The 89,376-nt window shown below is 71.9% G+C and carries 68 protein-coding genes, 2 pseudogenes and 1 riboswitch; of the genes and pseudogenes, 42 read left to right on the forward strand and 28 right to left on the reverse strand.

Features of this window, described 5'->3' with window-relative positions:
• A pseudogene (locus tag BU198_RS20485) lies at positions 1-778 on the forward strand (hypothetical protein); the annotation flags it as partial.
• A 75-nt stretch (positions 779-853) separates the two neighbouring features.
• Here BU198_RS20485 and pyk read toward each other — a convergent pair.
• The 7 genes from pyk to BU198_RS20520 all read right to left on the reverse strand — a co-directional run bounded on the left by pyk (position 854) and on the right by BU198_RS20520 (position 13,986).
• Entirely contained in the window at positions 854-2,281 is a 1,428-nt protein-coding gene (pyk, locus tag BU198_RS20490; protein ID WP_188298301.1) for a pyruvate kinase, read from the reverse strand.
• A 94-nt stretch (positions 2,282-2,375) separates the two neighbouring features.
• A complete protein-coding gene (locus BU198_RS20495; protein WP_188298302.1) occupies positions 2,376-3,599 on the reverse strand; it encodes an acetate kinase in 1,224 nt (407 codons plus the stop codon).
• Positions 3,596-5,755, reverse strand: a complete 2,160-nt coding sequence (pta, locus tag BU198_RS20500; RefSeq protein ID WP_188298303.1) for a phosphate acetyltransferase — start codon at positions 5,753-5,755, stop codon at positions 3,596-3,598. The genes BU198_RS20495 and pta overlap by 4 nt, the downstream gene beginning before the upstream one ends.
• Before the next feature lie 155 nt (positions 5,756-5,910).
• Positions 5,911-8,451: a 1,4-alpha-glucan branching enzyme gene (glgB, locus tag BU198_RS20505; protein ID WP_411293215.1), complete on the reverse strand. Its 2,541-nt coding sequence runs from the start codon at positions 8,449-8,451 to the stop codon at positions 5,911-5,913.
• 97 nt (positions 8,452-8,548) lie between these two features.
• Positions 8,549-10,039: a maltokinase N-terminal cap-like domain-containing protein gene (locus tag BU198_RS20510; protein ID WP_188298304.1), complete on the reverse strand. Its 1,491-nt coding sequence runs from the start codon at positions 10,037-10,039 to the stop codon at positions 8,549-8,551.
• A gap of 255 nt (positions 10,040-10,294) precedes the next feature.
• Positions 10,295-12,019 carry a maltose alpha-D-glucosyltransferase gene (gene treS, locus BU198_RS20515; protein ID WP_188298305.1) on the reverse strand — a complete coding sequence of 575 codons (1,725 nt, stop codon included), beginning with the start codon at positions 12,017-12,019 and terminating at the stop codon, positions 10,295-10,297.
• Positions 12,016-13,986, reverse strand: a complete 1,971-nt coding sequence (locus BU198_RS20520) for an alpha-1,4-glucan--maltose-1-phosphate maltosyltransferase (protein WP_188298362.1) — start codon at positions 13,984-13,986, stop codon at positions 12,016-12,018. Before BU198_RS20520 ends, treS begins: the two co-directional genes overlap by 4 nt.
• 1,129 nt (positions 13,987-15,115) lie before the next feature.
• Here BU198_RS20520 and glgP point away from each other — a divergent pair.
• The gene (gene glgP / locus BU198_RS20525) at positions 15,116-17,782 is read left to right on the forward strand and encodes an alpha-glucan family phosphorylase (RefSeq protein ID WP_188298306.1); all 2,667 of its coding nucleotides are present in this window, start codon (positions 15,116-15,118) and stop codon (positions 17,780-17,782) included.
• Between the two features lie 156 nt (positions 17,783-17,938).
• Here glgP and BU198_RS20530 read toward each other — a convergent pair whose 3' ends face one another.
• Positions 17,939-19,786 carry an ABC transporter ATP-binding protein gene (locus tag BU198_RS20530; protein ID WP_188298307.1) on the reverse strand — a complete coding sequence of 616 codons (1,848 nt, stop codon included), beginning with the start codon at positions 19,784-19,786 and terminating at the stop codon, positions 17,939-17,941.
• On the reverse strand, positions 19,783-21,687 hold the full coding sequence (locus tag BU198_RS20535) for an ABC transporter ATP-binding protein (RefSeq protein ID WP_188298308.1): 1,905 nt from the start codon (positions 21,685-21,687) through the stop codon (positions 19,783-19,785). Before BU198_RS20535 ends, BU198_RS20530 begins: the two co-directional genes overlap by 4 nt.
• 234 nt (positions 21,688-21,921) lie before the next feature.
• Between BU198_RS20535 and BU198_RS20540 the strand changes: the two genes are divergently transcribed.
• A complete protein-coding gene (locus tag BU198_RS20540) occupies positions 21,922-23,349 on the forward strand; it encodes a family 2B encapsulin nanocompartment shell protein (RefSeq protein ID WP_188298309.1) in 1,428 nt (475 codons plus the stop codon).
• 37 nt (positions 23,350-23,386) lie between these two features.
• Here BU198_RS20540 and glgX read toward each other — a convergent pair whose 3' ends face one another.
• The gene (gene glgX / locus BU198_RS20545; protein ID WP_188298310.1) at positions 23,387-25,639 is read right to left on the reverse strand and encodes a glycogen debranching protein GlgX; all 2,253 of its coding nucleotides are present in this window, start codon (positions 25,637-25,639) and stop codon (positions 23,387-23,389) included.
• Positions 25,640-25,989: 350 nt separating this feature from the next.
• Between glgX and BU198_RS20550 the strand changes: the two genes are divergently transcribed.
• From BU198_RS20550 to BU198_RS20565, 4 genes are all read left to right on the forward strand, one after another.
• On the forward strand, positions 25,990-27,066 hold the full coding sequence (locus BU198_RS20550; RefSeq protein WP_317620221.1) for an Ig-like domain-containing protein: 1,077 nt from the start codon (positions 25,990-25,992) through the stop codon (positions 27,064-27,066).
• Positions 27,067-27,260: 194 nt separating this feature from the next.
• Positions 27,261-28,520: an Ig-like domain-containing protein gene (locus tag BU198_RS20555; protein ID WP_317620222.1), complete on the forward strand. Its 1,260-nt coding sequence runs from the start codon at positions 27,261-27,263 to the stop codon at positions 28,518-28,520.
• Positions 28,521-28,734: 214 nt separating this feature from the next.
• A complete protein-coding gene (locus tag BU198_RS20560; RefSeq protein ID WP_188298312.1) occupies positions 28,735-29,949 on the forward strand; it encodes an Ig-like domain-containing protein in 1,215 nt (404 codons plus the stop codon).
• 209 nt (positions 29,950-30,158) lie between these two features.
• Positions 30,159-30,644 (forward strand): ATP-binding protein, encoded by a 486-nt coding sequence (locus tag BU198_RS20565; protein ID WP_317620223.1) that lies wholly within the window; start codon positions 30,159-30,161, stop codon positions 30,642-30,644.
• A gap of 350 nt (positions 30,645-30,994) precedes the next feature.
• Here BU198_RS20565 and BU198_RS20570 read toward each other — a convergent pair whose 3' ends face one another.
• The 5 genes from BU198_RS20570 to BU198_RS20590 form a co-directional block, all read right to left on the reverse strand.
• On the reverse strand, positions 30,995-31,270 hold the full coding sequence (locus BU198_RS20570; RefSeq protein WP_188298313.1) for a hypothetical protein: 276 nt from the start codon (positions 31,268-31,270) through the stop codon (positions 30,995-30,997).
• Positions 31,271-31,461: 191 nt separating this feature from the next.
• Positions 31,462-31,923 (reverse strand): helix-turn-helix domain-containing protein, encoded by a 462-nt coding sequence (locus tag BU198_RS20575; protein ID WP_188298314.1) that lies wholly within the window; start codon positions 31,921-31,923, stop codon positions 31,462-31,464.
• 96 nt (positions 31,924-32,019) lie between these two features.
• Positions 32,020-32,892 carry a hypothetical protein gene (locus BU198_RS20580; protein ID WP_188298315.1) on the reverse strand — a complete coding sequence of 291 codons (873 nt, stop codon included), beginning with the start codon at positions 32,890-32,892 and terminating at the stop codon, positions 32,020-32,022.
• A 212-nt stretch (positions 32,893-33,104) separates the two neighbouring features.
• A complete protein-coding gene (locus BU198_RS20585) occupies positions 33,105-33,305 on the reverse strand; it encodes a DUF397 domain-containing protein (protein WP_188298316.1) in 201 nt (66 codons plus the stop codon).
• Positions 33,302-34,111 carry a helix-turn-helix transcriptional regulator gene (locus BU198_RS20590; protein WP_317620224.1) on the reverse strand — a complete coding sequence of 270 codons (810 nt, stop codon included), beginning with the start codon at positions 34,109-34,111 and terminating at the stop codon, positions 33,302-33,304. The genes BU198_RS20585 and BU198_RS20590 overlap by 4 nt, the downstream gene beginning before the upstream one ends.
• A 162-nt stretch (positions 34,112-34,273) precedes the next feature.
• On the opposite strand from BU198_RS20590, the gene BU198_RS20595 reads away from it, so the two are divergent.
• The 3 genes from BU198_RS20595 (at position 34,274) to BU198_RS20605 (ending at position 35,484) form a co-directional block, all read left to right on the forward strand.
• Complete coding sequence (locus BU198_RS20595) at positions 34,274-34,708, forward strand: ATP-binding protein (RefSeq protein ID WP_188298317.1); 435 nt, start codon at positions 34,274-34,276, stop codon at positions 34,706-34,708.
• A 141-nt stretch (positions 34,709-34,849) separates the two neighbouring features.
• Positions 34,850-35,092 (forward strand): type II toxin-antitoxin system Phd/YefM family antitoxin, encoded by a 243-nt coding sequence (locus BU198_RS20600; protein WP_223244692.1) that lies wholly within the window; start codon positions 34,850-34,852, stop codon positions 35,090-35,092.
• Positions 35,077-35,484, forward strand: coding sequence for a PIN domain-containing protein (locus BU198_RS20605; protein ID WP_188298319.1), 408 nt, complete (start codon positions 35,077-35,079; stop codon positions 35,482-35,484). The genes BU198_RS20600 and BU198_RS20605 overlap by 16 nt, the downstream gene beginning before the upstream one ends.
• A gap of 88 nt (positions 35,485-35,572) precedes the next feature.
• On the opposite strand, the gene BU198_RS20610 is transcribed toward BU198_RS20605, so the two are convergent.
• Positions 35,573-36,097 carry a MepB family protein gene (locus BU198_RS20610; RefSeq protein ID WP_188298320.1) on the reverse strand — a complete coding sequence of 175 codons (525 nt, stop codon included), beginning with the start codon at positions 36,095-36,097 and terminating at the stop codon, positions 35,573-35,575.
• A 290-nt stretch (positions 36,098-36,387) separates the two neighbouring features.
• On the opposite strand from BU198_RS20610, the gene BU198_RS20615 reads away from it, so the two are divergent.
• Complete coding sequence (locus tag BU198_RS20615) at positions 36,388-37,554, forward strand: protein-L-isoaspartate O-methyltransferase (protein ID WP_223244693.1); 1,167 nt, start codon at positions 36,388-36,390, stop codon at positions 37,552-37,554.
• Positions 37,555-37,806: 252 nt separating this feature from the next.
• On the opposite strand, the gene BU198_RS20620 is transcribed toward BU198_RS20615, so the two are convergent.
• A complete protein-coding gene (locus BU198_RS20620; protein WP_188298321.1) occupies positions 37,807-39,057 on the reverse strand; it encodes a hypothetical protein in 1,251 nt (416 codons plus the stop codon).
• 424 nt (positions 39,058-39,481) lie between these two features.
• Between BU198_RS20620 and BU198_RS20625 the strand changes: the two genes are divergently transcribed.
• Both BU198_RS20625 and BU198_RS20630 read left to right on the forward strand, forming a co-directional pair.
• Entirely contained in the window at positions 39,482-40,417 is a 936-nt protein-coding gene (locus BU198_RS20625) for a DMT family transporter (protein ID WP_188298322.1), read from the forward strand.
• Between the two features lie 147 nt (positions 40,418-40,564).
• The gene (locus BU198_RS20630) at positions 40,565-41,017 is read left to right on the forward strand and encodes a nuclear transport factor 2 family protein (RefSeq protein WP_188298323.1); all 453 of its coding nucleotides are present in this window, start codon (positions 40,565-40,567) and stop codon (positions 41,015-41,017) included.
• A gap of 37 nt (positions 41,018-41,054) precedes the next feature.
• On the opposite strand, the gene BU198_RS20635 is transcribed toward BU198_RS20630, so the two are convergent.
• Positions 41,055-41,795, reverse strand: a complete 741-nt coding sequence (locus BU198_RS20635) for a TetR/AcrR family transcriptional regulator (RefSeq protein WP_188298324.1) — start codon at positions 41,793-41,795, stop codon at positions 41,055-41,057.
• A 147-nt stretch (positions 41,796-41,942) separates the two neighbouring features.
• Here BU198_RS20635 and BU198_RS20640 point away from each other — a divergent pair, with 147 nt between their 5' ends.
• On the forward strand, positions 41,943-42,563 hold the full coding sequence (locus BU198_RS20640; RefSeq protein WP_188298325.1) for an NADPH-dependent FMN reductase: 621 nt from the start codon (positions 41,943-41,945) through the stop codon (positions 42,561-42,563).
• A 32-nt stretch (positions 42,564-42,595) separates the two neighbouring features.
• Positions 42,596-44,140, forward strand: a complete 1,545-nt coding sequence (locus BU198_RS20645) for an MFS transporter (protein WP_188298326.1) — start codon at positions 42,596-42,598, stop codon at positions 44,138-44,140.
• 66 nt (positions 44,141-44,206) lie between these two features.
• Here BU198_RS20645 and BU198_RS20650 read toward each other — a convergent pair whose 3' ends face one another.
• From BU198_RS20650 to gcvT, 4 genes are all read right to left on the reverse strand, one after another.
• Positions 44,207-45,574 carry an L-serine ammonia-lyase gene (locus tag BU198_RS20650; protein WP_188298327.1) on the reverse strand — a complete coding sequence of 456 codons (1,368 nt, stop codon included), beginning with the start codon at positions 45,572-45,574 and terminating at the stop codon, positions 44,207-44,209.
• A 161-nt stretch (positions 45,575-45,735) separates the two neighbouring features.
• A complete protein-coding gene (gene glyA, locus BU198_RS20655) occupies positions 45,736-47,004 on the reverse strand; it encodes a serine hydroxymethyltransferase (RefSeq protein ID WP_188298328.1) in 1,269 nt (422 codons plus the stop codon).
• A 76-nt stretch (positions 47,005-47,080) separates the two neighbouring features.
• Positions 47,081-47,464 (reverse strand): glycine cleavage system protein GcvH, encoded by a 384-nt coding sequence (gene gcvH / locus BU198_RS20660; protein ID WP_188298329.1) that lies wholly within the window; start codon positions 47,462-47,464, stop codon positions 47,081-47,083.
• 98 nt (positions 47,465-47,562) lie between these two features.
• Complete coding sequence (gcvT, locus tag BU198_RS20665) at positions 47,563-48,684, reverse strand: glycine cleavage system aminomethyltransferase GcvT (RefSeq protein WP_411293216.1); 1,122 nt, start codon at positions 48,682-48,684, stop codon at positions 47,563-47,565.
• 247 nt (positions 48,685-48,931) lie between these two features.
• A riboswitch (glycine riboswitch) is annotated at positions 48,932-49,033 on the reverse strand.
• A gap of 226 nt (positions 49,034-49,259) precedes the next feature.
• Between gcvT and BU198_RS20670 the strand changes: the two genes are divergently transcribed.
• From BU198_RS20670 to BU198_RS20700, 7 genes are all read left to right on the forward strand, one after another.
• The gene (locus tag BU198_RS20670; protein ID WP_188298330.1) at positions 49,260-50,063 is read left to right on the forward strand and encodes an enhanced serine sensitivity protein SseB C-terminal domain-containing protein; all 804 of its coding nucleotides are present in this window, start codon (positions 49,260-49,262) and stop codon (positions 50,061-50,063) included.
• Between the two features lie 115 nt (positions 50,064-50,178).
• A complete protein-coding gene (locus BU198_RS20675) occupies positions 50,179-51,114 on the forward strand; it encodes an enhanced serine sensitivity protein SseB C-terminal domain-containing protein (RefSeq protein ID WP_188298331.1) in 936 nt (311 codons plus the stop codon).
• Between the two features lie 446 nt (positions 51,115-51,560).
• Positions 51,561-52,550: an ABC transporter permease gene (locus BU198_RS20680; protein ID WP_188298332.1), complete on the forward strand. Its 990-nt coding sequence runs from the start codon at positions 51,561-51,563 to the stop codon at positions 52,548-52,550.
• 103 nt (positions 52,551-52,653) lie between these two features.
• On the forward strand, positions 52,654-54,426 hold the full coding sequence (locus BU198_RS20685) for an ABC transporter substrate-binding protein (protein ID WP_188298333.1): 1,773 nt from the start codon (positions 52,654-52,656) through the stop codon (positions 54,424-54,426).
• 98 nt (positions 54,427-54,524) lie between these two features.
• Positions 54,525-55,535: an ABC transporter permease gene (locus BU198_RS20690; RefSeq protein WP_188298334.1), complete on the forward strand. Its 1,011-nt coding sequence runs from the start codon at positions 54,525-54,527 to the stop codon at positions 55,533-55,535.
• On the forward strand, positions 55,532-56,602 hold the full coding sequence (locus BU198_RS20695) for an ABC transporter ATP-binding protein (protein ID WP_188298335.1): 1,071 nt from the start codon (positions 55,532-55,534) through the stop codon (positions 56,600-56,602). The genes BU198_RS20690 and BU198_RS20695 overlap by 4 nt, the downstream gene beginning before the upstream one ends.
• A 34-nt stretch (positions 56,603-56,636) precedes the next feature.
• A complete protein-coding gene (locus BU198_RS20700) occupies positions 56,637-57,683 on the forward strand; it encodes an ABC transporter ATP-binding protein (RefSeq protein ID WP_188298336.1) in 1,047 nt (348 codons plus the stop codon).
• Between the two features lie 165 nt (positions 57,684-57,848).
• On the opposite strand, the gene BU198_RS20705 is transcribed toward BU198_RS20700, so the two are convergent.
• From BU198_RS20705 to BU198_RS20725, 5 genes are all read right to left on the reverse strand, one after another.
• Positions 57,849-59,249: an acyltransferase family protein gene (locus tag BU198_RS20705; RefSeq protein ID WP_188298337.1), complete on the reverse strand. Its 1,401-nt coding sequence runs from the start codon at positions 59,247-59,249 to the stop codon at positions 57,849-57,851.
• A 230-nt stretch (positions 59,250-59,479) separates the two neighbouring features.
• Positions 59,480-61,081 (reverse strand): SpoIID/LytB domain-containing protein, encoded by a 1,602-nt coding sequence (locus BU198_RS20710; protein WP_188298338.1) that lies wholly within the window; start codon positions 61,079-61,081, stop codon positions 59,480-59,482.
• 221 nt (positions 61,082-61,302) lie between these two features.
• Positions 61,303-62,589, reverse strand: a complete 1,287-nt coding sequence (locus BU198_RS20715; protein ID WP_188298339.1) for a hypothetical protein — start codon at positions 62,587-62,589, stop codon at positions 61,303-61,305.
• Between the two features lie 39 nt (positions 62,590-62,628).
• Entirely contained in the window at positions 62,629-63,600 is a 972-nt protein-coding gene (locus tag BU198_RS20720; RefSeq protein ID WP_188298340.1) for a hypothetical protein, read from the reverse strand.
• Positions 63,601-64,104: 504 nt separating this feature from the next.
• Entirely contained in the window at positions 64,105-64,260 is a 156-nt protein-coding gene (locus tag BU198_RS20725) for a hypothetical protein (RefSeq protein ID WP_188298341.1), read from the reverse strand.
• A 308-nt stretch (positions 64,261-64,568) separates the two neighbouring features.
• On the opposite strand from BU198_RS20725, the gene BU198_RS20730 reads away from it, so the two are divergent.
• Both BU198_RS20730 and BU198_RS20735 read left to right on the forward strand, forming a co-directional pair.
• A complete protein-coding gene (locus BU198_RS20730) occupies positions 64,569-65,543 on the forward strand; it encodes a helix-turn-helix transcriptional regulator (protein WP_188298342.1) in 975 nt (324 codons plus the stop codon).
• 179 nt (positions 65,544-65,722) lie between these two features.
• On the forward strand, positions 65,723-66,382 hold the full coding sequence (locus BU198_RS20735; RefSeq protein WP_188298343.1) for a trimeric intracellular cation channel family protein: 660 nt from the start codon (positions 65,723-65,725) through the stop codon (positions 66,380-66,382).
• On the opposite strand, the gene BU198_RS20740 is transcribed toward BU198_RS20735, so the two are convergent.
• Positions 66,288-67,088 carry an IclR family transcriptional regulator gene (locus BU198_RS20740; protein WP_188298344.1) on the reverse strand — a complete coding sequence of 267 codons (801 nt, stop codon included), beginning with the start codon at positions 67,086-67,088 and terminating at the stop codon, positions 66,288-66,290. The genes BU198_RS20735 and BU198_RS20740 overlap by 95 nt on opposite strands.
• Positions 67,089-67,317: 229 nt before the next feature.
• Between BU198_RS20740 and BU198_RS20745 the strand changes: the two genes are divergently transcribed.
• The 18 genes and pseudogenes from BU198_RS20745 to BU198_RS20830 form a co-directional block, all read left to right on the forward strand.
• Positions 67,318-68,499 carry a cysteine desulfurase family protein gene (locus BU198_RS20745; protein ID WP_188298345.1) on the forward strand — a complete coding sequence of 394 codons (1,182 nt, stop codon included), beginning with the start codon at positions 67,318-67,320 and terminating at the stop codon, positions 68,497-68,499.
• Positions 68,500-68,555: 56 nt separating this feature from the next.
• Entirely contained in the window at positions 68,556-69,692 is a 1,137-nt protein-coding gene (gene mnmA, locus BU198_RS20750; protein ID WP_188298346.1) for a tRNA 2-thiouridine(34) synthase MnmA, read from the forward strand.
• A 243-nt stretch (positions 69,693-69,935) separates the two neighbouring features.
• Positions 69,936-70,583 carry a DUF433 domain-containing protein gene (locus BU198_RS20755; protein ID WP_188298347.1) on the forward strand — a complete coding sequence of 216 codons (648 nt, stop codon included), beginning with the start codon at positions 69,936-69,938 and terminating at the stop codon, positions 70,581-70,583.
• Positions 70,580-71,071, forward strand: a complete 492-nt coding sequence (locus BU198_RS20760; protein ID WP_188298348.1) for a DUF5615 family PIN-like protein — start codon at positions 70,580-70,582, stop codon at positions 71,069-71,071. The genes BU198_RS20755 and BU198_RS20760 overlap by 4 nt, the downstream gene beginning before the upstream one ends.
• Positions 71,072-71,107: 36 nt before the next feature.
• A complete protein-coding gene (locus tag BU198_RS20765) occupies positions 71,108-71,632 on the forward strand; it encodes a TIGR00730 family Rossman fold protein (RefSeq protein ID WP_188298349.1) in 525 nt (174 codons plus the stop codon).
• A gap of 13 nt (positions 71,633-71,645) precedes the next feature.
• Positions 71,646-72,335 carry an SDR family oxidoreductase gene (locus BU198_RS20770; protein ID WP_188298350.1) on the forward strand — a complete coding sequence of 230 codons (690 nt, stop codon included), beginning with the start codon at positions 71,646-71,648 and terminating at the stop codon, positions 72,333-72,335.
• A 306-nt stretch (positions 72,336-72,641) separates the two neighbouring features.
• Positions 72,642-74,903 (forward strand): right-handed parallel beta-helix repeat-containing protein, encoded by a 2,262-nt coding sequence (locus BU198_RS20775; protein WP_188298351.1) that lies wholly within the window; start codon positions 72,642-72,644, stop codon positions 74,901-74,903.
• A gap of 98 nt (positions 74,904-75,001) precedes the next feature.
• Positions 75,002-76,012: a methionine synthase gene (locus tag BU198_RS20780; protein WP_317620225.1), complete on the forward strand. Its 1,011-nt coding sequence runs from the start codon at positions 75,002-75,004 to the stop codon at positions 76,010-76,012.
• A gap of 19 nt (positions 76,013-76,031) precedes the next feature.
• Positions 76,032-78,320: an NAD-dependent DNA ligase LigA gene (ligA, locus tag BU198_RS20785; RefSeq protein ID WP_188298352.1), complete on the forward strand. Its 2,289-nt coding sequence runs from the start codon at positions 76,032-76,034 to the stop codon at positions 78,318-78,320.
• 374 nt (positions 78,321-78,694) lie between these two features.
• A pseudogene (locus BU198_RS20790) lies at positions 78,695-80,534 on the forward strand (putative bifunctional diguanylate cyclase/phosphodiesterase); the annotation flags it as partial.
• Positions 80,535-80,721: 187 nt separating this feature from the next.
• Positions 80,722-81,018, forward strand: a complete 297-nt coding sequence (gene gatC / locus BU198_RS20795) for an Asp-tRNA(Asn)/Glu-tRNA(Gln) amidotransferase subunit GatC (protein WP_030057414.1) — start codon at positions 80,722-80,724, stop codon at positions 81,016-81,018.
• Between the two features lie 5 nt (positions 81,019-81,023).
• Positions 81,024-82,532, forward strand: a complete 1,509-nt coding sequence (gatA, locus tag BU198_RS20800; RefSeq protein ID WP_188298354.1) for an Asp-tRNA(Asn)/Glu-tRNA(Gln) amidotransferase subunit GatA — start codon at positions 81,024-81,026, stop codon at positions 82,530-82,532.
• Positions 82,529-82,789 carry a hypothetical protein gene (locus BU198_RS20805; protein WP_188298355.1) on the forward strand — a complete coding sequence of 87 codons (261 nt, stop codon included), beginning with the start codon at positions 82,529-82,531 and terminating at the stop codon, positions 82,787-82,789. Before gatA ends, BU198_RS20805 begins: the two co-directional genes overlap by 4 nt.
• Before the next feature lie 69 nt (positions 82,790-82,858).
• A complete protein-coding gene (locus BU198_RS20810) occupies positions 82,859-84,178 on the forward strand; it encodes an AAA family ATPase (protein WP_188298356.1) in 1,320 nt (439 codons plus the stop codon).
• Positions 84,175-84,825, forward strand: a complete 651-nt coding sequence (locus BU198_RS20815) for a DUF4276 family protein (RefSeq protein WP_188298357.1) — start codon at positions 84,175-84,177, stop codon at positions 84,823-84,825. Before BU198_RS20810 ends, BU198_RS20815 begins: the two co-directional genes overlap by 4 nt.
• Before the next feature lie 5 nt (positions 84,826-84,830).
• On the forward strand, positions 84,831-86,333 hold the full coding sequence (gene gatB, locus BU198_RS20820) for an Asp-tRNA(Asn)/Glu-tRNA(Gln) amidotransferase subunit GatB (RefSeq protein ID WP_223244706.1): 1,503 nt from the start codon (positions 84,831-84,833) through the stop codon (positions 86,331-86,333).
• A 311-nt stretch (positions 86,334-86,644) separates the two neighbouring features.
• Complete coding sequence (locus BU198_RS20825; protein WP_188298359.1) at positions 86,645-86,803, forward strand: hypothetical protein; 159 nt, start codon at positions 86,645-86,647, stop codon at positions 86,801-86,803.
• A 152-nt stretch (positions 86,804-86,955) separates the two neighbouring features.
• Positions 86,956-89,376: ATP-binding protein (locus tag BU198_RS20830; RefSeq protein WP_188298360.1), on the forward strand; the 2,421-nt coding region annotated here is incomplete at its 3' end.

The raw sequence follows: 89,376 nt of genomic DNA on the forward strand, positions 1-89,376 counted from the left end.
CCCGCGCACGGGCACCCCGGCGCAGTCCGCCCCGTCGCAGGACCAGGCCGACGCCACCCGGCAGGCCTCGCCGCCGGCGACCGGGCCCGCCACCGACGAGCCCTCGCCCACCGCCACTGCGAGCGGCCGGGCGAGCGCCGGGCCGACGCCCTCCGCGACGCCGTCCTCCGGTGCCACGGCGGCGCCCACCGCGAGTGCCTCCGGCTCCCCGTCGGCCACGCCCACCGAGAACCCCGACTGCGACGTGGACACCCGGGGCCTGACCGCCGGCGCGGCCGCCCCCGGGCACGTCGTCCCCGAGCAGAACTGGACCCTGAAGACCAGCCGGCTCGGCCTGCACGGCGCGGCCTTCCACGGCGTCTACGACGTGCGGACGCCGACCGGCAGCAAGCGCGTCCTGAAGTTCGTGGTCGACAGCGTGGACATCGAGAACCTCGACATGTCGACCCTGGAGGGCAACGGCGTCACCTTCCACGTCCAGGGCGCCCCCGGCTCGACCTCGACCATGCGCAAGGGCCCGGTCACCATGTACGTGGAGCGGCTGTCCGGCCACCTCTCCAAGGTGCTCGGTCTGCCGATCCCGATCGACCTGGGCGAGATCACCCTCACTCCGGACACCCTGCCGCGCTGGCTGTACGACCTGATCGGCGCCATCCCGATCCCGCTGGACCTGGAGCTGACCGGCGTCACCGTCAAGCAGGCCGGTCAGTTCGGCGGCACCCTGCACATCCCGGGGATGCACCTGTTCAACGACGACGCCCCCTACAGCGACGCGTAGCGGACGCCGTCACGCCCGTGGGGCGGCCCTCCCTCCGGGAGGACCGCCCCACGGGCGTTCAGGACCGACGGGTGCTCACTCGCCCTGGGTGCCCAGGTGGTGCACCTGCACCATGTTGGTGGTGCCGGGGATGCCGACCGGGACACCGGCGGTGACGATGACGGTCTCGCCCTCGCCGAGCCGGCCCAGTCGCAGCAGCTCCCGGTCGACCTGCGCGACCATCGCGTCGGTGGTGGCCACCTGCTCGGTCACGTAGGCCTCGACGCCCCAGCTCAGCGAGAGCTGGTTGCGGGTGGCGGTGTCCGGGGTGAAGGCGATCACCGGGATCGGCGAGCGGTAGCGGGACAGCCGGCGGGCGGTGTCACCGGACTTGGTGAAGGCGACCAGCGCCTTGCCGTCCAGGAAGTCGCCCAGCTCGCACGCCGCACGGGCGACGGAGCCGCCCTGGGTGCGCGGCTTGCGGCCCGGGTTGAGCGGCTGGAGGCCCTGGGAGAGCATCTCCTCCTCGGCCTTCTCGCAGATCCGGCTCATGGTGCGGACGGTCTCGATCGGATACTTGCCGACGCTCGACTCGGCGGAGAGCATCACCGCGTCGGCGCCGTCCAGGATGGCGTTGGCGACGTCGGAGACCTCGGCGCGGGTCGGGCGCGAGGCGTGGATCATCGACTCCATCATCTGGGTGGCGACGATGACCGGCTTGGCGTTGCGGCGGGCCAGGGTGACCAGCTGCTTCTGGACGAGCGGCACCCGCTCCAGCGGGTACTCGACGGCCAGGTCGCCGCGGGCGACCATGATGGCGTCGAAGGCGAGGACGATCTCCTCCATGGCTTCGACGGCCTGCGGCTTCTCGATCTTGGCGATGACCGGCACCCGGATGCCGACCTCGTCCATGACCTCGTGGACGTCCTTGACGTCGTCCGCGTTGCGGACGAAGGACAGGGCGACCATGTCGACGCCCAGGCGCAGCGCGAAGCGCAGGTCGTCCTTGTCCTTCTCGGACAGGGCGGGCACGTTCACGGCCGCGCCGGGCAGGTTGATGCCCTTGTTGTTCGAGAGCACGCCGCCCTCGATCACCACGGTCTTCACCCGCGGGCCGTCGACGCTGACGACCTCCAGGGCGATGACGCCGTCGTTGATCAGGACCGGGTCGCCGGGCTTCACGTCGCCCGGCAGGCCCTTGTAGGTGGTGCCGCAGATGTGCTGGTCACCGGGGACGTCCTCGGTGGTGATGGTGAACTCGTCGCCGTTGTCGACGGTCACCGGGCCGTTGGCGAAGGTCGCCAGACGGATCTTCGGACCCTGGAGGTCGGCCAGGACGCCGATGGCCTTGCCGGTGTCCTCCGAGACCTGGCGGACCTTGTGGTACCGCTCCTCGTGGTCCGCGTGGTTGCCGTGGCTCATGTTCAGTCGGGCGACGTTCATGCCCGCCTCGACGATGGCCTTCAGCTGTTCGTAGGAGTCCGTCGCCGGACCCAGGGTGCAGACAATTTTCGCTCGGCGCATATGGATCAGTCTATCCGTTCGTGTTATAGGTGCATTCGGCACGCACCGGGAGGAATCGCCGACGAAGGGTTCCGGGGAGTGAGACGTTTCCGTGTCAGTCCTCGGACTCCCGGCGTTCCTCGTGCACCAGTGCGAAGGACTGTCGGGCGATCTCCAGCTCCTCGTCGGTGGGCACCACGGCGACCGCCACCCGGCCGTACCCGGGCGAGATGATCCGGGCCCCGCCGGACCGCACCGAGTTCAGCTCCGGGTCGACGGCGATGCCCAGTTCCTCCAGTCCCGCGGTGGCCGCCGCGCGCACCGGCGCCGCGTTCTCCCCGACGCCCGCGGTGAACGCGATCGCGTCCACCCGGCCCAGCACCGCGTAGTAGCCGCCGATGTACTTGCGCAGCCGGTGGACGTACGAGTCGAAGGCCAGCTTCGCGTCCTCGTCCCCCTCGTCGGCCCGGCGCATGATCTCGCGCATGTCGTTCTCGCCGCACAGCCCGCGCAGGCCGCTGCGGCGGTTGAGCAGGTCGTCGATCTCGTCCACGGACAGCCCGCCGACCCGGTGCAGGTGGAACACCACGCCGGCGTCGATGTCGCCCGAGCGGGTGCCCATGACCAGGCCCTCCAGCGGGGTCAGGCCCATCGAGGTGTCCACGCAGCGCCCGCCGCTGACCGCCGAGGCGGAGGCGCCGTTGCCCAGGTGCAGCACGATCACGTTGACCTCGGCCGGGTCCTTGCCGAGCAGCCTGGCGGTGGCCCGCGAGACGTACTGGTGCGAGGTGCCGTGGAAGCCGTAGCGGCGCACCCGGTGCCGGTCGGCGACGGCCTTGTCGATCGCGTACCGGGCCGAGTACTCGGGCATCGAGGCGTGGAAGGCGGTGTCGAAGACGGCCACCTGGGGGAGGTCGGGGCGCAGCGCGCGGGCCACCTCGATGCCGGTGATGTTGGCCGGGTTGTGCAGCGGCGCGACCGGGATCAGCCGGCGGATCTCCTTGAGCACGTCGTCGGTGATCACGGTCGGCTCGGTGAACCGCAGGCCGCCGTGCACCACCCGGTGGCCGATCGCGGCCAGCTCGGGGGAGTCCAGCCCGAGGCCGTCGGCGGACAGCTCCGCGGCGACGGCCTTGAGCGCGGCGGCGTGGTCGGGGAAGACCTGGACGGTCTCGCGCGGCTCGCCGGTGCGCGGGGTGTGCACCAGGCGCCCGCCGGTCTCGCCGATCCGCTCGACCAGCCCGGCGGCGAGCCTGGCCCCGTCCAGCATGTCGATCAGCTGGTACTTCACCGACGAGGAGCCGGCGTTCAGCACGAGAACGCGGGTGCCATTGCTCATGCCGTGGGCTCCTTGCGGTCCTGGGACTGGATGGCGGTGATCGCGACGGTGTTGACGATGTCCTGCACCAGCGCGCCGCGCGAGAGGTCGTTGACGGGCTTGCGCAGCCCCTGGAGCACCGGGCCGACGGCGACGGCGCCGGCCGAGCGCTGGACCGCCTTGTAGGTGTTGTTGCCGGTGTTGAGGTCGGGGAAGATCAGCACGGTGGCCCGCCCGGCCACCGGGGAGCCCGGCAGCTTGGTGGCCGCGACGTGGGCGTCCACCGCCGCGTCGTACTGGATCGGGCCCTCGACCAGGATGTCGGGCCGCAGCTCGCGGACCAGTTCGGTGGCCTTGCGCACCTTGTCGACGTCCGCGCCGGAACCGGAGGTGCCGGTCGAGTACGAGAGCATCGCGACCCGCGGCTCCACCCCGAACTGGGCGGCGGTGGCGGCGGACTGGATGGCGATGTCGGCCAGCTGCTGGGCGTCCGGGTCGGGGTTGACCGCGCAGTCGCCGTACACCAGCACCTTGTCTGCCAGGCACATGAAGAAGACCGAGGAGACGATCGAGGCGTCCGGCGAGGTCTTGACCACCTCGAAGGCGGGCCGGATGGTGGCGGCGGTGGAGTGCACCGCGCCGGAGACCATGCCGTCCGCGATGCCCTCCTGGACCATCAGGGTGCCGAAGTACGAGACGTCGGTGACCACGTCCAGGGCCCGTTCGACGGTCATCCCCTTGTGGGCGCGCAGCTTCGCGTACAGCTCGGCGAACTGGCGGCGCAGCGGGCTGGTGGCCGGGTCGACGATCCGGACCCGGGCGCGGTCGCCGTCCGGCTCCTCCCCGGCCCCGAGGCCGGGCGGCGCCCCCACCTGCGGCAGCTCGATGCCGTGGGCGGCGGCTGTGCGGCGCACCGCGTCCGGCTCGCCGAGCAGGGTGAGGTCGCAGATGTTGCGGCGCAGCAGGATCTCGGCGGCGCGCAGCACCCGCTCCTCGGTGCCCTCGGGCAGGACGACGTGCCGGCGCCCGGCCCTGGCGCGTTCCAGCAGCTCGTGCTCGAACATCATCGGGGTGACCCGCTCGGACCGGCCGACCTCGATCAGGTTGGTCAACTCGGCGGTGTCGACGTGCAGTTCGAACAGCCCGAGGGCGATCTCGGCCTTCCGGGGGCTGGCCGAGGTGAGCTTGCCCTCCAGGTGGGTCAGATGGGCGGCGGTCGGCCAGCTGCCCCCGGGGACGACCGCGACCGGGGTGCCGGGGGCGAGCCGGGCGGCCAGGGCCATCACGTTGGGGCCGGGGTGCTGGCCGAGCGTCAGCAGCACGCCGGCGATCGGCGGGGCGCCGGCGGCGTGCGCGGCCAGCGAGCCGATCACCAGGTCGGCGCGGTCCCCGGGGGTGACGACCAGGGCGCCCTCGGTCAGCGCGTCGAGGAAGGTGGGCAGCATGGCGCCGCCGAAGACGTAGCCGCGCACGTCCCTGGCGAGGCCGGCGGCGTCCCCGAGCAGCACCTCGGCGCCGGTCGCCTCGACGAGTTGCGCGACGGTGGGCGCGGCCAGCGCCGGCTCGTCGGGGATGACGTAGGCGGGGATCGGCAGCTTCTCGGTGAGGGTGCGCTGGATCCGCTGCTTGCCGCCGGGGGCGACCCGGTTGGCGATCATCGCCAGGGTCTCGCAGCCGAGGTCGGTGTACGCCCGGTGCGCGTTGCGGACCTCGGCGATCACCGTCTCGGCGTCCGCGCCGTGCCCGCCGACCACCGGCAGCACGGCGGCGCCGAACTCGTTCGCCAGGCGGGCGTTGAAGGCGAGTTCGTCCGGGATGCCGGTGTCGGCGAAGTCGGTGCCCAGCACCAGCACCGCCTGGCAGCGCCGCTCCAGCGCGTGGAAGCGGTCGACCAGGACGGAGACCAGTTCGTCCTGCCCCCGGGCGGCCTGGAGCGCGGCGGCCTCCTCGTAGGTGAGGCCGTACAGCCCGGCGCTCGGCAGGTCGAGCCGGTAGCGGCCGCGCAGCAGCTCGACGACGTGGTCGGAGCCCGGTTGCCCGGGTGCGGCGGCGTGCACCAGCGGGCGGAACACCCCGACCCGGTCCACCTGGCGGGTGAGCAGTTCCATGACCCCGAGTTCGACCGCCTGGCGGCCGTCCCCCCGGTCGATACCGGTCACGTACACGCTGCGCGCCACGTGGGTGTCTCCGTCCCGTCGTCTCGGAAAGTGGTCATATCGACCATACCTTCGCACCCCGAACGACCGTCCGCGAGCAGAACGGCGAGGTTCGGGCAAGGGGCCGGAGGTCCTGCCGGGTGCCCGCCCGGCGGGGCGGGCGGGCACCCGGTTCCTCAGCGCGCCGGGCGGAGCCAGACGGTGGCGAGCGGGGGGAGCACCAGCTCGGCGGAGCGGGGCTGGTCGTCCCACGCGACCGGCTCGGCCTTGACCGGGTGGGAGTTGCCGACGCCGCTGCCGCCGTACTCCTCGGCGTCGGTGTTCAGCGCCTCCTCCCACAGCTGTTCGCGGCCCGCCAGCCGGGGCAGGCCGACCCGGTGGCCGTGCCGGACGACCGGCGAGAAGTTGCAGACCGCGACCAGCGGCGAGCCGTCGGCCGCGTACCGGACGAAGGAGAGCAGGTTGTCCTCGGCGGCGCCGCCGTCGAGCCAGCGGAAGCCCTCGGGGACGGTGTCCAGCTCCCACAGCGCCGGGGTGTCGAGGTAGCGGCGGTTGAGGTCGCGGACCAGCCGGCGCACCCCGAGGTGCTCCCGGTGGGCGGGCCACTGCTCGTCGAGCACCCACCACTGCGGGCCCTGCTCGTGGTCCCACTCCGCGCCCTGGGCGAACTCCTGCCCCATGAAGAGCAGTTGCTTGCCCGGGTGGGACCACATGAAGCCGAGGTAGGCGCGCTGGTTGGCGCGCTGCTGCCACCAGTCGCCGGGCATCTTGGAGACCAGGGACCGCTTGCCGTGCACCACCTCGTCGTGCGAGATCGGCAGGACGTAGTTCTCCGAGTAGGCGTACACCATCGAGAAGGTGATCTCGTTGTGGTGGTACCTGCGGTGCACCGGCTCCTTGGACATGTAGACCAGCGAGTCGTGCATCCAGCCCATGTTCCACTTCAGGCCGAAGCCGAGGCCGCCGGCGTCGGTGGGGCGGGTGACCCCGTCCCAGGCGGTGGACTCCTCGGCGACGGTCACCACGCCGGGGCAGCGCCGGTAGACGGTGGCGTTCATCTCCTGGAGGAAGGCGGCCGCGTCCAGGTTCTCCCGGCCGCCGAACCGGTTGGGCGTCCAGTCGCCGCCCTCGCGGGAGTAGTCGAGGTAGAGCATCGAGGCGACGGCGTCCACCCGAAGGCCGTCGACGTGGAACTCCTCGCACCAGTAGACCGCGTTGGCGACCAGGAAGTTGCGCACCTCCTTGCGGCCGTAGTCGAACTCCAGCGTCCCCCAGTCAGGGTGCTCGGCGCGCAGCGGGTCGGCCGGCTCGTACAGCGGCTCGCCGTCGAAGCGGGCGAGCGCGAAGTCGTCCTTGGGGAAGTGGGCGGGCACCCAGTCGACGATCACGCCGATGCCGTGCCGGTGCAGGGTGTCCACCAGGTACCGGAAGTCGTCCGGGCCGCCGAGCCGGGCGGTGGGGGCGTAGTAGCCGGACACCTGGTAGCCCCAGGAGCCGCCGAAGGGGTGCTCCATCACCGGCATGAGCTCCACGTGGGTGAAGTTCAACTCCTGGAGGTAGCGCGGCAGTTCCTCGGCGATGGCGCGGTAGGTGGTGAGGTCGGGGCGCCAGGAGGGCAGGTGCAGCTCGTACACCGACATCGGTGCCCTGTGGTGGGTGGCGCGGGCCCGGCGGGCCATCCACTCGCCGTCCTGCCACGCGTAGGAGGAGGAGGTGACCACCGAGGCGGTGCCGGGCGGGCACTGGGCGGCCCTGGCCAGCGGGTCGGCCTTGTCCAGCACCCAGCCCTCCCGGGTGTGCACCTCGTACTTGTAGGTGGCGCCCTCGGCCAGCTCGGGGACGAACAGCTCCCAGATCCCGGACGAGCCGAGCGAGCGCATCGGGTGCCCGGTGCCGTCCCAGTGGTTGAAGTCCCCGATCAGCCTGACCCCGGCGGCGTTCGGCGCCCAGACCGCGAAGGCGGTGCCGGGCACCCCGTCGACGGTGCGCACGTGCGCGCCGAGTGCCCGCCACAGCTGCTCGTGGCGGCCCTCGGAGATCAGGTGCAGGTCCAGTTCGCCCAGGGTGGGCGGGGTGCGGTAGCCGTCGTGCTGGCGCAGCGGCTCGCCGCCCGGGTACGTCACCAGCAGGGTGTACTCCGGCGGTTCGCCGCCGGCCACCAGGCCGGTGAACAACCCGCCCTGCTGGTGGGTGAGTTCGGCCGGGCCCTGGGAGGTCTCGACGACCACCCGCTCGGCGAGGGGGCGCAGCACCCGGATCGCGGTGCCGCCGTGTACCGGGTGCGCGCCGAGCAGTGCGTGCGGGTCGTGGTGCTGTCCGCCCACCAGCCGGTCGACCTCGGCCGGCGGCAGCGGTGCCTCGGGCAGCCGCAGTGCCCCGGCGGGGGCCGGGCGTCCGGCTCCCCCGGGGTCCGTGGCCGCGGGCGGGAGCGGCGCGGGCGGGAGGTGTGCGGGCTGGAGCGGCTCGGGCTGGAGGTGTGCGGGTGGGAGCGGCTCGGGCTGGAGGTGTGCGGGTGGGAGCGGCTCGGGCTGGAGGTGTGCGGGTGGGAGCGGCTCGGGGGGTTCCGCCCCGGGGTCGGCGTTCCCTCCCTCCTCGGTCGTCCGGCGCACCTCGCGCTCCTGGCCGGCGCGCCCCCCTTCGGCGGGGAGCGGCCCGGCCAGGAAGGTGGCCGGTACGGGGCTGGGGGTGGGGCGGCCGGTCGGGTCGATCGGCGTCACGGCGGGGTCCTCCTGCGGCGGGGGTGGGCGAACTCCTGCGGGCGGGACAGGAAGCGGGGCGGGCGTTGTCGGACGGGCAGGGGTCGGACGGGCAGGGTCAGACGGGCAGGGCCAGCCGGCTGATCGCGGCCAGCGGGATCGGCAGCCAGCTCGGCCGGTGCCGGGCCTCGTACACCACCTCGTACACCGCCTTGTCGATCTCCAGCGCCCGCATCAGCTCCGGCGAGGCCGCCGGGTCGGCGCCGCCTCCCGCGGTGTAGCCGGCGCAGAAGGCGGTGCGGTTGCGCTGGGCCCAGGCGGCAGCCAGGTGGGCCAGCTCCGGATCGACCGGGCCGCCGGCCAGCAGGTGGGCGGCCGCGTAGTCGAAGGAGCGCAGCATCGCGGCGATGTCGCGCAGGGCCGGCTGCGGTTCGCGGCGCTCGTTGACCGATTTGGCCGGCTCGCCCTCGAAGTCCAGCAGCACCCAGCCGTGCGGGGTCCGCATCGCCTGTCCGAGGTGCAGGTCGCCGTGGATGCGCTGGACCGGCAGGCCGTCCGGGTGGGCGTCGGCGAGCTGCTGGAAGGCGGCGCGCAGTGCGGCCCGGAAGCGCAGCAGCCCGGGGACGGCGGCGACGGCGCTGTCCAGCCGGTCGGCCATCGCGCCGGCCAGCCGTCCGGTCTGGGTGCGGTCGAGTCTGGCCACCGGCATCGAGCGGGCCAGTACCCGGTGCACCTCGGCGGTGGCGCGGCCGAGCCGGTGCGCCTCGATGGCGAAGTTGCCGGGGGAGCGGTCGCCCTTGAGTCGGCCGACCTGGTCGAGGGCGAGTTCCCAGCCGTCCTCGGCGTCCGGCAGGTAGCGCTGCAGCAGCCCGAGGGTGGCGGGCTCGGCGCGTTCCATCCGGCTCTCGAACCAGGCGGCGACCCGGGGGATGCGGGTGGAGCCGGCCCGGGAGAGCGCGAGCGAGAGTTCGAGGTCGGGGTTGGTGCCGGGGTGGATGCGGCGGAACAGCTTGAGGATGTACGAGGTGCCGTAGATGACCGAGCTGTTGGACTGCTCGGCGGTGGAGGCGCGGCCGGGGAGGTTGGCGGGCAGTCCGGAGCCCGGGGTGCGGCGGAAGGACAGGGCGCCGAAGCGGTCACCGGTGGCAAGGTGTTCCAGCAGCCGCCCGGTGAGCTCGGGGTCGTGCACCGCGTCGTAGAGGGTCGCGCCGTCGTACGGGCCCTGGCTGAGCCGGCCGAGCACGGCGCCGGGCCCGATGTCCCCGAGTCCGGCCGAGCGGATGCCGAGCAGCAGCTGGTAGATGTCGCCGTGCGGGGCGCCGGCCGTGGTGGCGTGCTCGACCCGCAGCAGCAGGTGCAGCAGGGCCGGGTCGCCGACCTGGAGGGGGGTGCCGACCACCGGGGTGAGGCCGGTGATGGGCCTCCCCTTCCCCGCGTACCAGCGCTGGCTGGGCAGCCACGCGGCGATCAGTGGCAGGGCCGCCTGGACGAGTTCGCTGACCCCCAGGGCGGTTCTCCTGGACCCGGTGGCCCGGGTGCCCGCCGGTGCGGCGGAACCGGTGGGGGCGTCGTCCTGGAGGTGGGCTTGAGAACGGGAGGTTTCGGACATGACTCCCTTTCCCCGGAAGCGCGCGCGGACTGCCCGACGGGTCGTGGCCGGGTCCGTCAGTCTTCCGGATTGCGGCGGCGCGGCGGTCGCGGCACGCGAGCACACGGCTCGGGTGTCACGCCTTCGTGTGGGTGGCCGTTGGGCTGTTCTCCGTACACGGTGGTGCAGAGAACTCCGGGGGCGCGGGGGTTCAACTCGCGCCCCCGGAGGGTCTGGTGGTGCTGTTCACGCTGGTGTGCCGGGTGCGGCGGATCGTTACTTCGACCGCCTGGTCCCGCTCAGGCGCGGTGGCTGCCGGAGCTGGAACCAGTAGAAGCCGTGCCCGGCCAGGGTGAGCAGGTAGGGCCACTCGCCGATCGACGGGAAGCGCACCCCGCCGATCAGCTCGACCGGGTACCGTCCGCCGTACTGCCGGAGGTCCAGCTCGGTCGGCTGCGCGAACCGCGAGAAGTTGTTCACGCACATGACCAGGTCCCCCTCGTGCTCGCGCACGAAGGCCAGCACGGCGGGATTGCTGGAGGGCAGTTCGGCGTAGCTGCCGAGGCCGAACGCCGGATTGAGCTTGCGGATCTCGATCATGCGACGGGTCCAGTGCAGCAGCGAACTCGAACTGCTCTGCTGCGCCTCGACGTTGGTCACCTGGTAGCCGTACACCGGGTCCATGATGGGCGGCAGACTGAGCCTGCCCGGGTCGGCGGACGAGAAACCCGCGTTGCGGTCCGGGGTCCACTGCATCGGGGTGCGCACGCCGTCCCGGTCGCCGAGCCAGATGTTGTCGCCCATGCCGATCTCGTCCCCGTAGTAGAGGACCGGCGAGCCCGGCAGGGAGAGCAGCAGGGCGGTGAACAGCTCGATCTGGTTGCGGTCGTTCTCCAGCAGCGGGGCGAGCCGGCGGCGGATGCCCACGTTGGCGCGCATCCGGGGGTCCTTGGCGTACTCCGCGTACATGTAGTCGCGCTCCTCGTCGGTGACCATCTCCAGGGTCAGCTCGTCGTGGTTGCGCAGGAAGATCCCCCACTGGCAGCCGCCCGGGATCTGCGGGGTCTTGGCGAGGATCTCCGACACCGGGTAGCGGGACTCCCGGCGCACCGCCATGAAGATCCGGGGCATCACCGGGAAGTGGAACGCCATGTGGCACTCGTCGCCGCCGGAGGCGAAGTCGCCGAAGTAGTCGACGACGTCCTCCGGCCACTGGTTGGCCTCGGCGAGCAGCACCGTGTCCGGGTAGTTGGCGTCGATCTCCTTGCGGACCCGCTGGAGGAACTCGTGGGTCTCCGGCAGGTTCTCGCAGTTGGTCCCCTCGCGGGCGAACAGGTACGGCACCGCGTCCAGCCGGAAGCCGTCGATGCCGAGGTCGAGCCAGAACCGCAGCCCGGCGATCATCTCGGCCTGGACCCGGGGGTTGTCGTAGTTGAGGTCCGGCTGGTGCGAGAAGAAGCGGTGCCAGTAGTACTGCTTGCGGACCGGGTCGTAGGTCCAGTTGGACGTCTCGGTGTCGACGAAGATGATCCGGGCGTCCGGGTACTGCTTGTCGTCGTCGGCCCACATGTAGAAGTCGCCGTACGGCCCGTCCGGGTCCGACCGGGAGGCCTGGAACCACGGGTGCTGGTCGCTGGTGTGGTTCATGACGAAGTCGATGACGATGCGCATGCCGCGGGCGTGCGCGGCGTCGACGAACTCCATGAAGTCGGCGAGGTCGCCGAACTCCGGCAGCACCGAGGTGTAGTCGGACACGTCGTACCCGCCGTCGCGCAGCGGCGAGGCGAAGAACGGCGGGAGCCAGAGGCAGTCGATCCCGAGCCACTGGAGGTAGTCGAGCTTGGCCGTGAGCCCCTTGAGGTCCCCGACCCCGTCGCCGTTGCTGTCCTGGAAGGACCGCACCAGCACCTCGTAGAAGACCGCACGCTTGAACCACTCGGGGTCGAGCTTCTTCTTCGAGGTCTCGGGGAAGGTGTCGGGGACGGGCTCGTTCACTGTCACGCTGGGTTCCTCCGAACCGTGAGGAGGTGAGCCGGCTCGGCTGAGGGATCGAGCCGGACGTAGTTGTGCCGGCCCCAGGTGTAGACGGCGCCGGTGAGCTCGTCGTGCACCGCGTACGGGCCGTCCGTGTCGTGCCCGGGGAGGGCGAGCGTGACGGTGGCCTCCTGGACGTGGTGCGGGTCGAGGTTCACCACGGTGATGACCTGGTCGGTGAGGCCCTCGGGGGTGGTCGCGGTCTTGGAGTAGGCGAGCACCTGGTCGTTGTCGGTGGGGTGGAAGCGCAGGTCGCGCAGCTGCCGGAGGGCGGGGTGGCGGCGGCGCAGCCGGTTCAGCACGGTCAGCAGCGGGGCCAGGGTGTCGGTGCGGCTCCAGTCGCGCGGGCGCAGTTCGTACTTCTCCGAGTGCAGGTACTCCTCGGAGCCCGGGTGGGCCGGCTCGTTCTCGTACAGCTCGTAGCCGGCGTAGACGCCGTAGCTGGGGGAGAGGGTGGCGGCGAGCACCGCGCGGACCGCGAAGGCGGCGCGGCCGCCGTGCTGGAGGTACGCGTGCAGGATGTCCGGGGTGTTGGCGAAGAAGTTGGGCCGCATGTAGGAGGCGGCGTCACCGCTGAGTTCGGTGAGGTACTCGGTGAGTTCCTGCTTGGTGGTGCGCCAGGTGAAGTACGTGTACGACTGGTGGAAACCGATCTTCGCAAGGGCCTGCATCATCGCCGGGCGGGTGAAGGCCTCGGCCAGGAACACGACGTCCGGGTCGGTGCGGGCGACGTCGGCGAGCACCTTCTCCCAGAACACCACCGGTTTGGTGTGGGGGTTGTCGACCCGGAAGATCCGGACTCCGTGCGACATCCAGAAGCGGAGGATCCGGATGCTTTCCTTGACGATTCCGTCCATGTCCTGGTCGAAGTTGACCGGATAGATGTCCTGGTACTTCTTCGGCGGATTCTCGGCGTACGCGATGGTGCCGTCCGCGCGGTGGTTGAACCATTCCGGATGCTTGTTCACCCACGGGTGGTCGGGGGAGCACTGGAGTGCGAAGTCCAGCGCCACCTCCAGGTGCAGCGCCTGCGCCTCGGCGACGAAGTGGTCGAAGTCCTCGATGGTGCCGAGGTCCGGGTGGAGCGCGTCGTGGCCGCCCTCGGGGGAGCCGATCGCCCAGGGCGAGCCGACGTCGTGCGGACCGGCCGTCAGGGTGTTGTCCGGGCCCTTGCGGAAGGCTCGGCCGATCGGGTGGACCGGCGGCAGGTAGACCACGTCGAAGCCCATCGCGGCGACGGCCGGCAGCCGCTCGGCGGCGGTGCGCAGGGTGCCGTGGCGCGGCGGTTCGACGCCGGCCGGGTCCACCACCGCGCCCTCCGAACGGGGGAAGAACTCGTACCAGGAGCCGAACAGCGCGCGCTCGCGGTCGACCTGGAGCGGCAGCGGGCGGGAGGCGCTGAGCAGCTCGCGCAGCGGGTGGCGGGCCAGCACGTCGAGCACCTCGGGGGCGACCGCGGCGGCCAGCCGGGACAGCGGCGGCAGCGACGGGTCGCGCAGCGCGTCGGCGGCGGCCAGGACGTCGGCGCGGCCCTCCTTCTTGGGCACCCCGGCCGCGGCCTGCTCCAGCAGCCGGGCGCCCTCCTCCAGGACCAGCGCGGTGTCGATCCCGGCGGGCAGCTTCACCGCAGCGGCCTTGCGCCAGGTGGCGACCGGGTCGCTCCACGCCTCCACCAGGTACGACCAGCGGCCGGGAGCGGTCGGGGTCACGTGCGCGCCCCAGCGGTCGGTGCCCTCGGCCAGCTCGCGCATCGGCGTCCACGGGCCGCTGCGGCCGCGCGGGTCGCGCAGCACCACGTTGGCGTTGACGGCGTCGTGGCCCTCGCGGAAGACGGTCGCGGTGACCGGGAAGGTCTCGCCGACGACGGCCTTGGCCGGGCGGCGGCCGGCGTCGACGAGGGGACTGACGTCCAGGACGGGGATGCGGCCGATCACGGTGTCGCTCTCTGTCGTCTTGCGGGCGGAGGGCTTGGCGGTGGCCTTGGCCGGGGGTTTGGCGGGGGTCTTGCCGGCGGCCTTGGTGGAGGCCCGGCCCGCGGTCTTCCCCGCGGCTGCCTTCCCCGTGGGGGTTTCCCCCGCGGAGGCCTTGGCGGCGGACGTCCGGCGCGGCGCCGGATCGGCCCCGGCGCCGCCCTTCGGGGTGGTGGCCGACGCGGTGGCCGTGGTGCGGCGCGTGGTGGTGCGCCTGCGGGGTGCCGCGGTGCTGTCCTCCTCGGCCCCTGGGTGTCGGTCCGCCGGGGAGGGCCCGGCCGCGGAGGGCCGGGCTTCGGAGGATCCGCCACGGACCGCCCCGGACGCCCTCGGCGCCGGCATCGCCGGATCTGTCCGAGTGTCAGAATCCATCCGTCCGGCGGATTCCGCGACCGCTGCGTCGAGGGTGTCGGCCACCGGTGTGGACTGGTCCCGCGTGTCGCCGTGCATGCCAAGCTCCTGCCCGAGATCGGCGGCAGCTCCCCGCGGGCCGAGGCCGGGGGAGTACCGGGAAGACTGCTGGGTGGGGAGGACGTGCGACCGGAGCCTGCCCGCGCCGCTGTTCCCGGCAACCTGCCCGGCGCCCGCCGAGCCGGCGGTGGGGCGCCCCGGAGCCCGTGTGCGTCCCGGCGCACGCCTCCGCGGGGCACGCGTCTTGGGCGACCCGGTCCACCCGTGAACGAGCGGACCGGGTGCGAGGACACGCGTCCGTGCGCGGTGAGCGCCGAATGGGCTAAGAAGGACGGGAACGGTCAACGCGAAAAGGATTCGGACGTGCTGCTTCGAGGGGGACGCCACCCGTCGTCGCACTGCCCACAGCATCGAACGACCTTCGGCCATCCTCGCACCGGAGGCGGGGTTTTTGCAGCGGTACGACAGTAGTTTCGGGTCTTCTCCCGAGTGGATGAGCCATCGGAAATGGACCCGTACCGAAGAGTTCACGTATTGGTAGCGCAGGCCCCGGAAATGTGCGCCGCGCGCGCCCCCCGTGCAGACCAATGCGCCGAATGCGATCTCATCAATAGGCCGAACGGATGCCCAATAGTCCACTTGACGCTCTGTCGGGCCGATCGCCGAGGCTACGCTTCACGCCGTGAAGGCAATCCGCAGATTCACCGTCCGCACCGTCCTGCCCGAACAACTCCAGCCGTTGCACGAGCTGGCCCTCAACCTGCGCTGGTCCTGGCACCCCGAGACCAGGGACCTGTTCCGGTCCGTGGACCCCGAGGTCTGGGCCGCGACCGGCGAGGACCCGGTGCGGCTGCTCGGGGAGGTCCCGGCCACCCGGCTCGCCGCGCTCGCCACCGACCGGCGCTTCCTGCGCAGACTCGGCGACCTCGCCGAGGACCTGCGCGAGTACCTGACCGGCCCGCGCTGGTACCAGACCCGTCAGGCGGCCGATGCCGCCCCGCTGCCCGCCGCGATCGCCTACTTCTCACCCGAGTACGGCATCGCCGCCGCGCTGCCCCAGTACTCCGGCGGACTCGGCATCCTGGCCGGCGACCACCTCAAGGCCGCCAGCGACCTCGGGGTGCCGGTCATCGGCGTCGGCCTGTTCTACCGGCACGGCTACTTCCGGCAGTCCCTGAGCCGGGACGGCTGGCAACAGGAGCGCTATCCGCTGCTCGATCCGGACGAACTCGCGGTCAGCCTGCTCCGGGAGGCCGACGGCACCCCCAGCCGGATCGACCTCGCCCTGCCCGGCGGCCGCACCCTGGCCGCCCACATCTGGAAGGCCCAGGTCGGGCGGGTCCCGCTGCTGCTGCTCGACTCCGACATCGAGGCCAACTCGCCGGCCGAGCGGGACGTCACCGACCGGCTGTACGGCGGCGGCAGCGAGCACCGGCTGCTCCAGGAGATGCTGCTCGGCATCGGCGGCGTCCGGGCGGTGCGCGCCCACTGCCGGCTCACCGGGCACCCGGCCCCCGACGTCTTCCACACCAACGAGGGCCACGCCGGCTTCCTCGGCGTGGAACGCATCCGGGAGCTGGTCGCCGAGGCCCCGGCGGGCCTCGACTTCGCCGCCGCCCTGGAGGCCGTCCGGGCCGGCACCCTCTTCACCACCCACACCCCCGTCCCGGCCGGCATCGACCGCTTCGACCGCGAGCTGGTCGCCCGCCACTTCGGCGGCGACGCCGCGCTGCCCGGCGTGCCGGTCGACCAGGTGCTCGCGCTCGGCGCCGAGAGCTGGCCCGACGGGGACCCGAAGCTGTTCAACATGGCCGCCATGGGCCTGCGGCTGGCCCAGCGCGCCAACGGGGTCTCCACCCTGCACGGCGAGGTCAGCCGCTCGATGTTCAACGGCCTGTGGCCCGGCTTCGACCCCGCCGAGGTACCGATCACCTCGGTCACCAACGGGGTGCACGCCGCCACCTGGATCGACCCGGCGGTGGTCAGGCTCGGCGCCGCCGAGATCGGCGCCGAGCGCGCCGAGGAGGCGATGACCACCGGCGAGACCCGGCGCTGGACCGGCCTGGAGCTGATCGGCAACACCGAGGTCTGGGAGCTGCGGCGCAGCCTGCGGGCGCAGCTGGTGGAGGAGGCCAGGCGCCGGCTGCACGCCTCCTGGCGCCGGCGCGGGGCCGGCGAGGCCGAACTCGGCTGGGTCTCCTCGGTGCTCGACCCCGACGTGCTGACCATCGGCTTCGCCCGCCGGGTGCCCTCGTACAAGCGGCTCACCCTGATGCTGCGGGACGCCGAGCGGCTGCGCGCCCTGCTGCTGCACCCCACCAGGCCGGTGCAGATCGTGGTCGCCGGCAAGGCCCACCCGGCCGACGACGGCGGCAAGCGGCTGATCCAGCAGATGGTCGCCTTCGCCGACGACCCGGCGGTGCGGCACCGGATCGTCTTCCTGCCCGACTACGACATGGCGATGGCCCAGCGCCTCTACCCGGGCTGCGACGTCTGGCTGAACAACCCGCTGCGCCCGCTGGAGGCCTGCGGCACCTCGGGGATGAAGGCCGCGCTCAACGGCTGCCTCAACCTGTCCGTCCTGGACGGCTGGTGGGACGAGTGGTACGACGGCCGCAACGGCTGGGCGATCCCCACCGCCGACGAGAGCGGCGGGGTGCTCGACCCGGACAGCGGCGAGGCCGAGCGGCGCGACGACATCGAGGCGGCCGCGCTCTACGACCTGATCGAGAACCAGGTCGCCGCCCGGTTCTACGACCGGGACGGGGACGGGCTGCCGCAGCAGTGGATCGCCATGGTCCGGCACACCCTGGTGACCCTCGGGCCCAAGGTGCTGGCCGGGCGGATGGTCCGGGAGTACGTCGAACGGCTGTACGCCCCGGCGGCGCAGGCCCAGCGGGAGCTGGCGGACCGGCAGGGCCGCAGCGCGCGCGAGCTGGCGGTGTGGAAGGCGAAGGTCAGGGAGGCGTGGCCGGCCGTCCGGGTGGAGCACGTCGAGGCGGACTGCCCGGCCGACGCGCAGGAGCTGGGCAGCTCGCTGGCGCTGCGGGTGCAGGTCGGGCTCGGGACGCTGGAGCCGGCCGACGTCGAGGTGCAGGCGGTCTCCGGCCGGGTCGACGAGCGCGACCGCATCTCGGACGCCTGCCTGCTCGCCCTCAAGCCGGTCGGCGGGCCCGACCTGGACGGCCGCACCCGCTACGAGGGCTCGCTGGAGCTGTGCCGGACGGGACCGTTCGGCTACACCGTCCGGGTGCTGCCCGCGCACCCCCGGCTGGCCTCGCCGGCCGAGCTGGGGCTGGTCGCCCTGCCCGCCGAGTCGGCCGGGATGGACGCCGGGCTGCTGCGCTGACCCTCGGACGGCCGCCGGCGTGGGCGGCCGTCCGGGGCGGCCGTGAACCGTGCGCGCGGCCGTTCCCGTTCCGTCCCTCGGGAAGTGGGGTGGCCCGGCCGGGTGCGTGACGGCGCACCCGGCCGGGCACATTCGTGGGGCCGGGACGGCCTGGTCCTAGACCAGGCTGTCCCGCCAGGCCCGGTGGAGGGCGGCGAAGCGGCCGGAGCCGCTGATCAGCTCCTGTGGGGAGCCATCCTCCACGATCCGGCCCTGGTCCATCACCAGGACCCGGTCGGCGATCTCCACGGTGGAGAGCCGGTGGGCGATGATCACGGCCGTCCGCCCGGCCAGGACGGTGCGCATCGCCCGCTGGACGGCCTGCTCCCCGGGGACGTCCAGCGAGCTGGTCGCCTCGTCCAGGATCAGCACCGCGGGGTCGGCGAGCAGGGCGCGGGCGAAGGCCACCAGCTGGCGCTGGCCGGCCGAGATCCGGCCGCCGCGCTTGCGCACGTCGGTGTCGAAGCCGTTCGGCAAGGCGGCGACGAACTCGTACGCGCCGATGTCCCGGGCGGCCTGCTCGACCTCCTCGCGGGTGGCGTCCGGGCGGCCGAGGGCGATGTTCTCGGCGACGGTGCCGGAGAACAGGAAGGACTCCTGGGTCACCATCACCACGCCGCGCCGCAGGTCGGGCGTGGTGAGCTCGCGCAGGTCCACGCCGTCCAGCCGGATCCGGCCGTCGCTCGGGTCGTAGAAGCGGGCCAGCAGCTTGGCGACCGTCGACTTGCCGGCGCCCGTCGCGCCGACCACCGCCACCGTCTGACCGGCCGGGATCAGCAGGTCGAAGGGCGGCAGCACCTCCTTGCCGGTGCGGTAGGTGAAGCGGGTGCCCTCGAAGGAGACTTCGCGGCCCTTCCCGGTGGCCCCGGGCAGCTCGGCGGGCTCGGCCGGCTCGGCGACCGTCGGCTCGTGGGCGAGCAGGCCGGAGATCTTCTCCAGGGCGGCGGCGGCCGACTGGTAGCTGTTCAGGAACATCGCCAGCTGGTCGATGGGGTCGAAGAGCCGGCGCAGGTAGAGCGCGAAGGCGGTGAGCACGCCCAGTTCGAGCGCGTCGTCCACGACCAGGTAGGCGCCGAGCACCACCACGCCGGTGGTCCACAGGTTGGCGGTGGCGCGGGAGAGGCCGACGTAGCGGGCGATCTCCAGCAGGCCGTCGGCGGTCGCGGTGGCGGACTGTCCGTTGACCACGGCGAAGGCGGCGTCGTTGGCCTTCTCGCGGCGGAAGGCCTGCACCGGGCGGATGCCGTTCATGGTCTCGGTGAAGCGGACGATCAGCGAGGCGGCCGAGGTGCGCGAGCGCCGGTAGACCCGGCGCGAGCGGGTCCGGAAGGAGTGGGCGATCAGGGCCAGCGGCAGGAAGGCCGCCAGCGAGACCAGGCCGAGCCGCCAGTCCAGCACCACCAGCAGCAGCGAGATGTAGCAGACCGACAGGAGGACCGTCAGCAGCTCCTGGAGGCCCTCGGAGAGCAGCTCGCGCAGCGCGTCGATGTCGCTGGTGGCGCGGGAGATGATCCGGCCCGAGGTGTAGCGCTCGTGGAAGTCCAGGCTGAGCCGCTGGGCGTGCCGGAAGATCCGGCCGCGCAGCTCCAGCACGATGTCCTGGTTGACCCGGGCGCTGATCTTGATGAACACCCACTGGAGCACCGGGCTGAGCAGCGCGAAGAACAGGTAGGCCGCGACCACGGCGATCAGCGGCCCCGCGTCGTCGTCGCGCAGCGCCGGGATGCCGCGGTCCATCGCCACCGCGACCAGCAGCGGGCCGGACTGCAGGGCGGCCTGCTGGACCAGGATCACCACCATCGCGACGGTGATCCTGGCCCGGTGCGGGCCGAGCAGCGAGCGCAGCAGTGCCCGGGGCGCGCCGGGCGGGACGGGTATGTCCTCCTCGTCGGCCGGCGGGGCGGGCAGTTCCTCCTCGACGGGTTCGGCGGCCCCGGCCCTGGTGGGTTCGGCGGTGGTCGTCATGCGAGCCCTGCTTTCGACGTGAGGGGGCCCTCGGGTACCGGGGCGGCCTCGCCCGACATCAGTTCCCGGTAGTGCGCGCAGTCGCGCAGCAGCTCCTGGTGGGTGCCGACGGCCGTGATCCGGCCGTCTGCCAGCACCGCGACCCGGTCGGCGAGCAGCACGGTGCTGGGGCGGTGGGCGACGACCAGGGCGGTGGTGGTGCCGAGGACCTCGCGCAGCGCCCGTTCGACCAGGGCCTCGGTGTGCACGTCCAGGGCGGAGAGCGGGTCGTCCAGCACCAGGAAGGCCGGGTCGCCGACCACCGCGCGGGCCAGCGCGAGGCGCTGGCGCTGGCCGCCGGACAGGCTCAGGCCCTGCTCGCCGACCTCGGTGCCGTGGCCCTGCGGGAGCTTCTCGACGAAGCCCGCCTGGGCGGTGGCGAGGGCGGTGCGCAGCTGTGCGTCGCCCGCGCCGGGGGCGCCCATCAGGACGTTCTCCCGGACGGTGGCGGAGAACAGGGTGGGCTCCTCGAAGGCGACCGCGACGAGCTCGCGCAGCCGCTGCCTGGGCAGCTCGCGGATGTCCCGGCCGTCCAGCGTGATGGCGCCGGCGGTGGCCTCGTACAGCCGGGGGAGCAGCGCGGTGAGCGTGGTCTTGCCGCTGCCGGTGGTGCCGACCAGGGCCATCGTCTCGCCGCTGCGGATGTGCAGGTCGATGCCGTCCAGCAGGTCGGGGCTGTCCTCGGGGGCGTCGGGGTAGCGGAACCGGACGCCGGTGAAGCGGATGCCGTCCGGGGCGGCGAGGCCGGTGGCGGTGCCGGGGTCCGGGGTCTCCGGTTCGTCCAGCACCTCGAAGAAGCGGTCGGTGGCGGTGGCGGCCTCGTTGGCGTAGGCGAGCAGCCAGCCGAGCGACTCGACCGGCCAGCGCAGCGCGAGCGCGGTGGAGAGGAAGGCGACCAGGGCGCCGGCGCTCAGCTCGTCGTGGGCCACCAGGTAGGCGCCGACGGCGAGGGCGAAGCCGAGCGCGATCTCCGGCAGGCCGACGACGACCGCCCAGAGGTTGGCGAGCAGGTGCGCCTTGCGCAGTTCGGTGCGGCGCAGCTCCTGGGACTGGGCGCGGAAGCGCTCGGCCATCGAGCGGTGCCGGCCGAAGGCCTTGAGGATGCGGATGCCGAGCACGGACTCCTCGACCACGGTGGCGAGGTCGCCGTTCTGGTCCTGGGCGAGCCGGGAGGCGCCGGAGTAGCCGGCCTCGAACCGCCGGGTGAGCACGAACAGCGGGACGACCGGGACCAGGGTGATCAGGGCGAGCCGCCAGTCCTGGGTGAACATCACCACGGTGCCGGCCAGGAACATCACCGAGTTGACGATCAGGAAGACCAGCGGGAAGGCCAGGAACAGCCGCATGGTGTACATGTCCGCGGTGGCCCTGGAGAGCAGCTGGCCGGAGCCCCAGCGGTCGTGGAAGGAGACCGGAAGGCGCTGGAGCTTGGCGAAGAGGTCCCCGCGCATCGCCGTCTCCAGCCCGGCCAGCGGGCGGGCCAGCACCACCCGGCGGGTGTAGAACAGCGCGGACTCGACCAGGCCCAGGACGAGCAGCAGGCCGGCCAGCGGCCAGAGGCCGGCCAGGTCGTGCCCGGCGAGCGGGCCGTCCACGATCCGGCCGAGGACCACCGGGACGGCGAGGGTGCTCAGCATGCCCAGGGAGGCGGCCGTCACCGAGACGGTCAGCCGGCCGCGGACGGCGCGGGCGTACGGCGACAGGCGCAGCAGCGAGCGGACCGCGGAGTGCCGCGGCCCGGTTCTGCCGGCTCCTCCGGGCCCGCCGGTTCCGGTGGCTCCGGCGGTGTCGGTTCCGTGGGTGTCGTCGGCTGGGGGGCTTCCCGGGGTCGGGTTCTCGGGGTCCTGCCTGTTCTCGGCCATCGCGGTGAGAGTAGGCAGAGATCCCGTCACTTCTCATCCGGTTTTTCGCTCCTGTCGGTGGTGCGCGGCGAGAACCGGCCACTCGAACGGGCGAGACGGGCGTGCGACAGGGGGCGCGTGCAGCCGTTCGTGCGGGGACGAGTGCGCCGCGCGCCTCTTGCGAGCGCCTGCTGATCGGCCGATTACATCTCCTGACGGATGCCCACTGATACACGAGTGAACAGGAGTGCACACATGACGGTCGAAACCGAGCCCACCCCCGGACCCGGATCAGCAATCGTGCAGGTACGGGCCCAGCTCAGCCTCAGCACGACCGCGGCCCGGAACCTCGCGACGACGACCAAGTCCAAGCCGCAGATGCAGGAGATCACCTCCCGCTGGCTGCTGAAGATGCTGCCCTGGGTGCAGGTCAGCGCGGGCACCTACCGGGTCAACCGGCGGCTGAGCTTCGCCCCCGGGCGCGGCCGGGTCAGCTTCGCCAAGACCGGCTCCGCGGTGACGGTGATCGCCCCCTCGCTGGCCGAGGTGCCGGCGCTGCGCGGTTTCGAGGACGAGGAGGTGCTGGCCGAGCTGGCTCGCCGGTTCGTGCAGCGGGACTTCGCGCCGGGCGACGTGCTGGTGCAGGAGGGTGCGCCGATCGAGGAGGTGTTCCTGGTCGCGCACGGCAAGGTGGACCGGATCGGCACCGGCAAGTACGGCGAGCAGACCGTGCTCGGCGGCCTCGCGGACGGCGACTCGATCGGCGACGAGTCGATCACCGAGGGCGGCGGCAACTGGCCGTACACCGTGAAGGCGAGCACCTCCGGCGTCGTGATGGCGCTGTCCTGGGGGGTGCTCCAGGAGCTGATCGGCCGCTCCGAGTCGCTGCGCGAGCAGCTGCTGGGCTTCGCCGCCGACACCGCGCAGGCGCAGAACGAGCACGGCGAGGCGGAGATCGACCTCTCGGCCGGCCACCAGGGCGAGTACGAGCTGCCCGGCGCCTTCGTGGACTACGAGCTGAAGCCGCGCGAGTACGAGCTGAGCGTCGCGCAGACCGTCCTCAAGGTGCACTCCCGGGTCGCGGACCTCTACAACAAGCCGATGAACCAGACCGAGGAGCAGCTGCGGCTGACCATCGAGGCCCTGCGGGAGCGGCAGGAGCACGAGATCATCAACAACCCGGAGTTCGGGCTGCTCAGCAACGCCGACTTCGACCAGCGGATCCAGACCCGCACCGGGGCGCCGACCCCGGACGACCTGGACGAGCTGCTGAGCCTGCGGCGTGACACCGACTACCTGTTCGCCCACCCGCGGGCGATCGCGGCCTTCGAGCGGGAGTGCAACCGGGCCGGCCTCTACCTGCCCACCGCCGACGTCCTCGGCAAGCACCGGCCGACCTGGCGCGGAGTGCCGATCTTCCCGTGCAACAAGATCCCGGTGTCCGGCCAGCAGACCACCTCCTTCATCGCGATGCGTGTCGGCGAGGACAACCAGGGCGTGGTGGGCCTCACCCAGATCGGCATCCCGGACGAGGTCGAGCCGGGCCTGAACGTCCGGTTCATGGGGATCGACGAGAAGGCGATCGCCTCGTACCTGGTCAGCACCTACTACTCGGCGGCGGTGCTGGTGCCGGACGCGATCGGGGTGCTGGAGAACGTCGAGGTCGGGCACGCCGGCAGCTAGGCGCGTCTTTCCGTCCGGCTGTCCGGCTGTCCGGCGGTCAGGCGGCGGGGGCGGGCGCGCGCAGCAGTCGCAGCGAGCGCCCGCCCAGGACGACGGTGCCGTGCGGCCGGCCAGGGTCCGGGCCAGGGTCCTGACCCTGGCCGGCCGTGTCGATCACGGTCTCGTACGGGGCCTCCGGCGCGGCCCAGGGCTCGCCGGGCAGGGTGAACACCACCGGGTCCGGGCCCGCGTTGAGCAGCAGCAGGAAGCTGTCGTCGCTCAGCGGCCGCCCGGCCCCGTCCCGTTCGGACATCGCGGTGCCCGAGAGCAGCATGCCGAGGCAGGCGGTCGGCGCGAACCAGTCGGCCTCGGTCATCTCCCGGCCCAGCGGGGTGAACCAGGCGAGGTCGGGCTGGCCGCCCGGGGTGGCGGCCCGGCCGGAGAAGAACGCCCGCTGCCGCAGCACTGGGTGGGCCCGGCGGAGCCGGACCAGCCGGGCCGTGAGCGCGCACAGTTCCTGCCAGCCGGGCTCCGCCAGCAGCGACCAGTCCAGCCAGCCGACTTCGTTGTCCTGGCAGTAGGCGTTGTTGTTGCCGCCCTGGGTGCGGCCCAGCTCGTCCCCGGCGGTGAGCATCGGGACGCCGGCGGAGAGCAGCAGGGTGGCCGTCAGGTTGCGCAGTTGGCGCAGCCGCAGCGCGGCGACCGCGGGGTCGGCGGTCTCGCCCTCGGCGCCGTGGTTCCAGGAGCGGTTGTCGTCGGTGCCGTCCCGGTTGTCCTCGCCGTTGGCCCCGTTGTGCTTGTGGTCGTAGGAGACCAGGTCGCGCAGGGTGAAACCGTCGTGCGCCGTCACGTAGTTGACCGAGGCGTACGGGCGGCGGCCGGCCCGCTGGTAGAGGTCGGAGGAGCCGGAGAGGCGGTAGCCGAGCTCGCGCACGTCCGGGCGGGCGCCGCGCCAGAAGTCCCGTACGGTGTCGCGGTACTTGTCGTTCCACTCGGCCCACAGCGGCGGGAAGCCGCCGACCTGGTAGCCGCCGGGGCCGACGTCCCAGGGCTCGGCGATCAGCTTCACCCGGCTGAGCAGCGGGTCCTGGGCGACGGCGGCGAGGAAGGGGTGGTCCGGGTCCACGGCGTCGCCGCCGTGCGGGCCGCCGCGGGCCAGGGCGGCGGCCAGGTCGAAGCGGAAGCCGTCCACGCCCATCTCGGCGACCCAGTAGCGCAGCGAGTCGGTGATCAGCCGGATCACCTGGGGGCGGCGGGTGTCCAGGGTGTTGCCGCAGCCGGTGTAGTCGGCGTAGCCGCGCGGGCGGTTCGGCGGGAGGCGGTAGTAGGCGGCGTTGTCGATGCCGCGCAGGGAGAGCGCCGGGCCCAGTTCGCCGCCCTCGGCGGTGTGGTTGAACACCACGTCGAGGATCACCTCGATGCCGGCGGCGTGCAGGGCGCGGACCATCCGCTTGAACTCGCCGACCTGGCCGCCGCGGGAGCCGGAGGCGGAGTAGCCGGCGTGCGGGGCGAAGTAGCCGATCGTGTTGTAGCCCCAGTAGTTGACCAGGCCGCGGGCCTGCAGGTGGTCCTCGCTGGCGTGCTGGTGGACCGGCAGCAGTTCGACGGCGGTCACGCCGAGGCGGGTGAGGTGGGCGACGGCGGCGGGGTGGGCGAGGCCGGCGTAGGTGCCGCGCAGGGGCGGGGGGATGTCGGGGTGGCGCATGGTGAAGCCGCGCACGTGCAGCTCGTAGAGGACCGTCTCGGCCCAGGGAGTCTTCGGGCGGTGGTCGTCGTACCAGTCGTCGTCGTCGTGGACGACCACGGACCTGGGGACGTACGGGGCGGAGTCGCGGTTGTCCCTGACGGTGTCGGCGACGTCCGCCTCGGGCCAGTTGCGGACGGCGGCGCAGACGGCGTCGTGGGAGGCGTAACAGCCGTCGATGGCACGGGCGTACGGGTCGAGCAGCAGCTTCGCGGGGTTCCAGCGGGCGCCCGTCCACGGGTCCCAGCGGCCGTGGACGCGGAAGCCGTAGCGGGTGCCGGGGCGGACGCCGGGGAGGAAGCCGTGCCAGACGTGGAAGTCCTGTTCGGTGAGGCGGTGGCGGCTCTCCCGGCCGTCCTCGCCGAAGAGGCACAGGTCGACGGCTTCGGCGCCGGCGGCCCAGAGCGCGAAGTTGGTGCCCGGGGGCCCCGGTCGGCCCGGCGGCCCCGGGGGGCTCTGGTGGGTGGTGTGGGCGGTCCGGTAGCGGGCGCCGAGCGGTTGCCAGCTGCCGGGCCACGGAGGGGTGTCCGGTCGTACCCCGGCTTCCAGCTTCTGCCCTGACGCCATGGCCGTACCTCCCTGGGCGGGGTGTCCTGGGCCCCGTTCAGCTTTTCTTTCCCGGATTGGGGAGGGCGGAAGCCGTTGAACGGGGGCTTACCGGCGGATGGCGGGTGGGATTCCCGGGGATCGGCGTGTCCCGTGCCGGTGCTCCTCGTTGTCCCGGGTGTCGGACGTGAACAGTGGGAGGCCCCGGGATGCGGCGCCGAGGATGGGTGTGGGCTCGGGGTGCGGCGGCGGTGGGCTGCTGTCTGGCCGTTCTCACGGGGTGTGGTGGTGGCGTCTCTCCGGAGGCGTCCGCCGGCGACGCGGCGACGCCGGGCGGGCACAGCGCCCCGCCGGCGCCCTCCCGCGCGGTGGTGACGGCGCAGCCGGCCGACCGCGCGCAGGACGTGCAGCCGGTCGGGGCGGTCCGGGTGGCCGTCGCGCAGGGGCGGCTGGTGTCCGTGCGGCTGGCCGACACCAAGGGCGGTGAGGTGCCCGGCACGATCAGCGCGGACGGCGGCGGGTGGGTGCCGGACGGGCCGCTGCCGCTCGCCACCGCGTTCACGCTGGATTCCGTCGCCGAGGACGACCAGGGGCAGAAGGCCGCCCAGCACTCGGAGTTCACGACGATGACTCCGGCGCACACCTTCGTGGCGTTCTTCACCCCGGAGGACGGGTCCACGGTCGGCGTCGGGATGCCGGTCTCGCTGCGCTTCAGCCGTCCGATCGCGGACCGGGCGGCGGTGGAGAAGGCCGTCCAGGTCACCGCCGACCCGCCGGTGCCGGTCGCCGCGCACTGGTTCGGCAACCAGCGGCTGGACTTCCGCCCCGAGCAGTACTGGGCGGCCGGCACCAGGGTGACGGTGGCGCTGCGGCTCAAGGACGTCCAGGGCGCGCCGGGGGAGTTCGGCACCCAGAGCAGGGACCTGCACTTCACCGTCGGGCGGGCGCAGGTCTCCACCGTCGACCTGGACGCGCACACCCTGACCGTCAGGGCGGGGCAGGGCGGCAAGGTGGTCCGGGTGCTCAAGGTCTCCGGCGGCAGCCGCGGCCACTCCACCTACCGGGGGGTGATGGTGGTGTCGGAGAAGTACCCGGTGACCCGGATGAACTCGCAGACCGTCGGCATGGGCGACGAGTACGACATCAAGGACGTCCCGCACGCGATGCGGCTGACCACCTCCGGCACCTTCGTGCACGGCAACTACTGGGCGGCCCCGGGGGTGTTCGGCTCGGCCAACACCAGCCACGGCTGCATCGGGCTGGCCGACGCCAAGGGCGGGGCGAGCAAGGACTCCCCGGCGGGCTGGCTGTTCGAGCACACCATCCCGGGGGACGTGCTGGACGTGCGGGCCTCGTCCGGGGACTTCGTGCCGCCGCAGAACGGGCTCAACGGCTGGAACGTGCCGTGGGAGCAGTGGGTGGCCGGCAGCGCCCTGCGCCGGCCGTAGGGGCCTTTCACCCCGTTTGACCCGTCTTCACATCTTTTTCACGCCCGCTCCACGGGACTCCTCCCAGGATTCACCCGGATGGCTTGGCTATCCTGCTCCGGCGCGTCCGGGCCCGCCCGGAAAGATCGGCGGGCGGTGCAACTCATGGGGGCACTCAACGCGTCAAGTGAGTGAATACCGGGAGGGGAGAAACCGTGAAGACGGGTAAGACGGCCGGGGCCGCGATACGCACCAGCAACCGCTACGGGCGCAGGGGTGCGATGGCGCTGGTCATGGGTGGGGTCCTGCTGCTCACCGCCGCGTGCGGCGATGACAAGGGCAGCGATGCAGGAGGGTCCGGGGGTGCCGGCGGCGGCAACGCGGCGTCGGCGCCGGCCGCGGGGGACGGCGGCGGGTCGTCGACGCCGAAGCCCTCGGCCGCGGTGCTCGCCGTGGAGCCGAAGGACGGTGCCCAGGACGTCGCGCCGAACGGGCTCCAGGTGTCCGTCGCCAACGGCAAGCTCACCACGGTCGAGGTGACGGACAAGAACGGCAAGCCCGTCGAGGGGGCGATCACCCCGGACGGTGCCGGCTGGAAGCCCGCGGGGGCGCTCGCGGTCGGCATGGCGTACAAGGTGAACGCGCAGGCCAAGGACGGCGAGGGCCTGGTGGCCGCGTCCACCACCTCGTTCACCACGCTGACGCCGGAGAAGAAGGTCTCCACCAACGACAACATCAGCGACAACGCCACCTACGGCGTCGGGATGATCGTCTCGGTGGAGTTCAACAAGCCGGTCAAGAACAAGGAAGCGGTCGCCAACGGCATCACCTTCGAGACCAGCAACGGCACGGTGGTCAAGGGCCACTGGTTCAGCGACAAGCGGGTGGACTTCCGTCCTGAGCAGTACTGGGCGCCGGACACCAAGGTGACGGTCAAGTACCGGCTGAAGAACGTCGAGGTCTCCCCGGGCGTCTACGGCGACGTGGACAAGGACGAGCCGTTCACCATCGGCCGCTCGATGATCTCCACCGCGGACGCCAAGTCGCACCAGATGACGGTCGAGCGGGCCGGGCAGAGCACCACCGTGCCGGTCACCCTGGGCGCGGACGCGACGCCGTCCTGGGGCGGGACGATGGTCGTCATGTCCAAGGAGAAGGTCACCCGGATGAACTCGCAGACCGTCGGTCTCGGTGGCGAGTACGACATCAAGGACGTCCCGCACGCGATGCGGCTGACCACCTCCGGCACCTTCGTGCACGGCAACTACTGGGCCAGCCCGTTCGGCAAGACCAACGCCAGCCACGGCTGCGTGTCGATGCAGGACCTGAAGGGCGGCAGCGACTCCTCGGTCGCGGGCAAGTTCTTCAACGACTCGATGGTCGGCGACGTCATCAAGGTCGTGAACACCAAGGAGAAGACCGTCTCGCCCTCCAACGGGCTCGGCGGCTGGAACGTGGACTGGGCCGGCTGGTAGGCCCTGTCCGGAGGCCGGCCCGGGTGCTCCGGGGCCTCCGGTGAGTTTTCCGTCGTGCGGCCCGGTCCTCACCCGTTGGGGTCGGGCCGCCGCGGTTTCCGGGGCGGCGAACCCCGGTCATGGCGCAACCTTTCCGGTGGCCGGGTGCGTGTACCGCTCGGGTCCGTCGGGTCCACGGGGAGTTTCTCGGGTTTTCTGAGGAAGGGAATCGACGTTGAGATCGATACGCGGAGTGGTGGCGGCCGGCCTGGTCGGCGGGGCGATGGTGCTGACGGCCGCCTGTGGCGGCGGCGGGGGCGGCAGCGCGGCCAAGGCGGACCTCGGGGCGGGTGCGGCGGCCACCGCCAAGCCCGCGGCGGCGCCCACCAGTTCGGTGCCGAAGGTCTCCACGGCGGCCGTGAGCATCGAGCCCGCAGCCGGCTCGGTGGACGTGGCGCCGAACGCGCTCAAGGTGGGCGCGAGCGGGGGCCGGCTCACCACCGTCAAGGTGAGCGACCGGACGGGCAGGGAGGTCCCCGGCACCATCGCCGCCGACGGCCTCAGCTGGACGCCGTCGGCCGGCCTGGAGGTGGGCACCGCCTACCAGGTCAGCGCGATGGCCGCGGACGCCGACGGCGCGGTCGCCACGGCGGACAGCAGCTTCACCACGCTGACCCCGACGGCGCTCGCCAAGGCCGCCGACAACGTGGACAACGGCGCCACGTACGGCGTCGGCATGATCGTCTCGGTGAACTTCAGCAAGGACGTCAGGAACCGGGACGAGGTCGCCAGGGGCATCACCTTCGAGACCGACAACGGCATCGTGGTGAAGGGCCACTGGTTCGACGACCGGCGGCTGGACTTCCGCCCGGAGCAGTACTGGAAGCCCGGGACCAAGGTGGTCGTGCACTACCGGCTCAAGAGCGTCGAGATCGCCCCGGGGGTGTACGGCGGGGACCGGGACGAGCCCTTCACGATCGGGCGGTCCCAGATTTCGACGGTTGACGCCGCGGCGCACAAGATGACGGTCGTACAGGGTGAACAGACGAACGAGATCGACATCACCTCGGGCTCGCCGGAACACCCCACCTGGAACGGCACGATGGTGGTCATGTCCAAGGAGGGTGTGGTGCGGATGCAGTCCAGCACCATGCCGGGGATGACCGGTTCGCCGTACGACCTCCAGGTGCCGCACTCGATGCGGCTCACCGAGTCCGGGACGTACGTGCACGGCAACTACTGGAGCGACGCCTTCGGTGAGGACAACGTCAGCCACGGCTGCGTGGGCCTGAAGGACGTCAAGGGCGGTGGGGACGCCACCACGATGGGCAAGTTCTACGACGGCTCGCTGGTCGGGGACGTCATGGTGGTGAAGAACTCGACGAAGAAGGAGACGCTCGACCCGGCGAACGGGCTGAGCGGCTGGAACGTGCCGTGGAGCACCTGGTAGCCGACGGCTGACGGGCGGTGGGGTCAACCTGGCTTGACGAAAGTCGGCCCTGTTGGCCCCTTCTTGCTTCCGGCATATGCCGACGCGGAGAGATCGTTTGCTCATTGTCCGTACGCGGCCGCTTGCGTTCCGCAATGATGGTCCGCATGGCGGGTTGGGGCGAAGCAGATCAGTCGTCGGTTTCCGGGGCCGGTGCGGTGGCCGCCGAGGTGTCCTTCATCGATGTGCGGGAAGGGCTCCCGGCGCTGGAGCGGCTCACCTCCGAGGAACTGGAGGAGATGTACTCCGGCAGACTCTGCGACCAGTCCGCGCCGAACGAGGTGCGGCTGCCGTCCCGGCCGGAGTCGGGCCCGGTGGCCCGCCGGCTGGTGCTCTCCGTCCTGGAGTCCTGGGACCTCCACCAGCACCTGGAGGTCGGCGAACTGCTCACCGGCGAGCTGGTGGCCAACGCGGTGCGGCACGCGGCCGGGCGCACCATCGGCCTGCACGTGAGCCGCAAGCCCGGCTGGCTGCGGATCGAGGTCCGAGACTCCTCCCGGGCCCTGCCCTGCATGATCCTCGCCGAGGCCAAGCCGGTGAACGAGCGCGGGCGGGGGTTGAGGATCGTCGACGACCTCGCCGACCGCTGGGGCGCGAACCTGCTGCCGCGGGGCAAGGGCGTCTGGTTCGAGCTGAAGGTGCGTGAGCGGGGCTGAAGGCTCCCGGGCGGCGGGGCCCCGGGAAACGCGCAGGGCCCGGGAAACGCGCGGGGCCCCCGGATTCGCCGTGGTCCGGCGGATGGGGGCCCCTGCAAGTCATCGCGCCGGCCAAGGGGGTGCGTGCCGCGCGATGGGCGTCGGCAGTGCCAGGTCGGGCCCGCCGAAGTCATCGGCCCAGGGCGGCGTGCGGTGTCGCCCGCCGTTGGGCTGCCTTGACTATCGCATGGATCTCAGCATGTGGGCAAACCAGATGACTTCGAATGCAAGGCGTGTTACCTAGTTCACCTTTGGAATTTGCATAGGTTAACGCCATTGCCTGTGAATATTCATGATCGCGATGGCGTCGCCTACGCTGTGGTCCGCCACGGGTTACGCAGCGAGAGCATCGGGGTGTCGACGTAGAGCCTCGTCGCGGTGCTGTGCAGCGCCTCCCGCAGGTACGGGTGGAGGACGGTGATCCCGATCCGGTCGATGAACCGCTGCTCCAGGTCCTTCGCCAGCTCGAACGGCTCGCCGACGGAGAACGCGGCCACCGCGTCGATGGCGAACTCCGCCTGGGCGTTGACCAGCTCAAGGCGGCACCGCACCTCCAGTACGCCCCCTCGTTCCGGTCGCGGAGCCATGCGCTCAGCGTCGTACCGGTGCTTGGCTCCTCGGAGGCTTCCTGCCGGTCGAAGAGGCGGCGGCCCGAGACCTCCAGGAACATCACGTCCAGAAGGTCGGCGGCGCCGGCGATCTCGTCGAGAGATTCGAACCGCCGCACCGTCTTGCGCGTGGACCGGCCCGCCGTCACGCGGTCACCGGGCGCCGGCTGTCAGGCGGGTGCGACTGCAGAGCAGGTGTGGCCGACCATGATGTGGAGCCTGGCGCCGATGGCCCGTGCATAGCGCTGCAGGGTGGAGTAGCGGGCGTCGCCGCCGATGCGTTCGAATTCGGAGACGGTCGACTGCGACGTTCCCATGCGCTGTGCGACCTCGCGCTGGGTAAGACCCCGCTTCTGGCGGGCCACGACCAGTGACTCGACCAGCTCGGCGTAGGCCTCGGAGTCTTCCAGCGCCGCTGCGGTGCGGGGGTCGTTCGGGTCGATACCGAGTAGATCATGCAGTGTGGGTGCCATGGTCTTCCTCCCTCCCGTTGTTCCTGCAGTCTCGACCCGGTGCATCAGGGTGTGGAGCTTGGCCCGCTCGTGCGTGGCGAGCCGGGCCTTCTCCAACTCCTTGAGTACAGGCGCCGATCCGTCCGCGCCCTCGTAGAAGGCCCACTCACGTTCGTTCAACTCCCACCCGCCATGCGTCTCACCTAAATGCGCTTATAGGAAGTCTAGGGGCGAGTGGGGTCATCTTGGGTCGGGTGTCACATTATGGGTGTCACCTCAAGAGGCTTGGGTGGATGGGACGTTGTCGCGGAGGAGCGCGCCCCGGGCGCGGGCGGCGTGGGCGTGGACGGCGGTGGGGGAGAGGCGGCCGGGGTGGCGGGGCGGCGGGTTCGTGGGGGTGCCGCCGTGGCAGGTGCGACAGAGGCCGCCGAGGAGGGCGTGGGTGCGGCACGGGGTGCGGCAGGCGGTGCATTCGAGGATGCGGGCGGACTGTGGCTGTGGCTGCTGCTGGGGCCGCGGGCGTTCCGGGGGGAGCTTGTCGAGCAGGCGGCGGCGGGTGAAGGCCGCCGGGCTGTGGACGCCGTCCCGGGGCAGGCCCGCCGTGAGTGCGGCGGTGAAGAGGGCCGGGGTGGTGCCCCGGGTCAGCCACTCGGCGGCCAGCGGTTCGAGGGTGGCGCAGTCGGCGGCGGAGAGGGCGAGGCGGGGGTCGGCGAGGCCGAGGCCGGCGAGGGCGGCGTAGGCGGCCGAGACGGGGGAGGTGCGGTTGCGCGTTCGCTCCGTCGGGGGATCGGGGGCGGCCGAGGTTGACGCCTCGCCGGTGGCGAGGAAGCCGGTCCACCAGGCGTCGGGGCGGGGGGTGCGGGAGAAGTAGGTGTGGAACACCCAGCGGCAGTCGGTGGAGCTGAGGCGTTCGCGGACGCGGCGCAGGTGGCCTGCGGTGGAGAGCCTGGTGAGGGCGGTGCGGCAGGCCATCTGCCCGTAGTGGGGCTGGAGGACGGCGAGGGTCTTGACGTCCATGGCGGCGCCGTCGGGGAGGTGGTCGATGAGCGAGGCGAGGTAGGCCTCGCGGGCCGGGAGGTGGGCGAAGTCGGTCGCGGAGCGGGGGAGTTGCTCCGGCGCGGACTGCTTGCCGTACCCGGGCGCGGCCATGGCGGTATTGTCGTGGGTAGCCACAGGATCGAGCTCGCATTTCGATCGTGCCGGTCAGACCCCCGTTCGGTGTTGGAGCACCGGCCGGGGGTTGTTTCGTTGGTGCGCACGCTACACGGGGGAACCCGCTGTGGTGTAGTCGTGACGATAAGTCATATGTGCTGCGTGCAGGGGTGGTTGGAAGGTTCTTACCCACCCATTCCGCTAAAGGGTCACTCGGCTCGTGGCACTTGAGCTTCGGAGGCGAAGGAGACGAAGGCGGCCCAGGCCTCGGGGGAGAAGGTGAGGGTGGGTCCGCTGGTGTCCTTGGAGTCGCGGACGTGGACGGTGGAGGGGAGGGCGGCGACTTCGACACACTCGTTGCCATCGTGGTTGCTGTAGCTAGAGCGGTGCCATGGCATGGGGGCAGTCATAGTTGCTCCATTGTCTTCCGGATGAACTGTGCGGATTCCCGTGCGTTCAGGGCCTGTGCGCGGATCCTTGCGTGGCGTCGGCTGAGTTCACCCACGAGGCGCGGGTCGGAGTGGAGGGCGTTCGTTCCGTGTGTCTCAACATACGCGTACTGCTCGTTGTTGATCATCTCCAGGATGATGAGCGATCCGGAGAGTCCGGAGGGAGTGATCTGCCCGGCGGGGATGACGTGGATCCGCACGTTGTGTGAGTCTTCGAACTCCAGCAGCCGGCGGAGCTGCTCCTTCATGACGTCCTTGCCGACGATGGCAGTGTGGAAGGCGGCTTCGTAGATGGTGAAGCTGAACAGCGCCTCGGGCTCCGTGAGCCGCTCCTGCCGCTTGAGGCGGATCGCCAGGCGTTCTTCGGAGATGGCGTTGTTCACGGGTGGAATGGGCTGGCTGAGGAGTGCCCGGGCGTAGTTCTCGGTCTGCAACAAGCCCGGGATGTGAAGGGCCTCGTAGAAGTAGCAGGCGACTGCCTCCTTCTCGACTTCGAAGATGGTATCGCTGCTTGCCGGCCTGTTCTCCGGGGCGAGGTAGGGGTGCGCCCCCACCAGCAGGCCCTTGGCGTCGCACAGTTCGTCGGCCGCCTGAAGCAACTTGAGCGACGGCCTTCTCCTCCCCGCCTCCATCGACCGCACGCTCTCGATGTCGTAGTGGGATTCCGCGGCCAACTGCTCCCGGGTCACGCCCGCGAGGGTGCGCCACCGCTTGAGCTGATCGCCGCAGTACTTCCACGACATCGGGTTTTCCTTCGGCACGCTCACGGTCCCGGGCCCCTCCCTGCCCTGGTCGCAGGGCGGTTCAAGCTCTCGCTGTACAAATGGCGTTACTGCTGAGGCTATGCCCGGCTGCCGACCCTTGAAGGGTGAAAAGGCCGAACTCAGCCCTCACGAGTGAAGCCCCCGTACACCCCCCCAAGGACTCTGATGCTCACTCAGCCCGTCGACCTCGTCGAGTGGATGTTCCCCCGCCTCCCCCGCAGCGCCGGCCGCGCCCGCGTCCGCTTCATCCGGCAGGTCTTCGAGTGGGAGGTGCCGATCGACTCCGCCGAGACCGGCCTGATCCTCCTCAGCGAACTCGTCACCAACGCCTGCCGTCACGCCCGCTCCCAGCGTGACCGGATGATCGGCGTGCGCGTCGTCCTCCCCACCGACTCCCTCCTCCGGATCGAGGTCTCCGACGGGAACACCGAGCTTCCGAAGATCCGCCACACCACCCCCGACGACGAGTCCGGCCGTGGCCTCGAACTCGTCGCCGCCCTCGCCACCTCCTGGGGCGCCCACCTCCGGGGCGAGGGCTACGCCGGCAAGACCGTCTGGTGTGAACTCGCCCTCCCCACCCCGGCCAACCCCCACGACTGACTTTGTTGCCCCACCCCACAGCGGCCGCCCCACCCCGCGCGCGAGAAGTCGACCCCGCCGACTTCTCGCGCCACGTGGGTGCCGAAACCCTCGTCCCTCGCCTTCGGGCCCCGTCTCAGATAATCTGATTCCATGAGGCTGATGACTGCAACAGAGGCTTCGAGAAGCTTCGCCGCCGTGCTGGACTCGGCGGAGCACGGCGAGACGATCGTCGTCACCCGAGGCGGTCGCCGCATTGCGGTGATCGGGCCGGCACCCTCGGGCAACGGAGCCGCGCTGAATGACGTTCTCCGGCGGTTCGGGCCGGATGAGGACTTTGCGGCGGACGTGGCATCCGCTCGCTCCCTGCTCGACGACAAGGTGACCGAGTGGCCCGCCGACTGATTCTCGACACGGGTGTTCTGATTCAGGCAGAACGGAACGGAACCGGTGAACTGTTCCACCCCGGTGACGACGTGGCCATCTCTGCGATCACCGCAGCCGAACTGCACCTCGGAGTGGAGCTGGCCGACGATACTCGTCGGCCTCGACGGCAGAGCTTCGTGGACGCGGTCCTCGCGGTGGTCCCGGTGGAGGACTACACACCGGAAACGGCCCGGATCCACGCGAGGCTGATGGCGCACGTCCGCAGGCAGGGCAAACCGCGGGGCGCCCATGATCTGATCATCGCAGCGACCGCGGTGGCCACCGCCCGGGTGCTGGTCACCACGGACGCTTCCGCCGGATTCGCGGACCTGCCCGGCGTCCAAGCGATTACGCTCGGTCTCTTCAGCTGAGGGCCGCGCGAGAAGTCGACCCCGCCGACTTCTCGCGCAGGGCCCCGCCGGGTGGGGCGGTCACGCGGGCATGACGGTGGACCCGAACCTACGGGTGGTAGAGGGCCCGGGCCCGCGCCAGGTCGACCGGCCCGCCCTCTCCGAGGCGCAGGAAGTACTCCACCTGCCACGCCTGGGTGCCGTGGGCCTGGCGACTGGTGGTGGTCACCCAGGGCGGGTAGACGCGGAACGCCCGCTTCCCGCCGGTGCGGTTCCGGGACACGATGCCGCGCTCGCACAGCACCTCCCGCGGGAACACGAACTGGCCGACGCGGTCGCCGTCGCGACTGCTGACGACGAAGAGGTCGACCCCGTCGCTCGTGTCGAAGGGCCGGATCGGTCCTTCGTCGGACCGCAGCCAGAAGGTGACGAACTGGCCGGCCTTCGTCGGAGTCGTCTTGGCCACGCGGAACCGCACCGAGAGCCGGTCGAGCGTGAACCCGTGAGCCACGTACTCGGCACTCTCCGGTTCGGGCACGGGCTGTGAGCAGCTGAAGCCGCTCGGGTCGTACACCGAGGCCTTCGCCGCCAGCAGGTCGCCGTGAAGCCCCGCCCACGGCCGATTCGTCGACATCCCCGCATCCTGCCACCACCGAATCGCCCGGCTCACCCGCGACCTGCGCGAGAAGTCGACCCCGCCGACTTCTCGCGCATGCGCCCCCGGTCCGCTTCCGCACGCCGGTCGACCCGGATGCGGCGCGGCGCCAGGATGGCAACCGGTTGTGTCCGTCTCATCATCAGGAGGGGCAGCATGGGAGAACACTCGAAGCCGCCGCAGGACCCGAGCCAGGGGACTCCCCCGCCGAACAACGCCGATGGGAAGGTCACCCCGCCGCCGCCGAGCAACGGCAAGCACAAGAAGTGATGCCGAGCGACGACGGGAGCCTGACCGGGTACCGGGCAGGCCTGCACGTGGAGATGGAGCAGCGCGGGGCGTGGCCGGAGGACTCGCCGTGGCTGCGCGAGGCCTTCGCCGCGCTGCCACGAGACCGGTTCGCGCCGGACCGGTTGTGGCGGTGGGACGGTTGGGCCTACGTGCCGGTCGACCGGGAGGACGACCCGGGCGGGTGGGCCGCCGAGCTGTACGCCGGCGTCGACGCGCCGGCCGTCACCCAGCTCACCGGCGGCCTCCCGTCGTCGTCGCTGTCCGCGCCCTCCGTGGTGTCGGACATGCTGGACAGCCTCAGGGTGGAGCCGGGGCACCGGGTGTGGGACGTCGGCACCGGCCAGGGCTGGTCGGCGGCGCTGGCCGCCTGGCGGGCCGGGCCCGGCCTGGTGGTCACCACCGAGGTGGACGAGCGCCTGGCCGCGTTCGCCCGGGCCAGGCTCGCGGACGCCGGACTCGACGTCGAGGCAGCGGCAGGCGACGGCACCGGCGGCGGGTTGCCCGGTGGCGGCAGGGTCGACCGGCTCCACGCCACCTACGCCGTCGAGATCGTCCCGTGGTCCTGGGTGGAGGCGGTGCGCCCGGGCGGACGGATCGTCTACCCCTGGGGACGACTCGGATACGTCGCCCTCACCGTCGCCGACGACGGCGCCGCGCACGGCTGGGTCCACGGCCTGGCCCAGTTCATGGGCGACCGGCACGGTCCGGCCCAGCCGAGCAGTGGGCCCGCCGCGTACGCGCGGGTGCGTGGCGGCGCCGAACCCGAGGCCTGCCGGCCGCTGGACCGCGACCCGGCGGGCCTGGAGGACTGGCACCTCAGGTTCGCGCTGCGCGTCGCCGTCCCGGACGCCGTGCTGTTCACCGACCGGAGCGGGGGCGGGCCGACCACCGTGGTCCACGACGGAGACCGTTCGTGGGCCGAGATCCGTCAGGACGGGGGTGGCGGGCCCTCGTTGTCGCAGGGCGGTCCGCGCCGCATCGGCGACGAACTGGTGGCCGCCTGGTCCCAGTGGGAGGAGCTCGGCCGCCCCGAACTCTACGACTACGGCGTCACCGTCACCGCCGACTCCCAGTGGGCGTGGCAGGGCGACCAGGACACCGGCCCGCGCTGGCCGATCGGAGGTCTGGACCCGGGCGCGCGGTGACTGTTCCCGGCTCCTCCGGCTCCTCCGGCTGAACGGTGTGGACGGCCGCGCCATCGCCGAACCGGCGAAGGCGCGGCCTCGCGGGCGCCATGAGTGGCCGGTCCCGCCTCGGCCCTGTCCGCAAGACCGACTGACGCCGCGCGAGAAGTCGGCCCGGCCGACTTCCCGCACTGGCGGTCGGCTGGGCGTCGGGGCGGAGCAACCGGCTGAGTCAGGGGGTGAGTACGAGGCCGACCCCTCCGCCGGCCCGGGTCAGGAGAGTGAGAAGCCCAGCTTGTTCACCACCGGCGTCATCGGCACGTACATCACCTGCGAGTAGCAGGTCGTCGTGTGCGCCGTGGAGCCGGCCGGGCAGCCGACCTCGGACCGGGCGGCCACGATCACGCCGCGGGCCTCCATGTCGCCGTTGGCGCCGGACGGGTTCGCCACGGCCGGGCCGCCGCTGTCCCCCTTCGCGGCGATCGCCCGCCGGTCGCCGCCCTTCGACTCCACGACGTCCACCGGCTTGATCTTCGTGCCCGCGTCGTTCGTCGTCTCCACGTCGACCCTCTTGATCTGCACGTCGCACTTCCACCCCGACTGGGCGCCGCTGAGGCAGACGAGGTCCCCGACGTTGTTCCGCCCGATCCCGTAGGTGTGCCGGGACGAGCCGCCTTTGTCCGACCAGGGGCCGTCGTAGAACCGGCCGCCGCCGTTGCCGTTGACCGCGATCGTGCCGACGTCCAGGCCGTCGCCGGTCGCGGACAGGTCGCCGATGTAGCTGCCGGTGCCGTTGTAGTACCGGCCGCCGCCGCAGTGCGCGGCGGTCAGCACCACCTTCGCGCCGCCCTTCCAGCCGCTGAACGCCGTCGAGCAGAACGACGCCTTCGCGGTGTTCACCTCGGCGCCCGCGTAGTACGGCGCGCCGTCGGAGTGCCGGCTGCCGGACAGCGCCACCGGCGTTCCCTCGACGCCGGCCGTCACCGGCATCCCGGCGATCTCGGCGGCCCGCGAGGAGTACGCCTGCTGGGTCGTGTCGCCGCCGGTCAGCCGCGCCGCCTTCGCCTGCGCGTACGTGATCGTGATGGCGGCGCCGTCCTCCTGCGGGCCGATCGACGTCCACGCGTCGCGGGTGACGGCGGCGGTGAACCGGTCGATCGCGGCGCGCATCTCCGCGCGGGAGTGCGGGCTCCGGTGGACGTCGACGGTGTAGCCGGGGCCGGCGTTCGCGTCGAGCAGGGCCCTGACCCTGGCCGGGGCCTCGCCCTTCCAGTAGATGTCGGCGTGCTGGTTCGACGCGTCGATCACGGTCCCGGCGTAGCCGGCCGCCGCCGGATCCCCGGACTCCACCCAGTCCTGCACCGGGTCCGTCATGTGGTGGAGCAGCTGCTGGGCCTGCGGGTCACGGAGCACCGGCAGGCTGACGGACGGGATCGGCCCGTCGCGCACGACGTCGGCGGCGACCAGGGCGGAGGCGACCACGGTGGTCAGCGCCAGGGGCAGCACGAGGCGGGAGCGGCGCATGAGCGGGTCCTTTCGGTGAGCCGATGGGCCGACACTCAGCGTAGGGACCAATGGACGATCCGCTACGACCGGAAGCCGCTCACCGGGCCACCAGTCGGTGTGCGCGCGAGACAACGCGCCCCCGGCAGGGACTGGACAACGCCCCGGAGGCCGATGGGGCGCCTGTGCCCCGACTGCCGCTCCGGGGCGGCCGCGTGAGAAGTCGGACCGGCCGACTTCTCACGCCGGCCGATCGGTACCATCGAGCCGTGAACCTGTACTGGCACGTCGTGCTGCCACCGCTCAGCGCCTGATCGGGCGCGCGCTCCGGTGGCTTGATCCCCTGCGACCCCGGCTCGGCCCGATGAGGGCCGCCGCGGGCTGATGGCGTGCGCCCGTTCTCGAAACCCCCTCTGACGGTCTTCGACGACGGAAGTTCACGACTGTGCCGAATCGTTTGTCCTCGCCTGCCCGCTCCCTGTCCGCGACTCCCCGGCGGGCCCGTCCGCGCGGCGGCGCGGTGCCGATCCTGATCGCCGCCGTGCTCTGGGGCACCACCGGGACGGCCAGTTCACTGGCGCCCGGGGGCGCCCCGGCGGCCGGGATCGGGGCCGCCGGGCTGGTGCTCGGCGGGCTGCTGCTGTTCCTCACCGACCGGGCGGCCCTGGCGCTGCCCCGCAGCTGCGCGTCGCGCGAGCGGTGGCAGCTCGCGGCCGGCGCGGTCGCGGTGGCCGGGTACCCGCTGACGTTCTACCCGGCGGTGAGCCGGACCGGGGTGGCGGTGGCCACCGTGATCGCGCTCGGCAGCGCGCCGGTGTTCACCGGGCTGCTCGGGTGGCTCGCCCGCCAGGGGCGGCCCGGCGGGCGGTGGGCCGGGGCCACGGCGCTCGCCGTGCTCGGCTGCGTGCTCTTGGTGCTGGGCCCCGAACTCGCCGGTGGCGGTGGGGCGGTGGACCCGCTGGGCGTGCTGCTGGCGGCACTCTCCGGGCTCTCGTACGCCGTGTACTCGCTGATCGGCGGACGGCTGATCTCGCACGGGCACCCCTCGGGCGGGGTGATGGGGGCGATGTTCGGCGGCGGTGCGCTGATCGTCCTGCCGGTGCTGCTCGCCGGTGACCTCGGGTGGCTGGCCACGGCGCGCGGGGCGGGAGTAGTCCTGCACCTCGCGGTGGTCACCACCTTCCTCGCGTACTGGCTGTTCGGCCGCGGCCTGCGGCACACCACCGCCCAGACGGCCACCACGCTGACCCTCGCCGAGCCCGCCGTCGCGGCGGTCCTCGGCGTGGCCGCCCTCGGCGAGCGCCTGCCCGCCGTCTCCTGGTGCGGACTCGCCGTCCTGGCCGGGGGATTGGCCTTCCTCGCCCTCCCCGGAAAGCGGTAGTCGCATAGCCTGCGCGGGAAGTCGGCCGGGCCGGCTTCCCGCGCGATGGTGCAAAGCGGTTGCGGCCGGTGATCCCGTTTGCTGGGCTTGCGGGCGGGTCCGATCGGGCCCGCCCGCAAGCCTTGCCGCTACGAGGGGACTCCCGTCATGCCCGACACCGCCGCCGTCACGCTCGACCTGCTCGCCCGCTACCGGCGGGCGATGCTCGTCCTGGACGCGGACGCCCTCGCCGACCTCTACGCGGAGGACGGGGTGCACGAGTTCCCGTTCCTCTTCCCCGGGGTGCCCGAGCGGTACCGGGGGCGGGAGGAGATCCGGGCCGGCTACCGCGCGATCTGGGGTGCGAGCGCGGCGCGGCCGCGGGAGATCCGGGAGGTGGGCGTCCACCCGGGGGCCGACCCCGAGGTGCTCACCGTCGAGCAGCAGGTGATCGGCACCCTCGCCACCACCGGCGAGCCCTTCACGGTGCCGGGCCTGTTGGTGATGCGCGCCCGGGGCGGTCTGCTGGTGCACGTCCGGGACTACATGGACGGCCTCGGCGTGGCCCATGCGATGGGCCGACTGGGCGCCGTCGCGGCGCAGTTGGGGGCCGGGGAGTAGTGAGAGACCGGCCGGCCTCCCGCGAGGGCCGGGCGGGTCAGAGGCCGAAGTGGGCGGCGATGCCGGCCAGGACGCAGTCGAGGCCGGTCTCGAACTGCCAGCCGGGGTCGTCCTTGCGGGTGGCCTCGCGGAGGTAACGCTGGTAGCCGGGGTAGCGGCCGGTGCCCATCAGCCAGCTCATCCGGGGGGCGAGGCCGGCCCGGGTCTGGTCGCCGTCGGACCAGCCGCGCTCGCGGCGCAGGGCGTCCAGGGCGACCTCGGCGGTGACCGAGCCGTGGACGTAGCCGGTGACGGTGCGGAACACCGCCATGGTGGTGTCGGCGTCCAGGCCGTGGCCCGCCAAGGCGGCGAAGGCGCGCTCGGGGACGGCGAGCTGGTGGGGGCTGAGGGAGAACGGGGTGGCCGTCCGGACGGTCCACGGGTGGGCGAGGTGCATGGCGCGCAGGTGGACGGCCAGGGCGCGCATGGCGTCCCGCCAGCCCTCCGTGGGGGCGTCCAGCGGGAGTTGGCCGTACACGAAGTCGACCATCAGCTCGATGAGTTCGTCCTTGCCGGAGACGTACCGGTAGGCGGCCATCGGGGCGACGCCGAGGGCGGTGGCCAGCCGGCGCATGGTGACGGCGTCCAGGCCCTCGGCGTCGGCGATGGCGACCGCGGCCTCGGCGATCCGGTGGGGGGTCAGGGTGGTGCGCGGCGTGGGGGCCGGGCGCTCCAGGCGCTCCCAGAGCGAGACCTGGGGTTTGTCGCTGGCGCCACTGGGGGCCTGCTGGGCGGGCATCGGGCGGGCTCCTTCCGGCCGGGGACGCTCTCACCGTAGCACTCACGGTGTACGGCGTATCGGCAGTGGACGGCGTACGCGCCGCTGTGTACGTTGTATCCACGACGGATACGCCGTACACAGCAGTCATCCCGGAGGGGGATCCCCATGTCCACGGAGCAGAAGCCTGCGGAGCAGAGCGCGGAGCAGAGCCTGAAGGTCGCCGTCCTCGTCGGCAGCACCCGCGAGGGCCGCTTCGGCCCGGTCGTCACCGACTGGCTGCTCGGCCACCTCGAAGCCCACGGCGGTCTGACCGCCGACCGGATCGACCTGGTGGAGACCCCGCTGCCCACCACCTTCCCGTCCTTCGGTGGTGAACTGCCGCCGGGTGACGCCGAGTTGCTGGCCGCCGTGTCGCCCCGGCTGGAGGCGGCCGACGCCTTCGTGATCGTCACGCCCGAGTACAACCACAGCTTCCCGGCCCCGCTGAAGAACGCCATCGACTGGCACAACCGGCAGTGGCACGGCAAGCCGGTCGGCTTCGTCTCGTACGGCGGCCTGTCCGGCGGCCTGCGGGCGGTCGAGCAGCTCCGGGTGGTGATGGCCGAGCTGAACGCCGCCACGATCCGCAACACGGTCAGCTTCCACGGCGCCGCGCAGTGCTTCGACGCCGACGGAAGGGCGACCGACCCGGCCGCGGACGCCGCCGCCAAGACCATGCTCGACCAGCTCACCTGGTGGGCCCGGGCGCTGCGGGACGCCCGGCAGGCCCGCCCGTTCGCGGCCTGAGCCCGGTGGAGGGGGACGGAGGGGGAACGGACATGGTCGCGGAACCGGTCGAGGACAGGCCCAGGCCGCCGCTGCTCGGCGTGATCGGCCTGATGCTCGGCATCTTCCTCGCGGCCCTCGACGGGCAGATCATCGGCACCGCGCTGCCGACCGTCGTCGGGGACCTCGGCGGGCTGGAGCACCTCTCCTGGGCGGTCACCGCCTACCTGCTGACCTCCGCCGCCGCCACCCCGCTCTGGGGCCGGCTCGGCGACCTGTACGGGCGCAAAGGTGCCTACCAGTGGGCGGTGGTGCTCTTCCTGGCCGGCTCGATACTGTCCGGACTGGCCCAGGACATGGGGGAGTTGATCGCCTTCCGGGCGGTGCAGGGGGTCGGCGCGGGCGGACTGATGGTCGGCGCCCTCTCGGTGATCGGGGTGCTCATCCCCGCGTCCGACCGGGGGCGGGTGCAGTCGGTGATCGGTGTGCTGATGCCGATCGCCATCATCGGCGGGCCGCTGCTCGGCGGCTTCCTCACCGACCGGCTCAGCTGGCGCTGGGCGTTCTACGTCAACGTGCCGGTGGGCCTGCTGGCGCTGCTCGCGGTCGGGACGGGGGTGCGGCTGCGGACGGAACGGGTGCGGGCGCCCTTCGACTGGGCCGGGGTCGCCCTGCTGACCACCGGCATCACCGCGCTCACCCTGGTGGGCAGCTGGGGCGGCACCGCGTACGCCTGGACCTCCCCGTGGATCCTCGGGACGGCGGCGGTGGCGGTGGCCGCGCTCGGCTGGTTCGCCCGGACCGAGCTGCGCGCCCCCGGGCCGCTGATCCCGCCCGCGCTGTTCCGCAACCGCGACTTCACCGTCGCCCAGGTGCTCGGCTTCCTGGCCGGCGCGCTGATGATCGCCCTGGTCGGCTACCTGCCGCAGTACCTCCAGCTGGCCCGGGGCGCCTCGCCCACCGTCGGCGGCCTGCTCCTGCTGCCGCTGATGCTCGGCATGCTGGGCGCCCAGCTGGTGACGGCCCGGCTGATGGGCCGGCCGGGCGGCGAGCGGCGCTACCCGCTGCTGGGCGGGGGGCTGGCCCTGGCCGGCTCCGCGCTGCTGCTGCTCCTGCGCGCCGACACCCCGACCGCCCTCGCCTCCGCGCTCACCGCCGTCGCCGGGGTCGGCCTCGGCCTGGTGCTGCAGAGCACCATGCTGACCTCGATGGGCGCCGTCCCGCCCCGGGACATGGGCGCCGCGATGGGCGTGGTCACCCTGCTGCGCGGCGTCGGCGGCTCGCTCGGCATGGCCGCCCTCGGCGCGGTCTACACGGCCCGGCTCACCGGCTCGCTCGCCGCCCGGCTGGGCCCCGACGAGGCGGCCCGGCTGACCGGCGGCGGCGGCCTCACCCCGGCCGCCCTGACCGGGCTGCCCGGCACCGTCCGGGAGGCCGTCGGCACGGCGGTGACGGCCGGCCTGCACGGGGCGCTGGTCGGTGGGGTGCTACTGGCGGCCGCGGCCACCGCGGTGGCCTGCCTGGCCCGCCCGCGGCGGGAGGAGCCCCAGGAGCCGGCGGAGGCCGCCGCACCCGCGGAGGCGGGCGCGGCGCGGTGATCAGGGGAGCGCGACGGCCCCCGGCGGAGCGGAACTCCGCCGGGGGCCGCCCGCACTCTCAGGCGATCAGCACTCGATGACGTTCACGGCGAGGCCGCCGCGCGAGGTCTCCTTGTACTTGATCTTCATGTCGGCCCCGGTCTCCTTCATCGTCTTGATCGCCTTGTCCAGCGAGACGTGGTGCCGCCCGTCGCCGCGCAGCGCCATCCGGGCCGCGGTGACGGCCTTCACCGAGGCCATGCCGTTGCGCTCGATGCAGGGGATCTGGACCAGGCCGCCGACCGGGTCGCAGGTGAGGCCGAGGTTGTGCTCGATGCCGATCTCGGCGGCGTTCTCGACCTGCTCGGGGCTGCCGCCGAGGACCTCGGCGAGGCCGCCCGCGGCCATCGAGCAGGCGGAGCCGACCTCGCCCTGGCAGCCGACCTCGGCGCCGGAGATGGAGGCGTTCTCCTTGAACAGCATGCCGATGGCGCCGGCCGCGAGCAGGAAGCGGACGATGCCGTCGTCGTCGGCGCCCGGGATGAAGTTCAGGTAGTAGTGCAGGGTGGCCGGGATGATCCCGGCGGCGCCGTTGGTCGGCGCGGTGACCACCCGGCGGCCGGAGGCGTTCTCCTCGTTGACCGCCATCGCGTAGAGCGTCACCCACTCCATCGCGTTGGCGGGACCGATCCCCTCGGCGCGCAGCGCCCGGGCCGCGGCCGCCGCCCGGCGGCGGACCTTCAGGCCGCCCGGCAGGATGCCCTCGCGGGTCATGCCGGCCCGCACGCACTCCTGCATCACGGACCAGATCTCCAGCAGCCCGGTGCGGATCTCCTCCTCGCTGCGCCAGGCCTTCTCGTTCTCCAGCATCAGGCCGGAGATCGACAGCCCGGTCTCCCGGCTGAGCCGCAGCAGCTCGTCACCGGTGCGGAAGGGGTACTTCAGCACGGTGTCGTCGGGCTTGACCCGGTCCGCGCCGATCGCGTCCTCGTCCACCACGAAGCCGCCGCCGACCGAGTAGTAGGTCTTCTCCAGCAGGGCCGAGCCGTCCGCCGCGTACGCCCACAGGGTCATGCCGTTGGCGTGGTACGGCAGCGAGCGGCGGCGGTGCAGGACCAGCTGGCTGTCCGGGTCGAAGTCGATGGTGTGCTCGCCGAGCAGGCTGAGCCGCTTCTCGGCGGTGATCCGCTCGACGTCCTTGTCGGCCCGGTCGACGTCGACGGTGCGGGGCGAGTAGCCCTCCAGGCCCAGCAGGACGGCCTTCGGGGTGCCGTGGCCGTGGCCGGTGGCGCCGAGCGAGCCGTAGAGCTCGGCGCGGACGGACGTCACCCCGTCCAGCAGGCCTTCGGAGCGCAGTCGGCGGGCGAACATCCGGGCGGCACGCATCGGACCCACGGTGTGGGAGCTCGACGGGCCGATGCCGATGGAGAAGAGGTCGAAGACGCTGAGGGCCACGGGGGACGTCCTTGTCTGGTCTCGTGGAAGGACTTGCAGGCAGGGGAGGCGGACACGGGACGGGGCACCGCACGCACTGTCCAGTGTGCGCGGTGCCCCGGGGTCCGAGGTACGCCGGCGGGGTGAGGCCGGTCACCCCTCCCGAACGATCACCGGAGTGATCAGAGGTTCGGGTACAGCGGGTACTTCGCGGCGAGGGCGGTGACCCGGGCCTTCAGTGCGTCGGCGACGGTCTCGTCGAAGGCGGGCTTGAGCGCCTCGGCGATGATGTCGGCGACCTCGCGGAAGTCCTCGGCCTGGAAGCCGCGGGTGGCCAGCGCCGGGGTGCCGATGCGCAGGCCGGAGGTGACCATCGGCGGACGCGGGTCGTTCGGGATGGCGTTGCGGTTGACGGTGATGCCGACCTCGTGCAGTCGGTCCTCGGCCTGCTGGCCGTCGAGCTCGCTGTTGCGCAGGTCGACCAGGACCAGGTGGACGTCGGTGCCGCCGGACAGCACGGACGCGCCGGCCTCGGCCACGTCGGCCTGGAGCAGGCGCTCGGCGAGGATGCGGGCGCCGTCCAGGGTGCGCTGCTGGCGCTCCTTGAACTCCTCCGAGGCCGCGACCTTGAAGGCGACGGCCTTGCCGGCGATCACGTGCTCCAGCGGGCCGCCCTGCTGGCCGGGGAAGACCGCGGAGTTGATCTTCTTGGCGAACTCGGCCTTGGACAGGATGACGCCGCCGCGCGGGCCGCCCAGGGTCTTGTGGGTGGTGGTGGTGACCACGTCCGCGTAGGGCACCGGGTTGGGGTGCAGCCCGGCGGCCACCAGGCCGGCGAAGTGCGCCATGTCCACCATGAGCAGCGCGCCGACCTCGTCGGCGACCCGGCGGAACGCGGCGAAGTCCAGCTGGCGCGGGTAGGCGGACCAGCCGGCGATGATCAGCTTCGGCTGGTGCTCCTTGGCGAGGCGCTCGACCTCGGCCATGTCGACCTGGCCGGTCTTCTCGTCCACGTGGTACGCGGCCACGTTGTAGAGCTTGCCGGAGAAGTTGATCTTCATGCCGTGGGTCAGGTGACCGCCGTGGGCCAGGGACAGGCCCAGGATGGTGTCGCCCGGCTGGATCAGCGCGAACATCGCGGCGGCGTTGGCCTGCGCGCCGGAGTGCGGCTGGACGTTGGCGTGCTCGGCGCCGAACAGGGCCTTGATGCGGTCGATCGCGATCTGCTCGACCACGTCGACGTGCTCGCAGCCACCGTAGTAGCGGCGGCCGGGGTAGCCCTCCGCGTACTTGTTGGTGAGCACCGAGCCCTGGGCCTCCATGACCGCCACCGGGGCGAAGTTCTCGGAGGCGATCATCTCCAGGGTGGTCTGCTGGCGGTGCAGCTCGGCGTCGACCGCGGCGGCGATCTCCGGGTCGAGGGAGTGCAGGGACTGGTTCAGAACCGTCATGGTGGTGGTCTTCCCGGGAGGAGGAGGGAAAGGGGCCGGGCGGGGCGGCCGCCGTGCGACCGCCCCTGCCAGGGGCTCAGCCCTGGGGGTTGATGAGCGCGGTGTACTCGTCCGCGCCGAGCAGCTCGTCGGTGGCCTCGACGCGCACCTTGAACAGCCAGGCGGCCCCGAACGGGTCGGCGTTCACGGCGGCCGGGTCGGCGACGACGTCCTCGTTGATCTCGGTGACCTCGCCGGTCACCGGGGAGAACAGGTCGCTGACCGACTTGGTGGACTCCAGCTCGCCACAGGTCTCACCGGCGGTCACGGTGGAGCCGACCTCGGGCAGCTGCACGTAGACGATGTCACCGAGGGCGGTGGCGGCGTGCTCGGTGATGCCGATGGTCGAGACACCGTCCGCGTCCGCGGCGGTCAGCCACTCGTGCTCCTTGGTGTACTGCAGGTGCTGGGGGTTGCTCATGGCGTCATTCTCCAGGATGGGAAGCGGGCACGGCGAAGCGGGCCGTCACTCGGACGGCTGCGACGTGCGGGTACGGGGGGAAAACGGGCCCGAGGGCCTCAGCGGGCGCGCTTGTAGAACGGCAGCGCCACGACCTGGACCGGCTCGTGCCGGCCGCGCACGTCCACCGCGACGGTGGTGCCGGGGACGGCGTGGGCGGCGTCGACGTAGGCCATCGCGATCGGCTGCCCCAGGGTCGGGGACGGCGCGCCCGAGGTGATCCGGCCGATCGGCTCGCCCTCGGTGGAGACCACGGTGTACTCGGCGCGCGGCACCCGCTTGCCCTCGGACACCAGGCCGACCAGCACCTTCGGCGGGTTGGTCTCGGCCGCGGCGGCGGCCTGCTCCAGCGCCTTGCGGCCGACGAAGGCGCCCTCGTTGGTGGTCTTGTCGAAGCGCACGACCCGGCCCAGACCGGCGTCGAACGGGGTGAGGTCGGTGGACAGCTCGTGCCCGTACAGCGGCATGCCGGCCTCCAGGCGCAGCGTGTCGCGGCAGGACAGGCCGCACGGGACCAGGCCGCGGCCCTCGCCGGCGGCGGTCAGCGCCTGCCAGACCGGCTCGGCGTCGACCGGGTGGCAGAAGATCTCGAAGCCGTCCTCGCCGGTGTAGCCGGTGCGGGCGAGCAGCACCTCGCGGCCGGCCACCAGGGCCGGGAGGATCGCGTAGTACTTCAGGCCGGGCAGGTCGGCGTCGGTGGTCTCCGCCAGGATGCCGGTGGCCTCGGGGCCCTGGACGGCGATCAGCGCGTAGGTGTCGCGGTCGTCGGTGACGACGGCGTCGAAGCCCTTGGCACGGGCGATCAGCTCGTCGAGGACCAGCTGGGCGTTGGAGGCGTTGGCGACGACCAGGAAGGCGTCCTCGCGCAGGCGGTAGACGATCAGGTCGTCCAGGATGCCGCCGTCCTCGGCGCAGATCATGGTGTAGCGGGCGCGCAGCACACCCAGCGCGGAGACGAAGCCGACCAGCGCGTGGTCCAGCATCTCGCCGGCCTGCGGGCCGGTGACGGTGATCTCGCCCATGTGCGAGAGGTCGAACAGGCCGGCCTTGGTGCGGACGGCGAGGTGCTCCTCGCGCTCGCTGCCGTAGCGCAGCGGCATGTCCCAGCCGGCGAAGTCGGTCATGGTCGCGCCGAGGGCGCGGTGCAGCGTGTCGAGCGCGGTCAGGCGGGGGGACGACATGGCCAGGAACTCCTCGGTCGGGGCACTCAGGGGTGCGCGCGCCGGAACGGACCCGCTCGGGGGCCGACCCTGCGCGCGGGCATGCGGCGGCGTGGGTCTCCCCATCTGTCGTCGAACCTGAGAGCTTCACCGCCCACCTGCCCGCAGCCGTTTCCAGCGTCGGGCTGGTTCCAGCTTGGGGGACAGCATGGCGGCTTGCACCGTGGGTGGGCGCACGACAGGGCCGGGCGCCGCTTTCCAGATGTGCCTAACCCGTGCGGTAGGGGTGCCTGAGAGATTCCGGGGAGGACTTGCTCCTTCGGCGCCGGCTGTACCTGATCGGCACTCCGGGCTCTCCCGCGCGGGTTCGAGCGGCCGGTATGGAGTTGTGGGGCCCGCGGCGCATGCCGTCGGACGCGCACATCATGGCACGTCCGGGACGAGGAGGGGAGAGGGGACCCGGTCACACGGCGGGACCCGGTCACAGGGCGCGGTACCCGAACACGGGCCCTGGGAGTGACGACCGGGGGCCCTAGACTGCTGCGCGTCGGCGCAGCAGAGGGCGGCCGACCGGCAGAGGGCGGAATCGGCGGCACATGGGGTACCCGGTGGAGCAGCAGCAGGGGTGGGGCGGACCGGAGGAGGCGCCGTCGGGCGGCTCCTGGCCGGCCAACGAGCTGGAACAGGTGCTGACCGCGGCCCTGGGCGACCCGGGCGCGACGCCCCGGGTGATCGAGGTGCTGGCCCGCAGTCAGGTGTGGGTGCCGCTGCCGGCCGGGGCCGACCCGCAGGGGCAGTCGCTGGACCTGCCGACCGTCGAGCTGGGCGGCGACCCGTACGTGCCGGTGTTCTCCTCGCAGGAGGTGTTCCTCCAGCAGGCGCCGGGAATGGCCTTCGCGATCGCGCCGGTGTGGGAGCTCGCCCGCGGGCTGCCGCTGGGCCTGGGCATCGCGGTGAACCCGGACGCGGCGGTGGGCATCCCGGTGCCGCCGCAGGGGGTCGCCGAGCTGCGCCGCGGTCCGCGCGAGGACCGCTGGGAGGCCGCCGGCGACACCGCGGAGCCGACCGGCGGGCGGGTGGCGCTGCGCGAGCCGGTGCCGGGCGAGGACCCGGAGCACTTCCTGGCCGCCTGCCGCGGCGAACTGTCGGCCCTGCCCGGGGTGTTGACCGCGCGCAGGGCGCTGGCCAGCGTCGAGGGCGAGCCGACCGTGATGTTCGTGGGCGTCCAGCTGGACCCGGCGGCGCCGGCCGATCCGGCCGCGGTGAACGACGCGCTCGGCCGAGCGCTGGGAACCGCGCCGCTGCCCGGCGGCGTCCACCTCGTACTGCTCGACCTCGCCGACGACCCGGTGGTCGAGTGGCTGCTCACCCGGGTGATGCCTTTCTACGCGCGGGTGTGAGCGGGGTCCGGATCAAGGCACGTCGCCGTGGCGGTGGCCGGTGCCGCGCCATAGGGTGCGTGCAGACGGCCGACGGGCCGGCGGTTGAGGGAAAGAGGCGCGGCGAGGTGGGCGCATGAGTGCGGGAGCGGGAGCGGGCGGTGTGCCGGGGCCCTGGGGCCAGGCACCGGCCGGGCACCCGGGAGCTGACCCGGGCGCGTTGGAGCGCGCCCTGCGCGACGTCGCGCCGGAGCGCTACGACGCGTACGAGCGGCTGCTGCACGCCCTGGCGGACGGCAAGGTCTGGATGCTGCTGTGGCACGGCACCCCGGGCAGCCCGGACGCGCAGTACGGGAACATGGAGATCAGCGGCCACGGCTACGCGCCGGCCGTCACCTCGCCCGAGCAGCTGACCTCCTCCGGCTGGGCGCGGGCCCACGAGGTCATCTCCGGCCGGGAGATCGCGGCCTCGCTGTACCGCACCCGCTGGGGTCTGTGGCTCAACCCGCACGCGCCCGGCGGTGGCGTCGGGGTGCCCTGGGCGGACCTCAGGCGCGTCGCCGCGGGCCTGGACCGGCTGCCGGCCGGGCCGTTGAAGCTCAGCGAGCCGCAGCTGAACGCCCAGCCCTTCTTCGCGCTGCTGGAGCGGCAGGCCGGCGAGGTGCGCGCGGTACGGGCGCTGCGCCGGGCCTGGGTGCAGCCCGCGGTGGGGGAGCCGTACCTGGCCATCGGCCTGGACCTGTACGAGAGTTCGCCGCCGGCGGTGGAGGCGGTGCGGGCGCTGATGCAGCGCGCGATCGCGGTGGCCCCGGAGGGGCTCGCGGTGTCCACGGTGGCGATGTCGGACGAGTACGACCCGGTGGCGCTGTGGATGCGCGCCAACGCGCGGCCGTTCTTCGACCGGGAGGCGGGACGCCCGCCGACCGGCCCGTACCCGCCGGTGCCCCCGCCGCCCTACCCCGGTCAGTCGGCGCCCGGTTACGCCTACGGCACCCAGCCGCCGGCGCAGGGCTGGCAGCAGCAGTCGCCGCAGCACCCGCAGCGGCCCTGGCCCGGATACCCCGGGCGCTGATTCCCAAAACCCATTCCCCGAAGCCGACTTGATTGTCCGTCAAGTCGGCTTCGATGCTTTCCGGACGAATTTCCGGAAGTGTGGCCCGGTCATCTTGACATGGCAGTTACAGCCATGTGAAGAGGTATATGCCGAAGATCGGGGAGGTGCATGTACGCAGATCACAGTTGGGCATCTGTCGGTTGTCAGGGCTGGCGCAAGCCAGTTCGGATGGCAGAGAGTTCTGCGCAACGCACCGCGTGTACTGGAACCCCACAAAGGTGAGCGCGGACGCCGACAGCCCGCCCGCGCGACGCCCATCCCGCGTGGTGGCAGTGCCTGTGCACGACGCACTGCCGTCAACACCCGCTCCTGCTAAGCACCTCCGCACGTCCGCAGCCGCACCGCCGAAGCCGGCGACCGGCACCCGTGGGGCCGGCCACCGTCGGCGAGGGGACCAACTGACCATGACCGCATCCGTGACCACCGCCGGGAACGATCCGGAGACCTCCTCCGCCACGAGCCCGGCCAAGAAGATCGAGGGCCGCTCCCTCGGCCAGATCGCCTGGACCCGCTTCAAGCGGGACAAGGCCGCCGTCGCCGGCGGTGTCGTGGTGATCCTCCTGATCGCGCTCGCCGTGCTGGCCAAGCCGATCGAGTCGCTGTTCGGGCTCAACCCGGACGCCCTCAACCAGGACCTGCTGGACGCCGACCTCGGCGGTCTGCCGCTCGGCGACTGGGGCGGCATGAGCTGGGACCACCCGCTCGGCGTCGACCCGCTCCAGGGCCGTGACCTGCTCACCCGTGTCATCGAGGGTTCCTGGGTCTCCCTGCTGGTCGCCTTCGGCGCGACCCTGCTCTCCAACACCATCGGCACCGTGCTCGGCATCATGGCCGGCTACTACGGCGGCTGGGTGGACACCCTGATCAGCCGGGTGATGGACGTCTTCCTCGCGTTCCCGCTGCTGCTCTTCGCGATCGCGATCTCGACCTCGCTCCAGGGCGGGGCGTTCGGCCTGCACGGCCTTCCGCTGCACATGCTGGTGCTGATCTTCGTGATCGGCTTCTTCAACTGGCCCTACATGGGCCGGATCGTGCGCGGCCAGACGCTGTCGCTGCGCGAACGGGAGTTCGTCCACGCGGCCCGCAGCCTGGGGGCGCGCGGCCCGTTCATCCTGTTCAAGGAACTGCTGCCCAACCTGGTCGGTCCGATCCTGGTCTACTCGACCCTGCTGATCCCGACCAACATCCTCTTCGAGGCCGGGCTGAGCTTCCTCGGCGTCGGCATCCAGCCGCCGCAGGCCTCCTGGGGCGGGATGCTCCAGGACGCGATCCGGTACTACCAGGTGGACCCCCAGTACATGGTGGTCCCCGGCCTGGCGATCTTCGTCACCGTGCTCGCCTTCAACCTGCTCGGCGACGGGCTGCGCGACGCCCTCGACCCCAAGAACAACTGACTTCACTGCTCCCTGACCCGGCGTCATGCTGACCGCACGTCACATGATCCGACGTCAAAGCTCCCTCCATCGCCTCCACATCCTCTAGGGGTTGATCTCACCCATGCGTAGGTCCCGTACCGTCGCCCTGACCGCCGCGGCCGCTGCCGTGGTCCTGGTCGTGACCGGCTGCACCAGTTCGTCGAAGAGCGGAGGGTCCTCCTCGGCCTCCGGTGACGCCGCGGGCGGCTCCGGCGCCAACGCCGCCACCAAGGGCGTCGTCAACGCCTCGGACAAGAAGGGCGGGACGGTGACCTTCGAGATGAAGGGCACCCCGGACTCGCTCGACCCGGGCAACACGTACTACGCGTACATCTACAACTTCTCGCGCCTGTACGCCCGTCCGCTGACCACCTTCAACCCGGCGCCGGGCGAGGAGGGCAACAAGCTCGTCCCCGACCTCGCCGAGTCGATGGGCCAGCCCAGCGCGGACGGCCTGACCTGGACGTACAAGCTGCGCAAGGGCCTGAAGTACGACGACGGCACCCCGATCAGCTCGAAGGACGTCAAGTACGCCGTCGAGCGCTCGAACTACGCGCTGGACGTGAACTCCAACGGCCCGGTCTACTTCCACGACCTGCTGGTGGACAACGCCACGCCGTACGCCGGTCCGTACAAGGACAAGGAGGGCGGCCTCAACTCGATCGAGACGCCCGACGACACCACGGTCGTCTTCCACCTGAAGCACCCCTTCGCCGACTTCGACTACCTGGTCAGCGCCCCGCAGACCGCGCCGGTCCCGCAGGCCAAGGACACCGGCTCGGAGTACGTGAAGCACATCGCGTCCTCGGGCTCCTACAAGTTCGAGTCCTACGAGGACGGCAAGCAGGCCGTCCTGGTGCCGAACACCAACTGGGACCCGAGCACCGACCCGATCCGCAAGCAGCTCGCGGACAAGCTCCTGCTCAAGTTCAACATCGACCAGGCCACCATCGACAAGGACCTGCTGGCCGGCAACGCCCAGGTCGACCTGGTGGGCGGCGGCGTCGACCCGCAGACCCAGGCGCAGATCCTCCAGAACCCGAAGCTGAAGGCCAGCACCGACAACGCCTACGGCGGCCGCCTGGTCTACATGGCGATCAACTCCAAGCTCGCGCCGTTCGACAACGTCGAGTGCCGCAAGGCCGTCCAGTACGCGATCGACAAGGTCTCGGTGCAGACCGCGGTCGGCGGCCCGATCCGCGGCCAGATCGCCAACACGGTGCTCCCGCCGGACATCGCGGGCCACCAGGACTTCAACACGTACGAGACCAAGGACAACAAGGGCGACGAGGCCAAGGCCAAGCAGGCCCTGAAGGCCTGCGGCAAGGAGGGCGGCATCAACACCGTCCTCTCGGCCCGCACCGAGCGCGCCACCGAGGTCGCCGCGGCCACCTCGATCCAGGCCGCGCTGAAGAAGGTCGGCATCAACGCCGAGATCCAGCAGTACCCGCAGGGCAAGTACCTCCAGGACAGCGCCGGCTCGCCGCAGTTCGCCGCCGAGCACAACATCGGCCTGATGATGATGCAGTGGGGCGCCGACTGGCCGACCGGCTACGGCTTCCTCCAGCAGATCGTCGACGGCCGCACGATCAAGCCGTCCGGCAACAACAACCTCGCCCAGCTGGACGACCCGGCGGTCAACAAGCTGATCGACGACGCCGCGATCAACCCGGACAAGACGGCCCGCGAGAAGATCTACAGCGAGATCGACAAGAAGGTCATGGACCAGGCAGTCTACGTCCCGCTGACCTACTTCAAGGTCTTCCTGTACCGCCCGGACAACGCCACCAACATGGTCTCCACCTCGGCGTTCTCGGGTGAGTACGACTACCTGAACATCGGCACCACCAAGTAAGAGCCTGGCTCCGCATCCCTGAAGGCAGGTGAAGGCAGCGGCGCCCGCCGCCGTCCGGTAGACCCCGGACGGCGGCGGGCCGCCGGAGCCGCCCAACTGTGTTTGCCTACATCATCCGCAGGATCATCGCGGCGGCGATACTGCTGCTGGTCGTCAGCGCTGTCACCTTCGCGATCTTCTTCCTGCTCCCGCGCCTCGCCGGAGAGACGGCCGACCAACTGGCCGCCCAGTACATCGGGAAGAACCCCTCACCCGACGCGATCGCCGCGGTCAAGAAGAACCTCGGCCTCGACCAGCCGCTGTACTCCCAGTACTGGAACTTCCTCAAGGGACTGGTCAGCGGCGCCGAGTACAACTTCGGGCCCGAACCGGCCACCTGCCACGTGCCCTGCTTCGGCTACTCCTTCAAGAACCACCTTGAGGTCTGGCCCGAGCTGACCAAGCGCATCCCGACCACCATGTCGCTCGCCGCCGGCGCGGCCGTGCTCTGGCTGGTCTCCGGCGTCGCCACCGGCGTCGTCTCCGCCCTCAAGCCGCGCTCGATCTTCGACCGGCTCTCCATGGGCGTCGCGCTCGCCGGCGTCTCGCTGCCGGTCTTCTTCACCGGCGCGCTGCTGCTCACGGTGTTCAGCTACGAGTGGCCGATCCTGGACAACCTGCACTACGTCGACTTCACCGAGAACCCGCTGATGTGGGCCCGCAACCTGATCCTGCCCTGGATCTCGCTGGCCTTCCTCTACTCCGCGCTCTACGCCCGGCTCACCCGCGCCGGAATGCTGGAGACCATGAGCGAGGACTACATCCGCACCGCCCGGGCCAAGGGCCTGGCCGAGCACAAGGTCGTCACCCGGCACGGGCTGCGCGCCGCGCTCACCCCGATCGTCACCATCTTCGGCATGGACCTCGGGCTGCTGCTCGGCGGCGCGCTGATCACCGAGCAGGTCTTCTCGCTCCAGGGCGTCGGCCAGTTCGCCGTCCAGGCGATCGCCGACAACGACCTGCCCAAGATCCTCGGCGTCACCCTGCTCGCCGCCTTCTTCATCGTCGCCTGCAACCTCGTGGTCGACCTCCTGTACGCCCTCGTCGACCCCCGCGTGAGGCTCTCGTGACCGAGCTCAAGAAGACCACGGCGGACGCCGCGCAGACCCCGCCCGGCGATCCCTTCCTCTCGGTCCGGGACCTGCGGATCCACTTCGACACCGACGACGGCCTGGTCCGCTCGGTGGACGGGGTCAGCTTCGACCTGCACAAGGGACGCACCCTCGGCATCGTCGGCGAGTCCGGCTCCGGCAAGTCCGTCACCTCGCTGGGCATCATGGGCCTGCACCGCTCCAAGCGGGCCCGGATCAGCGGCGAGATCCGGCTGAACGGCGAGGACCTGATCGCGGCCGGCCCGGACCGGGTGCGCCGGCTGCGCGGCCGGGAACTGGCGATGATCTTCCAGGACCCGCTGACCGCGATGCACCCGTACTACACGGTGGGGCAGCAGATCGTCGAGGCGTACTGGGTGCACCACCCCCAGGCCTCCAAGAAGCAGGCCAGGGCCAGGGCGGTCGAGATGCTCGACCGGGTCGGCATCCCGCAGCCCGACCGCCGGGTGGACGACTTCCCGCACCAGTTCTCCGGCGGCATGCGCCAGCGCGCGATGATCGCCATGGCGCTGGTCAACGACCCCTCGCTGCTGATCGCCGACGAGCCCACCACCGCCCTGGACGTCACCGTCCAGGCGCAGATCCTGGACCTCATCCGCGACCTCCAGCAGGAGTTCGGCTCCGCCGTCATCATCATCACCCACGACCTCGGGGTGGTCGCCGAGCTGGCCGACGACATCCTGGTCATGTACGGCGGCAAGTGCATCGAGCGTGGACCGGCCGAGACCCTCTTCGACGCGCCCGAACACCCGTACACCTGGGGCCTGCTGGGCTCGATGCCGCGACTGGACCGGGAACTCCAGGACCGGCTGGTGCCGGTCAGGGGCACCCCGCCCAGCCTGATCAACGTGCCGTCCGGCTGCGCCTTCCACCCGCGCTGCCCGTACGCCGCCCTCACCGAGGGGCGCTCCACGAGCGAGGTCCCGGTGCTGGCCGAGGCCGCGCCCGGGCACTTCGCGGCCTGCCACCTGGCGGCCGGCGAACGGCACCGCATCTTCGCCGAAGAGATCGCGCCCCGGCTGTGAGCCCGGCCTCGTACCACCTTTCTGGAGAGAACCGATGACGGACACTCAGACGACCGGGACCCCGTCGCCGGCACCCGCCCCCGGCCGCGAGCCGCTGCTGAAGGTGACCGGCCTGACCCGGCACTTCCCGATCCGCAGCGGGCTGCTGCGCCGCCAGACCGGCGCGGTGCGGGCCGTCGACGGCATCGACTTCACGGTCAACGCCGGCGAGACGCTGGGCGTCGTGGGCGAGTCCGGCTGCGGCAAGTCGACCATGGGCCGACTGGTCACCCGGCTCGACGAACCCACCGGCGGGGCCATCGAGTTCGAGGGCACCGACATCACCCACCTGAGCGTCGGGGCGATGCGGCCGCTGCGCCGCGACATCCAGATGATCTTCCAGGACCCGTACTCCTCGCTGAACCCCCGGCACACCGTCGGCACCATCGTCGGCGCGCCGTTCAAGCTCCAGAACGCGGTGCCCGCGGGCGGCCTCAAGAAGGCCGTCCAGGAACTGCTGGAACTGTGCGGACTCAGCCCCGAGCACTACAACCGCTACCCGCACGAGTTCTCCGGCGGCCAGCGCCAGCGCATCGGCATCGCCCGCGCGCTCGCGCTCAAGCCGAAGATGATCGTCGCGGACGAGCCGGTCTCCGCGCTGGACGTCTCGATCCAGGCGCAGGTGGTCAACCTGCTGGACGACCTCCAGCAGGAACTCGGGCTGACCTACCTGATCATCGCGCACGACCTCTCGGTGGTCCGGCACGTCTCGGACCGGGTCGCGGTGATGTACCTCGGCAAGATCGTGGAGATCGCCGACCGGGACGCGCTCTACCGCAGCCCGATGCACCCGTACACCAACGCGCTGATGTCCGCGGTGCCCGTCCCCGACCCGCGCCGGCGCCACAGCGGGGGCCGCGAGCGCATCCTGCTCAAGGGCGACGTCCCCTCGCCGATCAACCCGCCCAGCGGCTGCCGCTTCCGCACCCGGTGCTGGAAGGCGCAGGACGTGTGCGCGAGCCAGGAGCCGCCGCTGGTGGCGCTGGAGTCGGGGCACCAGGTGGCGTGTCACTTCCCTGAGCGGAGCGAGGGGAACGACTAGCGCAGCCCGGAGCGGAGCGAGGGGAACGACTAGCGCAGCCCCGAGAACGCGCCGGCCGGCGCTGCCGCGTCCTGACCGCCGGGGCTCGTACGAGAGAGGCCGCCCACCCCGGGTTTCCGGGGCGGGCGGCCTCTTCGTCGTCCCTGCCGTCGTCGGCGTCGCGGGTCAGGCGCTGCCGACCGGTACCGGCGTCGCCTCCCGGGCCGCCGCCGGCTCCGGTGCGCGCGGGCCGGGAGGGGCGGCGGCAGCCGGGCCGTCGTGCAGCGGGGCAGCCGGGAAGCGGCGGTTCAGCGCCTTGACCGCCTTGCGGCCGAGGTTCTGGAACGGGATCTCGACCAGCCGGTAGGCGAGGTAGCTGAGCAGCAGCAGCGCGGCCGTGAAGGCGACGAACTGGACGCTGCGGCCCTGCCAGGACTCGAACGGCTTACGGTCCTCCAGCAGCCACTCCATCCCGTGGATGACCGGGTTGTGCAGCAGGTACAGCGAGTAGCTGATCGTCCCGAGCCAGGACAGCCAGCGCGGGAACCGCCGCCGGCGCAGCAGCATGCCGACCGCGAACACCGCCCAGGCGGCCAGGTAAGCGAAGGAGAACGCCTTCCAGGACTCGCTCCAGGTGTGCCACAGGGCCTGGTCGCGGTTGTACATGTAGCCGGACACCACGCCCGAGGTCAGCACGAAGGCGCAGCAGAGCAGGGCCGGGACCTTGTCGATCTGGCCGTGCTCCAGCCGGTACAGCACCGTGCCGGCGAACATCGTTGCGAAGATGATCAGGGTCTCGAAGGCGGCGGCCCGGCTGTTCAGCAGGATCAGCACCAGGCCCAGCCCGCCGATCATGGAGCCGCCCCAACGGGTCAGGTCGGCCCGGCCGGTGAAGATGCAGACCATCGCCGCGACCACCACGATCCCGGCGGCCAGCACCAGGTGCCGGATGGCCGGCAGCCCGCTGCCGGTGATGGTGCTGAGCGGCAGCCAGGCGCCGAGGACGAGCGCGGCGGCGGCGAAGCCGATCGAGATCGGGGCGCTCTGCCGGTGCCAGCCGCGGACGAACAGGGCCGTCACGAAGTAGTAGAAGATCATCTCGTAGGTGAGCGTCCACATCACCCCGATGACGTTGGTGACGCCCATCATGTCCTGGACCATCAGCCCGTTGCCCGCCAGCGTGAGCAGCGGGTGGTCGAACACCCAGCCCTGGATCACCGTGTGGCTGCGCGGCAGGATCAGCAGGCTCAGCACCACGGTGACGATGACCACCGGGTAGATCCGGAAGAACCGGCCGGCCCAGAACGCCCGCACATCGCCGCGCCGTTCCAGCGAGGCCGGGATGATGTACCCGCTGACCAGGAAGAACAGCATCACGCCGAAGATGCCGGGGTCGAGGTAGCGCGGCACGTGGTTGGCGTGCAGCCAGACGAACGGCAGGGCCAGGTGGTAGACCGCCACCGAGAGCGCGGCTATGCCACGCAGGGCATCGAGCCAGCCGAGTCTCGACGAGGCGACGGCGGCTCCGGTGCCCGCCGCTGCGGGGGGGCCCGAGCGGCGTCGGGTCGCACGTTCGATGAGCTTCACAGACGGGAGGCTACCGGAACGCGTACGTGCAGTACGGGCGGCGGTCCGGCGCTCCGACCCCGAGCAGTGGCCCTGCCGTGTCGGCAGCAGCCAGAACCCGAGCACGAGGGTGTCGGCCCTGATCGACGCGTCGTGCCGGTGCCGCCTTGGAAGGGACGGCGTAGTCGGCAGTGGGCCGCGCCGGCCGATGGGGTCGGCCGGCGCGGTGGGGTGTTGGTGTGGTGGGGGTTTCAGCGGCTGGTTCCGCCGAGTCCGGAGGGGCCCTGCCAGGTGCCGTTGTTGACCCAGTCGTTGGCGAGGCTGCCGTAGGTGTCGATGAAGGCGACGTGGGTGCCGGCGGCGTCGGTGGCGATGGAGGAGCCGGGGCGGGCTTGGCCGCCGATGCCTGCGGGGCCCTGCCAGGTGCCGTTGTTGACCCAGTCGTTGGCGACGTTGCCGTTGGGGTCGATGAAGAAGATGTGGTCGCCGTTGGCGTTGAAGGCGAGGGGGGAGTCGTTGCGGGCTTGGCCGCCGAGTCCGGAGGGGCCCTGCCAGGTGCCGTTGTTGACCCAGTCGTTGGCGAGATTGCCGTTGTTGTCGACGAAGGCGACGAGGGTGCCGGCGGCGTTGGTGGTGAGGGAGGAGCCGGGGCGGGCCTTGCCGCCGATGGGGGAGGGGCCCTGCCAGACGCCGTTGCTGACCCAGTCGTTCATCACGTTGCCGTCGGGGTCGATGAAGAAGGCGTGGTCGGCGTTGGCGTTGAGGACCACGGGGGAGTCGCTGCGGGCCTTGCCGCCGAGTCCGGAGGGGCCCTGCCAGGCGCCGTTGCTGACCCAGTCGTTCATCACGTTGCCGCTGGGGTCGACGAACGCGACGTGGCCGGCATTGGCATCCATCGACACCGTGCCGAGGCTGGACGACCCGCCGGAGGATCCGCCGGACGTCGCCCCGAGCGAGACACCGGGGTAGTAGACGCCGAGTATCGACTGCCAGGACTGGCCGGCGAGGGCACAGTTCTGGGACCCCCACTGGCTGAGCGTGTTCGGGTACCTGGACAAGCCGGAGCCACAGGACTCCGAGGTGTTCCCGGTGAGCGTCGCCTGGTAGGAGGCCTGGAAGATCGAGCCGTTCTTGGTCATGGCGGTGTTCCAGGTCGACTGCACCGCGGAGCTGGTGGAAGCGGTCGCCCGACCGGGCACGTAGCGCTGGTAGTTGATCGAATCGTCGACGTTGTAGCAGGTTCCGCTGTGGGAACCACCGCGCCAGTTGTTGATCCAGTACCACGCGTAGGTCTTGGCTGCCATCGCGCCTGCCTGAAGTGAGGCAGGCTGCCAGGAGGGGACCCATTCGCTGGGCAGTACGTCCTGGACGTACGACTGGAACGGCACGTTGTACACGCCGATCTCGGTGCCCGCCACCGGGGCACCGGTGCTGGTGTGCTGCGCGTACTCCAGTACTCGAATGGTGGAGGGCGGGGTTGAATCGGACGAGTAGCCTCCGCAGTTGCCGGACGTAGCCGGTGCCACAGCGATTCGGGGAGCGAGCGGGGTGCTTGGCGGCGTGATCTGATCACTGGCCGACTGGGCCCGGCTCGTCAGCCGCACGTTCAGCGAATCGCCCGTGTTCGCCGGGGTCACGCCGGTAAGTCGGTACGTGCCGAATTTCGGAGCCGTCACCGTGATCGTCACGGCCTTGCCGGCCGGATCCGGGTAGTCGAACTTGAATCCGCCCGAGTGGTCGGTGTGGCCGACGAGAGTGCCGTCCACCTCAATGCGCGCGCCGGGGACGGCGGGCATCGAGGCGGCAGGGGTGATCACTCCGTCGGACATCCGATCCGCGCGGGCATCGGTCACGGTCCCTGACATGCTGATCGAGAGTGGTGGCGAGCCGTCCGGCAAGGGGGACGCAGCTGCCGTGCCTGCAGCGGCACAGCATACGGCCGCCATGGCCGTGACACCGCTGAGCGTCAGACGTAGACCACCACGGATGACAGACAATTTCGGCTCCTCAATCTGTGGGCCGCGCCGGCCGATGGGGTCGGCCGGCGCGGTGGGGTGTTGGTGTGGTGGGGGTTTCAGCGGCTGGTTCCGCCGAGTCCGGAGGGGCCCTGCCAGGTGCCGTTGTTGACCCAGTCGTTGGCGAGGCTGCCGTAGGTGTCGATGAAGGCGACGTGGGTGCCGGCGGCGTCGGTGGCGATGGAGGAGCCGGGGCGGGCTTGGCCGCCGATGCCTGCGGGGCCCTGCCAGGTGCCGTTGTTGACCCAGTCGTTGGCGACGTTGCCGTTGGGGTCGATGAAGAAGATGTGGTCGCCGTTGGCGTTGAAGGCGAGGGGGGAGTCGTTGCGGGCTTGGCCGCCGAGTCCGGAGGGGCCCTGCCAGGCGCCGTTGCTGACCCAGTCGTTGGCGAGATTGCCGTTGTTGTCGACGAAGGCGACGAGGGTGCCGGCGGCGTTGGTGGTGAGGGAGGAGCCGGGGCGGGCCTTGCCGCCGATGGGGGAGGGGCCCTGCCAGACGCCGTTGCTGACCCAGTCGTTCATCACGTTGCCGTCGGGGTCGATGAAGAAGGCGTGGTCGGCGTTGGCGTTGAGGACCACGGGGGAGTCGCTGCGGGCCTTGCCGCCGAGTCCGGAGGGGCCCTGCCAGGCGCCGTTGCTGACCCAGTCGTTCATCACGTTGCCGCTGGGGTCGACGAACGCGACGTGGCCGGCATTGGCATCCATCGACACCGGCGAAGTCGAAGTCGTCGGCGAGGTGGTGTCAGGGACGATGTTCTTGTAACGCAGGGCTTCGTAGTAGGAGATCGGGTACCCCTCGAGCGTGCTCGAGTAGACGCTGCCCTGCTGCTGGTCGGTGACCCGCCCGGGCTTGTGTTCAGCGTCGTAGTTGAAGGTCCCTGCGGACTTGTTGACCCACGAGTCGAACAGCACGACGTGATCGGCGGTGTAGTCCAGGGCGTCGCCCGGCTGGAGGCTCGTGTTGCCGCTGATGTTTTCGGCGACGACGGTCGAGAAGTTCGGAAGCATCTGGGTGGTCGGACTGCTCTTCAGACCCCAAGCCATGGAGACGAAGCCGGAGCAGTCCTCGCGATAGGGGCCGCCGACAGTGTTGTCCTGCCACGAGGCATATTGGCTGTACGGGACGGCGTTGTCGATCCAGTCGTGAGCTCGGGCGATCATCTGCTTCTGCGTGATCGCCCCGCCCGGCGCGGCCGGTCCGATGGTGCCGGTCGAAGTGGCGATGCCGGACCCGATGGGAACGGTACCGGCGAACGCGTCGCCGGCCGGTATCAGCGCGGCCATCGCACCGAGCATCGAGGCAGCGGCGAGGACGGCGACGCCCTGCTTCTTCTGTATGGATGACATCGATGTCCTTCTCTTGGAGGGCGGTTGGTGCTCGGCTGATCAGCGTGCGCCGGCCTGGGTGGCCAGCAGGTTCGTGAGCAGCGACAGCACGTTCGGGTCCTGGCGCACGTCGTACGGGCCGGAGGCCGGAGAGTCCTTGGCCAGCTCGTCGAAGTGCAGGACCAGTACGGACGTGCCGCGCGTGGCGAGGAAGAGGTGGTTGGTCTGCGAGCCCGGGGCCGAGATGCCTGCGACCCCGCTCCAGCTGCGTGCGAAGGCAGCGGTGTCTTCGGCACCGGCGGTCTGGTGTGAGAGTGCGTCAGCCGTGAGGTGATTCGTGGTCTGCAGGGTCCTGGAAGTGGCCTGGCACGCGGACATGCCGGAGTGGATCCCCTGGTACGCGGCCGAGGCCCCGGCCGCTGTGCCGAATGTGTAGGTCTCCAGCACGGCCGGGTTGCCGCCGCTGCTCAGATACGGCTGCTGCTGCCAGGTGGCGGCGCCGTGCACGTTCGCGCACTCGTTCAGCGTGATGTCGTGGCCTGTGACCTCGCGTACCGGCCCCGGGGCCTTCGCGGTCCACGACTGGGCCGTGTAGGTGCCCAGGTCGGAGCCGACCGTCACGGCGGTCGAGGTGTCCAGGGCAGGCTTTGCGGCGTCGCTGCGCGGCGCTTCGGCGGAACTCTCCGCGGCCGGCTTGTCCGGTGCTGTGTTGGTACCGGATGAGGTGACCCTGGAACTCGCCGACGGGACTGGAGCCGCCGAAGCCGAGGAGGGGGTCGACGGTGCCGCGGCCGGGGAAGCAGCGGCCGAGTCGGCGGTTGGCGTCGTGCCGACGGGCGGCACGCCGAGGGGCGTCGTGCTGACGGCCGTCGCATCCACCGTGGCCGCGGCCTTGACCTGGTCTGCGGTCGGCACGTGTCCTCCGCTGCCGCCCGACACCGCCAGACCCAGCGCCCCGATGCCGAGTGCGGCGCCTGCCGTCACGGCTGCCGCCAGGCGGGAACCTCGGATGGAGAAGCTGAAAGCGGGCATGACGAACTGACTCCTCGAAGAGTGATGCGCGGGCGGTGGCTCCGTGGCCGATTCCGGCCGGAAGGCGGGTGTGCGGGCTCGCCGGTCGGGAGCGCCTGAGGGGTTTCGCAGGGAGCGGTGGCCACGGGGCCGTCCGCAGCGAGGCAGCAGGCCGTGTCGGTCGGTCAGGCCTTGGGGCTCGGCCCTTCGGCCGGTGGATCCGGCATCAGCTGGGGCGGCAGGTAGCACCTGCGTAGCACGGGTGATGCCTCGTGGCTTCGCGTGAGCAGTGCGGTGGCCCGCTGAAGGGCACCGTGTGTTGTGGTCGCTGCCGGGTCAGATGACAGGAAGTACATCAGGAGGTCGACCCGGCTGCTGTCGTGAGAGCCCGAGATGTGTTCCAACCCGTCTTCCGGCAGGGCGTGCGCCCACAGGATTCCCAGGACCTCGGCTACCTCGCCTGCCGATTGGGGCGGCGCCGCGGGGCGGCGGAGCAGGCTCGTGTAGACGAGGTCCATCTCGTGCCTATCCCCACTGCGCGTTGTCGGCGAGGTGGAGGGTGGCGTCGGCCACTGTCGAGGTGGGGCTCTGGCCGCCGTCGGCCACGGCGGGCAGCAGTACGAGGGTGCTGGCGGCTAGGGCGGCGGCCGCGGTGGCCAAGACGAGGCGAATGTTGAACATGGTGTTGGTCCTCCATCGGAGATGTGACGGGTTCGGTCTGGCGTCCCGCGGTTGACGCTCATGCCGATGTTCCGGCCGCCGGCTTGGTGTTCCCTGCCGGCGATGAACAGCTTCGTCCCTGGGATGAGGCCGGGGAAGGGCTTGTGGCTGTCGCCAACTCGCCTGGCGTCATCCCGCCTTTGTGTCATGAGCTTGTCAAATGCCTTGGTCAGACATTGAGAAGATATTGAAGGGTTGGCACCCGCGGTGCGACGATGCGGTGTGTGCGTACCGCAGTGGGTGCGGGCGCGAATCCGGGGGGAAACGCGATGCTGGAAGCGCTGGGTGTCAGTGCGCTCGCAAGTACGGTCTATCAGGCCATGCTCGACCATCCCGAGTACGGCGTCTCTCAGCTGGCCCAGCTGTGCGGCGTCTCCCCTGTCCAGGCGCACGACTGCCTGGACGAACTAGGGCGTCTGTTGCTGGTGCGAGCCTCGACGGAGCACCCCGGCCGTATGTGCGCCGTCTCGCCCGAAGTCGGCTTGGCGGACATGATTGCCCGCCAGGAGGCTGATCTGGCGGCCCGCCAGGCCCAGTTCGCGGCTTCCCGGGCGGCTGTCACGCGTCTGGTGGCCGAACGTGCCGGCTCCCAAGCCACCCACGGTGAACGCCTCCTGGGCATGGACGCCATCCAGGGGTGCATTGAGCAGCTGGCCCGGAACATGAACCAGGAATGCCTGGGTGTCCATCCCGGCGCCAGCCACCGCCCGGAGGACCTCGCGGCGGCACGGGGCGCGGACGAGAAGCCGCTGGCCCGCGGGGTCGCCATGAAGACCCTCTACCAGGACACCACTCGCAACGACCCTCACACCACCGCCCACGCCCACTGGCTCCTCAGCCGAGGCAGCGAGGTGCGCACCGCTCCTGTTCTCCCGCAGCGACTCGTCATCTTCGATCGGGCCCACGCCTTGGTCCCCATCGACCCCGCAGACACCCGCAAGGGCGCGCTCCACGTCACTGAGCCCGGCATCGTCAACGCCCTCCTCGATCTCTTCGACCAGGCCTGGGCCACAGCCGTCCCCCTCGGCGCCATCCGTTCCGAAGACCCCGAAACCGGCTTGACCGGCACCGAACGCGAACTCCTGCGCCTGCTCGCCGGCGGTCTCACCGACGACGCCGCCGGCCAGCGTCTGGGCATCTCCTCGCGCACCGTGAGCCGCCACATGGCTTCGATCATGGAACGTCTCGGCGCTGCCAGCCGCTTCGAGGCAGGCCTCAAGGCGGCTCAGCGGGGCTGGCTGTAGGCCGGACGCCTGCCTCGACAGGACTTCATCGGTGCCCGTCGGACCCTCCCCTCGTCCCTCCGGACCGAGTACGCACGATCGACTCGTTCGTAGACGACGGGGAGGGCTCCCGATGGGCTGCCCCATCCGGTCTGTGGTCGTTGTCCGGAGGGCTCGGGCGCATCGGGTACACATGGACGGTGACATCCCAGCTCTTCCCGACCGACGTGCAGCAGTCGCTGGACCTCGTCGGCATCTTCGTCTTCGCCCTCTCCGGGGGTCTGCTCGCCGTCCGCAAGAACATGGACATCTTCGGGATCTGTGTGCTGGCGGAGGTCACCGCGCTCGGCGGCGGGGTGATGCGCGACCTGGTGATCGGTGCGACGCCGGTCGCCGCGTTCACCAACCTCGGGTACTTCGTGACGCCGCTGGGTGCCGCGCTGGTGGTGTTCTTCCTGCATCCGGAGGTCGAGCGGATCAACCGGGCGGTGCAGACCCTGGACGCGCTCGGGCTCGGGCTGTTCTGCGTCACCGGCACCGCCAAGGCGCACGACTTCGGGCTCGGCGCGGTCGCGGCGATCGCGCTCGGCATGGTCACCGCGGCCGGCGGCGGTGTGATCCGCGACGTGCTGGCCGGCGAGATCCCCTCGCTGCTGCGCTGGGACCGGGAGATCTACGCCGTCCCGGCCCTGGTCGGCGCCACCATGGTCGCGCTGCTGATCGCCGTCGACCGGCTCACCGGTGTGACCGGCACCGCCGCCGCGCTCACCGCGTTCGTGCTGCGGATGCTCGCGCTGAAGTACGGCTGGCGCGCGCCGCGGGCCTGGCACCGCAACGGTTCTCGCACCAGCGAGGAGTAGGCGAGCCGCCGTACGCGAGCGAGATCGCCTCGGCGGTGCAGAGCAGTTCCGGCACCATCCGGGCCAGTTCGGCCGGCGGCACCAGGCCGGCCGGGGCGCTCAGCGCGCAGGCCGCCACCGCCCGTCCGCCGCTGCCCGCCACCGGCGCGGCCACGCAGGTCACCGGCTCCCGGTGCTCGGCGGACTCCGCGGCCCAGCCCCGGCGGCGCACCGCCGCCAGCTCGTCCGCGGACTCGTCCGACAGCTGGTCCGACAGCTCCTCGGTGAGGGCGCCGTCCGCGGGCAGTCCGGCGAGCAGCACCCGGCCGACCGCGGTATCCGTCACCGGGGCCCGGCGGCCGATCCGGGACGGTTCGGCTCCCGCGGGACCGGCCACCTCGTCCAGGTAGAGCACCTCGCCGTCGTGCAGCACGGCGAGCCGGACGGTGTAGCCGCAGCGGGCGTTGAGTGCGGCCAGGTACGGCGCGGCGACCTGCCGGACGTCGAAGTCCTCCAGCGCGCGGTGGGCCAGCGAGAGCACCCGGCCGCCGATCCGGTAGCGCAGGTCGGGCTGGCGGCGGGCGAAGCCGTGCTCCTCCAGGGTGCGCAGCAGCCGCAGGGCGGTGGACTTGTGCACCCCGAGGCTGCTGGCGGCCTGCTCCAGCGAGAGCGGCGCGTCGCCGAGTGCGTCGAGCAGGGTCAGCGCGCGGTCGACCGACTGCGACATGGCGTTTTCCCGTGGATCCGGCTGACTGGTGGCGTCAGGCTAACCGCTGGGTGGCTCAGTGGTACAAACCAGTGCCGGACGCGGCCGTCCGGCAGCGGTGCACCGGGTGGGCACCGTGACGCGTCGGACGGGCGGCAGCGGTGCGCCGGGCCGGTGCGGGCGGAAGGTGGCCGGATCAGTGCGCAGCCCTGGAGGAGTGCCCGGCGCCGCGCTCTACAATCGGATGGTTATGCCATACCTGGACCATGCGGCGACCACGCCGATGCTGCCCGAGGCGATCGCCGCGATGACGGCGCACCTGGGGGTGGTCGGCAACGCCTCGGCCCTGCACGCGGCCGGCCGACGGGCCCGCCGGGTGGTCGAGGAGTCCCGGGAGTCGCTCGCCGATTCCCTGGGTGCCCGCCCGAGCGAGATCGTGCTCACCGGCGGCGGCACCGAATCCGACAACCTGGCGGTCAAGGGCCTGTACTGGGCCCGCAGGGACGCCGACCCGGCCAGGACCAGGGTGCTGTGCAGCCCGGTCGAGCACCACGCGGTGCTGGACGCTGTGCACTGGCTCTCCGAGCACGAGGGCGCCGAGGTCGAGTACCTGCCGGTGGACCCGCTGGGCCGGGTGCACCCTGCGGAGCTGCGCGCGGCGATTGAGCGCGATCCGGCGTCGGTCGCGCTGGTCACCGTGATGTGGGCCAACAACGAGGTCGGCACCGTCCAGCCGGTGCACGAACTGACCGCGGTGGCCGCCGAGTACGGCATCCCCGTGCACGCCGACGCGGTGCAGGCCCTCGGCCAGGTTCCGGTCTCCTTCGCGGAATCCGGCCTCACCGCGCTCACCGTCACCGGGCACAAGATCGGCGGCCCGTTCGGCATCGGCGCGCTGCTGCTCTCCCGGGGTGCCGCGCCCGTACCGCTGCTGCACGGCGGCGGGCAGGAGCGCGACGTGCGCTCCGGCACCCTCGACGCCCCCGGTGCGGCCGGCTTCGCGGCCGCCGCGGCGCTCGCGGTGGAGCGCCGGGCCGAGCACGCCGTCGCGCTGGGCACGCTGCGGGACGAGCTGGTGGCCTCCGTCCTGGCCGCCGTCCCGGACGCGGTGTACAACGGCGACCCGGCGGCCGGGGGCCGGCTGCCCGCCAACGCGCACTTCTCCTTCCCCGGCTGCGAGGGCGACGCGCTGCTGATGCTGCTGGACGCCCAGGGCATCGAGTGCTCGACGGGTTCGGCCTGCTCCGCCGGGGTGCCGCAGCCCAGCCACGTGCTGCTCGCGATGGGCGTCGACCCGCTGCTGGCGCGCGCCTCGCTGCGGTTCTCGCTCGGGCACACCTCGGTGCGGGAGGACGTCACGGAGCTGGCGAAGGCCATCGGGCCGGTCGTCGAGCGGGCCAGGAACGCGGGGCTGGCCTCCGTGCGCCGGTAGCACCGGCGGCTTCGACGGCCGGGCATGTCCGGCGGCCCCGTAGGCTTGTACCCACCATGACTGACTTCCCGGGTGCCCCGACCACTCCGTCCACCGGCCGTCTGCGCGTGCTCGCGGCGATGTCCGGCGGAGTCGACTCCGCCGTCGCCGCCGCCCGCGCCGTCGAGGCGGGGCACGAGGTGACCGGCGTCCACCTGGCACTGTCGGCCAACCCGCAGTCCTTCCGGACCGGTGCGCGCGGCTGCTGCACGATCGAGGACTCCCGGGACGCGTGGCGCGCGGCCGACGTGATCGGCATCCCCTTCTACGTCTGGGACCTCGCCGAGCGCTTCCGCGAGGACGTGATCGACGACTTCGTCGCCGAGTACGCGGCCGGGCGCACGCCCAACCCCTGCCTGCGCTGCAACGAGAAGATCAAGTTCGCGGCGCTGCTGGACAAGGCGGTCGCGCTGGGCTTCGACGCCGTCTGCACCGGCCACTACGCCCGGATCGTCGACCTGCCGTCCGGGGACCGCCAGTTGCACCGGGCGGTCGACGCGGCGAAGGACCAGTCGTACGTGCTCGGTGTGCTGGACGCGGACCAGCTCGCCCACTCGCTCTTCCCGCTCGGTGACACCACCAAGGAGGAGATCCGGGCGGAGGCCGAGCGCCGCGGCCTGGCCGTCGCCAAGAAGCCCGACAGCCACGACATCTGCTTCATCGCCGACGGCGACACCCAGGGCTTCCTGGCCAAGCACCTCGGCACCGCGACCGGCGACATCCTCGACGCCGACGGCACCAAGCTCGGCGAGCACGACGGCGCGTACGGCTTCACCATCGGCCAGCGCAAGGGCCTGCGGATCGGCCGCCCGGCGGCCGACGGCAAGCCGCGGTACGTGCTGGACATCTCCCCGGTGAACAACACCGTGACCGTCGGCCCGGTCGAGGGCCTGGACGTCACCGGGCTGACCGCCATCCGCCCGCGCTGGTGCGGCACCGAGCCGCTGGCCGACGGCCGCTACACGGCCCAGCTGCGGGCCCACGGCGAGGAGGTGCCGGTGCACGCCTCGGTGGCCGAGGGCGAGCTGCGGGTGCGGCTCGACACCCCGGTGCGGGGCATCGCCCCCGGCCAGGCCGTGGTGGTGTACGACGGCACCCGCGTCGTCGGCTCGGCGACCATCGCGAGCACCGAGCGCCCGGCCGTCACCGCCTGAGCGGGGGACGTTCGCGGGCCGGTCCAGCCAGGCCCACCGCGCCTCCTCGGTGACCGTCAGCTTCTGCGTTCCTGTGACGTGCTCTTCGCCTCGACCAACAGTGACACTGACAAGCGCGTACTCGACCAGCTCTGGATGAGGGCGGTGCTCCTCGTTCGGGTGAAATGACGGCGGGCCTGCCGACCGTACGGGACCATGAAGTACGGTCGGTTCCGGGTTCGCGCACGGAGTGGAGGTGGCGCAGTGTCCTACGAGCCGAGGCTGGCAGCAGCGCTGTCCGGCGCCACGATGCGGCAGCTTTCGCACTGGCGGAAGTCCACGGCCGCGCGGGGAGCCGTCTTGGTGCCGGAGCTCTCGGCGGCTCGACCGGTTCTCTACTCGTTCAGGGATGTCGTCGCCCTGCGCGTCTGCGTTCGCCTGCGCCAGGAGGCGTCGCTCCAGAAGATCCGGCGCGCACTGGACACCCTGCGCGACGGTCTCGACGAGCGGGAGCACCTCTCCGGATACCGGCTCGTGGCCGGGGACGGCACGATCTACCTCGCCGCGCCCGACCACGCGGTGGACCTGGTGCGCAGGCGCGGCAACGTGGTCATCCACGACATGGTTGATGTGCTGCAGCCGTTCTACCGGAACGGCCGCCAGATTCCAGCCCTGCTGCGCCCGAGGAACCACCTGACCGTCGACCCGCTGGTGCGTGGCGGCGAGCCGGTGATCGAGGGGACGCGCATTCCCGCTTCCGAGGTCGCGGCGCTTCTGCGGGACGGCGTCCCTCCGGAGTCGATCAAGGACTTCTACCCCGGTGTCGCCCCGGAGGCGGCACGCGATGCGGCGGATTTCACCGCCTATGTCGACAGCTACTCGGATGAGGGCCCCCGGCAGGCCGCGTCTTGAGGATCCTGCTCGACGAGAACGTCCCTCTCCCCTTGGCCCACATGGCGCGGCTGCTCGTGAAGCAGCACGAACTCCGGCACGTGGCGGAGATCGACGGTTGGGCCGGTACCAAGGACATCGAGCTCTACACGAGGGCCGCCTCGGCGGGCTTCCAGGTCGTGATCACCAACGACGGCAAGCAGATGTCCCGGCCGCTGGAGGTGGCTGCGATCGCCGCGTCGGGGCTGCACAGGGTCGAGTACCGGCACAACCACAAGCACGGCGGCCTCGTGGGGCTCGGAGTCGCCCTTGCTACCGTGTGTGCCGGACTGCCGCACGCGTTGGGTGAGTTGGAGAAGGCCACCGGTCAGCTGCTGATATCCCTCACCTCGGTCGACCCCACACGTCAGAGCCGACTGCGCATCGTCGATCCGTTCGCAAGCCCGCCGAAGCACTGGCCGACGTCCGGCGATCCGTCCCAGGAGCCCGCCCGGGGGCAAATCCGGTGAGCGGGTGCCCGGGCTCGTGATAGACCAGACGACACTATGAACATCTCTGTCTTCTGCTCCGCGTACTCGCTCGACGACCGCTACTCCGCCCCCGCCGCGGAGTTCGCCCGGCTCCTGGGGGAGGGCGGGCACACCCTGGTGTGGGGCGGCTCGAACGCCGGGCTGATGGGGCTCCTCGCCGACGAGGTGAAGGCGGCCGGCGGCCGACTCGTCGGTGTGATGGTCGAGATGCTGAGGCACAAGGCGTACACCGGCGCCGACGAGCTGGTGTGGACGGCCGACCTCCCGGAGCGCAAGCGGGAGCTGGCCTCGCGGGCGGACGCGGTCGTCGTCCTGGTCGGCGGGCTGGGCACCCTGGACGAGGTCACCGAGGTGCTGGAGCTCAAGAAGCACGGGATGTTCGACAAGCCGGTGGTCGTGCTGGACACCGAGGGCTTCTACTCGGGCCTGCGGACCCAGATGGAGCGGATGGACGCCGAGGGCTTCCTGCCCCGCCCCCTCGCCGAGCTGATCACCTTCGCGGACACGCCCGCCGAGGTGTTTGCGCAGCTCAAGGCCTGAGAGGATCGGGACCATGGCTGCACATCTGATCACCGGCGCCGGCTCCGGCATCGGCGCCGTCCTCACCGAGAAGCTCGCCGAGCGCGGGGAAGAGCTCTGGCTGCTGGCCCGCGACGCCCGTCGGGCCGCCGAGCTGCGCGAGCGCTTCCCCGGGGCGAAGACCCTGGCCGGCGACCTCGGCGACCCGGGCAAGCTGTCCTGGGCCTTCGGCCACCAGCAGTTGCCCGTCCGGCTGGACTCGCTGCTTCACGTCGCGGGCATGGTCGAACTCGGCACGGTCGGCGACCTGACGCCCAAGGCCTGGCAGGAGACGCTCAACGTCAACCTCGTCGCCCCCGCCGAGCTGACCCGGCTGCTGCTGCCGTCCCTGCGGCTCGCCAAGGGCCAGGTGGTCTTCGTGAACTCCGGCGCCGGCCTCAACGCCCACGCCGAGTGGTCCGCGTACGCGGCCAGCAAGCACGGCCTCAAGGCGCTCGCCGACTCGCTGCGCCAGGAGGAACGCGCCAACGGGGTCCGGGTCACCTCGGTCTACCCCGGCCGGACCGCCACCGCGATGCAGGTCAAGGTGCACCAGCAGGAGGGCAAGGAGTACGACGCCGACCGCTGGATCGAGCCCGAGTCCGTCGCCAAGGCGGTCCTCGCCGCCCTCGACGCCTCCCGGGACGCGGAGATCACCGACATCACCGTCCGCCCCGGACGGTAGCGCGCCGCAGGGGAAGCCGGCCCGGCCGACTTCCCACGCGTTCGCCGCGTGGTCGTGGTCCCACCCGGCCCGGCTCCCCTGGCAACCGGCCCCCGTTTCCGAGCCCCGCGCTCGGGACGGGGGCCGTTCGCGTGCGGCCCGTTGACCTGCGGAAAGCCGCTGGCGCGGCCCATTCGGTTGTGGAATGATCCGCTCCGCCCTCCAGTCGATCATTTTCGGACACAGGAGGGGCAGAAAGCGCCATCGGCGCTTCAGAGTGCCCAGGGGGCTCCCATTTCCAGATTCCGCACAGCTCTCGCTGTCGGCGTGACGCTGCTCGGGGCGGTCGGTCTGCCGGCCGTCGGCGCAGGTGTCGCGGCCGCGGCGGGCGGCACGCTCTACGTCAACAACGCCGCGGGTGCCAACTGCACCGACAGCGGCAGCGGCGCCCAGCCGGCGCCGTACTGCACGATCGGCGCGGCCGCGGCCGTCGTCCAGCCGGGGCAGACGGTCGAGATCGCCGACGGCGTGTACGCCGAGGACCTGACCTTCACCCGGTCGGGCACGGCCGAGGCGCCGATCACCTTCCGTGCCAGGAAGGAGGAGTTCTCCCCGGGCGGCGGCGCGAGGATCGGCGACTGGAACAAGCCGGTCAACGGCCTCGTGGTCAAGGGCGCCGGCTACCTCCGCTTCGAGAACCTCATCGTCAACTCCGCCTTCCAGAAGCCGACGGTGCTGGTCGACGGCGCCCACGACGTGTCGTTCGACAACATCGACGTCTCCGGCGGCACCGGCATCCGGATCACCAACGGCTCGGACAAGGTCCTCTACGGCCGCGGCGCCTTCGGCTACGTGCAGGGCCCGGCGGTCACCGTGGACGGCGGCTCCACCGGCACGGTGGTGACCACCAACCAGATCCAGGCCAACTACGTGCCGGAGATGACCGGCGTCCTGGTCAAGGACGCCCCGAACACCGTCGTGGTGAGCAACAGCGTCACCTCCTCCTGCTTCGCCGGGATCGTGCTGGACGGCACCTCGACCGGCGCGGTGGTCGAGAACAACGTGGTGAACACCGCGAAGAACCAGAACTCGGCCTGCGCCGCCCCGGGCAACGCCACCGGGATCACCGTCGGGGCGAACGCCGTCGCGGGCACCAAGGCCGACTACAACCTGATCGACCCGAGCAGCGGTGCCGCGGCGTACAAGTGGGCCGGCACGCCGTACACCACCCAGGCCGCGTTCACCGGGGCCACCGGTCAGGGGACGCACGACTTCGTCGCCTCGACCTGGGTGCAGAAGGGCCCGGACGCGCCGGTCGACCACCGGATCGACTCGGCCGACGAGAACGCCCCCGGCATGCTGCCGACCGACCGCGGCGGCTGGGCCCCGGTCGACAACCCGACGGTCGCCAACACCGGTACCGGCAGCGGCTTCCGCGACCGCGGCGCCTACGAGGACCTCGACACCGGCAGCGCGTTCACCCCGGCCGGTCCGACCCGCCTGCTGGACACCCGGGCGCCGATCGGTGTCCCGACGGCGAAGGCCGTCCCGGCGTTCGGCACCGTCGACCTCCCGGTGACGGGCGTCGCCGGAGTTCCGGCGGAGGGCGTGACGGCCGTGACGCTGAACGTCACGGTGACCGACCCGCAGCAGGACGGGCACCTGACCGTCTACCCGCACGGTGACCAGGCACCGACCGCCTCCAACCTGAACTGGACGGCCGGGCGGACGATTCCGAACCTGGTGACGGTGCCGGTGAAGGACGGCAAGGTGTCGTTCTACAACGCCTCCGGCGGCACCACCCACGTGATCGCCGACCTGGAGGGCTACTTCAGCCCCAAGGGTTCGCTGTTCCACCCCCAGGGCCCGACCCGGCTGCTGGACACCCGCGCGCCGATCGGCGTCCCGGCCGCCCAGGCCGTGCCCGCCTGGGGCACCGTCGACCTCCCGGTGAGCGGCGCCGCGGGCGTCCCGGCGTCCGGTGTCACCGCGGTGACGATGAACGTCACGGTGACCGACCCGCAGCAGGAGGGCCACCTCACCGTCTACCCGCACGGTGACGCGCTGCCGAGCGCCTCCAACCTCAACTGGACGGCCGGGCGGACGATTCCGAACCTGGTGACGGTGCCGGTGAAGGACGGCAAGGTGTCGTTCCACAACGCCTCCGGCGGCACCGTGCACGTGATCGCCGACCTCGCCGGCTACTACGCCACCGACGGCAAGCTCAGCTACCGTCCGGCCGGTCCGTACCGGGTCCTCGACACCCGCCAGGACACCTACTGGGAGTCGGGCACCCGCCCCGCGGGCACCGTCCCGGCGTGGGGCACGCTGGACATCCCGTTCGAGGTCCCCGGCGCCACGGCGCTGACCCTCAACGTGACGGTCACCGAGCCGGGCACCGAGGGCCACCTCACCGTGTACCCGCACGGCGGCGCGGCGCCGAACGCCTCGAACCTGAACTTCCTGCCCGGCGAGACCATCCCCAACCAGGTGGTCGTCCCGATCAAGGACGGCAAGGTCTCGTTCTACAACGCGAGCGGCGCTCCGCTGCACCTGATCGTCGACCTGTCCGGCTACCAGGCGTACTGATCCCGCCAACGAACGAACGGCCCCGGTACCGAGCCCCGCGCCCGGTACCGGGGCCGTCGGCGTGAGCGGGCCCCGCCCGGCTGAGTAGGCTCGGGCGGGTGAGCACCCCACATCCCTTCCCCGACCTGCGCGGCGCCGCCACCGGCGTCGGCTCGCTGCCCGGCACCGACGCCCGGGAGGCGGCCAAGACCGCCACCGGCGCGCTGGAGCACCTGCCGTTCCTGCCCGAGCTGCCCGCGCGCGGGCCCGGCGCCGACATGATCGGGCGCGGCGCCGGCCTCCTGGTCGAGCTGTTCGCGCAGACCGAGCCCAGCGGCTGGCGGTTCGCCGACCGTCCCGGCCGGGACACCCGGCGGGCCCACTCCTGGCTCGGCGAGGACCTGGACGCGCTGGAGGAGTTCACCCAGGGCTACCAGGGCGCGCTCAAGCTCCAGGCCGTCGGCCCCTGGACGCTGGCGGCGAACGTCGAGCTGAAGCACGGCGAGAAGGCGCTGTCCGACCACGGGGCCTGCCGCGACATCGCGGGCTCGCTCACCGAGGGCCTGCGCCGCCACCTCGCGGACGTCCGCAGGCGGGTGCCGGGCGCGCAGCTCGTCCTCCAGCTGGACGAGCCCTCGCTGCCCGCCGTCCTGTCCGGGTCGGTGAAGACCGCCAGCGGCTTCCAGCGGCTGCGCGCCGTCGACCGGCAGGTCGCCGAGGAGGTGCTGCGGGAGGTGATCCGGAGCCTCGACGTGCCCGTGGTGGTGCACAGCTGCGCCCCGGACGTCCCGGTCCCGCTGCTGCGCCGCGCCGGAGTCGCCGGGATCTCCCTCGACTTCTCCCTCCTCACCGAGCGCCAGGACGACGACCTGGGCGAGGCCGTGGAGGCGGGCACGGCGATCCTCGCTGGTGTCGTTCCCGCCACTGACCAGGCAGTGTCCGACCCTGCCGGTAGTGTCCAGGGTGTCAGGACCCTGTGGCGCAGGCTCGGGTTCGCCCCGGAGCTGCTGGGCCGCCGCGTGCTGGTGACGCCGACCTGCGGGCTGTCCGGGGCCTCCCCGGCGTACGCGCGCAAGGCGCTGTCGCTCGCGTCGCGGGCGGCACAGAGCCTGGTGGACAACCCGGAATGAGAACGTAGGAGGGCTTGCGGTGACGGCTGTCGAGGGCTGGGAGGACGTCCCGGCGGAGGTGCGCAGGCGGCACGCCGAGCTGGCACAGGAGATCACCGACCACCGCGCCCGGTACTACGAGCAGGACGCCCCGATCGTCAGCGACGCCGAGTTCGACGCCCTGATGCGGGAGCTGGAGGCGATCGAGGCCGGGCACCCGGCCCTGGTCACCCCGGACTCGCCGACGCAGAGGGTCGGCGGCGACGTCGCGGAGGGCTTCACCAAGGTCGAGCACCGGGAGCGGCTGCTCAGCCTCGACAACGCGATGGACGACGAGGAACTCGCCGCCTGGGCCGAGCGGGTCGCCCGCGAGCTGGACGGCATCGACTACCACTACCTGTGCGAGCTCAAGGTGGACGGCCTGGCCGTCAACCTCACCTACGAGCGCGGCGAGCTGGTGCTCGCCGCGACCCGGGGCACCGGCCGGGTCGGCGAGGACATCACCGCCAACGTCCGCACCATCAAGGAGATCCCGCACCGCCTCAAGGGCGAGGACATCCCCGAGCTGGTGGAGATCCGCGGTGAGGTGTTCCTCCCGACCGAGGCCTTCGAGGAGCTGAACGCCTCGCTCGCGGCCGAGAACGAGCGCCGCAGGGCGGAGAACGAGGCGCGCGCCGAGGAGGGCAAGCGCCCGCAGGCCCTCCTCAAGCTGTTCGCCAACCCCCGCAACGCCGCCGCCGGTTCGCTGCGCCAGAAGGACCCGCACGTCACCGCCTCCCGCCCGCTGCACATGGTGGTGCACGGCATCGGCGCCCGCACCGGGTTCGACATCGACTGCCAGTCGCACGCCTACGACCTGCTGCGCGCGTGGGGCCTGCCGACCGCCCGGCACAACAGGGTGGTCGGGACCCTCGACGAGGTGCGGGAGTTCATCCGGCAGTTCGGCGAGCAGCGGCATTCGGTCGAGCACGAGATCGACGGCGTCGTGGTCAAGGTGGACGAGATCGCCCTCCAGGGCCGGCTCGGATCCACTTCCAAGTCCCCGCGCTGGGCGATCGCCTGGAAGTACCCGCCGGAGGAGGTCACCGGCAGGCTGGCGCAGATCCGGGTCGGCATCGGGCGCACCGGCCGGGCGACCCCGTTCGCGGTGCTGGCCGAGCCGGTCAAGGTCGCCGGTTCGATGGTGCAGTACGCGACGCTGCACAACCAGGAGGTCGTCAAGGCGAAGGGCGTGCTGCTCGGCGACACGATCGTGCTGCGCAAGGCCGGTGACGTGATCCCGGAGATCCTCGGGCCGGTGGAGGACCTGCGGGACGGCACCGAGCAGGAGTTCGTGATGCCCTCGCACTGCCACGAGTGCGGGGCCGAGCTGCGTCCGATGTCCGAGGGCGACATCGATCTGCGATGCCCCAACGCCCAGTTCTGCCCGGCCCAGATCCGGGAGCGGATCGCCTTCCTGGGCGGCCGCTCCTCGCTGGACATCGACGGCCTCGGCTACGTCGCGGCCACCGCGCTGACCCAGCCGCTGGAGCCGGCCGAGGCGCCGGTGAAGGATGAGGGCGACATCTTCGGGCTGACCATGGAGCAGCTGCTGCCGATCCAGGTGCTGGTGCGCGACCAGAAGACGGGCATGCCGAAGCTGGACGACCGGACCGGCAAGGAGAAGAAGGCCACCTTCTTCGCCAACCAGAAGGGCGAGCCCAAGAAGACGGCCGGTCTCCTGCTGGAGAACCTGGAGAAGGTCAAGGAGCGTCCGCTCTGGCGCTTCCTCAACGGGCTCTCGATCCGGCACGTGGGGCCGGTCGCCGCGCAGGAGCTGGCCCGGGAGTTCCGAGACCTGGACCGGATCTTCTCGGCCACCGAGGAGGAGCTGGCCGCCGTCGAGGGGGTCGGGCCGATCATCGCCCGGTCCGTGGTCGAGTGGTACCAGGAGGAGTGGCACCGCGACATCCTGGAGAAGTGGCGCACCGCCGGCGTCCGCTTCACCGAGGAGTTCGCGGACGAGGAGGAGGCGGACCGTCCGCTGGAGGGCCTGACCGTCGTGGTGACCGGCACCCTGGCCGGCCACACCCGGGACGGCGCCAAGGAGGCGCTGACCTCGCGCGGAGCGAAGGTGACCGGTTCGGTTTCGAAGAAGACCGATTTTGTGGTCGCTGGTGACAATCCAGGGTCCAAGTATGACAAGGCCGTTCAGCTCGGCCTGCCGGTCCTGGACGACGCCGGGTTCGCCGTGCTGCTCGCCGACGGGCCGGCCGCCGCCCGTGCCCACCTGGGACTTCCGGAGCCGGAGGGGGCGGAAGAGGCGGAGAAGGAGCCCGTCGAGGACTGACCCGAGCGGCCGGTGACCGGATCGGTGTTGTTATCGTCCTGATGCAGCGTCATCGGGTGCCGCCCTGTGAAAGCGGGCATTGTGTCACTGTGCGACACCCGGGCGCGGTGGCGCGTTTCCGGTTGTCCGAAAGTCTGCCCACCGGGTGGACCCCGGCATACCCTGGAGCGCAACAGAGTGTCAGCAGGGGTGGGGGCACCGGCTGGGCCGGTGTTCCGCGGGGTCGCTCCATGCCCGGCAGCTGTCGGTACCGGCACGGTGCCTCACCGTAAGGCGGCCTGACGGGGCGGGCCCGACGGAGGACAGGGCTTATGGATCGTACGACCGGCGGTGCGCCCACACGCCCGCCGCAGGGGGTGGCGGGGGCGGTCCTGCTGCTCGGCGTGCTGCTGGCCGGAGCCGCGCCGCTCATCCCGCTGGCCGTCCTGGTCTACCGGTACGAACCCGAGTTGCTGCCGCTGTTCGCCGTGCCCCTGGCGGTGCTGGTGGCGGCCTGGCGGATCGCCCGGGACCGCGCCCGCGACCAGCTGACCGACCCCCTGACGGACCTGCCCAACCGTCAGGCTCTGCTGCTGGCCGCCCAGGAGGCGATCGCGGAGTGTGAACAGGGCTACAGCGTCGGTCTCATCCTGCTCGATCTCGACCGCTTCCGGTCGCTCAACGACACACTCGGTCATACGGCCGGCGACCGGCTGCTGGTTCACATCGCCCGCCGGCTGCACCGGGCGCTGCGCTCCGGCGGTCCGGCCGGCAGCGCCACCCGGGAGTCCATCGACGACGTCTTCGCCGGCCTGCCCAGGCACTACCGCCGCGGCCGTCCGATGGTGGCCAGGATGGGCGGCGACGAGTTCGCCGTCCTGCTGCCCGGCATCAACTGCCCGGACAGCCTGGAACGGGTCGCCAAGGCGCTGATCGCCGAACTCGCCGCCCCGATCCGGCTGGACGGACTGCTGCTCGTCCTGGAGGCCACCGGCGGCGTCTGCGTCTACCCGCAGCACGCCCAGGACGCCGAGTCGCTGCTGCGCCGGGCCGACGTCGCGATGGGCCACGCCCAGCGCGGATGCAGCGGCGTGGCCCAGTACGACGAGACCCAGGACGCCGACACCCCGTACCGGATCGGTCTGCTGGGGGACCTGCGCCGGGCGCTGGAGACCGGCGAGGTGCAGCTGCACTACCAGCCGAAGGTGGCCTTCGACGGCCGGGTGGTCGGCCTGGAGGCGCTGCTGCGCTGGGAGCGGCCCGGGCAGGGGAAGGTCTCGCCGGATGAGTTCGTCGGGCTCGCCGAGTCCAGCGGCCTGATGCCCCGGCTCACCGACTACGTGCTGGAGGCGGCCGTCGGCCAGCTCGCGTACTGGCGCGAACAGGGCCTCCAGGTGCAGGTCGCGGTCAACGTCTCGCCGCGCGACGTGCTCAACCCCGGCTTCGCCCAGCGGGTGGCCGGGCACCTCGTGCGCCACCAGGTGCCCGCCCACGCGCTCCAGCTGGAGATCACCGAGCGGCTGCTGCTGGACGACTCCCGGCGGGCCGCCGACACCCTGGCCGAACTGCGCGGCTACGGCGTCGGGATGTCCCTGGACGACTTCGGCACCGGGCACTCCTCGCTGGTGCGGCTGCGCAGCCTGCCGGTCGGCGAGCTGAAGATCGACCGCTCCTTCGTCTCCCGGATGGTCGCCGACGACCACGACGCGGCGGTGGTCCGCTGCTCGGTGGAACTCGCCCACTCGCTGGGCCTGACCGTGGTCGCCGAGGGAGTCGAGGACGACGAGACCTGGGAGCGGCTGCACTGCATGGGCGTGGACGCCGTCCAGGGCTGGCTGGTGTCGGCGGCGCTGCCGGCCGAGCAGGCCACCGCCTGGCTGCGGGTGCACCGCATCGGCGCCCCGCCGGTGGAGCGGCTCGGCGTACCGCCCCAGCTGCACGCCGGCTTCCAGCCGGCTCAGGGCACCAGGCCGATCGCCCAGCCCGTCAGGCCGCCGGTGCTGCCGGTGCTGCCGCCGACGCTCCCGCCGTGCCGGCCGCCGGTCATCCCGCCCACGCTGCCGCCGGTGGCGCCGGTGGCCCAGGTGGCGCAGGCCGCGCACATGGAGATCAATCCGCAGGGCTGGGCCCGCACCAGGCCGCAGTAGCACCAGCCCGCAGCGGCGCCGGACCGCGGCAGCAGCCGGCGGACGGCGCGGCCGGGGGCGCCCGCAGGACGTCGCGCCGGGGTGGTGACGGGGCAGTGACGGGGCAGTGACGGGCGCCTCGGTTCACGCGTTGGCCGGTGGCCGGTCGCGGCCCCATAGGATGGGGTCCAAAGACCACGAGGACGGAGCGTCGAACCCGGCTGCTCCGACCCGGGCCCGGCACCGTCCGCAAGGCACCGCCGGGCCTCACCAGAACTCACCCTGAGGATCGCTGCATGCCTGGCATCACGCGCGAGGAGGTCGCCCACCTCGCCCGGCTGTCGCGTCTTGAGCTGAAGCCCGAAGAGCTGGACCACTTCGCCGAGCAGCTCGACGTGATCATCGGCGCGGTCGCCCGCGTTTCCGAGGTCGCCGGACAGGACGTCCCGCCGACCTCCCACCCGCTGCCGCTGACCAACGTCATGCGCGCGGACGAGGTACGGCCGTCGCTCACCCCGGAGCAGGCGCTGTCCGGCGCCCCCGCCGCCGAGGAGCAGCGATTCCGTGTGCCGCAGATTCTCGGGGAGGACTGACCGAAATGACCGAGCTGATCCCCACGCCGATCATCAAGTGGACGGCCGCCGAGACCGCGGGTGCCATCGCCAAGGGCGAGGTGTCCGCCGTCGAGGTCGCGCAGGCCCACCTGGACCGCATCGACGCGGTCGACAAGAAGGTCAACGCCTTCCTGCACGTCGACACCGAGGGCGCGCTGGCCGCGGCCAGGGCCGTCGACGAGAAGCGCGCCAAGGGCGAGGAGCTGGGCCCGCTGGCCGGCGTCCCGCTCGCGCTCAAGGACGTCTTCACCACCAAGGGCATCCCGACCACCTGCGGCTCGAAGATGCTCGAAGGCTGGATCCCGCCGTACGACGCCACGCTGACCGGCCGTCTCAAGGACGCCGGCGTGGTCATCCTCGGCAAGACCAACATGGACGAGTTCGCGATGGGCTCCTCCACCGAGAACTCCGCGTACGGCGTGACCGGCAACCCGTGGGACCTCTCCCGCATCCCCGGCGGCTCCGGCGGCGGTTCGGCCGCCGCGCTGGCCGCCTTCGAGGCCCCGCTGGCGATCGGCACCGACACCGGCGGCTCGATCCGCCAGCCCGGCGCCGTCACCGGCACCGTCGGCGTCAAGCCGACCTACGGCTCGGTGTCCCGCTACGGCCTGGTGGCGTTCTCGTCCTCGCTCGACCAGGGCGGCCCGTGCGCCCGCACCGTGCTGGACGCGGCGCTGCTGCACGAGGCCATCGCCGGGCACGACCCGCTGGACTCCACCTCGATCGACGCGCCCGTCCCGGCCGTGGTCGAGGCCGCGAGGATGCGCGACGTCCGCGGCATGCGGATCGGCGTCGTCAAGGAGTTCGCCGGCGAGGGCTACCAGGCCGGCGTGATGCAGCGCTTCGACGAGTCGGTGGAGCTCCTGCGCGAGCTGGGCGCCGAGGTCGTCGAGGTCTCCTGCCCGTCCTTCACCCTGGCGCTGCCGGCGTACTACCTGATCGCGCCCAGCGAGTGCTCCTCCAACCTGGCCCGCTTCGACGCCATGCGCTACGGCCTGCGGGTCGGCGACGACGGCACCCGCTCGGCCGAGGAGGTCACCGCCCTGACCCGCGAGGCCGGCTTCGGCCCCGAGGTGAAGCGCCGCATCATCCTGGGCACCTACGCCCTGTCCTCGGGCTACTACGACGCCTACTACGGCTCGGCCCAGAAGGTCCGCACGCTCATCTCGCGCGACTTCGACGCCGCCTTCGCGGGCGTGGACGTGCTGGTCTCGCCGACCACGCCGACCACCGCCTTCCCGATCGGCGAGCGCGCCGACGACCCGATGGCGATGTACCTGGCCGACCTGTGCACGATTCCGTCGAACCTGGCGGGCAACGCGGCCATGTCGCTGCCGGTCGGCCTGGCCCCGGAGGACAATCTCCCGGTCGGCCTCCAGATCATCGCACCCGCGATGGCGGACGACCGCCTGTACCGCGTGGGCGGTGCCGTCGAGGCCGCACTCAACGACAAGTGGGGGCACACCCTGCTGGAGGAGGCACCGGCACTGTGAGCAAGATCGAGAAGGCGAAGTCCCAGTCCGCTTCGCTCAAGGGGTGGAAGCACTCGAAGCCCGGCCTGTGGCTGTCCATCGGCACCAGCGCGTTCGGCGCGATCTCCATCGCCAAGGACGTCCGCAAGGCCCGCGAGGAGAGCGACACCCTCAAGCTGGTCAACGCCCTGGTCGGCGCGGCCGCGCTGGTCACCGGCACCGCCCTGCTGGTGCGCGAGCTGCGTCACCTGGGCTCCGACGACGTGCTGCTGGGCTAGCAGCCGTGGCGGGCCCGGGCTGACGGCCCGGGCCCGCCGTGCCCCCGGGGAAGAAACAAGGAGTAGGAGATGATCACCCAGATTCGCATCGACGGGTTCAAGTCGTTCGTCGGCTTCGAGCTCGATGCGCATCCGGTCACCGTGCTCCTGGGCGTCAACGGCGCGGGCAAGTCGAACCTGTTCGACGCGCTGCGGCTGGTATCGGGAACGCTCCACCACGGCTTCGACGCCACGGTGGCCGGCGACCGGAGGCTGGCCGTCCGTGACCTCTTCCACCGGGGCGGCGACGACCGGGCCCCGCTGCGGGACTCGTTCCGGATCACCGTGGGCGCCGTGGTGCCCTCGGCCGACGGCCCCCTGCCGGTCAGGCTGCGGGTGGAGGCCGGGCTCGTCCTGCCGACCGCCTCCCGGGCGGGCGCGCCCCACCGGGCCGCGCTGGTCCGCGGTCAGAGCCGGATCTGGGTGAGCCGGCTGGAGAACACCGACTGGATGGACCGGCTCGGCTATCCCGACGGGTTGCGGGCCGACATCGTCCGGGCCCGCGACGCCTTCACGGCCAGGACCGGCACCTGGGCGGCCACGATCGGCGGCCCGATCCTCGGGGACCCGACCGCGGCCGACGACGACGAGCTTTTCGGCACCCACCGCGAGGCGGCCGGCACCCTGGAACTCCTCGGCCTGGCGGCCAGGGAGACCGCGGCCTGGCAGCCGTACGTCCTCGAACCCGGCGCCCTGCGCCGGCTCGGCCGCCCCGAGGCGGACGGCCCGCTGGAGCCGCACGGCGGCAACCTCGCGGTCGTCCTGGACCGGATCTCCGCCACCGACCCGGAGAGCCGCACCCGGCTGGTGGCCGACCTCGCCGCACTCGTCCCCGGCGTCCGCGACCTCCGTACGGAGGTCGTCAGGACCAGGGGCGAGTACGACTTCGAGGTCGAGTTCCAGCACACCGGCTGGGTCTCGCCGGCCTCCCTGTCGGACGGCACCCTGCGCGCCCTCGCCCTGCTCGCCGCCTTCTGGGACCGGGACCGGGCCGGGGTGCTCGCCGTCGAGGAGATCGAGAACGGCATGCACCTCTCCCAGGTGGCCGACCTGGTCCGCCGGCTCGGCCGGGGCGCCGGGCTGCCGGCCCCCGCGGACCGCACCACACCGGGCCAGCTGCTGGTCACCACCCACTCGCCGGCCCTGCTGGCCGCGCTGCGCACCGACCTCTCCGGCGGGGTGGTCTTCCTGGACCAGGCGAACCACGTCGACCCGGAGCGGGGGACGGTCTCCCGGATCACCACCGCACGCCCGTTGCGGCCCCGGGACCCGGAGGCCGAGCCGGGCGGCTCCACCACCCCGCAGGCGGTGGACCGGCTGCTGCGCGGCCTGGAACGGGGGGCGGCGTGAAGGGCGACCGACCGCTGTACCCCGGGCTGGTCGTGGAAGGCGTCAGCGACGCCCCCTTCCTCCGCATCCTGATCACCCGGCAGCTGGAGGAACTGCTGCTGGCCAAGGCGCCCGGCCCGGTGTCGGTGCACGCCTGCGAACTCGCCGACCGCAGGATCACCGGATCGGGCACCGCCGAGGAGGTGGCCGAGTCCGCCTGGAAGCTGGCGCAGGACTGCCACCTGGTCTTCGTCCACAGCGACGAGAAGGAACGCGGCACCGCCGAGAAGCTGACCGCGCTGCTCCGCGAACGGGCCCGGGGCACGAAGTCCGCCGAGCCGGTGGCGCTCGTCCCGGTCCGGATGACCGAGTCGTGGATGCTGGCCGACCGGGAGGCGATCAGCCGTTCGGTCGCCGGCGCGGACCTGTCCGGGTACCCGTACAAGTCCCCGGCCGCGGTGGAGAAGGCGCACAACAGCCCGACGCACCAGGCCTATGCGAAGAACGTCTGGGAAGCGATCGCCGGCAAGGGGCACGGCGGCGTCCTCGACGACAGCATGGAACTACTCGCCCAACACATCGACCTTGAGCTTCTCTCCCAGCTGCCGTCGTACCAACGATGGCGTGTGGACACCGAAGACGCACTGAAGACGAAGGGATTCCTGTGAGCACCATGAATCTGGTGTCCTACGACGACGCACTGGCCTCCTACGACCCGGTGATGGGCCTTGAGGTCCACGTCGAGCTGGGTACCAAGACCAAGATGTTCTGCGGTTGCTCGACCGAGCTGGGCGCCGAGCCGAACAGCCAGACCTGCCCGACCTGCCTGGGCCTGCCGGGCTCGCTGCCGGTGGTCAACGCGATCGGCGTGGAGTCGGCCGTCAAGATCGGCCTGGCGCTGAACTGCGAGATCGCCGAGTGGTGCCGGTTCGCGCGGAAGAACTACTTCTACCCGGACATGCCCAAGAACTTCCAGACCTCGCAGTACGACGAGCCGATCGCCTTCAACGGCTACCTCGACGTGCAGCTGGAGGACGGCACGACCTTCCGGGTGGAGATCGAGCGCGCCCACATGGAGGAGGACACCGGCAAGTCCAGCCACGTCGGCGGGGCCACCGGCCGCATCCACGGCGCCACCCACTCGCTGCTCGACTACAACCGGGCCGGCATCCCGCTGATCGAGATCGTCACCAAGCCGATCGAGGGGGCCGGCGAGCGCGCCCCCGAGGTCGCCAAGGCGTACGTCGCCGAACTGCGCGAGCTGATCAAGGCGCTGGGCGTCTCCGAGGCCCGGATGGACAAGGGCCAGATGCGCTGCGACGTCAACCTGTCGCTGCGCCCGAACGGCACCGAGACCTTCGGCACCCGCTCGGAGACCAAGAACGTCAACTCGCTGCGCAGCGTGGAGCGGGCCGCCCGGTTCGAGATCCAGCGGCACGCCACGGTGCTCACCGACGGCGGCACGATCATCCAGGAGACCCGTCACTTCCACGAGGAGGACGGCAGCACCACCTCGGGCCGGATCAAGGACAACGCCGAGGACTACCGCTACTTCCCCGAGCCGGACCTGGTGCCGGTGGCCCCCGCCCGGGAGTGGGTCGAGGAGCTGCGTGCCGCCCTGCCCGAACTGCCGCGGGTGCGCCGCGCCCGGCTCCAGGCCGAGTGGGGCCTGTCCGACAAGGACATGCAGTCGGTGCTCAACGCCGGTGCGGTGGAGTCGATCCAGGAGACCATCGCGGCCGGTGCCCCGGCCGACCAGGCCCGCAAGTGGTGGATGGGCGAGTTGGCCCGCCGCGCCAACGAGACCGGCACCGAGCTGAGCGAGCAGCCGATCACCCCGGCGCAGGTCGCCCGGGTCGCCGCGCTGGTCGCCGAGGGCAAGCTGAACGACAAGCTGGCCCGCCAGGTCATCGAGGGCGTGCTGGCCGGCGAGGGCGAGCCGGACGAGATCGTCGGGAAGCGCGGCCTGGCCGTGGTCTCGGACGACTCCGCGCTGGGCGCCGCCGTCGACCAGGCCATCGCCGAGAACGAGGCGATCGCCGCCAAGATCCGCGACGGCAAGGTCGCCGCGGTGGGCGCGCTGGTCGGTGCGGTCATGAAGGCCACCCGCGGCCAGGCCGACGCGGCCCGGGTGAAGGATCTGATCCTGGAGCGGCTCGCCGTGGAAGGACAGTAAGCGGAGTCTGGAGCGGCTCGCCGTGGAAGGACAGTAGGCACAGCCCGGCTCCTCAGGCTGTCAACCCTGTCTTCCTAAGGCATCTAAGCCATCTAAGGCCCTCTAAGTAAGGCCTAAGGCCCGGTCTCACCTCTGTAATGGGGTGAGGCCGGGCCTTAAACCTTCTCCGGCGCCCGATCTGCCCCCGATCTAAGGCCTCCGGGCCCCGGAAGATGCGGCACGCTCCCGATGCGGCACCCCCCACTGGCGGAGGAAGCTCTTACTCGTCAGCAGGACGGCGAAACACAGTGAGACCCGCAGGGGGAGCAGAGATGATCGAGTACCAGACCTTCCAGCAACAGGCCCACGAGCTCGTGGCCCGCGCCGAGCACGAGCGCCTGGTGCGCGAGGCCAAGGAAGCGAGCCGGCTGCGGCAGCGTCCGGTGGCCACCCGCTTCCAGCGGCGCCCCGTGCGTCAGCCCGAATGCTGACGGTTCGGCACCCGGACGGTGCCGACGGAGTCCCGGAGGGGGAGACGCTGCGAGTGAGCGTCTCCCCCTCCGGGCGTTCGGGCCCCGCACCCCGTTCGCGCTGGGAGATAACCCCTCGGCCGGTCCCCACCGGCTATGGCATGCTCGCCTCCATGCAGCACACATCGGTCAGCCCCGTCTTCGTCGGCCGTGGCAACGAGATCACCGAGCTGACCGACGCGCTGCGCCGCGCGGGCACCGGCAGCCCGCAGGCCGTCCTGATCGGCGGCGAGGCGGGCGTCGGCAAGACCCGGCTGCTGGAGGAGTTCCTGGAGCGCGCCGCCGCCCGGGGCGCGGTCACCTCGCTCGGCGGCTGCCTGGAGGTCGGCGCCGAGGGGCTCCCGTACGCACCGCTGGCCACCGCGCTGCGCAGACTGCACCGCTCGCTGGGCGCCGAACTGGAGGCCGCCGCGGCCGGCAGCGAGGGCCATCTCGCCCTGCTGCTCTCCGAGTTCGGCGAGGTGGACGGCGAACCCAACGACGAGTACAGCCGGGCCCGGCTGTTCGAGCACACCGCGAGGCTGTTCGAACGGCTCGGCGCGGACCGTACCCTCGTCCTCGCCGTCGAGGACCTGCACTGGTCCGACCGTTCCACCCGCGAGCTGCTCGCCTTCCTGGTGCGCACCCTGCACCGCTCCCGGGTGCTGCTGGTCGCCACCTACCGCACCGACGACCTGCACCGCCGGCACCCGCTGCGCCCCTTCCTGGCCGAGCTGGAGCGGCTGCGCACCGTCCAGCGGCTGGAGCTCGCCCGGTTCGACCGCCGCGAGGTCGCCGCCCAGCTGGCCGGCATCCTCGGCACCACCGCCCCCGACCGCCAGCTGGTGGACCGCATCCACCGCCGCTCGGAGGGGAACCCGTTCTTCGTCGAGGAGCTGGCCACCGCCTTCGAGGACGGCTGCGGCGCCGGGCTGACCGACTCGCTGCGGGACATCCTGCTGGTACGGGTCGAGGGCCTGGCCGAGGATGCCCAGCGGGTGGTGCGGATCGCCGCCGAGGGCGGCTCGCACGTCGAGCACGCCCTGCTGGCCGCCGTCCTGGACGACGACGAGGAGGCGCTGATCGAGGCCCTGCGGGTGGCCGTCGGCGCCAACATCCTGCGCCCGGACAGTGAGGGCGAGGGCTACCGGTTCCGGCACGCGCTGGTCCGCGAGGCGGTCTCGGACGACCTGCTGCCCGGCGAACGGCACCGGATCAACCGCAAGTTCGCACTCGCCGTGGAGGCCCAGCCGCAGCTCGTCCCCGGTGACGCGCTGCCCGCCAGGCTGGCCAACTACTGGTACCACGCGCACGATCCGGCCCGCGCCCTGCCGACCGCCCTGGACGCCGCCCGCGCGGCCCGCCGCCGCAACGCCTTCGCCGAGCAACTCGGCATGCTGGAACGGGCCCTGGAGCTGTGGGACCTGGTCTCCGAGGAGGTGCTGGCGCACACCCTGCGCCCGTACGACTGGGCCGAGACCTACCCGCCGGGCTCCTGCGACCACAGCGGCGCGGACGAGGACTGCGGCCGGATCCAGCTGGTCGACGTGCTGGCCGAGGCGGTGGTCGCGGCCCGGCGCAGCGGCGACCGGGAGCGCGGCCTGAGCCTGGCCAAGCGCGGCATCCGGCTGGTCGACGAGGCCGAGCACCCGGTGCGGGCGGCCTGGTTCCGGATCAACCGGGCCCGGATGCTGGGCAGTCTGCGCCGCTCCGGGGACGACGAGGAGATCGCCCACGCGCACCGGCTGGTGGAGCACCTGGCGCCGTCCGCCGTGCAGGCCGAGGTGTTCGCCCTCGGCGCCGGGTCCGCCATGCTCAAGAAGCCGGGCCCCGAGCACGTCGGGCTGGCCGAGCGGGCGATCAGGACCGCCCAGGAGGTCGGCGCCCACTCGGTCGAGGTGCACGCCAGGATGACCCTCGGCAGCCTGCGCTACGAGTTGCAGGGCGACGCCGAGGGCGGGCTGGCCGAACTCGCCGGCGCGGTCGAGCGGGCCCGTCTGCTGGGCGTGCCCGACCTGCTGCTGCGCGGCATCAACAACCTGGCCAGCATGCAGCGCGGGCTGGGCCGGTCCGAGGAGGCCGTCGCCCTGAGCAGGGAGGGCCTGGACTTCGCCGACGGCAAGGGCCTGCTGCGCAACATCGGCACCATCCTGACCGGCAACCTGGTCGAGGCGCTGACCGACCTCGGGCGGGTGGGGGAGGCCGCCGAGGTGCTCGCCGCCTGCGAGCTGACCAGCCTGACCGGCACCCACGCCGAGTTCCTGGACCGGATGCGCGGTGAACTCGCCCTGCTGAAGGGCGACCTGCCCGTCGCGGCGACCATGCTGGCGCAGGCCAGGGCGGCCAACCGGGTCGGCCAGGTCCAGCACAGCGTGCCGATCAGCCGGCTGGCGGTGCGGCTCGCGGCGCTCGGCGGCCGGCCGCTGGAGGCCAGGGCCGAACTGCTCGCCGCGCTCGCCGAGGAGGGGCGCAGCGGCAACGAGTCCGACGTCTACCCGCTGCTGGCCGAGGCCGCCGCGGTGGAGGCGGACAGCCGGGGGCTGCCGCTGGCCGAG

The organism is Streptomyces sp. CBMA156 (assembly GCF_014596515.1).
Classification (GTDB): domain Bacteria; phylum Actinomycetota; class Actinomycetes; order Streptomycetales; family Streptomycetaceae; genus Kitasatospora.

Bases quoted from the DNA above. Each gene is read 5' to 3' on its own strand.
- gatA (WP_188298354.1), top strand. From the start codon at position 81,024: ATGACCGAGCTGATCCCCACGCCGATCATCAAGTGGACGGCCGCCGAG.
- BU198_RS20740 (WP_188298344.1), bottom strand. From the start codon at position 67,088: ATGTCGCAGTCGGTCGACCGCGCGCTGACCCTGCTCGACGCACTCGGC.
- BU198_RS20530 (WP_188298307.1), bottom strand. From the start codon at position 19,786: ATGACGACCACCGCCGAACCCACCAGGGCCGGGGCCGCCGAACCCGTC.
- BU198_RS20510 (WP_188298304.1), bottom strand. From the start codon at position 10,039: ATGTCCGAAACCTCCCGTTCTCAAGCCCACCTCCAGGACGACGCCCCC.
- BU198_RS20745 (WP_188298345.1), top strand. From the start codon at position 67,318: ATGCCATACCTGGACCATGCGGCGACCACGCCGATGCTGCCCGAGGCG.
- BU198_RS20630 (WP_188298323.1), top strand. From the start codon at position 40,565: ATGCCCGACACCGCCGCCGTCACGCTCGACCTGCTCGCCCGCTACCGG.
- BU198_RS20715 (WP_188298339.1), bottom strand. From the start codon at position 62,589: ATGTCATCCATACAGAAGAAGCAGGGCGTCGCCGTCCTCGCCGCTGCC.
- BU198_RS20595 (WP_188298317.1), top strand. From the start codon at position 34,274: ATGCTCACTCAGCCCGTCGACCTCGTCGAGTGGATGTTCCCCCGCCTC.
- BU198_RS20825 (WP_188298359.1), top strand. From the start codon at position 86,645: ATGATCGAGTACCAGACCTTCCAGCAACAGGCCCACGAGCTCGTGGCC.
- BU198_RS20730 (WP_188298342.1), top strand. From the start codon at position 64,569: ATGCTGGAAGCGCTGGGTGTCAGTGCGCTCGCAAGTACGGTCTATCAG.
- pyk (WP_188298301.1), bottom strand. From the start codon at position 2,281: ATGCGCCGAGCGAAAATTGTCTGCACCCTGGGTCCGGCGACGGACTCC.
- BU198_RS20580 (WP_188298315.1), bottom strand. From the start codon at position 32,892: ATGGCCGCGCCCGGGTACGGCAAGCAGTCCGCGCCGGAGCAACTCCCC.
- BU198_RS20675 (WP_188298331.1), top strand. From the start codon at position 50,179: ATGAGTGCGGGAGCGGGAGCGGGCGGTGTGCCGGGGCCCTGGGGCCAG.
- BU198_RS20610 (WP_188298320.1), bottom strand. From the start codon at position 36,097: ATGTCGACGAATCGGCCGTGGGCGGGGCTTCACGGCGACCTGCTGGCG.
- BU198_RS20540 (WP_188298309.1), top strand. From the start codon at position 21,922: ATGACGGTCGAAACCGAGCCCACCCCCGGACCCGGATCAGCAATCGTG.
- BU198_RS20600 (WP_223244692.1), top strand. From the start codon at position 34,850: ATGACTGCAACAGAGGCTTCGAGAAGCTTCGCCGCCGTGCTGGACTCG.
- BU198_RS20685 (WP_188298333.1), top strand. From the start codon at position 52,654: ATGCGTAGGTCCCGTACCGTCGCCCTGACCGCCGCGGCCGCTGCCGTG.
- gcvH (WP_188298329.1), bottom strand. From the start codon at position 47,464: ATGAGCAACCCCCAGCACCTGCAGTACACCAAGGAGCACGAGTGGCTG.
- BU198_RS20765 (WP_188298349.1), top strand. From the start codon at position 71,108: ATGAACATCTCTGTCTTCTGCTCCGCGTACTCGCTCGACGACCGCTAC.
- BU198_RS20535 (WP_188298308.1), bottom strand. From the start codon at position 21,687: ATGGCCGAGAACAGGCAGGACCCCGAGAACCCGACCCCGGGAAGCCCC.
- BU198_RS20615 (WP_223244693.1), top strand. From the start codon at position 36,388: ATGCCGAGCGACGACGGGAGCCTGACCGGGTACCGGGCAGGCCTGCAC.
- BU198_RS20570 (WP_188298313.1), bottom strand. From the start codon at position 31,270: ATGGCTCCGCGACCGGAACGAGGGGGCGTACTGGAGGTGCGGTGCCGC.
- BU198_RS20810 (WP_188298356.1), top strand. From the start codon at position 82,859: ATGATCACCCAGATTCGCATCGACGGGTTCAAGTCGTTCGTCGGCTTC.
- BU198_RS20670 (WP_188298330.1), top strand. From the start codon at position 49,260: ATGGGGTACCCGGTGGAGCAGCAGCAGGGGTGGGGCGGACCGGAGGAG.
- BU198_RS20640 (WP_188298325.1), top strand. From the start codon at position 41,943: ATGTCCACGGAGCAGAAGCCTGCGGAGCAGAGCGCGGAGCAGAGCCTG.
- BU198_RS20635 (WP_188298324.1), bottom strand. From the start codon at position 41,795: ATGCCCGCCCAGCAGGCCCCCAGTGGCGCCAGCGACAAACCCCAGGTC.
- gatB (WP_223244706.1), top strand. From the start codon at position 84,831: ATGAATCTGGTGTCCTACGACGACGCACTGGCCTCCTACGACCCGGTG.
- gatC (WP_030057414.1), top strand. From the start codon at position 80,722: ATGCCTGGCATCACGCGCGAGGAGGTCGCCCACCTCGCCCGGCTGTCG.
- BU198_RS20495 (WP_188298302.1), bottom strand. From the start codon at position 3,599: ATGAGCAATGGCACCCGCGTTCTCGTGCTGAACGCCGGCTCCTCGTCG.
- BU198_RS20770 (WP_188298350.1), top strand. From the start codon at position 71,646: ATGGCTGCACATCTGATCACCGGCGCCGGCTCCGGCATCGGCGCCGTC.
- glgX (WP_188298310.1), bottom strand. From the start codon at position 25,639: ATGGCGTCAGGGCAGAAGCTGGAAGCCGGGGTACGACCGGACACCCCT.
- BU198_RS20620 (WP_188298321.1), bottom strand. From the start codon at position 39,057: ATGCGCCGCTCCCGCCTCGTGCTGCCCCTGGCGCTGACCACCGTGGTC.
- glyA (WP_188298328.1), bottom strand. From the start codon at position 47,004: ATGACGGTTCTGAACCAGTCCCTGCACTCCCTCGACCCGGAGATCGCC.
- BU198_RS20645 (WP_188298326.1), top strand. From the start codon at position 42,596: ATGGTCGCGGAACCGGTCGAGGACAGGCCCAGGCCGCCGCTGCTCGGC.
- BU198_RS20700 (WP_188298336.1), top strand. From the start codon at position 56,637: ATGACGGACACTCAGACGACCGGGACCCCGTCGCCGGCACCCGCCCCC.
- BU198_RS20680 (WP_188298332.1), top strand. From the start codon at position 51,561: ATGACCGCATCCGTGACCACCGCCGGGAACGATCCGGAGACCTCCTCC.
- BU198_RS20720 (WP_188298340.1), bottom strand. From the start codon at position 63,600: ATGCCCGCTTTCAGCTTCTCCATCCGAGGTTCCCGCCTGGCGGCAGCC.
- mnmA (WP_188298346.1), top strand. From the start codon at position 68,556: ATGACTGACTTCCCGGGTGCCCCGACCACTCCGTCCACCGGCCGTCTG.
- BU198_RS20725 (WP_188298341.1), bottom strand. From the start codon at position 64,260: ATGTTCAACATTCGCCTCGTCTTGGCCACCGCGGCCGCCGCCCTAGCC.
- gcvT (WP_411293216.1), bottom strand. From the start codon at position 48,684: ATGTCGTCCCCCCGCCTGACCGCGCTCGACACGCTGCACCGCGCCCTC.
- BU198_RS20585 (WP_188298316.1), bottom strand. From the start codon at position 33,305: ATGACTGCCCCCATGCCATGGCACCGCTCTAGCTACAGCAACCACGAT.